The sequence below is a fragment of the Streptomyces bungoensis genome, from assembly GCF_001514215.1.
GTDB classification, from domain to species: Bacteria; Actinomycetota; Actinomycetes; order Streptomycetales; family Streptomycetaceae; genus Streptomyces; species Streptomyces bungoensis.
Genome location: NZ_KQ948859.1, coordinates 125,686 through 235,745, shown reverse-complemented (window position 1 = coordinate 235,745; position 110,060 = coordinate 125,686). Strand labels below are relative to the sequence as shown.

The 110,060-nt window shown below is 72.4% G+C and carries 109 protein-coding genes and 4 tRNA genes (2 of these 113 only partly in view); 62 read left to right on the top strand and 51 right to left on the bottom strand.

The window, feature by feature from the left end; genetic code table 11:
- The 9 genes from AQJ66_RS20160 to AQJ66_RS20125 all read left to right on the top strand — a co-directional run.
- On the top strand, nt 1-2,123 hold the 3' portion of the coding sequence (locus AQJ66_RS20160; protein WP_061923935.1) for a xanthine dehydrogenase family protein molybdopterin-binding subunit. It extends 187 nt beyond the left edge of the window; the window shows 2,123 of its 2,310 coding nt (coding positions 188-2,310); the start codon falls outside the window, past its left edge; it ends in the stop codon at nt 2,121-2,123.
- Complete coding sequence (locus AQJ66_RS40645) at nt 2,120-2,245, top strand: hypothetical protein (protein ID WP_279617326.1); 126 nt, start codon at nt 2,120-2,122, stop codon at nt 2,243-2,245. Before AQJ66_RS20160 ends, AQJ66_RS40645 begins: the two co-directional genes overlap by 4 nt.
- 176 nt (nt 2,246-2,421) lie before the next feature.
- The gene (locus AQJ66_RS20155) at nt 2,422-3,582 is read left to right on the top strand and encodes an SUKH-4 family immunity protein (protein WP_061923932.1); all 1,161 of its coding nucleotides are present in this window, start codon (nt 2,422-2,424) and stop codon (nt 3,580-3,582) included.
- 97 nt (nt 3,583-3,679) lie between these two features.
- On the top strand, nt 3,680-5,119 hold the full coding sequence (locus AQJ66_RS20150; protein WP_061923929.1) for an MFS transporter: 1,440 nt from the start codon (nt 3,680-3,682) through the stop codon (nt 5,117-5,119).
- 32 nt (nt 5,120-5,151) lie between these two features.
- Complete coding sequence (locus tag AQJ66_RS20145; RefSeq protein WP_079060293.1) at nt 5,152-5,349, top strand: FitA-like ribbon-helix-helix domain-containing protein; 198 nt, start codon at nt 5,152-5,154, stop codon at nt 5,347-5,349.
- Complete coding sequence (locus AQJ66_RS20140) at nt 5,349-5,717, top strand: type II toxin-antitoxin system death-on-curing family toxin (RefSeq protein ID WP_061923923.1); 369 nt, start codon at nt 5,349-5,351, stop codon at nt 5,715-5,717. The genes AQJ66_RS20145 and AQJ66_RS20140 overlap by 1 nt, the downstream gene beginning before the upstream one ends.
- A gap of 190 nt (nt 5,718-5,907) precedes the next feature.
- Nucleotides 5,908-7,698, top strand: a complete 1,791-nt coding sequence (locus tag AQJ66_RS20135) for a DEAD/DEAH box helicase (protein ID WP_061923920.1) — start codon at nt 5,908-5,910, stop codon at nt 7,696-7,698.
- Between the two features lie 284 nt (nt 7,699-7,982).
- Nucleotides 7,983-8,624, top strand: a complete 642-nt coding sequence (locus AQJ66_RS20130; RefSeq protein ID WP_061923917.1) for an IclR family transcriptional regulator — start codon at nt 7,983-7,985, stop codon at nt 8,622-8,624.
- 98 nt (nt 8,625-8,722) lie between these two features.
- Nucleotides 8,723-9,514, top strand: coding sequence for a S16 family serine protease (locus AQJ66_RS20125; RefSeq protein WP_061923914.1), 792 nt, complete (start codon nt 8,723-8,725; stop codon nt 9,512-9,514).
- 15 nt (nt 9,515-9,529) lie between these two features.
- On the opposite strand, the gene AQJ66_RS20120 is transcribed toward AQJ66_RS20125, so the two are convergent.
- From AQJ66_RS20120 to AQJ66_RS20110, 3 genes are all read right to left on the bottom strand, one after another.
- Nucleotides 9,530-9,712: a hypothetical protein gene (locus AQJ66_RS20120; RefSeq protein ID WP_061923900.1), complete on the bottom strand. Its 183-nt coding sequence runs from the start codon at nt 9,710-9,712 to the stop codon at nt 9,530-9,532.
- 87 nt (nt 9,713-9,799) lie between these two features.
- Entirely contained in the window at nt 9,800-10,387 is a 588-nt protein-coding gene (locus tag AQJ66_RS20115; RefSeq protein ID WP_061923898.1) for a winged helix-turn-helix domain-containing protein, read from the bottom strand.
- Between the two features lie 90 nt (nt 10,388-10,477).
- Entirely contained in the window at nt 10,478-10,957 is a 480-nt protein-coding gene (locus AQJ66_RS20110; protein ID WP_061923895.1) for an Lrp/AsnC family transcriptional regulator, read from the bottom strand.
- A 122-nt stretch (nt 10,958-11,079) separates the two neighbouring features.
- Between AQJ66_RS20110 and hppD the strand changes: the two genes are divergently transcribed.
- Nucleotides 11,080-12,225, top strand: coding sequence for a 4-hydroxyphenylpyruvate dioxygenase (gene hppD / locus AQJ66_RS20105; RefSeq protein ID WP_061923891.1), 1,146 nt, complete (start codon nt 11,080-11,082; stop codon nt 12,223-12,225).
- Nucleotides 12,226-12,255: 30 nt separating this feature from the next.
- Here hppD and AQJ66_RS20100 read toward each other — a convergent pair whose 3' ends face one another.
- Entirely contained in the window at nt 12,256-13,725 is a 1,470-nt protein-coding gene (locus AQJ66_RS20100; protein ID WP_061923888.1) for a tetratricopeptide repeat protein, read from the bottom strand.
- Nucleotides 13,726-13,818: 93 nt separating this feature from the next.
- Between AQJ66_RS20100 and AQJ66_RS20095 the strand changes: the two genes are divergently transcribed.
- Nucleotides 13,819-15,225: an FAD-binding oxidoreductase gene (locus tag AQJ66_RS20095; RefSeq protein WP_061923886.1), complete on the top strand. Its 1,407-nt coding sequence runs from the start codon at nt 13,819-13,821 to the stop codon at nt 15,223-15,225.
- Between the two features lie 15 nt (nt 15,226-15,240).
- Here AQJ66_RS20095 and AQJ66_RS20090 read toward each other — a convergent pair whose 3' ends face one another.
- Nucleotides 15,241-15,654: an SsgA family sporulation/cell division regulator gene (locus AQJ66_RS20090; RefSeq protein WP_061923884.1), complete on the bottom strand. Its 414-nt coding sequence runs from the start codon at nt 15,652-15,654 to the stop codon at nt 15,241-15,243.
- A gap of 250 nt (nt 15,655-15,904) precedes the next feature.
- On the opposite strand from AQJ66_RS20090, the gene AQJ66_RS20085 reads away from it, so the two are divergent.
- Both AQJ66_RS20085 and AQJ66_RS20080 read left to right on the top strand, forming a co-directional pair.
- On the top strand, nt 15,905-17,368 hold the full coding sequence (locus tag AQJ66_RS20085) for an RDD family protein (protein WP_061923881.1): 1,464 nt from the start codon (nt 15,905-15,907) through the stop codon (nt 17,366-17,368).
- A gap of 76 nt (nt 17,369-17,444) precedes the next feature.
- Nucleotides 17,445-18,167, top strand: a complete 723-nt coding sequence (locus tag AQJ66_RS20080; RefSeq protein ID WP_061923878.1) for an RDD family protein — start codon at nt 17,445-17,447, stop codon at nt 18,165-18,167.
- A 24-nt stretch (nt 18,168-18,191) separates the two neighbouring features.
- Here the strand turns inward: AQJ66_RS20080 and AQJ66_RS20075 are convergent, their stop codons facing one another.
- The gene (locus tag AQJ66_RS20075) at nt 18,192-18,428 is read right to left on the bottom strand and encodes a hypothetical protein (RefSeq protein WP_061923875.1); all 237 of its coding nucleotides are present in this window, start codon (nt 18,426-18,428) and stop codon (nt 18,192-18,194) included.
- A gap of 372 nt (nt 18,429-18,800) precedes the next feature.
- On the opposite strand from AQJ66_RS20075, the gene AQJ66_RS20070 reads away from it, so the two are divergent.
- The gene (locus AQJ66_RS20070) at nt 18,801-21,155 is read left to right on the top strand and encodes an immune inhibitor A domain-containing protein (RefSeq protein WP_061923873.1); all 2,355 of its coding nucleotides are present in this window, start codon (nt 18,801-18,803) and stop codon (nt 21,153-21,155) included.
- Nucleotides 21,156-21,276: 121 nt separating this feature from the next.
- Complete coding sequence (locus AQJ66_RS20065; RefSeq protein WP_061923870.1) at nt 21,277-21,603, top strand: hypothetical protein; 327 nt, start codon at nt 21,277-21,279, stop codon at nt 21,601-21,603.
- A gap of 25 nt (nt 21,604-21,628) precedes the next feature.
- Here AQJ66_RS20065 and AQJ66_RS20060 read toward each other — a convergent pair whose 3' ends face one another.
- Together AQJ66_RS20060 and AQJ66_RS20055 are read right to left on the bottom strand one after the other, a co-directional pair.
- Nucleotides 21,629-22,222, bottom strand: a complete 594-nt coding sequence (locus AQJ66_RS20060; RefSeq protein ID WP_061923867.1) for an isochorismatase family protein — start codon at nt 22,220-22,222, stop codon at nt 21,629-21,631.
- A gap of 95 nt (nt 22,223-22,317) precedes the next feature.
- Nucleotides 22,318-23,664 carry a nicotinate phosphoribosyltransferase gene (locus tag AQJ66_RS20055; protein ID WP_061923865.1) on the bottom strand — a complete coding sequence of 449 codons (1,347 nt, stop codon included), beginning with the start codon at nt 23,662-23,664 and terminating at the stop codon, nt 22,318-22,320.
- Between the two features lie 56 nt (nt 23,665-23,720).
- On the opposite strand from AQJ66_RS20055, the gene clpS reads away from it, so the two are divergent.
- The 9 genes from clpS to AQJ66_RS20015 all read left to right on the top strand — a co-directional run bounded on the left by clpS (nt 23,721) and on the right by AQJ66_RS20015 (nt 31,434).
- Nucleotides 23,721-24,038 (top strand): ATP-dependent Clp protease adapter ClpS, encoded by a 318-nt coding sequence (clpS, locus tag AQJ66_RS20050; protein ID WP_061923862.1) that lies wholly within the window; start codon nt 23,721-23,723, stop codon nt 24,036-24,038.
- A gap of 12 nt (nt 24,039-24,050) precedes the next feature.
- Nucleotides 24,051-24,662 (top strand): DUF2017 domain-containing protein, encoded by a 612-nt coding sequence (locus AQJ66_RS20045; protein WP_061923859.1) that lies wholly within the window; start codon nt 24,051-24,053, stop codon nt 24,660-24,662.
- Nucleotides 24,663-25,004: 342 nt separating this feature from the next.
- Nucleotides 25,005-26,423 (top strand): amino acid permease, encoded by a 1,419-nt coding sequence (locus AQJ66_RS20040; RefSeq protein WP_061923856.1) that lies wholly within the window; start codon nt 25,005-25,007, stop codon nt 26,421-26,423.
- Nucleotides 26,424-26,554: 131 nt separating this feature from the next.
- Nucleotides 26,555-26,977: a M67 family metallopeptidase gene (locus AQJ66_RS20035; RefSeq protein WP_061923853.1), complete on the top strand. Its 423-nt coding sequence runs from the start codon at nt 26,555-26,557 to the stop codon at nt 26,975-26,977.
- Between the two features lie 79 nt (nt 26,978-27,056).
- Entirely contained in the window at nt 27,057-27,152 is a 96-nt protein-coding gene (locus AQJ66_RS40860; RefSeq protein ID WP_341849420.1) for a putative leader peptide, read from the top strand.
- Between the two features lie 85 nt (nt 27,153-27,237).
- Complete coding sequence (locus AQJ66_RS20030; RefSeq protein WP_061923850.1) at nt 27,238-27,516, top strand: MoaD/ThiS family protein; 279 nt, start codon at nt 27,238-27,240, stop codon at nt 27,514-27,516.
- Between the two features lie 17 nt (nt 27,517-27,533).
- Complete coding sequence (locus AQJ66_RS20025) at nt 27,534-28,484, top strand: PLP-dependent cysteine synthase family protein (protein ID WP_061923847.1); 951 nt, start codon at nt 27,534-27,536, stop codon at nt 28,482-28,484.
- A 265-nt stretch (nt 28,485-28,749) separates the two neighbouring features.
- A complete protein-coding gene (locus tag AQJ66_RS20020; protein ID WP_061923844.1) occupies nt 28,750-30,825 on the top strand; it encodes a putative Ig domain-containing protein in 2,076 nt (691 codons plus the stop codon).
- A 126-nt stretch (nt 30,826-30,951) separates the two neighbouring features.
- Nucleotides 30,952-31,434 carry a hypothetical protein gene (locus AQJ66_RS20015; RefSeq protein WP_061923841.1) on the top strand — a complete coding sequence of 161 codons (483 nt, stop codon included), beginning with the start codon at nt 30,952-30,954 and terminating at the stop codon, nt 31,432-31,434.
- Between the two features lie 3 nt (nt 31,435-31,437).
- On the opposite strand, the gene AQJ66_RS20010 is transcribed toward AQJ66_RS20015, so the two are convergent.
- The gene (locus AQJ66_RS20010; RefSeq protein ID WP_061923837.1) at nt 31,438-31,902 is read right to left on the bottom strand and encodes a type II toxin-antitoxin system PemK/MazF family toxin; all 465 of its coding nucleotides are present in this window, start codon (nt 31,900-31,902) and stop codon (nt 31,438-31,440) included.
- A gap of 239 nt (nt 31,903-32,141) precedes the next feature.
- On the opposite strand from AQJ66_RS20010, the gene AQJ66_RS20005 reads away from it, so the two are divergent.
- Nucleotides 32,142-32,894 (top strand): MBL fold metallo-hydrolase, encoded by a 753-nt coding sequence (locus AQJ66_RS20005; protein ID WP_061923834.1) that lies wholly within the window; start codon nt 32,142-32,144, stop codon nt 32,892-32,894.
- A gap of 96 nt (nt 32,895-32,990) precedes the next feature.
- On the opposite strand, the gene AQJ66_RS20000 is transcribed toward AQJ66_RS20005, so the two are convergent.
- Nucleotides 32,991-34,238 (bottom strand): PTS transporter subunit EIIC, encoded by a 1,248-nt coding sequence (locus AQJ66_RS20000; protein WP_061923831.1) that lies wholly within the window; start codon nt 34,236-34,238, stop codon nt 32,991-32,993.
- 224 nt (nt 34,239-34,462) lie between these two features.
- Here AQJ66_RS20000 and AQJ66_RS19995 point away from each other — a divergent pair, with 224 nt between their 5' ends.
- The 3 genes from AQJ66_RS19995 (at nt 34,463) to AQJ66_RS19985 (ending at nt 36,047) form a co-directional block, all read left to right on the top strand.
- A complete protein-coding gene (locus tag AQJ66_RS19995; RefSeq protein ID WP_030782705.1) occupies nt 34,463-34,696 on the top strand; it encodes a PTS sugar transporter subunit IIB in 234 nt (77 codons plus the stop codon).
- A gap of 78 nt (nt 34,697-34,774) precedes the next feature.
- Nucleotides 34,775-35,521, top strand: a complete 747-nt coding sequence (rph, locus tag AQJ66_RS19990; RefSeq protein ID WP_061923829.1) for a ribonuclease PH — start codon at nt 34,775-34,777, stop codon at nt 35,519-35,521.
- A 124-nt stretch (nt 35,522-35,645) separates the two neighbouring features.
- The gene (locus AQJ66_RS19985) at nt 35,646-36,047 is read left to right on the top strand and encodes a prefoldin domain-containing protein (RefSeq protein ID WP_061923826.1); all 402 of its coding nucleotides are present in this window, start codon (nt 35,646-35,648) and stop codon (nt 36,045-36,047) included.
- Between the two features lie 24 nt (nt 36,048-36,071).
- Here the strand turns inward: AQJ66_RS19985 and AQJ66_RS19980 are convergent, their stop codons facing one another.
- The 4 genes from AQJ66_RS19980 to AQJ66_RS19965 form a co-directional block, all read right to left on the bottom strand.
- Nucleotides 36,072-36,842, bottom strand: a complete 771-nt coding sequence (locus tag AQJ66_RS19980; RefSeq protein ID WP_061923824.1) for a DUF1707 SHOCT-like domain-containing protein — start codon at nt 36,840-36,842, stop codon at nt 36,072-36,074.
- Nucleotides 36,843-36,851: 9 nt separating this feature from the next.
- Nucleotides 36,852-37,820, bottom strand: coding sequence for an ABC transporter ATP-binding protein (locus tag AQJ66_RS19975; protein WP_244162871.1), 969 nt, complete (start codon nt 37,818-37,820; stop codon nt 36,852-36,854).
- A complete protein-coding gene (locus tag AQJ66_RS19970; protein ID WP_079060303.1) occupies nt 37,817-38,584 on the bottom strand; it encodes an ABC transporter permease in 768 nt (255 codons plus the stop codon). The genes AQJ66_RS19975 and AQJ66_RS19970 overlap by 4 nt, the downstream gene beginning before the upstream one ends.
- Before the next feature lie 67 nt (nt 38,585-38,651).
- Nucleotides 38,652-39,452, bottom strand: coding sequence for an ABC transporter permease (locus AQJ66_RS19965; protein ID WP_061923818.1), 801 nt, complete (start codon nt 39,450-39,452; stop codon nt 38,652-38,654).
- A gap of 202 nt (nt 39,453-39,654) precedes the next feature.
- Here AQJ66_RS19965 and AQJ66_RS19960 point away from each other — a divergent pair, with 202 nt between their 5' ends.
- On the top strand, nt 39,655-42,924 hold the full coding sequence (locus AQJ66_RS19960; RefSeq protein ID WP_079060292.1) for a transglycosylase domain-containing protein: 3,270 nt from the start codon (nt 39,655-39,657) through the stop codon (nt 42,922-42,924).
- A gap of 88 nt (nt 42,925-43,012) precedes the next feature.
- Here AQJ66_RS19960 and AQJ66_RS19955 read toward each other — a convergent pair whose 3' ends face one another.
- Both AQJ66_RS19955 and AQJ66_RS19950 read right to left on the bottom strand, forming a co-directional pair.
- A complete protein-coding gene (locus tag AQJ66_RS19955; RefSeq protein WP_061923816.1) occupies nt 43,013-43,372 on the bottom strand; it encodes a GroES family chaperonin in 360 nt (119 codons plus the stop codon).
- A gap of 55 nt (nt 43,373-43,427) precedes the next feature.
- Nucleotides 43,428-43,757, bottom strand: a complete 330-nt coding sequence (locus AQJ66_RS19950) for a DUF3618 domain-containing protein (protein ID WP_061923813.1) — start codon at nt 43,755-43,757, stop codon at nt 43,428-43,430.
- Between the two features lie 93 nt (nt 43,758-43,850).
- On the opposite strand from AQJ66_RS19950, the gene bcp reads away from it, so the two are divergent.
- The 4 genes from bcp (at nt 43,851) to AQJ66_RS19930 (ending at nt 45,874) form a co-directional block, all read left to right on the top strand.
- On the top strand, nt 43,851-44,318 hold the full coding sequence (bcp, locus tag AQJ66_RS19945; protein ID WP_061923811.1) for a thioredoxin-dependent thiol peroxidase: 468 nt from the start codon (nt 43,851-43,853) through the stop codon (nt 44,316-44,318).
- A 140-nt stretch (nt 44,319-44,458) separates the two neighbouring features.
- Entirely contained in the window at nt 44,459-45,121 is a 663-nt protein-coding gene (locus AQJ66_RS19940; RefSeq protein ID WP_061923809.1) for an HNH endonuclease signature motif containing protein, read from the top strand.
- A complete protein-coding gene (locus tag AQJ66_RS19935) occupies nt 45,118-45,780 on the top strand; it encodes an HNH endonuclease signature motif containing protein (RefSeq protein WP_061923806.1) in 663 nt (220 codons plus the stop codon). The genes AQJ66_RS19940 and AQJ66_RS19935 overlap by 4 nt, the downstream gene beginning before the upstream one ends.
- Before the next feature lie 10 nt (nt 45,781-45,790).
- Nucleotides 45,791-45,874 (top strand) — tRNA-Leu (locus AQJ66_RS19930).
- Nucleotides 45,875-45,924: 50 nt separating this feature from the next.
- Here the strand turns inward: AQJ66_RS19930 and rdgB are convergent.
- Both rdgB and AQJ66_RS19920 read right to left on the bottom strand, forming a co-directional pair.
- On the bottom strand, nt 45,925-46,527 hold the full coding sequence (gene rdgB / locus AQJ66_RS19925; protein WP_061923804.1) for an RdgB/HAM1 family non-canonical purine NTP pyrophosphatase: 603 nt from the start codon (nt 46,525-46,527) through the stop codon (nt 45,925-45,927).
- Between the two features lie 31 nt (nt 46,528-46,558).
- Complete coding sequence (locus AQJ66_RS19920; RefSeq protein ID WP_061923801.1) at nt 46,559-47,893, bottom strand: SGNH/GDSL hydrolase family protein; 1,335 nt, start codon at nt 47,891-47,893, stop codon at nt 46,559-46,561.
- Between the two features lie 307 nt (nt 47,894-48,200).
- Here AQJ66_RS19920 and AQJ66_RS19915 point away from each other — a divergent pair, with 307 nt between their 5' ends.
- On the top strand, nt 48,201-49,463 hold the full coding sequence (locus tag AQJ66_RS19915) for a DUF445 domain-containing protein (RefSeq protein WP_061923798.1): 1,263 nt from the start codon (nt 48,201-48,203) through the stop codon (nt 49,461-49,463).
- Between the two features lie 185 nt (nt 49,464-49,648).
- Nucleotides 49,649-51,211: an MFS transporter gene (locus AQJ66_RS19910; RefSeq protein WP_061923796.1), complete on the top strand. Its 1,563-nt coding sequence runs from the start codon at nt 49,649-49,651 to the stop codon at nt 51,209-51,211.
- 202 nt (nt 51,212-51,413) lie between these two features.
- On the opposite strand, the gene AQJ66_RS19905 is transcribed toward AQJ66_RS19910, so the two are convergent.
- Nucleotides 51,414-51,716, bottom strand: coding sequence for a hypothetical protein (locus tag AQJ66_RS19905; protein ID WP_061923792.1), 303 nt, complete (start codon nt 51,714-51,716; stop codon nt 51,414-51,416).
- Nucleotides 51,717-51,867: 151 nt separating this feature from the next.
- On the opposite strand from AQJ66_RS19905, the gene AQJ66_RS19900 reads away from it, so the two are divergent.
- Both AQJ66_RS19900 and AQJ66_RS19895 read left to right on the top strand, forming a co-directional pair.
- On the top strand, nt 51,868-52,293 hold the full coding sequence (locus AQJ66_RS19900) for an Hsp20/alpha crystallin family protein (RefSeq protein WP_208611399.1): 426 nt from the start codon (nt 51,868-51,870) through the stop codon (nt 52,291-52,293).
- Between the two features lie 598 nt (nt 52,294-52,891).
- Entirely contained in the window at nt 52,892-53,389 is a 498-nt protein-coding gene (locus AQJ66_RS19895; RefSeq protein ID WP_061923787.1) for a DUF2267 domain-containing protein, read from the top strand.
- 177 nt (nt 53,390-53,566) lie between these two features.
- Here the strand turns inward: AQJ66_RS19895 and AQJ66_RS19890 are convergent, their stop codons facing one another.
- The gene (locus AQJ66_RS19890; protein ID WP_061923783.1) at nt 53,567-54,109 is read right to left on the bottom strand and encodes an MOSC domain-containing protein; all 543 of its coding nucleotides are present in this window, start codon (nt 54,107-54,109) and stop codon (nt 53,567-53,569) included.
- Between the two features lie 259 nt (nt 54,110-54,368).
- Here AQJ66_RS19890 and AQJ66_RS19885 point away from each other — a divergent pair, with 259 nt between their 5' ends.
- Nucleotides 54,369-55,115, top strand: coding sequence for a dienelactone hydrolase family protein (locus tag AQJ66_RS19885; protein ID WP_061923780.1), 747 nt, complete (start codon nt 54,369-54,371; stop codon nt 55,113-55,115).
- Here AQJ66_RS19885 and AQJ66_RS19880 read toward each other — a convergent pair.
- Nucleotides 55,108-55,518: a VOC family protein gene (locus AQJ66_RS19880; RefSeq protein ID WP_061923777.1), complete on the bottom strand. Its 411-nt coding sequence runs from the start codon at nt 55,516-55,518 to the stop codon at nt 55,108-55,110. The two genes, AQJ66_RS19885 and AQJ66_RS19880, sit on opposite strands and share 8 nt — an antisense overlap.
- A gap of 92 nt (nt 55,519-55,610) precedes the next feature.
- Here AQJ66_RS19880 and AQJ66_RS19875 point away from each other — a divergent pair, with 92 nt between their 5' ends.
- Nucleotides 55,611-56,600, top strand: coding sequence for a helix-turn-helix transcriptional regulator (locus AQJ66_RS19875; protein WP_061923774.1), 990 nt, complete (start codon nt 55,611-55,613; stop codon nt 56,598-56,600).
- On the opposite strand, the gene AQJ66_RS19870 is transcribed toward AQJ66_RS19875, so the two are convergent.
- From AQJ66_RS19870 to AQJ66_RS19860, 3 genes are all read right to left on the bottom strand, one after another.
- The gene (locus AQJ66_RS19870; protein ID WP_061923771.1) at nt 56,582-57,067 is read right to left on the bottom strand and encodes an HIT family protein; all 486 of its coding nucleotides are present in this window, start codon (nt 57,065-57,067) and stop codon (nt 56,582-56,584) included. The two genes, AQJ66_RS19875 and AQJ66_RS19870, sit on opposite strands and share 19 nt — an antisense overlap.
- Before the next feature lie 276 nt (nt 57,068-57,343).
- Nucleotides 57,344-57,547 carry a DUF397 domain-containing protein gene (locus AQJ66_RS19865; protein WP_061923768.1) on the bottom strand — a complete coding sequence of 68 codons (204 nt, stop codon included), beginning with the start codon at nt 57,545-57,547 and terminating at the stop codon, nt 57,344-57,346.
- On the bottom strand, nt 57,547-58,392 hold the full coding sequence (locus AQJ66_RS19860; protein WP_061923764.1) for a helix-turn-helix domain-containing protein: 846 nt from the start codon (nt 58,390-58,392) through the stop codon (nt 57,547-57,549). The genes AQJ66_RS19865 and AQJ66_RS19860 overlap by 1 nt, the downstream gene beginning before the upstream one ends.
- A 201-nt stretch (nt 58,393-58,593) precedes the next feature.
- Between AQJ66_RS19860 and AQJ66_RS19855 the strand changes: the two genes are divergently transcribed.
- Nucleotides 58,594-59,250, top strand: a complete 657-nt coding sequence (locus AQJ66_RS19855) for an ATP-binding protein (RefSeq protein WP_061923759.1) — start codon at nt 58,594-58,596, stop codon at nt 59,248-59,250.
- A gap of 4 nt (nt 59,251-59,254) precedes the next feature.
- On the opposite strand, the gene AQJ66_RS19850 is transcribed toward AQJ66_RS19855, so the two are convergent.
- The 3 genes from AQJ66_RS19850 to AQJ66_RS19840 form a co-directional block, all read right to left on the bottom strand.
- Entirely contained in the window at nt 59,255-62,419 is a 3,165-nt protein-coding gene (locus tag AQJ66_RS19850) for a DEAD/DEAH box helicase (RefSeq protein ID WP_061923756.1), read from the bottom strand.
- A gap of 74 nt (nt 62,420-62,493) precedes the next feature.
- On the bottom strand, nt 62,494-62,934 hold the full coding sequence (locus AQJ66_RS19845; protein WP_061923752.1) for a hypothetical protein: 441 nt from the start codon (nt 62,932-62,934) through the stop codon (nt 62,494-62,496).
- A gap of 75 nt (nt 62,935-63,009) precedes the next feature.
- Entirely contained in the window at nt 63,010-64,041 is a 1,032-nt protein-coding gene (locus tag AQJ66_RS19840) for an SEC-C domain-containing protein (protein ID WP_061923749.1), read from the bottom strand.
- Between the two features lie 99 nt (nt 64,042-64,140).
- Here AQJ66_RS19840 and AQJ66_RS19835 point away from each other — a divergent pair, with 99 nt between their 5' ends.
- Complete coding sequence (locus AQJ66_RS19835) at nt 64,141-64,431, top strand: DUF1905 domain-containing protein (RefSeq protein ID WP_061923746.1); 291 nt, start codon at nt 64,141-64,143, stop codon at nt 64,429-64,431.
- A gap of 67 nt (nt 64,432-64,498) precedes the next feature.
- Here AQJ66_RS19835 and AQJ66_RS19830 read toward each other — a convergent pair whose 3' ends face one another.
- A complete protein-coding gene (locus tag AQJ66_RS19830; RefSeq protein WP_061923744.1) occupies nt 64,499-65,971 on the bottom strand; it encodes a glycoside hydrolase in 1,473 nt (490 codons plus the stop codon).
- A 329-nt stretch (nt 65,972-66,300) separates the two neighbouring features.
- Between AQJ66_RS19830 and AQJ66_RS19825 the strand changes: the two genes are divergently transcribed.
- The 4 genes from AQJ66_RS19825 to AQJ66_RS19810 all read left to right on the top strand — a co-directional run bounded on the left by AQJ66_RS19825 (nt 66,301) and on the right by AQJ66_RS19810 (nt 69,469).
- Nucleotides 66,301-66,627 (top strand): DUF6412 domain-containing protein, encoded by a 327-nt coding sequence (locus tag AQJ66_RS19825; protein WP_061923741.1) that lies wholly within the window; start codon nt 66,301-66,303, stop codon nt 66,625-66,627.
- 125 nt (nt 66,628-66,752) lie between these two features.
- The gene (yidC, locus tag AQJ66_RS19820; protein ID WP_061923738.1) at nt 66,753-67,478 is read left to right on the top strand and encodes a membrane protein insertase YidC; all 726 of its coding nucleotides are present in this window, start codon (nt 66,753-66,755) and stop codon (nt 67,476-67,478) included.
- A 149-nt stretch (nt 67,479-67,627) separates the two neighbouring features.
- A complete protein-coding gene (locus tag AQJ66_RS19815; RefSeq protein WP_061924048.1) occupies nt 67,628-68,485 on the top strand; it encodes a fumarylacetoacetate hydrolase family protein in 858 nt (285 codons plus the stop codon).
- A gap of 90 nt (nt 68,486-68,575) precedes the next feature.
- Entirely contained in the window at nt 68,576-69,469 is an 894-nt protein-coding gene (locus AQJ66_RS19810) for an alpha/beta hydrolase (RefSeq protein WP_061923736.1), read from the top strand.
- Nucleotides 69,470-69,615: 146 nt separating this feature from the next.
- Here the strand turns inward: AQJ66_RS19810 and AQJ66_RS19805 are convergent, their stop codons facing one another.
- The 3 genes from AQJ66_RS19805 to AQJ66_RS19795 all read right to left on the bottom strand — a co-directional run bounded on the left by AQJ66_RS19805 (nt 69,616) and on the right by AQJ66_RS19795 (nt 73,463).
- Nucleotides 69,616-71,664 carry a hypothetical protein gene (locus tag AQJ66_RS19805; RefSeq protein WP_244162870.1) on the bottom strand — a complete coding sequence of 683 codons (2,049 nt, stop codon included), beginning with the start codon at nt 71,662-71,664 and terminating at the stop codon, nt 69,616-69,618.
- Between the two features lie 228 nt (nt 71,665-71,892).
- Nucleotides 71,893-72,393, bottom strand: a complete 501-nt coding sequence (locus AQJ66_RS19800; RefSeq protein WP_061923730.1) for a heme-degrading domain-containing protein — start codon at nt 72,391-72,393, stop codon at nt 71,893-71,895.
- A complete protein-coding gene (locus tag AQJ66_RS19795) occupies nt 72,393-73,463 on the bottom strand; it encodes a Gfo/Idh/MocA family protein (protein ID WP_061923725.1) in 1,071 nt (356 codons plus the stop codon). Before AQJ66_RS19795 ends, AQJ66_RS19800 begins: the two co-directional genes overlap by 1 nt.
- Nucleotides 73,464-73,519: 56 nt before the next feature.
- Here AQJ66_RS19795 and AQJ66_RS19790 point away from each other — a divergent pair, with 56 nt between their 5' ends.
- From AQJ66_RS19790 to AQJ66_RS19765, 6 genes are all read left to right on the top strand, one after another.
- Nucleotides 73,520-74,641, top strand: coding sequence for an ROK family transcriptional regulator (locus AQJ66_RS19790; RefSeq protein ID WP_061923723.1), 1,122 nt, complete (start codon nt 73,520-73,522; stop codon nt 74,639-74,641).
- Nucleotides 74,642-74,776: 135 nt separating this feature from the next.
- Nucleotides 74,777-75,721, top strand: coding sequence for a hypothetical protein (locus AQJ66_RS19785; RefSeq protein WP_341849419.1), 945 nt, complete (start codon nt 74,777-74,779; stop codon nt 75,719-75,721).
- A gap of 142 nt (nt 75,722-75,863) precedes the next feature.
- Entirely contained in the window at nt 75,864-76,643 is a 780-nt protein-coding gene (locus AQJ66_RS19780; RefSeq protein ID WP_061923717.1) for an HAD-IIA family hydrolase, read from the top strand.
- Nucleotides 76,644-76,782: 139 nt separating this feature from the next.
- Nucleotides 76,783-77,337: a hypothetical protein gene (locus AQJ66_RS19775; RefSeq protein WP_061923714.1), complete on the top strand. Its 555-nt coding sequence runs from the start codon at nt 76,783-76,785 to the stop codon at nt 77,335-77,337.
- A gap of 14 nt (nt 77,338-77,351) precedes the next feature.
- Nucleotides 77,352-78,020, top strand: a complete 669-nt coding sequence (locus AQJ66_RS19770) for a class F sortase (protein ID WP_061923711.1) — start codon at nt 77,352-77,354, stop codon at nt 78,018-78,020.
- Between the two features lie 101 nt (nt 78,021-78,121).
- Nucleotides 78,122-79,165 (top strand): glycoside hydrolase family 6 protein, encoded by a 1,044-nt coding sequence (locus tag AQJ66_RS19765; RefSeq protein ID WP_061923708.1) that lies wholly within the window; start codon nt 78,122-78,124, stop codon nt 79,163-79,165.
- Here the strand turns inward: AQJ66_RS19765 and glxA are convergent.
- The 3 genes from glxA to AQJ66_RS19750 form a co-directional block, all read right to left on the bottom strand.
- Nucleotides 79,152-81,089, bottom strand: coding sequence for a radical copper oxidase GlxA (glxA, locus tag AQJ66_RS19760; protein ID WP_061923705.1), 1,938 nt, complete (start codon nt 81,087-81,089; stop codon nt 79,152-79,154). The genes AQJ66_RS19765 and glxA overlap by 14 nt on opposite strands.
- The gene (locus tag AQJ66_RS19755; RefSeq protein ID WP_061923702.1) at nt 81,086-83,107 is read right to left on the bottom strand and encodes a glycosyltransferase family 2 protein; all 2,022 of its coding nucleotides are present in this window, start codon (nt 83,105-83,107) and stop codon (nt 81,086-81,088) included. Before AQJ66_RS19755 ends, glxA begins: the two co-directional genes overlap by 4 nt.
- Before the next feature lie 480 nt (nt 83,108-83,587).
- Nucleotides 83,588-83,661 (bottom strand) — tRNA-Lys (locus tag AQJ66_RS19750).
- A gap of 185 nt (nt 83,662-83,846) precedes the next feature.
- On the opposite strand from AQJ66_RS19750, the gene AQJ66_RS19745 reads away from it, so the two are divergent.
- The 4 genes from AQJ66_RS19745 to AQJ66_RS19730 all read left to right on the top strand — a co-directional run bounded on the left by AQJ66_RS19745 (nt 83,847) and on the right by AQJ66_RS19730 (nt 87,521).
- Complete coding sequence (locus AQJ66_RS19745; protein ID WP_061923699.1) at nt 83,847-84,917, top strand: peptidoglycan-binding protein; 1,071 nt, start codon at nt 83,847-83,849, stop codon at nt 84,915-84,917.
- A 77-nt stretch (nt 84,918-84,994) separates the two neighbouring features.
- On the top strand, nt 84,995-86,146 hold the full coding sequence (locus AQJ66_RS19740) for an SPFH domain-containing protein (protein ID WP_061923696.1): 1,152 nt from the start codon (nt 84,995-84,997) through the stop codon (nt 86,144-86,146).
- A gap of 147 nt (nt 86,147-86,293) precedes the next feature.
- On the top strand, nt 86,294-86,899 hold the full coding sequence (locus AQJ66_RS19735; protein WP_061923693.1) for a lytic polysaccharide monooxygenase auxiliary activity family 9 protein: 606 nt from the start codon (nt 86,294-86,296) through the stop codon (nt 86,897-86,899).
- Nucleotides 86,900-87,053: 154 nt separating this feature from the next.
- On the top strand, nt 87,054-87,521 hold the full coding sequence (locus AQJ66_RS19730; protein WP_061923690.1) for a DUF3592 domain-containing protein: 468 nt from the start codon (nt 87,054-87,056) through the stop codon (nt 87,519-87,521).
- A 57-nt stretch (nt 87,522-87,578) separates the two neighbouring features.
- Here AQJ66_RS19730 and AQJ66_RS19725 read toward each other — a convergent pair.
- From AQJ66_RS19725 to AQJ66_RS19695, 7 genes are all read right to left on the bottom strand, one after another.
- Nucleotides 87,579-87,652 (bottom strand) — tRNA-Lys (locus AQJ66_RS19725).
- Between the two features lie 96 nt (nt 87,653-87,748).
- Entirely contained in the window at nt 87,749-88,507 is a 759-nt protein-coding gene (locus AQJ66_RS19720; RefSeq protein ID WP_061923687.1) for an IclR family transcriptional regulator, read from the bottom strand.
- Between the two features lie 217 nt (nt 88,508-88,724).
- A complete protein-coding gene (ehuA, locus tag AQJ66_RS19715) occupies nt 88,725-89,501 on the bottom strand; it encodes an ectoine/hydroxyectoine ABC transporter ATP-binding protein EhuA (protein ID WP_061923684.1) in 777 nt (258 codons plus the stop codon).
- Nucleotides 89,502-89,511: 10 nt separating this feature from the next.
- Nucleotides 89,512-90,162 (bottom strand): ectoine/hydroxyectoine ABC transporter permease subunit EhuD, encoded by a 651-nt coding sequence (gene ehuD, locus AQJ66_RS19710; protein ID WP_061923682.1) that lies wholly within the window; start codon nt 90,160-90,162, stop codon nt 89,512-89,514.
- Nucleotides 90,159-90,878 carry an ectoine/hydroxyectoine ABC transporter permease subunit EhuC gene (gene ehuC, locus AQJ66_RS19705; RefSeq protein ID WP_061923680.1) on the bottom strand — a complete coding sequence of 240 codons (720 nt, stop codon included), beginning with the start codon at nt 90,876-90,878 and terminating at the stop codon, nt 90,159-90,161. The genes ehuD and ehuC overlap by 4 nt, the downstream gene beginning before the upstream one ends.
- Nucleotides 90,875-91,801 carry an ectoine/hydroxyectoine ABC transporter substrate-binding protein EhuB gene (gene ehuB, locus AQJ66_RS19700; protein WP_061923677.1) on the bottom strand — a complete coding sequence of 309 codons (927 nt, stop codon included), beginning with the start codon at nt 91,799-91,801 and terminating at the stop codon, nt 90,875-90,877. Before ehuB ends, ehuC begins: the two co-directional genes overlap by 4 nt.
- Nucleotides 91,802-91,867: 66 nt before the next feature.
- A complete protein-coding gene (locus tag AQJ66_RS19695; RefSeq protein ID WP_061923674.1) occupies nt 91,868-92,821 on the bottom strand; it encodes a D-2-hydroxyacid dehydrogenase in 954 nt (317 codons plus the stop codon).
- A 163-nt stretch (nt 92,822-92,984) separates the two neighbouring features.
- Between AQJ66_RS19695 and AQJ66_RS19690 the strand changes: the two genes are divergently transcribed.
- Nucleotides 92,985-93,722 (top strand): maleate cis-trans isomerase family protein, encoded by a 738-nt coding sequence (locus AQJ66_RS19690; protein ID WP_061923672.1) that lies wholly within the window; start codon nt 92,985-92,987, stop codon nt 93,720-93,722.
- Nucleotides 93,723-93,842: 120 nt separating this feature from the next.
- Nucleotides 93,843-94,931 carry an LLM class flavin-dependent oxidoreductase gene (locus AQJ66_RS19685; RefSeq protein ID WP_061923669.1) on the top strand — a complete coding sequence of 363 codons (1,089 nt, stop codon included), beginning with the start codon at nt 93,843-93,845 and terminating at the stop codon, nt 94,929-94,931.
- On the opposite strand, the gene AQJ66_RS19680 is transcribed toward AQJ66_RS19685, so the two are convergent.
- A complete protein-coding gene (locus tag AQJ66_RS19680; protein WP_061923666.1) occupies nt 94,910-96,724 on the bottom strand; it encodes a putative bifunctional diguanylate cyclase/phosphodiesterase in 1,815 nt (604 codons plus the stop codon). The two genes, AQJ66_RS19685 and AQJ66_RS19680, sit on opposite strands and share 22 nt — an antisense overlap.
- Before the next feature lie 355 nt (nt 96,725-97,079).
- Here AQJ66_RS19680 and AQJ66_RS19675 point away from each other — a divergent pair, with 355 nt between their 5' ends.
- Complete coding sequence (locus AQJ66_RS19675; RefSeq protein ID WP_061924045.1) at nt 97,080-98,303, top strand: M6 family metalloprotease domain-containing protein; 1,224 nt, start codon at nt 97,080-97,082, stop codon at nt 98,301-98,303.
- A gap of 187 nt (nt 98,304-98,490) precedes the next feature.
- Here AQJ66_RS19675 and AQJ66_RS19670 read toward each other — a convergent pair.
- The 7 genes from AQJ66_RS19670 to AQJ66_RS19640 all read right to left on the bottom strand — a co-directional run bounded on the left by AQJ66_RS19670 (nt 98,491) and on the right by AQJ66_RS19640 (nt 104,720).
- Nucleotides 98,491-98,564: transfer RNA gene (locus AQJ66_RS19670), tRNA-Lys, on the bottom strand.
- Nucleotides 98,555-99,202, bottom strand: coding sequence for a bifunctional DNA primase/polymerase (locus AQJ66_RS19665; protein WP_107118976.1), 648 nt, complete (start codon nt 99,200-99,202; stop codon nt 98,555-98,557). The genes AQJ66_RS19670 and AQJ66_RS19665 overlap by 10 nt, the downstream gene beginning before the upstream one ends.
- Before the next feature lie 51 nt (nt 99,203-99,253).
- Entirely contained in the window at nt 99,254-99,625 is a 372-nt protein-coding gene (locus AQJ66_RS19660; RefSeq protein WP_061923660.1) for a hypothetical protein, read from the bottom strand.
- Between the two features lie 119 nt (nt 99,626-99,744).
- Nucleotides 99,745-101,082 (bottom strand): AAA domain-containing protein, encoded by a 1,338-nt coding sequence (locus AQJ66_RS19655; RefSeq protein WP_061923657.1) that lies wholly within the window; start codon nt 101,080-101,082, stop codon nt 99,745-99,747.
- On the bottom strand, nt 101,079-102,677 hold the full coding sequence (locus AQJ66_RS19650) for a hypothetical protein (protein WP_061923652.1): 1,599 nt from the start codon (nt 102,675-102,677) through the stop codon (nt 101,079-101,081). The genes AQJ66_RS19655 and AQJ66_RS19650 overlap by 4 nt, the downstream gene beginning before the upstream one ends.
- Nucleotides 102,668-103,870, bottom strand: a complete 1,203-nt coding sequence (locus AQJ66_RS19645; RefSeq protein ID WP_079060290.1) for a hypothetical protein — start codon at nt 103,868-103,870, stop codon at nt 102,668-102,670. The genes AQJ66_RS19650 and AQJ66_RS19645 overlap by 10 nt, the downstream gene beginning before the upstream one ends.
- Complete coding sequence (locus tag AQJ66_RS19640) at nt 103,791-104,720, bottom strand: phosphatase PAP2 family protein (protein WP_061923650.1); 930 nt, start codon at nt 104,718-104,720, stop codon at nt 103,791-103,793. The genes AQJ66_RS19645 and AQJ66_RS19640 overlap by 80 nt, the downstream gene beginning before the upstream one ends.
- A gap of 213 nt (nt 104,721-104,933) precedes the next feature.
- Here AQJ66_RS19640 and AQJ66_RS19635 point away from each other — a divergent pair, with 213 nt between their 5' ends.
- Nucleotides 104,934-105,530 carry a histidine phosphatase family protein gene (locus tag AQJ66_RS19635; protein ID WP_061923647.1) on the top strand — a complete coding sequence of 199 codons (597 nt, stop codon included), beginning with the start codon at nt 104,934-104,936 and terminating at the stop codon, nt 105,528-105,530.
- Between the two features lie 186 nt (nt 105,531-105,716).
- On the opposite strand, the gene AQJ66_RS19630 is transcribed toward AQJ66_RS19635, so the two are convergent.
- Nucleotides 105,717-107,210 carry an NsdA family TPR-like regulatory protein gene (locus tag AQJ66_RS19630; RefSeq protein WP_061923644.1) on the bottom strand — a complete coding sequence of 498 codons (1,494 nt, stop codon included), beginning with the start codon at nt 107,208-107,210 and terminating at the stop codon, nt 105,717-105,719.
- Between the two features lie 261 nt (nt 107,211-107,471).
- Here AQJ66_RS19630 and AQJ66_RS19625 point away from each other — a divergent pair, with 261 nt between their 5' ends.
- Nucleotides 107,472-107,906, top strand: coding sequence for a hypothetical protein (locus tag AQJ66_RS19625; RefSeq protein WP_061923642.1), 435 nt, complete (start codon nt 107,472-107,474; stop codon nt 107,904-107,906).
- A gap of 34 nt (nt 107,907-107,940) precedes the next feature.
- Nucleotides 107,941-108,807: a spermidine synthase gene (locus AQJ66_RS19620; RefSeq protein ID WP_061923639.1), complete on the top strand. Its 867-nt coding sequence runs from the start codon at nt 107,941-107,943 to the stop codon at nt 108,805-108,807.
- A 42-nt stretch (nt 108,808-108,849) separates the two neighbouring features.
- On the opposite strand, the gene AQJ66_RS19615 is transcribed toward AQJ66_RS19620, so the two are convergent.
- Nucleotides 108,850-109,353 carry a hypothetical protein gene (locus tag AQJ66_RS19615; RefSeq protein ID WP_061923636.1) on the bottom strand — a complete coding sequence of 168 codons (504 nt, stop codon included), beginning with the start codon at nt 109,351-109,353 and terminating at the stop codon, nt 108,850-108,852.
- Between the two features lie 98 nt (nt 109,354-109,451).
- Here AQJ66_RS19615 and AQJ66_RS19610 point away from each other — a divergent pair, with 98 nt between their 5' ends.
- Nucleotides 109,452-110,060 carry the 5' portion of a response regulator transcription factor gene (locus AQJ66_RS19610; protein WP_061923634.1) on the top strand. 111 nt of this gene lie beyond the right edge of the window, so 609 of the gene's 720 nt are visible here — the first part of the coding sequence; its start codon is at nt 109,452-109,454; its stop codon lies off the right edge, out of view.

Here is a 110,060-nt window from a genome sequence, read left to right as displayed (position 1 = left end):
ACGCGCACGCGCGCATCGTCTCCATCGACACCAGCCACGCGCGCGAGATGCCCGGCGTCCGGGCCGTCGTCACCCACGAGGACGTGCCCGGCACCTCCCGCCACGGCCGCGGCACGCCCGACCGGCCGGTGTTCGCCTCCGAGGTCGTGCGCCACCACGGCGAGCCCATCGCCGCCGTCGCCGCCGACCACCCCGACACCGCGCGGATGGCCGCCGCCGCCGTCATCGTCGAGTACGAGGTGCTCGACCCGGTGACCGACCCCGAACAGGCCTTCGAGGCGGAGCCGCTGCACCCGGACGGCAACCTGATCCGGCACATCCCGCTGCGCCACGGCGACCCGGACGCGGTCGGCGAGGTCGTCGTCGAGGGCCAGTACCGCATCGGCCGCGCGGACCCGGCCCCCATCGGCGCCGAGGCCGGCCTCGCCGTGCCCCGCCCCGACGGCGGCGTGGAGCTGTACCTGGCCTCCACCGACCCGCACACCGACCGCAACACGGCCGCCGCCTGCTACGGCCTGTCGCCGGATCGGGTGAAGATCGTCGTCACCGGGGTGCCCGGCGCCACCGCCGACCGCGAGGACCAGGGCTTCCAGCTCCCGCTCGGCCTGCTCGCGCTGAAGACCGGCTGCCCGGTGAAGCTGACGGCCACCCGCGAGGAGTCGTTCCTCGGCCACGCCCACCGCCACCCCACCCTGTTGCGCTACCGCCACCACGCCGACGCCGAGGGCCGGCTGGTGAAGGTCGAGGCGCAGATCCTGCTGGACGCGGGCGCCTACGCCGACACCTCCGCCGACGCGCTCGCCGCCGCCGTCTCCTTCGCGTGCGGCCCGTACGTCGTCCCGCACGCCTTCATCGAGGGCTGGGCGGTCCGCACCAACAACCCGCCCTCCGGCCACGTGCGCGGCGAGGGCGCCATGCAGGTGTGCGCCGCGTACGAGGCGCAGATGGACAAGCTGGCGCGGAAACTGGGCCTGGACCCGGCCGAGGTGCGCCTGCGCAACGTCCTCGCGACCGGCGACGTCCTGCCCATCGGCCAGACCGTGACCTGCCCGGCCCCGGTCGCCGAACTCCTCCAGGCGGTCCGGGACTTCCCGCTCCCGCCGCTGCCCAAGGACACCCCCGAGGACGAGTGGCTGCTGCCCGGCGGCCCCGAGGGCGCGGGCGAGCCCGGGGCCGTGCGCCGCGGCGTCGGCTACGGCCTGGGCATGGTGCACATGCTCGGCGCGGAGGGCGCCGACGAGGTGTCCACGGCGACCGTCAAGGTCCAGGACGGCGTCGCGACCGTGCTCTGCGCGGCCGTGGAGACGGGGCAGGGCTTCACCACGCTGGCCCGGCAGATCGTGCAGGACACCCTGGGCGTCGACGAGGTGCACGTCGTCCCCGTCGACACCGACCAGCCGCCGGCCGGCCCGGGCTGCCGCGGCCGCCACACCTGGGTGTCGGGCGGCGCGGTGGAGCGCGCGGCCAAGATGGTCCGCACCCAGCTCCTGCAGCCCCTGGCGCACAAGTTCGGCATGTCCACCGAGCTGCTGCAGATCACCGACGGCAAGATCACTTCGTACGACGGCGTGCTCTCGACGACCGTCACCGAGGCGCTGGAGGGCAAGGAGCTGTGGGCCACGGCCCAGTGCCGCCCGCACCCCACCGAGCCCCTGGACGCCGCGGGGCAGGGCGACGCCTTCGTCGGCCTGGCCTTCTGCGCCATCCGCGCGGTGGTGGACGTGGACATCGAGCTCGGCTCGGTCCGCGTGGTGGAGCTGGCCGTCGCCCAGGACGTCGGCCGGGTCCTCAACCCGGGCCAGCTCGCCGCCCGCATCGAGGCCGGCGTCACCCAGGGCGTCGGCATCGCCCTCACCGAGAACCTGCGCACCCCGCGCGGCCTGATCCGCCACCCCGACCTGACCGGATACGCCCTGCCGACCGCCCTGGACGCGCCGGACATCCGGATCGTGAGACTGGTCGAGGAACGGGACGTGGTCGCCCCCTTCGGCGCCAAGTCGGTCAGCGCGGTCCCCGTGGTGACCTCCCCGGCCGCGATCGCCTCGGCCGTCCGCGCCGCCACCGGCCGGCCGGTCAACCGCCTCCCCATCCGCCCCCAGGCCGCAGTGGTGACGACCCCGTGAGCGCACCCCCCGAAGAGCCCCGCTACGAGCCCCCGCCGAGCCTCGGCAAGCTGTTCCTGTGGATCCTCGTGTTCGTCCTGGCGGCCCTGGTCGTCGTCCTGGGCGGCATCTACCTCACCTGAGGCAACGGCCCGGGGCCGTCCGGCGTCCTTCCCACCGGGCGTTGTCAGTGGTGCGGCGTACTGTGCGCAGCAGTGGGGGACGGCCGCGTCCGACAGGCCCTGGGCGGCCGGGCACGCCCTGCCCAGGGACGGCGTACGGCGCGCGGCGACGTACCGAGCACGATCGCGGGGGAGCGATGAGCACGACGGAGGCCGGGGTTCCGGCGATCACGCTGACCGAGGCGGAGCTGGACCGCCACGTCACGCACGCGCCGACGCGCGGCCTGCTGACGGGCCCCGGACTGCCCGCCGACACCGACCTGCTGACCTTCTCCCCGCTGCGCACGCACGGCCTGCGCACGCTGGGCGACGCCACGGACGGTCCCTTCCACCTGGCGGAGGAGCTGCGCGGCCGCCTGGTGATAGGCGAACTCCTCAACCCCGCGGGCATGGACCGCGAGTCGATCCTGCTCGACGGCGCGACCGGCGAGATCACGACGGCCTACCTCTTCGACCCGGCCGAGTGGCGCCCCTTCGCCCCGTCCCTGGACACCCTGCTGCGTTTCGCCGCGGTCACGGAGGAACTGTCGGGCCTGCGCGGCCGCTTCGCCGCCCTGGCCGGGCAGTACGGTCCCGGGACGGCGGCCGAGGCCACCCGCCGCCTGCTCGCCCTCTTCGAGGAGGGCACGGACGGCGCGGTCCCGCCCTACTGGAAGGCGGCGGCCCTCATCCGCCCGCTCGCCCTCGCCGCCGGCCCCGGCACCGCGTCCGGCCTCACCCTGGACGTGCCCGCCCGCGTCCTGGACCAGGAGTTCGGGTACGGCCGGGTGGTCCGCTTCGAGGAGATCGACCTCCCCGCCACGCTCACCCACGAGCCGACCCGCCGCTTCCTGCGCGAGACGGGCCTGCCGGAGGAGGCGGTCCTCTTCCACGCCGACACGGACGCGCCGCTGCCCACCCTCACCGAGTACTTCACCACCGAGCGCCCCGACGACCGCGTCCTGGCCACCCTCCCCGCGCACGCCGGCCACCTGGTCCGCCTGGGGTACCTGGTCGAGGACAACAGCCTGGTGGTCGACGGCAGAACGGGCGCGGTCCTCACGTTCAGCGAGCCCGGCGCGACGCTCCACGCCCTCAACACCGACGTCTCCACCCTGGCGTTCACCCTCTGGCTCCTGCACCACGAGCGCACCATCGACGAGCACCTGTCCCGCGAGCTGACCACGACGGCCTACGACCAGCTGGCCGCGGCCATGATCCACACTCTGACCGCCGTGGACCCCACGCCCCTGCTCCCGGACACCGCCTGGCACTACTGGACGGAGCTGTTCCAGGACGAGGCGGGCGGGGTGCTCTGACCTCTGCCGGGCACGGCCGGGCGTACGACCAAGGTCGCAGGACGGACCCGACCACCGACAGGGGCCAAACCCGTCGACGGGCCTTACCCTGACGGGCATGAGTGCCCTCGAGTCCCCCGACACCGCTGTGGTGGAAGATGCCCGCGTCCCGGAAGAGAACGGCGGTGTGCTGGGCCGGTCGTACCGGGCGCTCAGTGTCGGGATCGTCTCCGTCGTGCTGCTCATCGCCTTCGAGGCGACGGCCGTCGGCACCGCGATGCCGGTCGCCGCGCGGGAGCTCGACGGGCTGGCGCTGTACGCCTTCGCCTTCTCCGGGTACTTCACCACCAGCCTGTTCGGCATGGTGCTCGCCGGGCAGTGGTCCGACCGGCGCGGCCCGCTCGGCGCGCTGACCACCGGCATCGCGGCCTTCGCCGCCGGCCTCGTCGTCGCCGGCACCGCCCAGGTCATGTGGGTGTTCATCCTGGGCCGGGCCGTGCAGGGGTTCGGCGGCGGGCTGGTCATCGTCGCGCTCTACGTCGTCGTCGGGCGGGCGTATCCCGAGCGGCTGCGCCCGGCGATCATGGCGGCCTTCGCCGCGAGCTGGGTCGTACCGTCGGTCGTCGGCCCCCTCGCCGCGGGCGCCGTGACCGAGCACCTCGGCTGGCGGTGGGTCTTCCTCGGCATACCCGTGCTGGTGGTGTTCCCGCTCGCGCTCGCGCTGCCCCGGATACGGCAGCGCACCTCGGGCCCCGTGGGCGCCACCGGCGACTTCGTCCCCGCCGGCCGCCGCCGCATCCGGCTCGCCCTCGCCGTCTCCCTCGGCGCCGGGCTCCTCCAGTACGCCGCCCAGGACCTGACCTGGGTCTCCCTGGTCCCGGGCCTGGCCGGCGCCGCGCTGCTCGTGCCCGCCGTCCGCGGTCTCCTCCCGCCCGGCACCTACCGCGCCGCCCGCGGGCTGCCCTCCGTCGTACTGCTGCGCGGGGTCTCCGCCGGGTCCTTCATCGCCGCGGAGTCCTTCGTCCCGCTGATGCTGGTCACCCAGCGGGGACTGTCCCCGACCCTGGCCGGGTTCTCGCTGGCGGCCGGCGGCGGCACCTGGGCGCTGGGCTCCTGGGTGCAGTCGCGGCCGCGGGTGGAGCCGTACCGGGAGCGGCTGATGACGTCCGGGATGGTGCTGGTGGCCGCCGCGATCCTCGCCGCGCCGAGCGTGCTCCTGCACTCCGTGCCCGTCTGGGTCGTCGCCGTCGCCTGGGGCTTCGGCTGCTTCGGCATGGGCCTGGTGATCTCCTCCACGAGCGTGCTGCTGCTCCAGCTGTCCGCCCCCGAGGAGGCCGGCGCCAACTCCGCCGCCCTGCAGATCTCCGACGCCCTGTCCAACGTGGTCCTCCTGGCGGCGACCGGCGCGGCCTTCGCCACCCTGGGCGGCGGCAGCACGACGGCGTCCCCCGCGACCGGCACCGGCCACCCCGCCGCCTTCGCGGCCGTCTTCCTGCCGATGGCGGGGGTGGCGGTGGTGGGGGCGTGGGTGACGCGGCGGGTGCGGGCTTCCGAATGACACCATGTGGTACCACGCAGTACCGTAACCGCATGGCTGGACTGAACCTGCGGTTTACGGACGAAGAGCTCGACGCCCTCCGACAGCGTGCGGCCCAGGAAGGGCGCAGTATGCAGGCCTTCGCGCACGACGCCGTGATCGCGGCCATAAACGAGCACTCGCGTCTGTTCAACGAGGCGGCCGATCATGTGCTCAAGGCCAGCGCCGAGCTGAACCGCAGGCTCGCCTGATGCACTACCTCACGCTCCCCGAGTTGCTGAACCTCGCCCAGCGGCTCGGGGCGGACGAGGTGCGCGATTATGGGCTCCTCGACTCGGCGCTCGCCCGTCCCCAGTCGAGCGTGTTCGGGCAGGATGCCTATCCGGACGTCTGGCAGAAGGCGGCGGCATTGATGGAATCGCTGGCCCGCAACCACGCCCTGGTCGACGGCAACAAGCGCATCGCCTGGTATGCGACCTGGGTCTTCCTGCACATGAACGGGCATCCGCTGGACTCCGACTTCGACGTCGACGAGGCTGAGCGCTTCGTTCTCGACGTCTGGCAGGGCGCTCTGGACGTACCCAAGATCGCGGCCCACTTGCCCCGCTTCGCGCGCTGACTGTGACGTGAGTCCCACCCGGCCGCGTCCCCGCCTCGTTGCCGCGTGGGCACCGTCGGCCCGCCGGTAGGGTGGCCCGGTCGCCATACACAGCCGAGCTGCCGACCCTTGATCCACGGAGACCGTGACTACCACCGCCCGCCCGTCACCCGCCACCACCCTCAACGGAGGGCCCTCCGGGCCCACCCCCATGTCTTCTTCCTCGACGCACTCCCACCACCTTTCGCCCGCCTTCCCGGGCCGCGCCCCCTGGGGCACCGCCGGCAAGCTGCGTGCCTGGCAGCACGGGGCGATGGAGAAGTACATCCAGGAGCAGCCGCGCGACTTCCTCGCCGTCGCCACCCCCGGCGCCGGCAAGACCACCTTCGCGCTGACCCTCGCCTCCTGGCTGCTGCACCACCACGTCGTGCAGCAGGTGACCGTCGTCGCACCGACCGAGCACCTGAAGAAGCAGTGGGCGGAGGCCGCGGCCCGGATCGGCATCAAGCTCGACCCCGAGTACAGCGCGGGCCCGCTCGGCAAGGACTACGACGGCGTCGCCGTCACCTACGCGGGCGTCGGCGTGCGCCCCATGCTGCACCGCAACCGCGTCGAGCAGCGCAAGACCCTCGTCATCCTCGACGAGATCCACCACGCCGGCGACTCCAAGTCCTGGGGTGAGGCGTGCCTGGAGGCGTTCGAGCCCGCGACCCGGCGGCTCGCCCTGACCGGTACGCCGTTCCGGTCCGACACCAACCCGATCCCCTTCGTCACGTACGAGGAGGGGCAGGACGGCATCCGCCGGTCCGCCGCCGACTACACCTACGGCTACGGCAACGCCCTCGCCGACCACGTCGTCCGGCCCGTCATCTTCCTCTCCTACAGCGGCAACATGCGCTGGCGCACCAAGGCCGGCGACGAGATCGCCGCCCGGCTCGGCGAGCCGATGACGAAGGACGCGGTCAGCCAGGCCTGGCGCACCGCCCTCGACCCGCGCGGCGAGTGGATGCCCAGCGTGCTGCGCGCCGCCGACCAGCGGCTGACCGAGGTGCGCAAGGGCATCCCGGACGCCGGTGCGCTGGTCATCGCCTCCGACCAGGACTCCGCCCGCGCCTACGCCAAGCTGATCCGGGAGATCACCGGCACGAAGGCGACCCTCGTGCTGTCCGACGACGCCGGTGCCTCGAAGCGGATCGACGACTTCAGCGGCAGCGACGACCGCTGGATGGTCGCGGTGCGCATGGTGTCCGAGGGCGTCGACGTGCCCCGGCTCGCGGTCGGGGTGTACGCCACCACCATCTCCACCCCGCTCTTCTTCGCCCAGGCCGTCGGCCGTTTCGTGCGGTCCCGGCGGCGCGGCGAGACCGCGTCCGTGTTCCTGCCCACCGTGCCCGACCTGCTGACCTTCGCCAACGAGATGGAGAAGGAACGGGACCACGCCCTCGACAAGCCGAAGAAGGAGGGCGAGGAGGACCCGTACGCCGAATCCGAGAAGGAGATGGAGGAGGCGAACAAGGAGCAGGACGAGGACACCGGCGAGCAGGAGCAGTTCGCCTTCGAGGCGCTGGAGTCCGAGGCCGTGTTCGACCGGGTCCTCTACGACGGCGCCGAGTTCGGCATGCAGGCCCACCCGGGCAGCGAGGAGGAGCAGGACTACCTCGGCATCCCCGGCCTCCTGGAACCCGACCAGGTCCAGCTGCTGCTGCAGAAGCGGCAGGCCCGGCAGATCGCGCACAGCCGCAAGAAGCCGGACACCGAGGCCGACCTGCTGGAACTGCCCGCCGAGCGGCGGCCGGTGGTCAGCCACAAGGAGATGATGGAGCTGCGCAAGCGGCTCAACACCCTGGTGGGTGCCTACGTGCACCAGAGCGGCAAGCCGCACGGCGTCATCCACACCGAACTGCGCCGCGTGTGCGGCGGACCGCCGAGCGCCGAGGCCACGGCCGGGCAGCTGCGGCAGCGGATCGCCAAGGTCCAGGAATGGGCCACCCGCATGAGGTAAAAGCCTGCTGCGTGTGCGTATGGGGACGAATCCTGGCAGGCCGGATGTCGGACTGCCCGGATTCTGGACGGAGACTTCCGCTGAGCGAACCGCCTTCGCTACTGTCCCGCTACGCACACGCCCCGTGGCAGCGCCGCCGCGGAGCGCAGCCGTGAAGCGACAAGGCCCGGAGCCGCCGGGCCGTCCTGCCGATCGGCGGCCTCTGAAGCGCGTCGCCGCCGGGATCCGGTGACGCATCCGCCGCTCAGGGGTCTGCCGACCTCACCACCAAAGGAGTGGGCGTCGTGACCGCGGAGACCTCTCAGACGCTCGACCGGGGACTGCGCGTCCTCAAGCTGCTGGCCGACACGGACCACGGGCTGACCGTCACCGAGCTGTCCAGCAAACTGGGCGTGAACCGGACCGTGGTGTACCGGTTGCTGGCCACCCTGGAGCAGCACGCGCTGGTCCGGCGTGACCTGGGCGGCCGGGCCCGGGTCGGTCTGGGAGTGCTGCGTCTGGGCCGGCAGGTGCACCCGCTGGTGCGGGAGGCCGCGCTGCCCGCGCTGAGGTCGCTGGCGGAGGACATCGGGGCGACGGCCCATCTGACCCTGGTGGACGGCACCGAGGCGCTGGCCGTCGCCGTGGTCGAGCCGACCTGGACGGACTACCACGTCGCCTACCGCGCGGGCTTCCGCCACCCCCTGGACCGCGGCGCCGCGGGCCGCGCCATCCTCTCCGCCCGCCAGTGCCCCGCCTCCGACCCCGGCTACACCCTCACCCACGGCGAGCTGGAGGCGGGGGCCAGCGGGGCGGCCGCGCCCCTGCTCGGGGTGACAGGCGTCGAGGGCAGCGTGGGCGTGGTGATGCTCGCGGACTCCGTCCCGGAGCGGGTGGGCCCGCGCGTGGTCGACGCGGCCCGCGAGGTCGCGGACGCCCTGCGCTGACCTCGGCGCCGACCCCGGCGCCGACGCCCGCGCCGGCACCGGCAGACGTAGCCGTGGGCCCGGCGGGCGGTCCGGGGCCGTCACGTTAGATTGGTCCCGTGCTCTCACGTCTCACGCGCCCCCAGGCCGTCGCCGTCTGCGCCCTGCCCGTCGTGGCGCTGCTCGCCACGGCCGTGTTCGCGCCGCTGCCGTTCTCGGTGGCGGGGCCGGGGACGACGGCGAACGTGCTCGGGCAGTACCGGGGCACCTCCGTGATCACCGTTTCCGGGGCGCCGGTCCGGCGGACCAGCGGGCAGCTGCGGATGACGACGATCGTGGCGACCGGCCCGGACACCCGGGTCACCCTCGGGGACGTGGCCGGCAACTGGTTCCGCACGGACCGGGCCGTGATGCCGCGCGACGCGGTCTACCCGAGCGGGAACAGCGTCAAGGAGATCGAGAAGCACAACGTCGAGCAGATGCAGCAGTCCCAGGACGCGGCGACCCAGGCGGCGCTGAAGTACCTGCACCTCAGCGCCGACAAGGTGCACGTCACCCTCAGGCTCGCCAACGTGGGCGGGCCGAGCGCCGGGCTGCTGTTCACCCTGGGGATCATCGACAAGCTGGACGGCGACGGCAGCGGCGGCGACCTCACGGGCGGGCGCACGGTCGCCGGGACGGGCACGATCGACGCCTCCGGCAGGGTCGGCGCGGTCGGCGGCGTGTCCCTGAAGACGCAGGCCGCCCGGCGGGACGGTGCCACCGTCTTCCTGGTGCCGAAGGCCGAGTGCGGCGATGCCAAGGCGGAGCTGCCGAAGGGACTCCGGCTGGTCCCGGTGACCACGCTGCGGGGCGCGGTGGACTCCCTGGTGGCCCTGGAGAAGGGCAACGGCTCCGTACCGAGCTGCTAGCTCCGTAGCGGGCTGCTAGGCCACGGCCGGCGCCGGCCCGGGGGCGGAGGCGAGGCGCAGGCCGAGTTCCACCAGGGTCCAGCCGACGCGGGTGCGCAGTTCGACCGGGGGCTTCGCCTCGGTGGACAGGCGGTGGGCGTCGGCCTGGGCGCGGAGGCCGGTGACGCGGTGCTGGGCGAGCTGGGTCTCGATGTGCATGGCGTTGCCTCTCGGTGCGTCTCGGTCGTCTCGTGTGCCGGCCGGTCCCGGCGGCTCTCAGCCGGTCTCGGTCGGTCTCGGTCGGTCTCAGTCGGTCTCGATGGGGAACAGGTGCGTGTGGACACGGACCTGCGCGGCGCCCGGGGTCTCCGCCTCGGGGACGCGCCCCCGGTAGCCGTCGATCAGCGCGTGCATCTTCTGGACCAGTTCGGCCGCCAGTTCGGGGGTGAGCCGCAGCGTCGCGTCGCTCATGTCGGAGGCGCCGCGCTGCCAGTCCCCCTGCCAGGTGTCGCGGGTGCTGAGCCAGGTGGACAGCTCGCGGGCGTGGGTCGCGGCCACCTCGTGCAGGAAGACCTCGGCCATCCCGCGCACCTCCGGGCCCGCGCCCTCGAAGTCGCCGCTGTTGAAGACCAGTCCCTGGTCCACCGCCTGCCACCAGCGCTCCCGGCCCTTGCCGTGCCCGGGGGCGTCCTCGACGAAGCCGTGGGTGGCGAGCTGGCGCAGGTGGTAGCTGGTCGCGCCGCTGGACTCGCCGAGCCGGGCGCCCAGCTGGGAGGCGGTGGCCGGGCCGTGGCGCCGCAGGGCGTCCAGCAGCTGCATCCGCAGCGGATGCGCGAGCCCGCGCAGCGAGCGGGCGTCCAGCCGGCGCTGTTTCCGTTCCTCGTGCTCCGTCATGCGTACAAAGATAGCTATGCAAAGGCTCCTTTGCAACACTCTCTTTGCATCAACTCCCCCGGGATTCCGGCGGGTTCGGACCGCGCCGGGTCATTCCTCCCGGTCGCCCCCCGCCGCCTGCTCCACCAGCGGGATGATCCGCAGCGGGACGGGGTTCTCCATGACGATCGCCGTGGACGCCCGGACGATGCCCTCGAAGCCGACGACCCGGTCGATCACCCGCTGCAGGTCGGCGTTGGAGCGGGCCACCAGCCGGCACAGCATGTCCCCGCTGCCGGTCGTGGTCAGCAGCTCCAGCACCTCCGGCACGGTCGCCAGGTACGCCCGGACGTCGGCCCCCTGCCCCTGCCGGATCTGCAGCGTGGCGAACGCGGTGACCGGATAGCCGAGGGCCGCCGGGTCCACCTGCGGCCCGAACCCCCGGACGACCCCGCTCGACTGCAGCCGGTCGAGGCGCGCCTGCACCGTCCCCCGGGCGACGCCCAGCCGCCGGGACATCTCCAGCACGCCGATGCGCGGCTCCCTGGCCAGCAGCACGATGATCCGGCCGTCCAGATGATCGATCGCCATCACGCCTCCCGGGATGGTCATCCTGTACAGAAAGTCCGCCGCTTCGCCCGCACCGCTGGTCAGATTGCCCAGTGAATACGCGAACTATTGCGCACCTTGCAAGGCCGGGCCACCCTTCCGCTATGACGCAGACCACTCACCACACTCCCGACACCGCACGGCAGGCCGACCCCTTCCCGGTCAAGGGAATGGACGCGGTCGTCTTCGCCGTGGGCAACGCCAAGCAGGCCGCGCACTACTACTCCAGTGCCTTCGGCATGAAGCTGGTGGCGTACTCCGGACCGGAGAACGGCAGCCGCGAGACCGCGAGTTACGTCCTGGAGAACGGCTCCGCCCGTTTCGTGTTCACCTCGGTGATCAAGCCCACCACCGACTGGGGCACCTTCCTCGTCCGGCACGTGGCCGAGCACGGCGACGGCGTCATCGACCTGGCCATCGAGGTCCCCGACGCCCGCGCCGCCTACGCGTACGCCCTCGAGCACGGCGCGCAGAGCGTCGCCGAGCCGTACGAGGTGAAGGACGAGCACGGCACCGTCGTCCTCGCCGCGATCGCCACCTACGGCGAGACCCGCCACACCCTGGTGGACCGCTCCGGCTACGACGGCCCCTACCTGCCCGGCTACGTCGCCGCCGAGCCGATGGTCCAGCCGCCCGCCCAGCGCACCTTCCAGGCCATCGACCACTGCGTCGGCAACGTCGAGCTCGGCAAGATGGACGAGTGGGTCGGGTTCTACAACAACGTCATGGGCTTCACGAACATGAAGGAGTTCGTGGGCGACGACATCGCCACCGAGTACAGCGCGCTGATGTCGAAGGTCGTCGCGGACGGCACCCTCAAGGTGAAGTTCCCGCTCAACGAGCCCGCGATCGCCAAGAAGAAGTCCCAGATCGACGAGTACCTGGAGTTCTACGGCGGCCCGGGCGTCCAGCACATCGCGCTGAACACCAACGACATCGTGCAGACCGTCCGCACGATGCGCGCGGCCGGCGTCGAGTTCCTCAACACCCCGGACTCGTACTACGACACCCTCGGCGAGTGGGTCGGCGACACCCGCGTGCCCGTCGAGACCCTGCGCGAGCTGAAGATCCTCGCCGACCGCGACGAGGACGGCTACCTGCTGCAGATCTTCACCAAGCCGGTCCAGGACAGGCCGACCGTGTTCTTCGAGATCATCGAGCGCCACGGCTCCATGGGCTTCGGCAAGGGCAACTTCAAGGCCCTCTTCGAGGCGATCGAGCGCGAGCAGGCCAAGCGGGGCAACCTGTAGTCACGGCACGTCCGCCGTCACGACAGGCCGTCACGACAGGTCGTCGGGCAGGGGCTCGTCGGGTACCTCGCCGAGCTCCTGCAACGCCTCCCGCGCCGCCGGCGCCCGCAGCGGCGAGAAGTACGGGTTGATCTGCAGCGCCTCCTTCAGGTGCCGACGGGCGGGCCCGGCCAGCTCCAGTTCGCGTTCGATCATGCCCCGGTGGAACGCGTACAGCGCGCTGCGCACCCCGCCGCCCTTCTCCTTGTCCGTCGCGGCCGAGGCGTAGGTCAGCGCCTCCTCGTCGTCACCGGTGCGGTGCAGTGCCCAGCCGAGGGCGTCGGCCACCTCGATGCCCGGCTGGCGCCCGTACTCCGCCCGCAACCGCAGCACCGCCTCCTCGGCGTCCCCGTGGTCCGCCTCGAACTGCCCGATCAGCAGCTCCTCGTCGACCCCGCCGGACACCGCCTGCGCCACCCGGTTCCGCAGCAGGCCGTACTGCTCCTCGGCGTCCCGTTCCATCCCCAGCGACTCGTACAACTCAGCCAGCTCCAGGGTCACCTGCGGGTCCGGCTGCCCGTCGAGGGCGGCCCGGTACGCGGCGAGGGCCTCCTTCATGCGGCCCAGCCCGGCCAGGGCCCGCCCCCGGCCGGCGTGTGCCTCCCGCCGGCCGGGGTCCAGGCGCACGGCCGCCTCGAAGTGCCGCAGCGCCTCCGCCAGGTCGCCCCGCTCCCAGGCCAGCTGCCCGATCCCGGTGAGGTAGGCGGCCTGCTGGGCGGGCGTGCGGGCGGCGGCCGCCGCGTCCGTCAGCTGGGCCACGGAGTCCTCGCGCCAGCCCCGGTCCCGGTACACCGCCGAGGCCCGCGCCATCACCGCGGGCTTCGCGTCCGCGCCGGTGCGCAGGGCCATGAGCTTGTCCAGCGTGGAGCGCGCGTGCTCGTAGTCGCCGAGCCCGGTGTACGCGTCGATCAGCGGGGGATAGGCAGCCCACCGCTTCGGCGCCAGCTTCAGCGCCTGCTCGCCGTACCGCTTCGCCGCCGGGAAGTCCCGGCGCGCGTTCGCCAGCGCGGTCAGCGCGCCGAGCGCCTCCACGTTGTCCGCGCCCCGCACCTCCAGGGAGGTCCTGAGCGCCCGCTCGGCCTTCGGGTAGGCCGCCGCGTCGGCGCTGCGCCGCCCCTGCTCCACGTACGCGGCGCCCAGCACCGCCCACGCCCGCGCGTCCCGCGGCCGGGCCCGGACCGCGCGCTCCTGCTGCCCGATCAGCGCCGCCAGGTCGGGCAGGGCGGCCGGCACCCCGGTGGTGACCGCGGCCAGCATCCGGGCCCGGACCTGGGCCTCGGCCCGCGGGCCCGCCGCCGGCGCCGGGGGAGCGGTCCGGGGCTGCGGCGGAGGCAGCAGCACCAGCGCCCCGCCCGCCGCGGCCCCGCCCAGCAGCGCGGTGACCAGCGCGCGCCGCAGCCACCGCCGGTGGCGGCGCGGGGCTGAACCGGACACGGAGCGGTCGTACTGTCGGATCTCCATACCGCTCACTGTGCGCCAGTACGCCGGACAGGTCCGGGTGGCCCAAGGACGGCACGGACGGGGTTCACACCGATGGCCCCCGAGTGTCACGCTGTGATCGTGAGCCGTATCGAAGCGCCCCGCGACGAAGCGATCAGCACCCTGACCGACCGGCTCCTGGCCGGCCTGCCCGCCGAGGCCGTCGTGACCGACCCCGGCGTGACCACCTCCTACGCCCACGACATGGCGAGCTTCTGCCCGGCCGGCGCGCCCGCCGTCGTCGTGCTGCCGCGCACCGTCGAGCAGGTGCAGCACGTCATGCGCACGGCCACCGAGCTGCGCGTCCCGGTGGTCCCGCAGGGCGCCCGCAGCGGCCTGTCCGGCGGCGCCAACGCCACCGACGGCTGCATCGTGCTGTCGCTGACCCGGATGGACCGCATCCTGGAGATCAGCCCCGTCGACCGGATCGCGGTGGTCGAACCCGGGGTCGTCAACGCGACCCTCTCCCGCGCCGTCGAGGAGCACGGCCTGTACTACCCGCCGGACCCCTCCAGCTGGGAGATGTGCACCATCGGCGGCAACATCGGCACGGCCTCCGGCGGCCTGTGCTGCGTGAAGTACGGGGTCACCGCCGAGTACGTGCTCGGCCTGGACGTCGTCCTCGCCGACGGGCGCCTGCTGTCCACCGGCCGCCGCACCGCGAAGGGCGTGGCCGGCTACGACCTCACCCGGCTGTTCGTCGGCTCCGAGGGCTCCCTGGGCATCGTCGTACGGGCGGTCCTCGCGCTCAGGCCCAAGCCGCCGCAGCAGCTCGTGATGGTCGCCGAGTTCGCCTCCGCCGGCGCCGCCTGCGACGCCGTGTGCCGGATCATGGAGGGCGGGCACGTGCCGTCCCTCCTCGAACTGATGGACCGCACGACCGTCAAGGCCGTCAACGCCCTGACCCACATGGGTCTGCCCGAGTCCACCGAGGCGCTGCTGCTGGCCGCCTTCGACACCCCGCACCCCGCCGCCGACCTCGCCGCCGTCGGCGCGCTGTGCGAGGCCGCCGGGGCCACCCAGGTGGTGCCCGCCGACGACCCGGCCGAGTCCGAACTGCTGCTGCAGGCGCGGCGGATGTCGCTGCCCGCGCTGGAGGCGGTCACCGGCACGACGATGATCGACGACGTGTGCGTGCCCCGCTCGCAGCTCGGCGCGATGCTCGAGGGCACCGAGCGGATCGCCGAGAAGTACGGGCTGACCATCGGGGTCTGCGCGCACGCCGGCGACGGCAACACCCACCCCGTCGTCTGCTTCGACGCCGGCGACCCCGACGAGTCCCGGCGGGCCCGGGAGTCCTTCGACGAGATCATGGCCCTCGGCCTGGAACTCGGCGGCACCATCACCGGCGAGCACGGCGTGGGCGTGCTGAAGAAGGAGTGGCTGGCGCGGGAGATCGGCCCGGTGGGGCTGGAGATGCAGCGGGCGGTGAAGCAGGTCTTCGACCCCCTCGGCATCCTCAACCCCGGCAAGCTGTTCTGACCCGCCGGCCGCACCTCACCGGGCCAGCAGCTGGTCGAGCTCCTCGTCGAGGTCCAGCCGCCCGCCCTCGGTGCCCGGCGGCACCGCCCGCAGCGTCCGCTCCAGCCAGGCGGACACCTGCGCGGCGGGCGCCTGCAGCAGCGCGTCGCCGTCGGGGGAGCCGAGCGCGATCAGGACCACGCCGCGCCCCTGCGCCCGGCCCGGCCACACCCGTACGTCCGCCTGCCCGCAGGGCCGGAACACGCCCTCCACCAGCAGGTCCCGCGCGAACGTCCAGGTGACGGGGTGGCCGGTGTCGATGTGGAAGGTGATGTGCACGGCGTAGGGGTCGTCGGAGCGGTAGCCGAGCCGGGCCGCGACCGGGATGCTCCGCTCGGGGGACAGGACGAGCCGCAGCTCCAGCTCCCGCTCCACCTCCGTGTATCGCATGTGCGTCTCCTCTCTCCTGTGTCCTCTTCGCTTCTCGCCGGGCCGCCGGTTGCGGGCCCGTACCAGGGAGAGGGGGCGGGCGCCGGGGCATCGCGCGGGTTCGGGGAAGTTTTTCCGCCGACGGGTGACAGCCGTGTACGCCGTCTACCCGAAAGGAGTGGGGTACGGCCGGAGTGGGGGTGTGACATGCCCCGGTCTGATAGATGTGGAGCCCCCTTTCCCACCCCCGAGCAGATACGGGACGACGGACATGAGCGCCCCAACCCCGGCCCCAGGTGACGACAGGCCCCGCGAGGGCTACTACCCGGACCCGTCCATCCCCGGTTACGTCCGGTACTGGAACGGCGCCTCCTGGGTGCCGGGCACCAGCAGGCCGGCGCCGCAGGACGGCAAGCCGCTCGCCCCGCCGCCCGGCGTACGCCCCGCGGCCTCCGCCGTGGAGGAGACGGGCCCGCACTTCTTCGACGAGGACCCGCGCCCGGCGCCCTCCGACGGTGGCGGCCCGGCCTGGGGCGCCGACCCGAGGATCCCCGCGGACGGCTCGTCCCGTCCGGTCGGCCACGCACCCGGCACCGAGGGCACGGCGTCGATCCCGCCGGCGGACGACGACGCCCCCGACCCCGGCGGCACCTTCATCTTCCGCCGCCCGGTCCCCGGGCCCGCGGCCGTCACGGACGACGGCACGATGACGTTCCGCCAGGTGCCCGGGCAGGGCCGGCCGGGCGGTGACGCCGCAGCCGACCCGGGCGCGGGGACCGGCACGGGTCCGGGCTTCGGGGCGCAGGGCCCGGTCGGCGCGCCTCAGGCCGGGCCGGGAGACCCGGCGGCGGGCGGAGCAGGCGGCCACGGTTCGGCCGGTGCGTCCGCGGGGCAGTCCGCCCCGGCGCCCGGCCCCGGCTTCGGCGCCGGGAAGGCGGCCGCCGCCCGGGCCGCGGCGCCCTCGCCCCGGACGCCCCCGGTGGCGCAGCCGCCGCAGGCCGCCGCCGCGACCCCCTCCGTGCCGCACCAGGCCGGGCAGCAGCACGCCGGGCCCCAGCAGCAGGCGGTGCCGCCGCAGGCCGTGCCGCAGCAGGCCGGTGCCGCCTCGCCCCTGAGCGCCGGTCCCGGCGGGGGGCAGGCCTCCTGGGCCCAGCAGGTGCACCGGCTGGCCGGGGGCGCCGACGAGCAGCCCGTGGCGCCGTGGAAGCCGCCGGTGGAGGACGTGTTCCAGGCGGCCGCCCGCCGGCAGGCCTCCGCGCGCCCGGCCGGCGTCGGCAGGCGGTTCGCCGCCCGGCTGGTCGACAACCTGGTCATCGGCGCCGTCACCGCCGCCGCAGCGGTCCCCCTCGGCACCCGGGCGGTCGACCACGTCCAGCACAAGATCGACGAGGCCAGGCTGTCCGGCCGTACCGTCACCGTGTGGCTGCTCGACGGCACGACCGGCACCTCGCTCGGCATCGTCCTCGCCGTCCTCCTGGTCTTCGGCGTCCTGTACGAGGTGCTGCCCACCGCCAAGTGGGGCCGCACGCTCGGCAAGCGGCTGTGCGGGATCGAGGTGCGCGACATCGAGGCCCACGAGCCGCCGGCGTTCGGCGCGGCCCTGCGCCGCTGGCTGGTCTACAGCGTCCCCGGCCTGCTCGGCATCGGCCTCGTCGGCGTGCTGTGGTGCCTGTTCGACCGGCCCTGGCACCAGTGCTGGCACGACAAGGCGGCGCACACCTTCGTGGCGGGCTGACCCGGCCCGGCCCGTGCGTACTCCGGACGGCCGCCCGCCGGATGCGGCCCGGCGGCGTTCGGGTTCCACTCGGGCCATGAGCAGCGAACCGCCCCCCGGCTCCGGAGAGCAGCCCCCGGAGGACGACCCGTTCAGAAAGCGGCCCCCGTCGGACCAGTCGGACCAGTCGGACCAGGGGCCGGGCTCGCCGTACGGCACCCCGTACGGCGAGCGGCAGCCCCCGCCGGGAGGCGGGCCCCCGCCGGGAGGCGGGCCCCCGCCCCCGGGCGGTGGCCCGTACGACGCGGGAGGCCCCTACGGCACGGGCGGCCCCTACGGCGGTCCCGGCCAACCGCCCGATCCCCTCGCCGGCATGCCCCCGCTCGCCGACAGCGGCCGGCGCACCCTCGCGCGGATCATCGACATGATCCTCGTGGGCATCGTCGTGTGGCTGGTCACCCTGCCACTCGGCGCCCAGCAGTACGACGTGAACGCCAACCGGGTCCAGAGCGCGGGCGCCATCTGGGAGTCGGTCGCCGCCGCGGTCCTCTACGTCGCCTACGACACGCTCATGATCTCCCGGTCGGGGCAGACCCTCGGCAAGAAGTGGCTGGGCATGCGGGTGGCCAACCTCGACGACGGCGCGACCCCGTCCACGCAGACGTCGCTGGTCCGCGCGCTGGTCCTGTGGGTGCCGTTCGCCTTCTGCTGCGCCTGCTTCTGGACCGCGATCGCGGGCGGCTGGAGCTTCTTCGACAAGCCGTACAAGCAGGGCCTGCACGACAAGGCGGCCAAGACGGTGGTGGTCAGCACCCGTTGAGGCGGCCCGGCAGGCCGCCTCGCCTCACAGCCGGCTGGGAACCCGCTCGCTCTCGGGCGCGTTCTCGGCCGGCTCCGCGTGCGCGCGCGGTCGCGGCAGCGGCACCGTCATCGCCACGAGCAGCCCGAGGCCGAGCGCGGCCAGGACGATGACGGCGATCCCGGTGCCCGAACTCGTCTCGGACAGCAGCAGCATGGCGAGCGTCGAGAAGATCACGGTGCACGAACCGTAGGCGAGCTGTGCGGCAGTCGGACGAGGCATGGCAATCGTGTCCTCGGAAAGCGGGAGCTGGATGTCGGGGGGTGCCGTGCGACTCTCTTCCGCCTGCATGCCCGAGCCGGACAGCTGGTAAGCGTGACCTTACCCACGGTGCCGGTGCACAGGGGGCGCACGGAGTCATGAGCCTGGTCGGGCAAAGGTTGGCTCTGCGCCGTTGCCCACGATGTGGACATGTTCGCAAAGCGAACGCCGTCTCCGCATAGTGCACTTGTCCTGCTCAAGTCAAGGTCTGTCTTTTCTTCTAAACCTCTAGTCAAATGTCGTCACTTGAACACGCGTTGAACGTGCGCGCACGGAACCTTCCACGACCCGGAAACCCCCTGTCCGTGTGCGCGGCGCGGGGGAGGAACTCAAGTGACCAGCAGACCCTGGACGTTCAGGGCGGCCGCGATCGGTGTGGCGCTCGCGGCGGCCTCCGCCACGATCGCGACGTTCGCCGTCGCGGAGGCCAGCACCACGGCCCGGCCCGCTGCCGTGAACCGGCACGACCCGGCCCCGGTGAAGCAGGAGAAGCACGACCTCGACGGCCCGATGAGCAAGACGCAGCGGGCGCAGCGTCAGGAGGCCCTCAACCAGCTCATATCGGGCAAGGCGAAGGCCAAGGAGCGCAACGGCTCGAAGGTCGTCCAGCTCAAGAGCAAGAAGGGCGAAGGCAAGTACGTCGAGCTGGGCCGCGAGAAGACCGACAAGATCTTCACGATCCTGGTGGACTTCGGCGACCAGACCGACCCCCGGTACGGCGGCACCCCCGGTCCGCTGCACAACCAGATAGCCAAGCCGGACCGCAAGAAGGACAACTCGACGGCCTGGCAGGCGGACTACAACCAGAAGCACTTCCAGGACCTCTACTTCGGCACCGGCAAGAAGACCGAGTCGCTGAAGAAGTACTACGAGAAGCAGTCCTCGGGCCGCTACTCGGTCGACGGCGAGGTCTCGGACTGGGTCAAGGTCCCCTACAACGAGGCCCGTTACGGCAACAACGCCTGCGGCCAGACCAACTGCACCAGCGTGTGGAACGTCGTCCGCGACGGCGTGAACGCCTGGGTCGCCGACCAGAAGAAGGCCGGCAAGTCCGACGCCGCCATCAAGGCGGACCTGGCCAAGTACGACCAGTGGGACCGTTACGACTACGACGGCGACGGCAACTTCAACGAGCCGGACGGGTACATCGACCACTTCCAGCTCGTGCACGCCGGTGAGGACGAGTCCGCGGGCGGCGGCGCCCAGGGCACGGACGCGATCTGGGCCCACCGCTGGTACGCCTTCGGCACGGACGCCGGCGCCACCGGGCCGGCCGACAACAAGCTCGGCGGCACGCAGATCGGCGACACCGGCATCTGGGTCGGCGACTACACCATCCAGCCGGAGAACGGCGGCCTCGGCGTCTTCGCGCACGAGTACGGCCACGACCTCGGTCTGCCGGACGAGTACGACACCGCCGGCGGCGACAACTCCACCGGCTTCTGGACGCTGATGTCCTCCGGTTCCTGGCTCGGCCGCGGCAAGGACTCCATCGGAGACCTGCCCGGCGACCTGAACGCCTGGGACAAGCTGCAGCTGGGCTGGCTGAACTACGACACCGCCAAGGCCGGCGTCAACTCCTGGCACAAGCTGGGCGTCGCCGAGTACAACACCAAGTACCGCCAGGCGGTCGTGGTCTCGCTGCCGGACAAGGCCGTGAAGACCGAGATCGTCGCCCCGGCCGAGGGCTCCACCCAGTGGTGGAGCGGCATGGGTGACAACCTCAAGAACACGCTGACCCGTTCGGTGGACCTGACCGGCAAGTCCTCGGCCACGCTGAGCCTGGACGGCTGGTACGACATCGAGAAGGACTACGACTACCTCTACGCCGAGGTGTCGACGGACGGCGGCGCCAACTGGACCGCGCTCGACGGCACGGTGGACGGCCAGGCCATCCCGCGCGACGGCTCCGGCAAGCCGGCCCTGACCGGCTCGGTCGACGCCTACAAGAAGCTGTCGTACTCGCTGGACGCCTACGCGGGCCAGAAGTTCGACCTGCGCTTCCGCTACCAGTCCGACGGCGGCGTGGCCCTGAAGGGGTTCGCGGCGGACGAGATCACGGTCACCGCGGACGGCACCCCGCTGTTCACGGACAACGCCGAGAGCGCCGACCCGGCGTGGACCGCGAGCGGCTTCTCCCGCATCGGCGGGTCCTTCACCAAGGACTACAAGCAGTACTACCTCGCCGAGAACCGCCAGTACGTGTCGTACGACAAGACCCTCAAGGTCGGCCCGTACAACTTCGGCTTCGCGTCGCGCCCGGACTGGGTGGAGCACTACCCGTACCAGAACGGCCTGCTGATCTGGAAGTGGGACACCTCCCAGGCGGACAACAACACCAACAAGGACGGTCACCCGGGCACGGGTCTCATCCTGCCGGTGGACGCGCACCCGAAGGCGCTGAAGTGGGCCGACGGCACGCTCCTGCGCAACCGCATCCAGGCCTTCGACTCGACGTTCGGCTTCGAGTCCACGGACGCCTTCACGCTGCACAAGGCGGACAAGGCGCTGAAGATCAAGTCGCAGAAGGGCGTGCGGGTCTTCAACGACCACACCAGCTCCTACTACGACCCGGCGAACCCGACCGGCGGCGTCAAGGTCACTGACACCAACACCAAGATCGTGATCCTGAAGCAGGGCAAGGGCGGCTCCACGCTCGAGCTCGAGGTCGGCCCCGCGGTGAAGTAGGCAGCATCACCGCAGGTCACAAGCGTATCGGCGGCGACCCCCTGGCGGGTTGCCGCCGATCGTGTTTAGGTGCGTCCTGTGGCTCGCTTATTGACACCGACCGGAACGGGGATGTGACCGCATGGCCGCAGGAGGCTTCTGCAAGCTGCCGAACGGGACGGTGGTGGTGGCACTGAACCTGCCGAGCCCCGCCGGCGGACCGGCCGGGGTGCGCGTGCTGGTGCACGCCCGGAACCGGGCGCGGGCCCTGACCCGGCTGCGCAACCTGGGCCTGAGGGCGGTGTACCTGCGGGGCAACGCGGAGCCGCCGACGCCGGACGAGGTCACGGCGGTGCTGCACCATCCCGACGGCCTGATATGGCGCACGGCCCCGGACAACGGTGTCACCGTGATGGAGCTGTGGCACCCGATCAGGACCCTGCTGCGGCAGTCGGCCGCCCGGACCTGACCGCCGCCGGTACGGGCCCGGGACCCTAGCCGCCGACCACCGGCTTGCCGGTGAGCTCCACCCCGCCCTGGCGCAGTTCCTCCAGGGCCCGCTCGGTCGTCTCCGGGGCGACGCCCGCGGTGAGGTCCAGCAGGACGCGGGTGCGGAAGCCCTCCTTCCCGGCGTCCAGGGCGGTGGCGCGCACGCAGTGGTCCGTGGCTATGCCGACCACGTCGACCTCGTCGATCTCCCGGGCGCGCAGCCAGTCGGCCAGGCGGACGCCGTTCTCGTCGGTGCCCTCGAAGCCGCTGTAGGCAGCCGAGTAGGCACCCTTGTCGAAGACGGCGTCCACCGCGCCGGAGGCGACCGCCGGGGCGAAGTTCGGGTGGAAGCCGACGCCCTCCGTGCCCGCGACGCAGTGCGCGGGCCAGGAGCGGACGAAGTCCGGGTCGTCGGCGAAGTGACCCCCGGGTGCGATGTGGTGGTCACGGGTGGCGACCACGTGCCGGTAGCCGGAGCCGGCCGCCTGGCCGATCAGCTCGGTGATGGCGGCGGCCACGTCCGCACCGCCGGCCACCGCGAGGCTGCCCCCCTCGCAGAAGTCGTTCTGCACGTCTACGACGATCAAGGCGCGGCGCATGGTGGGTGTCCTTCGACTGTGGGTTGAGTAACTGAGCCTAGAGACTGGCGGCCCCGTGCGGGAGGGGGTTCGCGGGTGCGGACGGCGGACCTGCTTTAGCTACCCGACGGCCCGTGCGCGTACTCCGTCGGAAGGACGGGTTCCCCGCGCGAGAGCTGTGTCGCGGACAGCGGGAGGTTGGCGCGGGCGGCGATGTGCCGCTCCCGGGGCACGTCCAGGGGCTCGCGGGCGACCACCTCGCCGGCCTTGACCAGCTCCACCTGCAACTGCCGCTCGGCCAGGCCGGCCGGCACCGCCCCGGTGCCCACGACTTCGGCCTCCGCCACCCCGTCCGCGTCCAGCCGGCGTGCCGCCCACTTGCGGCCACCGATGGACGTCTTGCCCCCGCTGGACTTCTTCGCGACCGGCACCAGCGGCGCCTCCGGGTCGGCGGTCTCGGCGCGGGCGACCAGCTTGTAGACCATGGCCGCGGTCGGGTGCCCGGAGCCGGTCACCAGCTGGGTGCCGACGCCGTAGGCGTCGACGGGCGCGGCGGCCAGGGAGGCGATCGCGTACTCGTCCAGGTCGGAGGTGACCACGATCTTCGTGTCCCGCGCGCCCAGCTCGTCCAGCTGCTGCCGCACCCGGTGGGCCACCAGCAGCAGGTCGCCGGAGTCGATGCGCACCGCGCCCAGCCCGGGCCCGGCCACCTCCACCGCCGCCGCGACGGCCTCGGCCACGTCGTAGGTGTCCACCAGCAGGGTCGTGCCCCGGCCGAGGGCGTCGACCTGGGCGCGGAAGGCGTCCCGCTCCCGGTCGTGCAGCAGGGTGAAGGCGTGCGCGGAGGTGCCGACGGTCGGGATGCCGTAGCGGAAGCCGGCCGCCAGGTCGGAGGTGGTCGCGAAGCCGCCTACGTAGGCGGCCCGCGCGGCGGCCACGGCGGCCAGCTCGTGGGTGCGGCGGGCGCCCATCTCGATCAGCGGCCGGTCGCCGGCCGCCGAGGCCATCCGCGAGGCGGCGGCCGCGATCGCCGAGTCGTGGTTGAGGATGGACAGGATCACGGTCTCCAGCAGCACGCACTCGGCGAAGCTGCCCTCGACCCGCATGATCGGCGAGCCCGGGAAGTACACCTCGCCCTCCGGGTAGCCCCAGATGTCTCCGCCGAAGCGGTAGCCGGCGAGCCACTTCGCGGTCTCCTCGTCGACGATGCCGTGCTCCCGCAGGAAGGCGAGGACGGGCTCGTCGAAGCGGAAGTTCTCCACCGCGTCCAGGACGCGTCCGGTGCCCGCCACCACGCCGTAGCGGCGCCCGTCCGGCAGCCGCCTGGTGAAGACCTCGAACACGCTGCGCCGCTCGGCCGTACCGGCCTTCAGCGCGGCCTGCAGCATCGTCAGCTCGTACTGGTCCGTGAAGAGGGCCGTCGAGGGAACCTCCACCGGCAGCCCAAGGTCCGCTGTGTTCATGGCAACGAATGTACACCCATTTCGTCAGTGTGACGAATAGTGGGCCGCGTGGCAGCATGGGCGGTGTGACGTCACCCGCGCCCGTAGAGATCGAACGCACCGAGTCGGCGGAGGAGGTCTTCGCCGTACCCGAGCCCGACGTCCCCTGGGTCACGATCGTCCACAACGACCCGGTCAACCTCATGAGCTACGTGACGTACGTCTTCCAGACGTACTTCGGCTACTCCAAGGACAAGGCCACCAAGCTCATGCTCGACGTCCACCACAAGGGCCGGGCCGTCGTCTCCAGCGGCAGCCGCGAGGAGATGGAGCGCGACGTGCAGGCGATGCACGGCTACGGTCTGTGGGCCACCCTCCAGCAGGACCGGAAGTAGCGAATCCCTTTCATGCCCGGAACCTTCGAACCGCTCCCCGGCGGCGGCGCTGCCGTCGCCCTCGACGACGTCGAGATCTCCATCATCCGGTCGCTGGCCGTCCAGCTGCTGGAGCTGATCGGCCCCGGTCCCGGCCCCGCCGGCCAGGAGCCCGCGGACCCGCTCGCGGAGCTGTTCGCCGACGGCCCGAGCGAGCCGCCCAGCGACCCCGTGCTCCGACGGCTCTTCCCGGACGCCTACAACGACCCGGAGCAGCCGCCCGCCTCTCCGGCCCAGGCCGACGAGCGGCAGGAGTACTCCGCCGAGTTCCGCCGCTACACCGAGAACGACCTCAGGGCCGGCAAGCGGCAGAACGCCCTCGCGGTGATCCGCAGCCTGGACGCCCTGGCCCCGATCGAGGTGGGCGGGGCGGTCCTCGAGCTCACCCCGGAGGAGTCCAGGGGCTGGCTCGGCGCGCTCAACGACCTGCGCCTGGCGATCGGCTCCCGCCTGGAGATCACCGACGAGGACGACACCGACCTGCTCTACCGGCTCCCGGACGACGACCCGCGCAAGCCGATGGTGATGGCGTACCTGTGGCTCGGCGGCCTCCAGGAGACCCTCGTCTCCACCCTCATGCCCTGAAATGTGACGGTTTCGTGTTCGCTCAGCGGACGCTCAAATGCGGATAACGATCCCGTCACCACCGCGGCCCGCTTTGCCGCATCCGGGCGCTCTTTGTCCGCTTTTCCCTGTGGGACGCGCCACATCGCCCACCGGTGATCAATAGTGCGGCCGTGATACATCTTCACGACCGCCCGGCCGACACCACCCATGTCCGGCCGGGTGCGCCACCGAGCCGGCGACCGCCGGCCAGGCACGGGCGGGTCCGTGCAAACCCGCCCAGCTCCATCAATCCGGGGGGATCGAAACCCGATCCGAGGCCGACGAAAGGCCCGGGTCGGCATGGAGAAAGGCGCACCACACATGGCCTCTGAGAAGGTCACCGAAGCCCCTGAGGAGGGGTACGAGCGCGGGCTCGGCAGCCGTCAGGTCCAGATGATCGCGATCGGCGGCGCAGTCGGTGTCGGACTGTTCCTGGGAGCCGGCGCGAACATCGCCAAGGCCGGTCCCAGCCTCATCCTGATGTACGCCCTCGCGGGCGTGATCATCTTCTTCATCATGCGGGCCCTGGGCGAGCTGCTGCTCTACCGCCCGGTCTCCGGCTCGTTCGCCGAGTACTCCCGCGAGTTCCTCGGCCCGTTCTTCGGCTACTTCACCGGCTGGACGTACTGGCTGATGTGGGTCGTGACCGGCATGGCCGAGCTGACGGCCGCGGCGATCTACGTCAACTACTGGTTCCCGCACATCCCGCAGTGGGTGACGGCGCTGGTGTTCCTGGTGGTCCTGTTCGTGGCCAACCTGATCTCCGTGAAGCTGTTCGGTGAGATCGAGTTCTGGTTCTCCATGGTGAAGGTCACCGCCCTGATCGGCATGATCGTGATCGGCCTGGGCGTGCTCACCTTCGGCTTCAGCGCCGCCGGCGACACCGCGCACGTGGCGAACCTGTGGCAGTTCGACGGCTTCTTCCCCAAGGGCGTCGGCTCCTCGCTGATGACCCTGCAGGGCGTCATGTTCGCCTACCTCGCCGTGGAACTCGTCGGCGTCACCGCGGGCGAGTCGGAGGACCCCGAGAAGACGCTGCCCAAGGCGATCAACACCCTGCCCTGGCGCATCGCCCTGTTCTACGTCGGTGCCCTCACCGTCATCCTGTGCGTGGTGAAGTGGACCGAGTTCGCGGCGGGCGTCAGCCCGTTCGTGAAGGCGTTCGCGGTCATCGGCATCCCGGCCGGCGCCGGCATCGTCAACTTCGTGGTGCTGACCGCGGCCCTGTCGTCCTGCAACTCGGGCATGTACTCGACCGGCCGCATGCTGCGCACCCTCGCCGACAACGGCGAGGCCCCGCGGGCCTTCGCGAAGCTGTCGTCGACGAAGACCCCGGCGCTCGGCATCACCGTCTCGATGCTGTTCATGGGCATCGGCGTGGTCCTGAACTACGTCGTCCCGGAGAAGGCCTTCGGCTACGTCACCTCCGTCGCCACCGCGGCCGGCATCTGGACCTGGCTGATGATCCTGGTCAGCCACGTCCTGTACCGCCGCGCGGTCGACGCGGGCCGGCTGCCCGCCTCCTCCTTCCCGGCGCCGGGCGGCGCGGTGTGCTCCTACATCGCCATCGCGTTCCTGCTGTTCGTCACCGGTCTGATCGCCTACGACGCCGACTCCCGGGTCTGCCTGTACGTCATGGCCGTCTGGGCCGCCGCGCTCGGCATCGGCTGGCTGGTCCTGAAGACCCGCAACCCGCAGGTCACCCAGCGCCGCGAGCCGGAACTGGAGCGGGTCGGCTGATCCGCCCCGCGGACGCCCGGCCACAGCGGGTTCTCGTGGCACCCGCTGCGGCCGCCGCTCAGGGCGTCCGCCATCCGGGCCGCCCGTACCACACCTCGGTACGGGCGGCCCGTCTGTCTATCCTGGCGGGCATGCTGACCATCACCCAGGCCCTCGTCGACAGAATCGTCGCCCACGCGCGCAAGGACCACCCCGACGAGGCGTGCGGCGTCGTGGCGGGACCGGCGGGCTCGGACCGCCCCGAGCGCTTCGTTCCGATGCTGAACGCGGCCATGTCGCCCACGTTCTACGAGTTCGACTCCGGCGACCTGCTCAAGCTCTACCGCGAGATGGACGACCGCGACGAGGAGCCGGTGGTCGTCTACCACTCCCACACGGCGACCGAGGCGTACCCCTCCCGCACCGACGTCTCCTACGCCAACGAGCCCGGCGCCCACTACGTCCTGGTGTCCACCGCCGACACCGACGGCCTCGGCGACTTCCAGTTCCGCTCCTTCCGCATCGTGGAAGGCGAGGTCACGGAGGAGGAGGTCAAGGTCGTGGAGAGCTACTGATCCCGCCATCCGGTCACCGGGCTTCCAGGATGCGAGATCACATTCCGGGACCCGGACCGGGAATCGATACGATGAGTCCATGGTTCTCTACGACGTGAGCGACAAGGCGCCGAGCGTGCTGCTCGTGGCGCGGCTGCACGTCGACCTGTGCAGGCTGAACAGCGCCATCTGTTGACGTTCCCTGCCGCCGTACGGCCGTGAGCCGCGGCGCGCATCCGTGCGCCCACCGACCAGACACTTCCTGACAGGAGCCCGCAACCATGGCCATCGAGGTCCGCATCCCCACCATCCTCCGCCAGTACACCGACGGCCAGAAGGCGGTGGAAGGCGGCGGGGGCACCCTGGCCGACCTGTTCGCCGACCTCGAGACCCGGTACGCGGGCATCCAGGCCCGCATCGTGGACAACGGCCAGCTGCGCCGCTTCGTCAACGTGTACCTGAACGACGAGGACGTCCGCTTCGTGGACGGCATCGACACCAAGCTGTCCGACGGCGACACCGTGACGATCCTGCCGGCCGTGGCCGGCGGCATGCGCTGATCGGCCGCTGAGCACCCATGCGCTACGACTCCCCGCTGGCCGCGGTGGGCAACACCCCTCTGGTGCGCCTGCCGCGGCTCTCGCCGTCCGCCGACGTCCGCATCTGGGCCAAGCTGGAGGACCGCAACCCGACCGGCTCGGTCAAGGACCGCCCGGCGCTGCACATGATCGAGCAGGCGGAGAAGGACGGCCGCCTGACCCCGGGCTGCACGATCCTGGAGCCGACCTCCGGCAACACCGGCATCTCCCTGGCCATGGCGGCCAAGCTCAAGGGCTACCGCATGGTGTGCGTGATGCCGGAGAACACCTCGCAGGAGCGCCGGGACCTGCTCGGCATGTGGGGCGCGGAGATCGTCTCCTCCCCGGCCGCGGGCGGCTCCAACACCGCCGTGCGCGTCGCCAAGGAGCTGTCCGCCGAGCACCCGGACTGGGTGATGCTCTACCAGTACGGCAACCCGGACAACGCGGGCGCCCACTACGCGACGACCGGCCCGGAGATCCTCGCCGACCTGCCGTCGATCACCCACTTCGTCGCCGGTCTCGGCACCACCGGCACCCTGATGGGCGTCGGCCGCTACCTGCGCGAGCACAAGCCGGACGTGAGGATCGTCGCCGCCGAACCGCGCTACGACGACCTGGTGTACGGCCTGCGCAACCTCGACGAGGGTTTCGTCCCGGAGCTGTACGACGCCTCCGTGCTCACCACACGCTTCTCGGTCGGCTCCGCCGACGCGGTCACCCGCACCCGTGAACTCCTGCAGCAGGAGGGCATCTTCGCGGGCGTCTCCACCGGGGCCGCCCTGCACGCGGCGATCGGTGTCGGGAAGAAGGCCCTCAAGGCCGGCGAGAGCGCCGACATCGTGTTCGTCGTGGCCGACGGCGGCTGGAAGTACCTGTCCACCGGCGTCTACACGGCGGCCACCACGGAAGAGGCCATCGAGACCCTGCACGGTCAGCTCTGGGCCTGACGCCGCCTCAAGCGCGGACCAGCCCCCTCCTATGAGGGGGCCAATCCATTCCTATGGCGGGGCAAAGAATTCCCTCCGGCACTGCCGGTCGGTCCTCGGCCGGGGCTACGGTCCTCCCGCGCCCTGACATGTCCCGCTCACCCCAAGCGGCGTGCCGGGTGCCTGCGAATGTCATGCTCATGACTGCGCGGTCTCGCCGCCGCTACCCGCGTCACGGGCCTGCCAATCCAGTGCGAATCCCCACTTCAACCGGAGGCAGTTCCCCATGCGTGAGTCACGCCCGAGCAGGCGGAGACGCGGTCTGAGAAGACTCGTGTCCGTCGCCTTCCCCGCCCTCGCCCTCACCGTCGCCGGACTCGCCGCCGCGCCCACGGCCGGGGCGCAGGCGGCCGCCGCTCCCGCGCACCACACCTCCAAGGCCGCGCAGAACTCCAAGGCCCTGACCGACCCGAAGCGGCAGACCTTCCACGCCACCGGCAAGGCCGGCCAGAAGGTCCCCACGACCCATCTGTGCGCCACCGCCGAGCCGGGCCACGCGTCCTGCTTCGCCCAGCGCCGCACCGACATCAAGCAGCGGCTCGCCTCGGCGCTCGCCGCCGCGGCGGCCGCCCCCTCCGGCCTCTCGCCGGCCAACCTGCACAGCGCCTACAACCTGCCCAGCACGGGCGGCTCCGGCATGACCGTCGCGATCGTCGACGCCTACAACGACCCCAACGCGGAAGCGGACCTGGGCACCTACCGCTCCACCTACGGCCTGTCCTCCTGCACCAAGGCCAACGGCTGCTTCAAGCAGGTCAGCCAGACCGGCTCCACCACCTCGCTGCCCACCAACGACACCGGCTGGGCCGGCGAGGAGGCGCTCGACCTCGACATGGTCAGCGCCGTCTGCCCGAACTGCAGCATCGTCCTGGTCGAGGCGAACTCCGCGAACGACACCGACCTCGGCATCGCCGAGAACGAGGCCGTCTCCCTCGGCGCCAAGGTCGTCTCCAACAGCTGGGGCGGCTCCGAGTCCTCCACGCAGACCAGCGAGGACACCTCGTACTTCAAGCACCCCGGCGTCGCCATCACCGTCTCCTCCGGTGACTCCGCCTACGGCGCCGAGTACCCGGCGACCTCCCAGTACGTGACCGCCGTCGGCGGCACCGCGCTCACCACCGCCTCCAACTCCCGCGGCTGGAGCGAGTCGGTGTGGCACACCAGCTCCACCGAGGGCACCGGCTCCGGCTGCTCCGCCTACGACCCGAAGCCGAGCTGGCAGACCGACACCGGCTGCTCCAAGCGCATGGAGGCCGACGTCTCCGCCGTCGCCGACCCGGCCACCGGCGTCGCGGTCTACGACACCTACGGCGGCTCCGGCTGGGCGGTCTACGGCGGCACCAGCGCCTCCGCCCCGATCGTCGCCGGCGTCTACGCCCTCGCGGGCACCCCGGGCTCCGCCGACTACCCGGCGAAGTACCCCTACGCCCACACCGGCAACCTGTACGACGTGACCAGCGGCAGCAACGGCTCCTGCTCCACCTCGTACTTCTGCACCGCCGGTACCGGCTACGACGGCCCGACCGGCTGGGGCACCCCGAACGGCACCACCGCCTTCACCGCCGGCACCACCAGCGGCAACACGGTGACCGTCACCAACCCCGGCAGCCAGTCCACCACCACGGGCGGCTCGGCGAGCCTGCAGATCCACGCCACCGACAGCGCCGGCGCGGCCCTGACCTACAGCGCCTCCGGCCTGCCCACCGGCCTGTCCATCAACAGCTCCACCGGCCTGATCTCCGGTACGGCGTCCACCGCCGGCACCTACCAGGTCACCGTCACCGCCAAGGACTCCACCGGCGCCTCCGGCTCGACCTCCTTCGCCTGGACGGTCGGCTCCTCCGGCGGCACCTGCTCCTCGGCGCAGCTGCTGGCCAACCCGGGCTTCGAGTCCGGCAGCACCGGCTGGACCTCCACCAGCGGCGTCATCACCAACGACACCGGTGAGGCGGCCCACAGCGGCTCCTACAAGGCGTGGATGGACGGCTACGGCTCCGCGCACACCGACACGCTCTCCCAGTCGGTGACCATCCCCTCCGGCTGCAAGGCCAGCTACACCTTCTACCTGCACATCGACACCGCCGAGTCCGGCAGCACCGCGTACGACAAGCTGACGGTCACCGCCGGTTCGACCACCCTGGCGACGTACTCGAACGCCAACGCCGCCTCCGGGTACGCGCAGAAGACCTTCGACCTGTCCTCGTTCGCCGGTCAGACGGTCACCCTGAAGTTCAGCGGGGTGGAGGACTCCTCCCTGCAGACCAGCTTCGTCGTGGACGACACCGCCCTGACGACCAGCTGACCCGTACGGCCCCGATCCCGCCCCCGGACGGCCGTCCGGGGGCGGGATCCGTCCGCCGTGGTGGTACGTCACATCTGCACCAGGCGGCCGGCCGGACCCGGACGGCCACGGCAGAAAGGCGGACCCATGCGCCGTACGACACCCCTCGCGATCACGGCGGCAGCGCTGCTCCTGGCCGCGTGCGGCTCCCAGAGCGACGGCACCGGCGGCCGGGGCGGCAACGACAAGGTGTCCCCGTCGTCGTCCCCGTCCTCCGCGGCGTCCCCGGCCGCCTCGCCCGGCGGCACGGGGTGCGTCACCCATCTGGAGCTGACGGCGGCCGACACCGGCCGCACCGTCTGCCTCACCAAGGGCGGCGAGCTGCGGCTCACCCTCGACGGCACCCGGGCCCGCCCCTGGAAGCCGGTCGACGCGAGCGGGCCCGCCCTGAAGGGGATCAACGCCGGCTTCGTCATCCAGCCCGGCGACGCCACGGCGGCCTACCAGGCGGTGACGTCCGGAACCACCGAGCTGACGTCCTCGCGCCCCCTGTGCGCCACACCCACCGCCCCCGGCCAGGTCTCCTGCAAGGGCCTCCAGGAGTGGACGGTCACCGTGCGGGTGCGCTGACGGCTAACCGGCCAGGTGGCGCACCTGGTCCCACAGGACCGGGTCGACCACGCCCACCCGGCGCCGGAACTCCCACACCGGCACCTCGCGCAGCTCGTCCGTGCGCAGGAAGCTCGGCCGGCCGTGCGCGTCGCCGACCGAGCCGGGCGGCAGCGGGATCACGCCGGCGCGCTGGTCGTGGTACCTGCTGGTGATCTTCGCGACGGTGGCCCGGTCGCCGCGGACGGCCAGCACCAGACAGGGCCGGTCCTTGGCGTCCGGCCGGTCCTCGTAGGGCACGTTCGCCCACCAGATGTCCCCAGGGCGCGGACGCGAGTCCGGGTCCGCGCCGCGCCGCGCGCCGGGCCGCCCGGGGGGCCTGAGCCGGCGGCCGCCGGGCCGGTGGCCCCGGCCCCAGCCGTCGACGAGCGTGGCGACGAGTGCGAGCAGTACCACCGCCGCGAGCGCCAGCCACCAGGACGTGTCCATGGGCACGACGTTACCGGCGTGCGCCGCGCGCCGCGCGCCCTCTCGCAATCCTTGTGCGCCCTTGGTCCAGCCGAACCGGTGACAGCACAGGTGAGTTCGCCCACAACGGCCCCTGGCGGAGGAGCGACCGGCCCTTTTGCGCCTTACGCTCGACGGACCGCACGACCTCTGCCAGCCCGCTTTCCCGACCCCTCACATCCGCGCCCACCAGGCTTTCCGCCAACGGAGGTTTCTGCTTCATGAAGCTCACCGTCGTCGGCTGCTCGGGGTCGTTCCCGTCCGCGGAATCGGCCTGTTCGAGCTACCTCGTCGAGGCCGACGGCTTCCGGCTGCTTCTCGACATGGGCAACGGCGCCCTCGGCGAGCTGCAGCGCCACTGCGGTCTCTACGACCTCGACGCGATCTTCCTGAGCCATCTGCACGCCGACCACTGCATCGACATGCTCGGGTACTTCGTCGCGCGCTACTACCGCCACGACGGCGGCCGCTGCGCGCCGATCCCGGTCTACGGCCCCGAGGGCACCGAGCACCGCCTGACCACGGCCTACGCCGACACCCCCTCCGCCTCCTCCATGAGCGAGGTCTTCGACTTCCACACGGTCAAGCCGTCCACCTTCGAGATCGGCCCCTTCACGGTGCACACCGAGCGGGTCCGCCATCCCGTCGAGGCGTACGGCATCCGCATCGAGCACGGCGGGAAGTCCCTCACCTACTCCGGCGACACGGGGGTCACCGACGCGCTGGACACGCTGGCCCGGGACACCGACCTGTTCCTGTGCGAGGCGGCGTTCACGCACGGCAAGGAGGACATCCCCGACCTCCACCTCAACGGCCGCGAGGCGGGGGAGACGGCGGCACGCGCGGGCGCCCGCCGCCTGGTGCTCACGCACATCCCCCCGTGGACCGACCCGCAGGTCAACCTCCGCGACGCCCGTGCGGTCTTCCCCGCCCCGGTGGACCTGGCGGCACCGGGGCGGACGTACGAGATCTGACCCCTCGGGACGCCCCCTCGGACGCCTCTCGGACTGCGCGAAGGCCCCGGGACCTCTTCGGTCCCGGGGCCTTCGCGCACGCGGTACGACCGCTCCTCACGCCTTGGTGAGGTCCTCGACCTCCTCCTCGGGCTCACGGCCCGGGGTGGGGAGGTCGAACTTGATGATGGCGAAGCGGAAGACGGCGTAGTAGACCGCGCCGAAGACCAGGCCGATGGGGATGATCAGCCAGGGCTTGGTGGCGAGGCTCCAGTTGAGCGCGTAGTCGATGACACCCGCGGAGAAGGTGAAGCCCGCGTGGACGCCGAGGGCCCAGGTGATCGCCATGGACAGGGCGGTCAGCACCGCGTGGATCGCGTACAGCACCGGCGCGATGAACATGAACGAGAACTCGATCGGCTCGGTCACGCCGGTCACGAAGGAGGTCAGCGCGAGCGAGATCATCATGCCCATCACGGCCTTGCGGCGCTCGGGGCGGGCGCAGTGCGCGATGGCGATCGCGGCGGCCGGCAGACCGAACATCATGATCGGGAAGAAGCCCGACATGAACTGGCCGGCCGTCGGGTCGCCGGCGAAGAAGCGGTTGAGGTCGCCGTGGACGACGTCGCCGGCCGCGTTCTTGAAGTCGCCGAGCTGGAACCACGAGACCGTGTTGACGAACTGGTGCATGCCGACCGGGATCAGCGCACGGTTGATCAGGCCGAACAGACCGGCGCCGACGGCGCCCAGACCGGTCATCCACTTGCCGAAGTCGGAGATGACGTGGCCGATCGGCTCCCAGACGAGGCCGAAGAAGACGCCCATCAGGGTGCCGACGAACGCCATGATGATCGGCACCAGGCGGCGCCCGTTGAAGAAGCCGAGCCAGTCCACCAGCTTGGTGCGGTGGTACCGCTGCCAGATCACGGCACCGAGCAGACCCATCACGATGCCGCCGAGGACGCCGGGGTTGTTGTAGGTCGCGGCTATGTCCGCGCCCTTCTGGATCTTGGCCTCGGTGACGGGGAACGCCTTCAGGACGTTGCTGTAGACCAGGAAGCCCACCAGGGCGGCGAGCGCGGTGGAGCCGTCCGACTTCTTGGCGAAGCCGATCGCGACACCGACGCAGAACAGCAGCGGCAGGTTGTCGAAGATCGCGCCACCGGCCGTGGCGAACACTGCAGTAACCTTGTCGGGAAGATGCAGCTTGTCGTGGATGTCCTGCTGGCCGAACCGGAGCAGAAGGCCCGCCGCCGGCAGGACGGCGATGGGGAGCTGCAGGCTGCGGCCGACCTTCTGCAGGCCCTGGAACAGACCGGATCCCCGCTTCTTCGCGGGGGCCGCCGTTTCGGTGGCGGTGCTCATACGTCCTCCGTCGGGTGGTGGTCTACACCACTCAGTGGTGTAGACCTGTTGTAGCACGATGAAGGTGGCATAAGGAACCCGCGATTCCTGCGACGAAACGGCTACTTCTCGTGTCGGCCGGAGCGGGTTTGGCGCCCGTGTTCACGGTGGTGTAGACCGGTCGCCACACCGCTTCCGCGACCGCACGTCCGGAGCAGGGATTCCAGGGACCAGGGAGACACGACATGGCCAGCAAGGCTGAGAAGATCGTCGCCGGCCTCGGCGGCATCGACAACATCGAGGAGATCGAGGGCTGCATCACCCGGCTGCGCACCGAGGTGTCCGACCCCTCGCTGGTCGACGAGGCCGCCCTGAAGGCCGCCGGCGCCCACGGCGTCGTCAAGATGGGCACCGCCATCCAGGTCGTCATCGGCACCGACGCCGACCCGATCGCCGCGGAGATCGAAGACATGATGTGAACCGCCCCGGTTCACCCCTGAGGGGCTCTTCCCGACGCGGGGAGGGCCCCTTCCGCCGGTACGGCTAGGCTCAGCGGCATGTCTCGCATCGACGGCCGTACCCCCGAACAGCTCCGCCCGGTCACCATCGAACGCGGCTGGAGCAAGCACGCCGAGGGCTCCGTCCTCGTCTCCTTCGGCGACACCAAGGTGTTCTGCACCGCCACCGTCACCGAAGGCGTCCCGCGCTGGCGCAAGGGCAGCGGCGAGGGCTGGGTCACCGCGGAGTACGCCATGCTCCCCCGCTCCACCAACACCCGCGGCGACCGCGAGTCCGTCCGGGGCAGGATCGGCGGACGCACCCACGAGATCTCCCGCCTCATCGGCCGCTCCCTGCGCGCCGTCATCGACTACAAGGCGCTCGGCGAGAACACCGTCGTCCTCGACTGCGACGTCCTCCAGGCCGACGGCGGCACCCGCACGGCGGCCATCACCGGCGCCTACGTGGCACTGGCCGACGCCGTCTCCTGGGCCCAGGGCAAGAAGCTGATCAAGGCCGGCCGGCAGCCGCTGACCGGCACCGTCTCCGCCGTCTCCGTCGGCATCGTCGGCGGCGTCCCCCTCCTCGACCTCTGCTACGAGGAGGACGTGCGCGCCGAGACCGACATGAACGTCGTCTGCACCGGCGACGGCCGCTTCGTCGAGGTCCAGGGCACCGCCGAGGCCGAGCCCTTCGCCCGCGACGAGCTCGACGCCCTGCTGGACCTCGCCGTCACCGGCTGCACCGAACTGGCCGCGCTCCAGCAGGCCGCCCTCGCGAGCACCCTCGCGCCCCAGGGGAAGTAAAGCGCAGGCCAAAAAACCCGGTGTCCGGGGGCAACCCCGGCACCCTCCCCGGCGTCATCACGGGTACGGGCGCGCGGCCCACCACCGCGCGCCCGGCCAGCCGTACCAGGGGAGGGAACCCACCATGGCCGCCAGCCGACGCCGAGCCCGGCTCACCGCCGTCGCCGCCGCCGTAGCGACCGCCGCACTCACCGCCGGCCTCACCACAGGGTGCGACGCCGTCGGCAAGGCCATGGACTGCGTGCAGACCGCCGACTCCATCGCCGACAGCGTCACCGACCTCCAGCAGGCCGTCGAGAACGCCGCGAACGACCCCACCCAGGCCGACGCCTCCCTCGACGCCATCCAGAAGAACCTCGACAGGATCGGCGACAAGACCGACGACGCCGACGTCAACAAGGCCGTCGACGACCTGAACAAGGCCGTCGCGAACGTCCGCACGTCCCTGAAGAACGGCGACAACACCCCCGACGTCAGCCCCGTCACGGACGCGGCCGGCGAACTGACCAAGGTCTGCACCTCGTAAGCCGCGCCCCGCCCGCGGCAGCGCTCAGCGCCGGCGCCGCTCGCGCTCCCGGTCCCGCGCCCGGTCCCGCTCCAGCTCCCGGTCCGCACGGCGGGCCCGGTGCAGCTCGTGGCGGGCCTCCCGGCGCTCCAGCCGGTCCTGGCGGCGCTGCTCCCTCAGGCGCTGCCGCTCCGCACGGGTCACCCGGCGCTCCACGCCCACCCCGCCCCAGAAGGCGAAGCCGCTGATCACGACCCGGGGCGCGCCCGGCTCGGGCGGCCCGTCGTCCCGGGGGTGCTCGAACCCGCCCATGACGCCGATGCCCCGGACGACGACCTCGACCCCCGCAGGCACGAGGACCTGCACCCCGCCCATGACGGCCACGCAAGTGATCTCGACCTCGCCGTCCGCGAAGTTCGCCTCCCGCAGGTCGATCTCGCCGCCGCCCAGCAACGCCAGGCAGGTGAACCGCTTCGGCACCGTCCAGCGGCCCTTGCGCTCGAACCCCGACAGGATCGCGATCGCGCCCGTCGAGGACCCCTCGCCCCCGACGATCCGCGCCGCCCAACCCCCGCCGCCCACCGGTTCCTTGGCGAACGAGACCCGGGCGGGCGGCGCCACGGCACCGCCCGCGGGCAGATCCCGGGTGATCGGCGCCAGCTCCCCGTACGTGCGCGCCCGGTACGTCGCGTCCAGCCGCTCCTCGAACTCCGCCATGTCGAGCCGGCCCTCGGCGACGGCCTCCCGCAGGACCTCGGCGACCCGCTCACGGTCGGCGTCGGACGCCCGGAGGTCCGGACTTGCGTCGTCGGTCATGACAGCAGCCTACGAGACCGCCTTCTCCGCGTACATCTTCGCGATGACCGCCTCGATGTCCGGCTCCCGCACCGACAGGTCCACCAGCGGATACTCCGCCGCCAGCTGCGCCACGACCGGCGCCGCCGACTGCCCCGCCGGGAACGCCAGCCACTGCCGCGGCCCCTCGACCCGCACCACCCGCGCCGACGCCACCCGGACCGGCGGCAACTCCCGCTCCAGGTCCACCACCAGCATCCGCTCGCTCTCCCCGGCCTCGTGCAGCCCCGCGAGCGGACCGTCGTACACCAGCCGCCCGTGGTCGATCACCATCACCCGCGAACACAACTGCTCGATGTCCTGCAGGTCATGGGTGGTCAGCAGCACCGTCGTCCCGCGCTCGGCGTTCAACTCCCGCAGGAAGCCCCGCACCTTCGCCTTCGACACCACGTCCAGGCCGATCGTCGGCTCGTCCAGGTACAGCACCTCCGGATCGTGCAGCAGCGCCGCCGCGATGTCCCCCCGCATCCGCTGCCCCAGCGACAGCTGCCGCACCGGCACGTCCAACAGGCTTTCGAGCTGCAGCAGTTCCACACACCGGTCGAGGTTCTCCCGGTAACGGGCGTCCGGGATCCGGTAGATGCGGTGCGCCAGCCGGTACGAGTCGATCAGCGGCAGGTCCCACCACAGCGTCGTCCGCTGCCCGAACACCACCCCTATCCGGTGCGCCAGCCGCGTCCGCTCCCGCGACGGGTCGATCCCCGCCACCCGCAGCCGGCCGGCGCTGGGCATCAGGATCCCCGTCAGCATCTTGACCGTCGTCGACTTCCCCGCGCCGTTCGGCCCGATGTACCCCACCATCTCGCCGCGCGCCACGGTGAACGACAGCGAGTCCACCGCCCGCACCTGCCGCCGCTCCCGCTTCATGAACCCGGTCCGCCTGCGGACGTCGAAGACCTTCTCGACCCGGTCCACCTCGATGAACGCGTCCACCCTCAACTCCCTGTACTCCGATACGACCGCAGCCCCGCCCGCCACGCCAGCCCCGCCGCCAGGCAGCACACCGCCGCCACCACCGGCGGCGCGAACGCCGCCCACCGCGGCACACCGTCCAGCGGATACGGCCGCCCCAGCACATAGGCCGCCGGCACCCAGTTGACGAACGCCACCGGGAATATGAACGTCACCCCGCGCACCAGCTCCCGGCCGAACACCGTCGGCGGATACTGCAGCAGCGTCTGGCCGCCGTACGTGAACGCGTTCTGCACCTCGCTCGCGTCCTGCGCCACGAACTGGAACGCCGCCCCCGCCACGAACACCGCCGAGAAGATCACCCCGCCGCAGAGCACCATCCCCGGCACCATCAGCACCTTCACCGGCGTCCAGCCGATGTCCGACGCCACCAGCGCGTAACCGAGCACCAGCGACCCCTGCATGATCCGGCTGATCCGGCGCAGCGCGAACCGGTCGGCGGCCACCTGCGCCAGCACCGGCGCCGGCCGCACCAGCAGGGTGTCCAGCGTGCCGTCCCGCACCCGCGTGCCCAGCCGGCCCGCCGAGCCGATCGCCAGGTCGGCGAGCCCGAAGGAGGTCGCCGACAACCCGTACAGGAACGCCACCTCCGGCAGCGAGTAACCGCCCAGCACGTCCACCCGCGAGAACATCAGCAGGATCGCCACGAAGTCCAGGCCCGTCACCAGCAGGCCACCGAGCACGGTCAGCGCGAACGACACCCGGTACGTCAGCGTCGAGCGGATCCACATCGCCGCGATCAGCCGGTAGGCACGCCACCCCTCGGCCAGCGGACGGCTCCCCGCCACCGCGTCACGCTCACCCACCCTGCACCACCACCCGCCGCGCCGCCGCCAGCTGCACCAGCCGCCCGGCCGCCAGCAGCACCACCGCCCACGCCGCCTGGAAGACGAACGCCGGCACCGGGTCCGCCTTCCCCATCAGCACGTCCGCCGGCACCTGGAGCTGCGCCGCCCACGGCAGCGCCCGCACCACCTCGCCGAGCGCCCCCGGGAAGGCGTTCAGCGGCAGCGCCATCCCCGAGCAAAATATCCCGGTGACCATCAGGGCCTGCAGCGCCCCCGTGCCGTCCATCAGCCAGAACCCGCTCAGCGCCACCAGGTAGCGGATCCCGAAGCTGACGACCATCGCGAGCACCACGGCCACCGCGAACGCCAGCCACCGTCCCACGTCCCCGGGGACCGCCGTCGGGAACACCAGCGCGCCGAAGACGAACGGCACCACCCCGCGCCCTAGCAGCTGGAACAGCGCCCGGCCCAGGTCGCTCGCCAGCCACCACGCCTGGAGGTCGACCGGCCGGTACAGGTCGATCGCGACCTCACCCGTACGGATGCGTTCCATGAACTCGATCTCGAAACCGCCCCCCTGGATCGCCAGCGTCGCGTACAGCGCCTGGCCCAGCCACACGAAGGTGACCGCCTGCGCCTGGTCATAGCCTCCGAGGTGCGGCTTCTCGTCCCACAGCGCCAGGTACGTGTACACGAGGATCAGGCCGAAGACCGTGTTCGTGAACACCCCTGCCGCAGTGGCCGCCCGATACGTCGCGTACCGTCTGAATCCCCCCGCCGCGACGGCCCCGTACAACCGTCCCGCGCCCACGTCAGTCCACCTCCCGGGACAGCCCGACACCGAAGCGCAGGAGCCTAGTACGAGGTCCGGCCGCCGGCCACGCGTTTTCCGTGCCGGAACCGTGTCCGGAAAGCGGGAACGGAACGCCAGGTGCGGGAGTCTTCACCTGGGGGGCAGAAGGCGTACGAGGCGTACGGGAACGTACGACGCGAAACAGGAGTCCGTGCACGACATGAGCGACGAGCCGCAGCCGCAGCAGCCGAACAGGGGCGGGTCACCGGACACACCTCCGCCGGCCGTCGGCCCCGAGGCCCGGGGGGCCGACCGGGAGGGCGGCGAGCAGACGCCCCCGGAAACCCCCGCCGGCGATTCCGCCGGCACCGGTGACCGCGCCGACCGCGACGGCGCCGGCGAGCGGCCGGATGCGGGCGCGGAGCACGCGGCCCGGGCGCGCCGGGCCGCTCAGGCGAGCCGGGCCGGCCGCACCGGCACGGACGGCCGGGGCATCGCCGCGGAGCCGGGGGCGGAGCGGCCGGGGAAGCCGGAGGCGCGGAAGTCCCCCGAGCCGCAGAGGTCGCCGGAGTCGCGGAAGCAGGAGTCGCGGGAGTCGTCGCGGGAGTCCGGCGGCCGGACCCCGTCCGTGCCGTCCCAGCAGGCGCGGAAGCCGCAGGGCGATCGGCAGGCCTCCGTACCGTCGCAGTCGTCGCCCGGATCCCCGAAGACCGAGCAGTCCAAGCAGGCCGAGCAGTCCAAGCAGGCCAAAGAGTCCGGGCAGGCCAAGGAGGCCGGGCAGGCCAAGGAGTCCGGCGCGGCCGAAAGCACCCAGGTGCTCCGGCGCGTCAAGGCGGCCCCCGAGGCTCCCGAAGCCCGCCAGGCCCCCGAGACCACGCAGGTCCTCCGCCGGGTCAACGCGCCTCGGCAGGCCGGGCCGGCCGGCTCGCCCCGGCAGGGCAGGACCGGCGGCACCCCGAAGGCGGCCACCGCCTTCACCACGGGCACCGCGGGCGCGGCGGGCACCACGGGCGCGGCGGGCGGCACGGCCAAGACGGCCGCCCTCGGCGCGGCAGGCGCCTCCGCGGCCTCCGCCGCGTCCGCCGCCACTCCGGCGGCCACCGCCCGGACCGCCACCCTCGACGCCGACCCCGCGCCCGCCCCCTCGGCCGACGCCTCCGCCGGCAACGGCGACGGCGACGGCAAGAAGGCCAAGCGCAAGCGCACCGGCTGGCGGCGGCTGTTCCCCACCTGGCGCATGGTGCTCAGCACCCTCGTCATCGGCGTCATGCTGATCATCGGCCTGTTCTTCCTCGGCTACTCCCTCGTGAAGATCCCGTCAGCGAACGCCCTCGCCACCAAACAGGGCAACGTCTTCCTCTACGCCGACGGCTCCCAGCTCGCCCGCGAAGGAAAGATCAACCGCGAGAGCGTCGGCCTCGCCCAGATCTCCAAGGACGCCCAGCACGCCGTCCTGGCGGCCGAGGACCGCGACTTCTACACCGAGTCCGCCGTCGACCCCAAGGCCATGATCCGCGCCGCCTGGAACACGGCCACCGGCAAGGGCAAGCAGTCGGGCTCCACCATCACCCAGCAGTACGTGAAGAACTACTACCTGGCCCAGGAACAGACGGTCACCCGCAAGGCCAAGGAGTTCTTCATCGCCATCAAGCTGGACCGCAACAAGACCAAGGACCAGATCCTCGAGGGCTACCTCAACACCAGCTACTTCGGCCGCAACGCCTACGGCATCCAGGCCGCCGCCCAGGCCTACTACGGCGAGGACGCCGGCACTCTCGACCCGGCCCGCGCCGCCTACCTCGCCGCCCTCGTCAACGCCCCCAGCGAGTACGACGTCGTGGCCCACCCCGAGAACAAGGCGGCCGCCGTCGCCCGCTGGAACTACGTCCTGGACGGCATGGTCACCAAGGGCTGGCTCAGCAAGTCCGAGCGCACCGGCATGAAGTTCCCCATGCCCAAGCAGCAGATCCTCTCCACCGGCCTGTCCGGCCAACGCGGCTACCTCGTCGACGCGGTCAAGGACTACATCCTCGAACACGGCATCCTCACCAAGGACCAGCTCGAGCGCGGCGGCTACCGCGTCACCACGACCTTCCAGAAGGCCAAGCAGGACGCCTTCGTCAAGGCCGTGAACGACCAGCTGATGTCCAAGCTCGACAAGAAGAACCGCCCGGCCGACCGCTACGTGCGCGCCGGCGGCGCCTCCGTCGACCCGAAGACCGGCAAGGTCGTCGCCATGTACGGCGGCATCGACTACGTGAAGCAGTACACCAACGGCGCCACCCGCGGGGACTTCCAGGACGGCTCCACGTTCAAGCCGTTCGTCTTCACCTCCGCCGTCCAGAACGGCTCCACCACCCAGGACGGCCGCCGCATCACCCCGAACACGATCTACGACGGCACCAGCAGGCGCCCCGTCCAGGGCTGGCCCGGCGGCGCCTACGCGCCCTCCAACGAGGACGAGAAGTCGTACGGCGACATCACCGTCCGCAAGGCCACCGACCTGTCGGTCAACGCCGTCTACGCACAGATGGCCGTCGACGTCGGCCCCGCCAAGGTCAAGCAGACCGCCGTCGCCCTCGGCATCCCCGAGAACACCCCGGACCTCAAGCCGTACCCGTCCATCGCCCTCGGCACCGCCACCGCCAGCGTCCTGGACATGGCGGAGGGCTACGCCACGCTCGCCAACCACGGCAGGCACGGCACCTACACGATGATCGAGAAGATCACCAAGGACGGCACCGAACAGGTCAGGCTCCCCGACCAGCACGTCCACCAGGCCGTCACCCGCGAGGCCGCCGACACCACCACCTCCGTGCTGCGGAGCGTGGTCGACAGCGGCACCGCCACCGCGGCCCAGGCCGCCGGCCGCCCCGCCGCCGGCAAGACCGGCACCGCCGAGGAGGACACCGCCGCCTGGTTCGCCGGCTACACCCCCGACCTCGCCACCGTCGTCTCCGTCATGGGCCAGGACCCGGTCACGGCCAAGCACATGCCGCTGTACAACGCCCTCGGCCAGCCCCGCATGAACGGCGGTGGCCCGCCCACCCAGATCTGGGCCCAGTACACGCGCGACGCCCTCCAGGGCAAGCCGGCCGCCGACTTCGACCTCGAACTCCAGCAGGGCGCCGACCAGGTCCAGGAGCCCCCCTCCACCAGCCCCTCCGACCAGCCCGGCACCACCGGCCAGGCCAACGGCGGCACCACCGACGCCGGCCAGACCACCGGCGGCACCCCCACCACCGGCACCACGCCCACCACGGGCACCACCCCCACCACGGGCACCACCGGCGGGGGCACGACCACCAACGGCGGCGGCACGACCACCGGCGGCGGCACCACCGGAGGCACCACCGACGGGGGAGGCACCACCACCGGCGGCACCACCGGAGGCAGCCCCGGCGGACCCACCACCACCGGCGGCGGAACCGACGGCGGCAACACCACCGGCACCGACACGGGCGCGGGCGGCACGGGGGGCCTGCCGTAGCGGAACAACACGCCGAAGGGGCTGGTGACCAGGTCACCAGCCCCTTCGGCGTGTGCGGCGGCGGCAGCGGGAAACAGCCGCCGGGACGTCAGAGATACAGGCCGGTGGAGTCCTCGGCGCCCTCGAACCGGTCCGCGGCCACCGCGTGCAGATCACGCTCCCGCATGAGCACGTACGCCACGCCCCGCACCTCGACCTCGGCCCGGTCCTCCGGGTCGAACAGGACCCGGTCGCCCGGCTCCACCGTCCGCACGTTCTGCCCGACCGCGACCACCTCGGCCCAGGCCAGCCGACGCCCCACCGCGGCGGTCGCCGGAATCAGGATCCCGCCCCCCGACCGCCGCTCGCCCTCACCGGTCTCCTGCTTGACCAGAACCCGGTCATGCAGCATCCGAATGGGCAGCTTGTCGTGCTGGGGGCCGCTCTGCGTGTTTCTCTTGGCGCTCACGCCAGTGAACCTACCTGTCTCCCGCCCGCCCGTACGCCGCCGGGTCGCTCCCCGCTCAGTCCCTGCGCCGCCGGGTCCCCAGGGCGAGCAGCCCCACGACCCCGACGACCACGAGCGCGACCGGCACCACCCGCTCGATCCGCGGCGCGCCCGTCTCGTCCACGAACTGCGCGCGTACCTCGCTCACCACCCGGTTGACCTGCACATACGCACGTCCCACCGTGTGATCGACATTCGCCAGGACCTTCGCCCTGGCATCCCCGACGATCGTCTTCGGATGCACCCGCACCCCGATCTCGTCGAGCGTCTCGGCCAGCACTTCACGGCGGCGCCTGATGTCCGCCTCGATCTGCGCCGGGGTTCTCGTGTCCGAGGTGTCCGCCACCGTACGGCCTCCGAAGTCTCCTGATGCTGTTCCGAACAGTTTGTCAGCCCGCGGCCGCGCCGCACCGCAACACCCCCCGGTTACGCTGGCCCGATGAGCGAGCGACTCCAGCCGGGGGACGTGGCCCCCGCCTTCACCCTCCCCGACGCCGACGGCAACGAGGTCTCCCTGGCGGACCACAAGGGCCGCAAGGTCATCGTCTACTTCTACCCCGCTGCCCTCACCCCAGGCTGCACCAAGCAGGCCTGCGACTTCACCGACAACCTCGACGTCCTGGCCGGCGCCGGCTACGACGTCGTCGGCATCTCCCCGGACGCGCCCGAAAAGCTGGCGAAGTTCCGCGAGAAGGAGTCCCTGAAGGTCACCCTCCTGGCCGACCCCGACAAGAAGGTCACCGAGGCCTACGGCGCCTACGGCGAGAAGAAGAACTACGGCAAGACGTACATGGGCGTGATCCGCTCCACGATCGTGGTCGACGAGGAGGGCAAGGTCGAGAGGGCCCTCTACAACGTCCGCGCCACCGGCCACGTAGCCAAGATCATCAAGGACCTGGGCATCTGAGGACACCTCGCCCCCTCGTCAACGGCCCGCACCGGCACAGCCCGGCGCGGGCCGTTCCTCTTCTCCGACCGTGACTGTCCGATAACCGGTTCGTTACTCCGTACGGGCTGCGAACGCGCAGCCGGAACGGAGGGGACTCGATGGGGGCCAGTGCGTACACGAAGGAGCGGCTGGAGGAGGCGGCTCGGGGGGCTCGGACGCTGGCGGAGGCGCTGGTCCGGCTGGGGGTGGATCCGAGGAGTTCGACGCGGCCGTACGTACTCGGGCGGATGAGGAAGCTGGGCATCGACGTCTCCCATTTCGAGCGGGAGGGGGTGAAGTGGACGAGGGAGGTTCTGGGACGAGCGGTAGCTGCCTCGACCAGCATCAACGAGGTGCTGCGCCGGCTCGGCTTGGACGTCGTCGGCGGGCATCACACGCACATCAGCCGCAAGATCAAGGCGTACGGCATCGACACCTCGCACTTCGTGGCGGTGGTCCGCACGGAGCGCATGAGGCACAATCAGCGCCGCCGCACGGCAGCGGAACTGCTCGTAGTGGACCCGTCTCCGCACGCCTCACGCATCCCGAGCGCCCGGCTCAAGAGGGCGCTGCGCGAAGTGGGTGTGCAGGAGCGCTGCGCGCTCTGTGGCGGGGAACCGGTCTGGCTGGGAGAACCACTTCCTCTGGAAGTCGACCACATCGATGGCGACTGGCGCGACAACCGCCTGCAGAACCTCCGGCTCCTGTGCCCCAACTGCCACTCGACCACGGACACCTACCGAGGCCGTGGCAAGGGCCGCTACCGGGGGGAACCCCTATGAGCGGCGGAGTGCGGTACACCCGCGAGCGGTTGGCCCAGGCTGCCGGGCAGTGCTCCACTCTCGACGAGGTGATCTCCTTCTTCGGTACCCGGCCGTACGGCTACTTGCGGGGATACCTCGAGAGGCGCTTCGCTCACTTCGGCATCGACATCTCCCACTTCTCGCCTGTCGATGAGCGAGCCTGCCCCACCACGGACGAGCTGCGGGCTGTCGTCGCCGAGTCCGTATCCATCGCCGAGGTGCTTCGCCGTCTCGGCCGAGCGGACAATGGAGGCCAGCGCGCCATGCTGCGCAAGCAAATCGCCGACGCCTGCCTCGACACCACCCACTTCGGTAAGCAAGCCCATCAACGAGGGAAGCCGAGTGCGAACGCCAAGCGACCGGAAGAGGTTTTGGTAAGGCACGACACCGGACACCGGACCGCGACCAAACGCCTCAGGCGCGCGCTCCGCGAAGTGGGCGTACCGGAGCAGTGCGCCAGGTGTGGGATTGGCCCGGAGTGGTTCGGCAGGCCCATGACGTTGGAGATCGACCACATCAATGGAGACTGGCGCGACAACCGGCGGGAGAACCTGCGGCTGCTGTGTCCCAATTGCCATGCGATCACCAGCACATGGTGCCGGGGCGGCAGAAGCGGCGGAGCACGCCCGGTACCATGACAGGCGACCAGCGGCGGTGGCGCAACGGCGACGCAGCAGGTTTAGGTCCTGTGGCCCCTGACCGGGCTTGAGGGTTCGAATCCCTTCCGCCGCACGTGAACGGCCTGCGAATCGAAGGCGTGACTCGCAGGCCGTTTCAGTGCGTCAGCCCAGCAACTCCCGTACCACCGGCACCAGTGCCCGGAACGCCCTCCCCCGGTGGCTGATCGCGTTCTTCTCCTCGGCGGACAGCTCCGCGCACGTCCGCGTCTCGCCGTCCGGCTGGAGGACCGGGTCGTAGCCGAAGCCGTTCGTACCCGCGGGGGCGTGCCGCAGGATGCCGCGCAGCTGGCCCTCGACCACCTTCTCCGTGCCGTCCGGCAGGGCCAGGGCCGCCGCGCAGGCGAAGTGGGCGCCCCGGTGCTCCTCCGCGATGTCCGAGAGCTGGGCGAGGAGCAGGTCCAGGTTGGCCTTGTCGTCGCCGTGGCGGCCCGCCCAGCGGGCGGAGAAGATGCCGGGGGCGCCGCCCAGGACGTCGACGCACAGGCCGGAGTCGTCGGCGACGGCGGGCAGGCCGGTGGCCCGGGCGAGGGCGTGGGCCTTGAGGAGGGCGTTCTCCGCGAAGGTGACGCCGGTTTCGGCCACGTCCGGGATGTCGGGGTACGCGTCGGCGCCGATCAGCTCGTGGGGCAGGCCTGCCTCGGCGAGGATGGCCCTCAGCTCGGTGATCTTTCCGGCGTTGCGGGTGGCGAGGATCAAGCGGGTCATGGGGCCAGTATTCCTGGCCCCCCTGGACCCCCTACAGCTCGGCCTGCCCCGCCCCCTTCAGCGCGGTCAGGTCGAAGACGTCGCCCATCTCGCGGAAGCCGAGGTCGCTGGGGTGCAGGTGGTCGCCGGAGTCGTACGCGGGCCGCAGCTTGAGCGGGGCGTAGGGGTCGCGCAGCGCCCGGTCGAAGTCGACGACCGTGTCGTAGACCCGGCCGGCCCGGATCTCCGCGTTGACCCGCTCGCGCACCTGTTCCCGGGCCGGGGTCCAGCCGCGGTGGCCCTCGAAGGGCATGAGGGTGGCGCCGACGACCCTGAGGCCGCGGGCGTGGGCCTGCCGGACGAGGGTGCGCAGCCCCTGGGTGATGCGGTCCGGGTCGGCGAGGCGCGGGTTGCGCAGGATGTCGTTGATGCCGAGGTCGATGACGACGACCTTGACGTTGGGCCGGGAGAGCACGTCGCGGCCGAAGCGGCCGAGGCCGCTCTGGTTCTCGGCCGGCCGGCCGAGGCCGTCGGCGAGGACCTGGTTGCCGCTGATGCCCTCGTTGACGACGCCGTAGCGGGGCAGTGCGGCACCGCCGCGCAGCGCGGAGCGCAGGCGGCCCGCGAGGACGTCGGTCCAGCGGTGGTTGGCGCCGACGGTGGACGTGATGCCGTCGGTGATGGAGTCGCCGAAGACCACGACGGTGCCGTCGGCCTCGTGACTGAGCACGTCGAGGGCGGTCAGGTACCGCCAGTAGGGCGTCTGCCCGGTGTACGGGATGCCGGTCGGGTCCTCGGTGCGGTCGCCCTGGGCGACGTACGACACCTGCCGCGCGCGCGGGTGGTAGGTGACCGGGCCGGACGGGGTGGGGGAGTAGGTGGTGACGAGGACGTCCGAGCCGTGCGGGATGGTCAGGCGTACCGCGTCGCTGAGCGCCTGGCCGCCGGCCGGTATGACGACGCCGGTGCTGCCGTTGAAGGTCAGGCGGCGCATCGACTCGGAGTCGGCCGCCGCGCCGCCGTCCCCGGCGGACAGGGCGAGGGTCGCGTGCGCGATGGTCAGCGGGGACTGCCCGTAAAGGTTGGACAGGGTGATGCGGGCACTCGTCCCTCCGGTGCTCGCGTGCACGACGTTGCGCACCGAGCGGCCGGCCAGACCGCCGGCCTCGGTGCCGGGTTCGCCGCCCACGGGCGCCGCCGCCCAGGCGCCGACCCAGGCGCCGGTCGAGGCGGGAGCGACGGAGGTGTCGTGATGCGGGCGGGTGCCGGCGAAGGTGCTGCCGGAGGTGGTGTCGTGGGCCGCCACGGTGACGTAGATGACCGCGGACAGAGCCACGACCAGTGCGACCAGCGCACCCAGCACGGCATAACCGTGACGCTTGGTCATGCTTGTGTTGTTCTCCTCGGGAGACGGGAGCCCGAGGCTCCGATCCGATACACCCATGATGCGTCATGGGCCGGGCGGGCTGACAGGGACCTGCCGCAAACCCCCGGTGATACAGACGCCGGGAACTCCTGATCCGTTCCAGGAGTCGGTCAGGAAGGGACAATTGTGGGCGGGATCACCGAACGGGCGGGAGCCGATGGAACGTACCGAGACATCACCAGGACGCACGGAGACGACTCCGGACACGGGGACGACTCCGGACACCGCCGCGGCGGCTCCGTCGCGCGGTGCGGCGACGTACCGGGCCATGACCGCCTTCACGCCCGCCGACGAGGAGCGCCGGCGCGGGGTGCGGCGCATGAAGCTCACCGCGACCGGGCTGCTGCTCTTCGTGGCCGTGGTGTACGTCCTCGCCAAGTGGGCCTCGTCGGCGGGCGCGGGCGCCTGGACGGACTATGTGGCGGCGGCCGCGGAGGCCGGCATGGTCGGCGCGCTCGCGGACTGGTTCGCCGTGACCGCGCTGTTCCGGCACCCGCTCGGCCTGCCCATCCCGCACACCGCGATCATCCCCACCAAGAAGGACCAGCTCGGCGTCTCCCTCGGTGAGTTCGTCGGGGAGAACTTCCTCTCCCACGACGTCGTCCGGCAGCGGTTGCGCGCCGTCGGCATCGGCAGCCGGCTGGGCGCCTGGCTGGCCGAGCCGGAGCACGCGGACCGGGTGACGGCGGAACTGGCGACCGCGCTGCGCGGCGCCCTGACGGTGCTGCGCGACTCCGCCGTGCAGGCGGTGGTGGGGGAGGCGATCACCCGGCGGGCCGACGCCCAGGAGATCGCGCCCGGTATCGGCAAGATGCTGGAACGGGTCGTGGCGGACGGCGGGCACCGGCGGGTGGTCGACCTGGTGGTGGCCCGGGCGCACGACTGGCTGGTGCTGCACCGCACGGACGTGATGGGCGCCGTCGAGGGCGGTGCGCCGGGCTGGACGCCGCGGTTCGTGGACAGGAAGGTCGGCGAGCGCGTCTACAAGGAGCTGCTGCGCTTCGTCACCGAGATGCGGGACATGCCGTCCCATCCCGCGCGGGGCGCCCTGGACCGGTTCCTCACCGACTTCGCCTCCGACCTGCAGTCCGACACCGACACCCGGGCGCGGGTGGAGCGCCTGAAGGGCGAGGTGCTCGGGCGGGGCGAGGTGCAGGACCTGATCGCGTCGACGTGGACCGCCGTCCGGTCCATGATCGTCGCGGCCGCGGAGGACGAGCGCAGCGAGCTGCGGCTGCGGGTGCGGGCGGCCCTGCTCTCGCTCGGCGCGCGGATGGCGGGCGAGACGAAGGTGCAGCAGAAGGTCGACGGGTGGGTGGAGGGCGCGGCCGTGCACGTCGTGACCACGTACCGCACGGAGATCACCTCCCTGATCACGGACACCGTGGCCGGCTGGGACGCCGAGCACACCACGCGCAAGATCGAGGCGCACATCGGCCGGGACCTGCAGTTCATCCGGATCAACGGCACGGTCGTCGGTTCGCTGGCCGGCCTGCTGATCTACGCCGTGTCGCGGGGGCTGGGGGCCTAGTTCTAGGGTCTCTCGTTTGGATCATGCCGGACTCGCGATCCACGGCACCGGACCCCGCTCCCTGATCCGGCCTGATCCAAACGAAAGAACCTGGCGGCGGCCGGGGGCGCGGCGGGCGCCGGCCGGGGTCTATTCGCGCGGGAGCCGGGCACACGTGTTCTCGTCCTCGACGAGGAGGGGAGCCCATGAGCACCGTCGACACACCATCGCCGTCGCCAGATGCCGGCCGGACCATCACCACGAACATTCCCGCCCGTCTCGACCGCCTGCCCTGGTCCCGGTGGCACTGGACGATCGTGATCGGGCTGGGCACCGTCTGGATCCTGGACGGCCTCGAGGTCACGGTCGTCGGCAACATCGCCAGCCGGCTCGCCGAGCCCGGCAGCGGCCTGGCGATCACGTCGGGCCAGATCACCGGCGTCGCCGCCGCGCTGTACGTCGCGGGTGCCTGTGTCGGCGCGCTGTTCTGGGGCCGGCTGACCGACCGCTTCGGCCGCAAGAAGCTGTTCATGATCACGCTGGCGGTGTACCTGGCGGCGACCGCGCTGACGGCCGTGTCCTGGGAGGCCTGGTGGTTCTTCCTGTTCCGGTTCCTGACCGGTTTCGGCATCGGCGGTGAGTACGCGGCGATCAACTCCGCCATCGACGAGCTCATCCCGGCGAACTACCGCGGCCGCGTCGACCTCATGATCAACGGCAGCTTCTGGCTCGGCGCCGTCGGCGGTTCCCTGCTGTCGATCGTCGCCCTGAACACCGACCTGCTGGCCGCGAACGTCGGCTGGCGCCTGACCTTCGCGCTCGGCGCCGTCCTCGCCCTCGTCATCCTCCTCGTACGACGGCACGTCCCCGAGAGCCCGCGCTGGCTGCTGATCCACGGCAGGGACCGGGAGGCCGAGGAGATCGTCAGCGGCATCGAACGGCAGGTGGAGCAGCAGAAGGGGGAGCGGCTGCCCGAGCCGCAGGGCGAGCTGGAGATCCACCAGCGCAAGAGCGTGACGTTCATGGAGATCGCCCGCACGGTGTTTGGCCGGTACCGCAAGCGTGCCGTGCTCGGCTTCTCCCTCTTCATCGGCCAGGCGTTCCTCTACAACGCCATCACCTTCGGCTTCGGCGCGATCCTCACCAAGTTCTTCGACGTCCCGGCCGACCACACCGGCTACTACTTCGCCGTCATCGCCATCGGCAACTTCTGCGGCCCGCTGCTCCTCGGCAAGTTCTTCGACACGGTCGGCCGCCGGGTGATGATCTCCGGGACGTACCTGCTGTCCGGCCTGCTGCTGTTCGGCACGGCCTGGCTGTTCTCGCAGGGTTCGCTGGGCGCGGGCACGCTGACGGCCTGCTGGTGCGCGGTGCTGTTCTTCGCCTCCGCGGGCGCTTCCAGCGCCTACCTCACGGTCTCCGAGATCTTCCCGATGGAGACCCGGGCCATGTCCATCGCGTTCTTCTACGCCCTGGGCACCGCGGCCGGCGGCATCAGCGGCCCGCTGCTGTTCGCCGACCTCACCAGCACCGGCAAGGTCGGCGACACCGTCCTGGCGTTCTCGATCGGCGCGTCGCTGATGTGCGCGGCGGGTCTGGTCGCGGCGTTCCTGGCGGTGCGGGCCGAGCGCCGCTCGCTGGAGGACATCGCCCGCCCGCTGACGGCCGCGGGCCGGGCCAAGGCGGCGACGAAGAGCGCCCGCCCGTCGCAGCGGACGTCGGGCACGCCCGGCGGTCCCGCGGCACCGCCGGCGGCGAGCAGGCCGTAAGGCCCCCGCTTCCAGCGGTTCCCCGTTCACTCGGCGGCCGGTCTCCCGCTCCATGCGGTGGGCCGGCCGCCGTTCCGCTGCCGCAGTTCTGCCGCCGCCGTTCTGCTGCGACGGTGGAGTCTCGGGCACCGGTAGCCGACCCGGGCCGCACGATCGTCAGGACCGTCACAGGGGCCACCCAGTGCCGACCGCCGGGGCCGAGTCAGCCCCGGCGGTCGGCGACGGCCCAGGAGGCCAGGGCCACGGCGCCCGCGACACCGAACACCGACGGCCAGGCGCCGACCTTCTTGGCGAGCGGGTGCGACCCGGCGAACGCGGCGACGTACGCGGCGGTCAGCGCACCGGCGGCCTTCCCGCCCACCTGCCTGCGCCACTGCTCGGCCGCGGCGGCCCCGGCGACGGCGAGCACGGCCCCGCCCAGCTGCCGCTTCTCGGTCCAGCGGGCGACGCCGTACCCGCCGACGAGCCCGGTGGCGGCGATCACCGCAGTGGGAAACCTGGCCATGACTGCCTCCTCGTTTCTCGGGCTTCGAGGCTACGCGCGAGCCGGCTCACCCGCAGAACCTGAGTCCAGGGTTGTCAAGTTTCCAGCACCGAGCTATATAAGAAGGCGTAGGGCATCGCACCTCGGCCCCCGAAGAGAGGAGTGACCCGTGATGCTCATGCGTACGGACCCGTTCCGCGAATTCGACCGACTCGCGCAGCAGGTCCTCGGCACCACCGCGCGCCCGTCCGCGATGCCGATGGACGCGTACCGTTCCGGGGACGACTTCCTCGTCCACTTCGACCTGCCGGGCATCGACCCGGAGACGATCGAGCTGGACGTCGAGCGCAACGTCCTCAACGTCCGCGCCGAGCGCCGCACCCCGGCCCCCGAGGGCGCCGAGATGCTGGTCGCCGAACGGCCGACGGGCACCTTCACCCGCCAGCTCTTCCTCGGCGAGACGCTGGACACCGAACGCATCGACGCCTCCTACGAGGCCGGCGTACTGACCCTGCGCATCCCGGTGGCCGAACAGGCCAAGCCCCGCCGCATCCAGATCACCGGCGGCGACAGCGGCCGCAAGCAGATCAGCGGCTGAAGCATCCGACACCGGCCGCGTGCCGACCCGACGGCGCGTCCCGGGCCCCCGCGCGGCCCCGGGACGCGGCGGCATGCGGCCGCGAACCGACCGGAACAGCCCCGTACCGGCCGGAGCGGCGGCCTTCAACCGGCCGGAGCGGCGGCCTTCAACCGGCCGGAACGGTGGTTCCATGCCGGCCGGAGCGGCCTCGCACCGGGTCGAGCACTCCCGTACACCGTCCAAGAGGGCCTCGCGCCGTCCGGAGCAGCCCCGTACGGGCCGTAGCGGCGGCCTTCAACCGGCCGCGGGGTGGTCCCCCATGCCGGCCGGAGCGGCCTCGAACCGGCTGGAGCGGCACCGTACCGGCCCGAACAGCCCGTGCCGGCGAGCGGCCCCGTAGCCGTCAGATCGGCCTCGAACCGGCCAGAACCCGATCACCGGCGGAGCCCGTTCCAGAGCCCCGCCGCAGGAAGCCCGCGCACCCCTGCATTTTCGGCCAATCCCAAGGACCCCAAGCCTCACATTGGCCGAACTCCCTCTCATACCCGTCGCTTTAGGGGGTAGCCGGGCCTCCGGCAGCCCGTAGAGTCCGTGCCCCGCAGGAGGAGCCACCACGATGACCGTGACGACCCCGACCCCGCAGCCGAGAGCCACCATTCCCGCCCCGGCCCAGCCCTTGCGCCCCCGCGTGCACGAGGACACCCCCGGCGACGCGGACTGGCTGGAACTGGTGGAGGCGGTACGCGAGGCGGGCCAGTACCCGACGGGAGCGGAGGCGGAGCGGGTCACCCGCATCGTCCTGGCGGCCCTCGGCGCCCACGTCACGGGCGAGGAACGAGTGGCCCTGGCCCAGGGCCTCCCGCACGAGGCCGGCAAGATGATCGCCGCGCAGATCCCCGCGACGCACCCCCTCACCGCCCGCGAGTTCGTCGAGTCGGTGGCCGCCCGCGTCGAGGGCGCGACGCCCGCGACGGCCCGCTGGGACGTCAGCTCGGTCCTCGGCGTCCTGGCGGCCAAGGTCGGCGAGCAGCTGACGACCCGCGTCCTGGCCCAGCTCCCGCCCGGCTACGCCCTCCTCTTCGGCCGGGCGGAACTGGCCGCGACGACGGCGTAGCGCTGCCGGATCGCTCTCCGGTCGATCGACCGTCGCTCCCTGGCCGACCACCGGGCGCCGCCACGGCAACCTCCGGCGGCGCCCGCCGCGTCCCTCACGGCCGGCACGGACAGGCGCCGGCAGGCACCCACCGCCAAGCGCCAGGCACCGATGGGCACCGCCAGGCACAGGAGGGCTTCAGACGCGCTCGAGCGCCCGATGCGGCCCGTCCGGCAGCTCCACGACGATCCCGTCGCCGGGGCGTACGACGCCCCCCACCTTCACGACGCCCATGATCCCGGCCTTGTGGACGACGCGCCCGTCCTCGTCCCGCCCGACGACCTCCTTCAGCAGCCCGGTCCGGAAGTTGTCGATCTGAAGGCAGGGATTGCGCAGTCCGGTCACCTCGACGACGGCCTGCTCACCGATCCGCAGCAACGCCCCGGTGGGCAGCCCGAGCAGGTCGAGCCCCCGGGTGGTGATGTTCTCCCCCAACTGCCCGGCCGCCACCTGGAACCCGCGCTCCCCGACCTCCTCGAACAGCTCCTCGTGGATGAGGTGCACCTGCCGGAGGTTCGGCTGCGTCGGATCCTGAGCGACCCGGAACCGGTGCTTCACGGTCACACCGGCATGCACGTCCCCCTCCACCCCGAGCCCGGCGAGCAGCGTGATGCTCTCCCGGTTCGGCTTGGTGAAGGAGTACACCCCGTTGCTGCTGACGGCAGTGACGGCCCCACCCATACGGCAACCCCGCTTCTCTTCGCGTTCGATCCGGCCGCGAGCGTAACCCGCCGCCGACTCCAACGCGTCGCAGCTCAGCGGCGGTTGCAGCGGTATCGCCCCTGAACACAGCCCGGAACCGCCGTGATACGTTCAGGCCGCCGTGCGCCGCTGCGAACCGAGGAGGTGAGACCCATCAACGCTGTGACAGATCGGGCCTCCCTCTCCCGCATGGCCTGCGGAGTGCCCGAAGACGGCATTCCGAAAGGCTCGACACACCATGCGCTTCACCTCCGAGACGTCCTCCGACGGCGTCCGCGAACAGCTCTTCGTCCTTGACGACGTCCCCGGCGCGCTGTGGACGCCGGCAGCGGACGCCGCCGGTCCCCGCCCTCTGATCCTGATGGGGCACGGCGGCGGACAGCACAAGAAGGCCCCCGACATCACGCGCCGCGCGCACCGCTTCGTCACCGAGTGCGGTTTCGCCGTGGTGGCGGCAGACGTGCCCGGTCACGGCGACCGGCCCCCGCACGAGGAGTACGACCGGGTCGCGTCCGAGAACCAGGCGCGGGTGGCGGCCGGTGCGGAACTGGCGCCCCTGATCGCCGAGTTCCAGGCACTCGTGGCCCGCCGGACGGTGCCGGAATGGCAGGCGGTCCTGGACGCGGTCCAGCGCCTCGGCCACGTGGGCGCCGGCCCGGTCGGCTACTGGGGCGTGTCACTGGGATGCGGCCTCGGCGTCCCGTTCGTCGCGGCCGAGCCCCGCGTCCGCGCCGCCGTGCTGGGCCTGGGCGGCGCCTCCGCCTCGAGCTCGGCGGAGAACGCGGCGCTGATCACCGTCCCGGTCGAGTTCCTGGTCCAGTGGGACGACGAGCGCGTGCCGCGCGAACAGGGCCTGGCGCTGTTCGACGCCCTGGCCTCATTCGAGAAGACCCTGCACGCCAACCCCGGCAAGCACGGGGACCTGCCCGAGTTCGAGCTGGACAGCACCGTGAGGTTCTTCTCCCGGCACCTGCGGCTCACCTGACGGCGCCGCCCGCGAACTTCTCGATGGCCTCGGGTGTGACGGGCGTGAAGAAGTTGACGAGGTTGCCGTCCGGGTCGCGGAACAGCAGCGACCGGTTGCCCCAGGGCATGGTGGTGGGCCCGCTGACGAAGTCGGTGACGAAGCCGCTCAGGTTCTGGTGAACGAGGTCCACGTCGTCGACGAGGAACTCGGTGATCACGCTGTGGTTGTCCGCCGGGCGGGCGGAGCCGGGCGCGAACAGCGGGACGGTGCGGGTACCGGCGATCGCGAGGGTGGCCACCGGGGTCCTCAGTTCGGCGAAGTCCTCGGTGGCCCACACCGCCCGCACCCCCGTGGCCCGCTCGTAGAACTCGACGAGGCGAGCGACGTCGCCGGTGATGATGCGGATCGATACGAAGTTCATGGGAATCTCCTGCCTGCGTCCTGGCTGGTGCACTGCGCAGACTAGGAGAAATAGGGGACAGAATCGGTCCTGTATCCGCGTAGCCTGTTCCCATGTCCCGACCCACAGGCCGCGTGCTGACACTCCTCGAACTGCTGCAGTCGGGCGGCACCCGGACCGTGGCCGAACTCGCCGACCGGCTCGGCGTCGAAGGGCGCACCGTACGGCGCTACGTGGACCAGCTGATCGACCTCGACGTGCCCGTGGAATCGGTGCGGGGGCGCTACGGCGGATACCGGCTCGCCCCCGGATACCGCCTGCCCCCGCTCATGCTCGACGACGACGAGGCGCTGGCCGTCCTGCTCGGTCTGGTCGCGGGCCGCCGGACAGGCCTGACGACGACGGCGCACACGGCGAGCGAGACGGCCTCGGCGAAGATCCGGCGCGTACTGCCCCGGCACGTCGCCCGCCGCCTCGACACCCTCCTGGAGGCTCTCGCCTTCACGGACCGGCCCGGCGACTTCGACACCCCGGACGCCGGCGTCCTGCTCACCCTCGCCGACGCGGTGCGCCACCGCCGACCGGTCGCGATCCGCTACACCGACCGCGACGGCCGACGCACCGACCGCACGCTGCACGCGTACGGGATCGTCGCCCACGGGGGCCGCTGGTACGTCACCGGCCTCGACCCCCGGATCGGCGAGGACCGCACCCTCCGGCTCGACCGCATCGCGGACGCGAGAACCCAGCCCGGCTCGTTCGAGGCACCCGCGGGCCTCGACCCGGCACAACGCGTGCTGTCGGCGTTCGCCACGGCCGAGTACCGCCACGAGGTGACGCTGCGGATCCACGGGACGGCCGAGCAGATCAGAGCCCGTCTCCCCGCCGGCATCGCGACCCTGCGCGAACACGAGCCCGCGGAAGCCGAGAACCGGACGGAGGAGCGCTGGTGGCACGTCGAACTCCGGGCGGAACGACTCGACTGGCTGCCCCCGCTACTGGCCTCCCTCGACCGGCCGTTCGTCATCGAGCGCCCGGCTGAACTCCGAGACCTGGTCACCGAACTGGCCGACCGCCTCGCGACCTACGCCGGCCAGGTCTGACGCAGCTGGTCCAGTTCACTGCCGATCGCGTCCCGCAGCGCATCGTGCTGCGGACCGAGCCTGAACCGCTCGTCACTCCACGAGCCCCGCGGATAGAGCCACACCGGCTTGCCCACCAGTTCGGCCGGCTCCCACTCGAACCGCGGCCAGACGTGAGCGTGCAGGAACGGGTCCGTGTTGCCGAGGATCTCCAGGTTGACCCGGCGGAAAGCGGGGTCCAGCCGCCGGCAGGCCCGCTCCACCGCTTCTCCGAGCCGTTCCATGTCGCAGAGGAACGCCAGCCGCTTGTCCCTCGGCAGGTCGGACAGCCGCCCGGCACCCGGATCGTCCACGAGGAGAACCGAGTACCCGGGCAGGAACTGCACGTCCCCGATCACCGCGAACCCGGAATCGAGCCGCCGCAGCACGGTCGGATTCTCACCCCGCAGGGCAGACCCGACGCGGTCCGTCCGCCAGTCACCGGTCATGCCCTGAGCCTATCCGTGGGTGATCAAGACCCGCTTATCCGGAAGTGCCTGGGTTCGCGTGTCCGAGCAGGTCGGCGAGAGGGACACAGGTGCGGGCAGCTCCGATCCGGCGCGCGCGCAACTGAGCGTGAGTACGAGGCCGGAACTTGCGGTCCTTGCCGCACCCGCACGGCTCGCGCCCCTCGTAGCACAGCCCGGCGTTCAGCCCTGGCAGCGTGGCGGCTGACGAGGCGGTTTTCGTGGCCGAAGGACTGCCACCGCACCCATTCTCCGGCCTCAGCGCGCGTCCAGCTCTCCCCGCTTCAACGCATGAGTGAAGTCCCGCCAGGCGCTGACCTCGACGCCTATCAGCGGCCCGCCATCGCGCTTCGAGTCGCGCACGAGTGTGCGGTCTCCGGCGTGCGCACACTCGACGCACTCAGTTCCGCTGCCGCCGCTGTAGGACGACTTGAACCACTGGTACGTCGAGAGTGCCGTCATCAGAGCTCCTTGCTTATACGGTCGACGATCGCGGCCGAGGACTCGAAGTCGAGCGCCTGGGCGCTGAGGTACTCGAACGCCAACCTATAGCGCTCCAGTTCCTGGTGCTTCTCCATGAAGAGACCGCCCCCGATCAGATCCACGTAGACGACGTCCAGGTCTGGCTTCGGCCCGCGCAGGACGGCGAAGCTGCCGACTGCCGCTGCGTGCGCTCCTGAGGTGAAAGGCAGTACCTGGATCGTGACAAGAGGACGTTGCGACATCATGAGCAGGTGCTGAAGCTGCTCACGCATGACATCGCGGCCGCCGACCTGGCGCCGTAGCGCAGCCTCGTCGATGACGCACCAGAGGTGCGGTGGATCGGCTCTCTCCAGCAACTCCTGCCGTTTCATGCGGATGTCGACCATGTGCTGGACCTCGCGCTCGGGGCACTGCACCTCGGAGGCCCGGTGCACGGCTTCGGCGTAGGCGCGCGTCTGGAGAAGCCCGGGGACGTACATGCACGCGAAGTGGTCCTCGCGTACGACCTCGTCCTCGAGCGTGAGCATCAGGTTCATGGACTCGGGGATGGGATCGGCCAGTGAGCGCCACCACCCCTGGATCCTGGCGCCCTTGGCGAGCTCGACCAAGGCGAGGCGTTCCTCGTCGGTGGCGCCGTACTCGCGGCAGAGGGCGTCCACAGCCGGCCACTTGACCGTGCCCTCCTTCGTCTCGTAGCGACTGAGCGTTGCCTTGGAGATGCCTACGCGCGCACCGGCCTCCTCCAGGGTCAAGCCCTTGGACTCGCGGAGGCGCCGCAGGTCGGCGCCGAGTTGGCGCCTTCGGGTGGTGGGTCCGAGTGACATGGTTTCAGCCCTCCGTATCGATCGAGAGATCGTCCTCGTTGCTGCGCACCCACGGCAAGATCGCGCGCGCCGGGGGCGCGCGGTGTGGCAGCTCGCTCCTACTCCCAGTCGATGAGAGTTCCATTTTGAGAGTTCCAATGCAACCCTGAGTGTGCAAGACGTAACAGAAGGCAACTCAGCGGACTGGTGGAGGGGTTGAGCATGGACTGCCTAACGAGCGTCCCCAGGGATTCATGGCATCTGCCGTTTCTGGCCGAACCCGAAGAGGTGGCGAGCCTCCGGCGTCTCCTGCGACGCCACCTGGGGTCGTGGGGTCTGCACCATCTGGCCGAGACGGCACAGCTCTGTGTGAGCGAGCTCGTCTCCAATGTCATCAAGCACGTCGGGCAGGGCACCCCGGCCACCCTCTCGGTCTCGATGAACCGCGTCTTCCTGCGCCTGGAGATCCACGATCCCGACACGCGCGCCCTCCCCGCCCTCGTCGACGCCGGAGCCGACTCCGAGGGCGGACGAGGCATGGCCCTCGTGGACGGGCTGGCCGATCGCTGGGGTGTCCGGCTTCGCGCGGATCGGAAAGTCACCTGGTGCGAGTTGGCCACCGGGCTGCCCTCCGCGACCGGGCACTGCGGCGGTGCTCGCGTCACCCGAGCCGAATCTCTGCTCGGGCTTTACGGCACGACCCCACTGCCGCGGGCGACCTTCCCAGGCGTGCTGAGCGTGGCCTTGGCGGAAGAAGTGGCCATCGACGTCATCGGTGATCTTCTCCACTGGCTCCGTGCGCATGGCTGCGACGCGGATGAGGCTCTGGACCGCGCTCAGACGTGCTTCGAGGCGGAATCTGACGGCGTATCGGCCTGATGCGTCACCCGGCCGCGATCGCCGAGTACGACCAGACGTCCGCGGGAATCGCGTGCTTCAGCTTCCACGTGATCGCCATCGGTCTGCTCCCGGTGTGCTCCACGTAGTCAGCCGGACCCAGCAGCATCCACGGCTGAGCACCGCCTATGTCCGTGTTCTTGTAGCGGCGGACGAACAGCAGGACGTGGCTGCCCTCCGCGGCGTGACGCTGGTAGCGCAGGCCGGTCGGTGAGGTTTCCGACGTCTGGTTCTGGGACTCCCAGTGGAAGAGAAGCTCGCTCAGGGCGTAGTCGTGGTAGCGGGTCTGCGGGGAGAAGTCCTTCTCGTCCTTCTCCAGGGTGATGAGCAGAGCATCGGTTCTGACCGACTCGCACCACTTCACCCCCTCGCGGAAGTCCCCGGGCATGAAGCCGCCGATCGCGGACTGGCCGAGGGCGGGCAGGATTTCCTCGCGCGTGTAGGAAGCGTGCACGGTCAGGGGAATGCCGGCGTGGCCGCCGATGCCCAGAAGCGGAATCGGCACGTGCTCGGTGCGGCCGAGGTTGTACTCGAGCACCTGCCGCAGCTCACTGCGGACCGCGTGATGTCTGCGCAGCAGCGCGAACCCGGCGTCGTAGTGCGCGAATCCCTTTCGTGTGACGCCGCCGAGCGGCCAGAGCTGGAAGAAGAGCATGCGGGCGTAGGCCTGCCCCTGCTCGTCGAGTTCGCCGTAGGCGGGGGCGTCGTCGGCCAGCATCCGGGTGTAGGCGGCCACGCGCAGCGGGTCGTCCACGTGGAGGAAGGAAGACACGCGTCTGAGCAGTGCTTCCTCGCCTTCGGGTGCGTCACCCCCGAGCAGCCCGGAGCGCCGGAGAAGCCGGGTCCAGGAGTTGCCGTTCCCGCGGTAGAGCTCCTTCAGCTCGCGGCCGCTCTCCTCCAGGTAGCGGCCGAGCCTCGGCTGGGCGTAGTCGGCGACCTCACGGGCCAGCGCCGTGACGTTGACGCCGATCTGCTCCTTGATGTTGGCGATGACCGTTCTCTTCGCCTTCTCCTCAAGGATGATCTGGCAGCCGGACGGCAGCTGGGGGAAGTCGTGTTCGATGTTGTCCAGCAGGCGCTTGCGGGTCAGGTTGGTCAGGGCCCGGAACTGGTTCTCGAAGCGGAACTCCTTGCGGTGCTGCCCGATGAGATCCAGCACGGTGAGGACGGCCTTGTCATCCGAACGGCGAAGCCCCCGGCCGAGCTGCTGCAGGAACACGGTGGCGCTGGAGGTGGGCCGGAGCAGGAGCAGCGTGTCCACGTCGGGGATGTCGAGCCCTTCGTTGAAGAGGTCGACCGAGAAGATCACCTGGACAGCCCCTGACCTCAGGTCGGCCAGGGCCTGCTTACGCTGCTCCGCGGGCGTCTCGCCGCACAGCGCGACGGCGTTGAGCCCGGCCGTGCGGAACACCTCCGCCATGAAGTTCGCGTGCCGCACCGACACGCAGAATCCCAGCGCGCGCATGGCGCCCGGCTCGGCGATCTTCTCCCGGACGGCCTTCACGACCAGCCTCGCGCGTCTCACGTCACTCGACAGCTGGTTGCTCAACGCGCTGGGGTCGTACGCCCCACGTCTCCATTCCACGGTGCTGAGATCCGTGTCGTCGCTGATGCCGAAGTAGTGGAACGGGCTGAGGAGGTCGTTCTCCAGCGCCTCCCACAGCCGGATCTCGGCAGCGATCCGGCCGTCGAAGAACTCGTCCTGGACGTTCCTGCCGTCCATGCGCTCAGGCGTCGCCGTGAGCCCCAGCAGTTCCGACGGCTCGAAGTGATCCAGGATCTTCCGGTACGTCGGAGACGTCCCGTGGTGGAACTCGTCGATCACGATCACATCGAAGTGGCCGGGCGAGAGCCGTTCCAGGGCCCGCCCGTTCAGCGACTGGACGCTGGCGAAGACGTGCGTCCAGCGCTCCGGGATCTCACCGCTGTGGAGGGACTCACCGAAGTTCGCGTCCACCAGAACGTCCTGGTAGGTGCGCAGGGACTGCTGCAGGATCTCCTTGCGGTGGGCTACGAACAGCAGCCGCAGATCACGGCCGTACCGCTTCCGAAGCTGCTTGTAGTCGAGCGCAGCCATGACCGTCTTGCCGGTGCCGGTCGCGGCGACGAGCAGGTTCCGGTGCCTGTCGTGGACCTGCCGCTCGACCTGCAGCCGCTCCAGCATGTCGCGCTGGTGCGGATACGGCCGTACCTCCAGACCGGACAGCGTGATCCTGCGTCCAGCGGCGGCACCCGGCGACGTACCGCCGGCGATCGCGAGCGCCTCCTGCAGGCGCTCGCCATCGGTGGCGGGGTCGTACTCCTCGAAGGACGGATCACTCCAGTAGGCCTCGAAGGTGCCCTCGAACTTGCGCAGCACGTCGGGCGTCGCAACGGAGGACAGCCGTACGTTCCACTCCAGGCCGTCCAGCAGCGCCGTCTTGGACAGGTTGGAGCTGCCCACATAGGCGGTGTCGTAGCCGCTGTCGCGGCGGAAGAGCCAGGCCTTGGCGTGCAGCCGCGTCGACCGGGTCTCGTAGTTCACCTTGACGCTGGCGCCGAACTCCTCCGCCAACCGGTCGAGGGCGCGCCGCTCGGTGGCTCCGATGTACGTCGTCGTGATGACCCGTATCGGCACATCCCGCTCATGGGCCGCCCGCAGCGACTGCTCGATGACCCGCAGGCCGTGCCACTTCACGAAGGCGCAGATCAGGTCGACGCGGTCAGCCGTGGCGAGTTCGGCGCGCAACTCGAAGCCGAGGCTGGGGTCTTCTGGCGCGTTGGTGATGAGGGCCGTGTCGGAAAGCGGGATGCCCGGCCGTACCGCGTAGACGCCCGGTGCCTCCTGCCGCGTCACGGCGAGGAGCTGGCGGGGGCCGTCGGCTACGAGGTCCACCCACTCCCGCGCACCCTTCAGCGTGCTGATGGACTCGAGGATGTGGTTGGCCGCATGGACCCGTTCGCCGGCCGGAACACCGTGCAGGACCCGCTGGACGGTGCCCGCGACATGCCGGGCCAGAACATGCGGCACCGACTCCGGCCCCACCGCGTCGCTCACGGGATGCCAGCCCGAGCCGGTGAGCTCCTCCAACTGCTGCTCGAGGCGCAGGGTGATGAGCTGTTCGTACAGTCCATCGGACAGGCCGGAAGCATCCTGAAGGTCTCCGGACATCGGCGCATACCCCCCGCTGAGCATGTCGATGGGCGATCCAGATGTTCTACCAGGGGGCACTGACACAGCCGCCGTCACCCTGTCGCGGACCGAGAGGACGCACAGTCCTTCATGTCACCGCCGGGTGTGAGCGCCCGGCGGAGCGGGAGCGCCGTGAGGAGCACGAAAACGCCGAAGAGGGTGATCGGCAGGAGCCCTACCGGCCGGAGGAACGCGGCGGGACGCGTCGTGACCGCGCCCCATGTGACGATCCAGTTGCCCAGGACGTCCGCGAGCATGACCACAGCGGCGAGCAACGGCCCGCCGGGGCGGGCGCGGATGATCAGCAGGGCCACCAGCGGGTCGAGGAGCAAGAGCGCGTGGAAGAGCAGCTGGACGAGCACGGGTGCGTAGCCGTAGGCCCTCAGCCCGCCCGTCACCAGGAAGTATCCGTGCGCCCCCGTCCCCTCCAGGAATCCGACCACGTACACCAGCGCCGTGCGTCGGGCCCATGCCGGACGATCCCCCCATCGCATGGTGGCGACCCTAGTGGGCGCCGGGACGGCGACAGGGCCTGCCCCGGCACCCGGTTGCACGGCTGGGCATGGGCCTCAGAGGGACCCGGCGCCCTCCAGCAGCCCGTGGCACTCCCCGTACGCCCGCCCCGACCCGCACCAGCACCCCGCCCCCGCCTGCGGCGGCCAAGCAACCGCCCGGCCCCGTGCCGCCAGTGTCGTCGCGTACTGGGGGAGCAGGATCACGTCCGACGGTGACGCCCCCTCCGATGCAGCGAACGCCTCGTACGACGGGACCGTCCCCGTGACGATGCCGAGGTTGGGGGTGCCCGAGGAGGCCAGTTCGCGGAGGGAGGACTCTATGGTCGCCAGGTGCTGCTCGTGGGAGGGGTACTCCACGGAGAGCGTCGGGTACGCGGAGAGCAGCTCCGTCAGCTCGGCCGCCGGCCAGTGCAGCATCGCCACCGGGAACGGGCGGGACAGGGCCTCGCGGTAGGCGCCGAGTTCGGCTCGCAGGCGCTGGATCTCCGCCTTCAGTTCCGCCGGGTTCTCCGAGCCCAGGGACCAGACCCGCTTGGGGTCGTGGAGTTCGTCCAGGGGGACCGGGGAGGTGTGGAGGGCGTCCGCCAGGGTGTCCCGGTCGTCGTGGGGGAGGCCCCGCATGCGGCGGACGCGGTGGCGGCCGAAGAGGAGCGGGTGGAGGGACTGCGGGGGCTCCGTGCCGTCGGGCAGGAGGAGGGTCACCGCCTCCGTGAACGTCGCCTCCGCCGCCTCCAGCTCGTCGTGGGACTCGAGGGACTCCGCGACGATGACCCAGGGGGCCGGGTCGCGCGGGGCCGCGGTGCGGATGCCGTCGATGATCGCCCTGGCCTCGGCCTCGTGGTCGTACTCCCACAGGTTGGAGGCCTTCAGGGCCCGCACCAGGTGGGGGTTCTCCAGGCCCTGCGAGGAGGACAGCAGGCGGTCGTAGAGCGTCGTCGCGGCCGGGCGGTCGCCGGACAGTTCCAGGTGGGCCGCGGCGCGCAGCAGCAGGGCCTCGGCGTCCTCGGGGTACAGGCCGGCGGTTCGCTCCAGGCGTGCCGCTTCGGCGGTGTGGTCGACGTTCTCGGCAGGCGTGTCGGGGCGCATGGGGGACACCGTACTGCCGACCGCTGACAAAGGTGACCCGGGCTGGTGCAGGATGAGGGCGCGTGGCCGGGATGGGTCCTGGGGGAGGAGAGGCGTGTCATGCAGCTCGTGTTCGCCGGGCGGGTCGTCGAGTGGCGCGGGCCGGCGCCGTACTACTTCGTGCCCGTCCCGGACGACGAGTGCGCCGACATCCGTGAGGTGGCCGCGATGGCCTCGTACGGCTGGGGTGTGATCCCGGTCGAGGCGCGGGTCGGTGCCGTCACCTTCGAGACCTCGCTCTTTCCCAAGGACGGCGGCTATCTGCTGCCCCTCAAGAGTGTGGTCCGCAAGGCGGAGGGGCTCTCCGCGGGGGACGGCGTGAGCGTGGAGATGACCGTCCGGCTGCGGTGACCCCGACAGGATGCGGAGGGGTGCGGGCCGCACGTGCGCCGTCGTGCGGCCCGTGTCCGAGGGGCTGTCAGGCCGTCACACTGTCGATCTGCAGCGTCTGCACCGACCGCGCCGCGAACGGCACCGCCACGGTCTTCCCGCTCAGGTGCGTGTCCGCGTAGGCCCTGTACCGGTCCCCGCCCGTCGTGACCGTGTTCCAGCGCGGGACCAGGCCGCCCGTGCCGCCCGTCACCGTGGTGAAGCGGGACAGGTCGAAGGTCAGGGTCTGGGCGGAGGAGGAGGTGTTCGCCGCGACGATCACCAGGCGCTTCGCCGGCCTGTCCAGGGCGGCCACGGCGTAGCTCGCGCCGGTGTCGAGGATCGTCATGCCCGGGCGGATGTGGCGGCTGAACTGCGCCATGACGTAGTACTTCGTCTGGACGGCGCCGGGCTGGAGGGTGTTCTCGTCGTAGGCGATCATCGCCCAGCCGGAACTGGGGTCCATCACCTGCCAGTAGACCCAGGCGGTGGGGTGCAGCCAGCGGAAGTCGTAGAGCAGGTTGCTCGCGAGGGTCAGGCCGGTGCCGTCCCCGTCGCCCGTCTCCGAGTTCCACAGGGCCTTGCCGCCCGTGGTGACGACGTCCGTGTAGAGGAGGTCCCGGCGGCCGCCCGAGCCCTGGTAGCCGTGCACGTTGACCCGGTCGACGTAGCCCTTGGTGGTGGCGGAGAAGGAGTTCCAGGTGGTGCGGGCCAGGTCGTAGCTCGTCTCGTCCGACGCCGAGATCCTCGTGCCCGTCAGGCCTCGCTTGTCCAGCTCGCTGCGGAGGTGGGGGAGGACGGCCGCCTGGACGCCGGCGTCGATGTGGCAGCCCTCCTGGGTGCCGGTCGCCGTCCACCAGGACGAGGACGGCTCGTTGAAGGCCTCCACGGTGGAGAAGTCCACGCCCCAGTGCTGCCCGGCGTACAGGGCGACCGCGGCCAGGTGGGAGGCGTGCCGGCGGTAGTTCCAGGACTGGAGGTTGTTGCCGCCGTCGGCCGCTCCGGACGGGTTGTGGTCGTAGCACATCCACCACATCGGGGAGTTCGCGAAGAGCTCGGTGGTGGCGCCCCGCGCCGTCGCCTTCACCAGCATCGCGCGCTGCGTCGCGTCCGCCGACCATTTCCAGGCCGAGGAGGCGGGGTCCTCGTTGTTCCAGTCCTGCCAGTAGCCCTCGATCTGCTTGAAGGCCGGGATGTCGGGTGAGACGGCCATCGTCTCGCCGTTCACGCTGTTCCAGCTGCACCCGCCCAGGTTGTAGCGGGCGATGTTCAGGCCGAGGCCCGGCAGTGAGGTGCCGTTGTACGTCGTCGACCTGGTGGTGAAGAAGAGGTCGGCGAAGTCGTCGCGGGCGCCGAAGACGTTGGCCCACCAGGCCAGGGAGGTGCCCCAGCCCTCCCAGGTGCCGTAGGCGGCACCGGGGTTGACGGCGACGGTGGCGTCGGCGTGGGCGGTCCCCGTGGCCAGGGCGCTGCCGAGGAGGCCGCCTCCCGCGGCGGCCAGGAGCGTTCTGCGTCGGATCATGGGCGTGTTCTCTGCCTCTCCGTGCGGCTCGCACGCCGGCCCTCCGTGGCCGGCGTCGGCTGGTTCCCCCGCGCCCCCCGGCATGCCAACAGGAAGCATCGGGTGTGGTGCGTGAGGTTGTCGAGGGTTGCGACAGCCCTTTCTCAAACCCGTTGAGGAAGCGGGGTGAAGGGGCAAGGAGGCTCCAGCCCCGCTGAGTTGCCGGGTAACCGGGAGTTTCCGAGCGTGGGGAACCGCCGGGGCCGTGCGGACGTTCTTCCTGTGGAGCGCACCCGGAGAGTGCGAACGTCCGGCAGTCGTTCACGGAACCTCGGGGGAGGGGCAAGGCCATGGTCCGCAGTCGTGTCCGCGCCGTGCGTCCCGCCGCCTTCCTGCTCGTGCCGGTGAGCCTGCTGCTGCTCCAGGCCGCGCTCCTCGACACCGGCAGCCTCTTCACCACCGTCGCGCTCGCCGCCACGGCCGCCGCCGGTTCCGCGCTCGCCCTCTGCTCGCTCGTCGCCGCCCGCTGCGCACCCGCCGTCCCCACCACCCGCGTCCGTACGGCGATACGCGACCGGGACCGGCGTACGGCCTTCCTGCCCCAGCGCGACCCCGACGCACCGGGTCGCCGCCGGCCCCGGGCACCCGGACACGCCCTCGCGACGACCTGCGCGTAGGGCTCCCGTAACCAGCGACACCATCGATACGTGACCCCGCGCGGGTCGTCATGCCGTCCTGCCCTGTCCGCTTCGGACACGGCCGTCCACCCGGCACGACGCACCCCGACACGGAGGGTCCACCCATGTCCGTCTTCGCTCACCTGGTCGAGCGGCTCGCCGAGCTGCTCCAGCCGCTGTTCCACGCCTCCGCGGCCGCCGCTGCGATCGTCCTGTTCACCGCACTCGTACGACTCCTCGTCCATCCCCTGTCCCGGGCCGCCGCGCGAGGCCAGCGCGCCCGCGCCGCACTCCAGCCGAGAATCGCCGAGTTGCGCCGTAAGCACGCCGAGAACCCCGAGCGGCTGCGGAAGGCGGTGCTGGAACTGCATGCGGAGGAGAAGGTGTCGCCGCTGTCCGGCTTGCTGCCCGGCCTGCTCCAGTTGCCCGCCTTCTTCCTCCTCTACCACCTGTTCTCCAGCTCCTCGGTCGGCGGTGAGCGCAACGGGCTGCTGGGGCACGAGCTGTTCGGCGCGCCGCTCGGCGGGCGCTGGGCCGAAACGCTCGCCGACGGCGGCGTGTTCGGGCCGGCCGGACTCGTCTACCTCGTGCTGTTCGCCCTCGTCGCCGCCGTCGCCTCCTTCACCTACCGGCGTGCCAGGCGGACGGCGGGCCGCACCCCGGTCGCGGCCGGCTCCACCGCCGGTGGCGGGGAGCAGGTGCCCGGACTCGGCGCGGTCGGCAAGGTCATGCCGCTCCTGTCCTTCCTCACGCTCGTCACCGTGGCGGTGGTGCCGCTGGCGGCGGCGCTGTACGTCGTCACCAGCACGACGTGGAGCGCGCTGGAACGGGCCGCCCTCTACCCGTCGTAGGGGCTGGACAGGACCGGGGACCCAAGGCCGGTTACGGTCCAGTACGTGAACTGGGTCTTGCGGACTGGACCTTCGGGTTGGAGGATCACCCAGTCCTCCGATGGCTGCACCCATCGGCCGGGCGCCCGCGATCGAGGGAGATGGTGACCATGAAGCTGCTGCGCGTCGGTACGGTCGGGGCGGAGCGGCCCGCGCTGCTCGACGCCGGGGGAACCCTGCGGGACCTGTCGGGGATCGTCGGCGACATCGACGGCGCGCTGCTCGCCGACGACGACGCCATGGGCCGGGTGCGGGCGGCCGCCGAGGCCGGTGACCTGCCCGAACTGGACGCGGCGGGGCTGCGGATCGGGCCGCCGCTGGGCCGGATCGGCAAGATCGTGTGCATCGGGCTGAACTACCACGACCACGCCCGCGAGACCGGGGCCGAGCCGCCCGCCGAACCCGTGATCTTCTTCAAGGCCGCGGACACGGTCGTCGGGCCGAACGACCCCGTGCTCGTTCCCCGCGGGTCCACCAAGACCGACTGGGAGGTGGAGCTGGCCGTCGTCATCGGACGTACGGCCCGCTACCTGGAGTCGGCCGAGGAGGGGCTCGCCCATGTCGCCGGGTACGCGGTCGCGCACGACGTCTCCGAGCGGGAGTTCCAGATCGAGCGGGGCGGCACCTGGGACAAGGGCAAGAACTGCGAGACGTTCAACCCGCTGGGGCCCTGGCTGGTGACGGCGGACGAGGTCCCGGACCCGCAGCGGCTGCCGCTCAGGCTGTGGGTCAACGGCGAGCTGAAGCAGGACGGGACGACGGCCGAGCAGATCTTCCCCGTGGGGGAAGTGGTGCGGTACGTCAGCCGGTTCATGACGCTCCACCCCGGGGACGTCATCAACACCGGGACTCCGGCGGGAGTCGCGCTGGGACAGCCCGAGCCCAAGCCGTACCTGCGGGCCGGGGACGTGGTCGAGCTGGAGATCGAGGGACTCGGACGCCAGCGGCAGGAGCTGGAGGACGCGTAGGGACCTCTCGCACCGGGTTCCGCGCACCCCTCCGCATGGACGGACCGCTTCCGGGCACTGGAGCCGGACGTCCGAGCCACGGGAGGCTACGTGTTCGACGGCTTCGAGCTGACGCGCTGTGAGGGCGGCGACGGGGTACGGCTGCGGGTGCGGTACGGCGGCAGCGGTCCCGCCGTGCTGCTCCTGCACGGCCATCCGCGCACGCACGCGACCTGGCACCGCGTGGCCCCGCTGCTGGCCGCGGCCGGTCACACGGTGGTCTGCCCCGACCTGCGCGGCTACGGCGAGTCCGACAAGCCGCCCACCGATCCGCGGCACCTGCCGTACTCCAAGCGCGCCATGGCCGGTGACTGCCTGGCGGTCATGCGCCGCCTCGGACACGAGCGGTTCGCGGTCGTCGGGCACGACCGGGGCGCGTACGTGGCGACGCGCCTCGCCCTGGACCACCCGGAGGCCGTGTCCGCGCTCTGCGTGCTGGACGCCGTGCCCCTCGGGGAGGCGCTGCGCCGCTGCGACGCGACGTTCGCCGCGAGCTGGTGGCACTGGTTCTTCCTCGGTCAGACGGACAAGCCCGCCGAGCGCGTCATCAACGCCGACCCCGACGCCTGGTACCGGGCCACCCCCGGGCAGATGGGCGCCGAGGCCTACGAGGACTACCGGCGGGCGATCCACGACCCGGCCACCGTCCACGCCATGTGCGAGGACTACCGGGCCGGCCTCGGCGTCGACCGGGAGCACGACGACGCCGACCGGGACGCCGGCCGCCGCATCGGATGCCCGCTGCAGGTGCTGTGGGCCACCCGTGACGACATGGCCGACCTCTACGGCGACGTACTCGGCGTCTGGCGGGACTGGGCGGGCGACCGGCTCGACGGCGGCCCCGTCGACTCCGGGCACCACATGGCCGAGGAGGCGCCCGAGGCACTCGCCGCGGCCCTGCACGGGTTCTGGCGGAGCGTCGGAGGGCACGCCCCCGGCGGGTGACACCAGCACCACCGGGCCGTCCGGGGCGCGGGGAACCTCCGCGGAACGCCGAGAGGCTCCCGGGCCGTTGGGCCGAGACGTCGAACGTCTCTGCCCGCAGGCGCCGGGAGCCTCGTCGGGACTCGGCCCGGAAGGCGGCTCGGGACTCAGCCCGTGACGCGCTCGCTCTCCAGCTCGGTGCCGGTCTCCCGCTGCTTCGGGATCACGGCGAGGGCCCGCACCGCCATGCCCTCCCGGTGTGCCTCGGCCGCCGCGCCCAGCGCGCGGGCCGCGTCGTTGAAGCGGACGACGGACGGCGGGTCGGAGGGACCCAGCAGGTGCAGCTTGAGCTCGGCGCGCGCCTCGGCGTAGGTGTCCTTCTCGGGCCGGCGCACCGACTCCAGCAGGGCGGGTATGCCGGCCGCGTCCGGGGAGAGGACGGCGCCCGCCCGGACGGTGGGGAAGGCGTCGCGGAACTCCTGCTCCGGCAGGCCGCTGGTGTTGGCGACCGCGTACGGCTTCTCGCTCGCCAGGTAGTCCGAGATCACGCTGGAGACGTCGCTGATGAGGAGGTCGGCCACGTTGAAGCAGGCGTAGACGTTGGGCCGGGCGTCGGTGACGATCAGGTGCTCCCACGCCGGGAACGAGGCCCAGTACGCGGCCTCCCAGGCGGTGGTCGCGGCGGTCACGGCGGCGGCCCGGCCGGGCTCGGGCACCGACTGGAGCATCATCCGCTCCGCGTCGTCGGCGCTGTCGCGGAACGAGGACGTGGTCAGGCGGTCCAGTTCGGCGGTCCGGCGGGCCAGTTCCTGCGCGGCGGCCGGCCCGGGACGGTCACCGGCGTGCTCGGCGGCGCGCTTGGCGCTCGCGGCCCGGATCATCTGCTGGATGCGGACGTTCGCGGCGCCCGCCCGGGGGTCGACGGAACCGGTCAGCGGGTGCGGCTTGTACAGCAGCCGCACGCCCGGGTCGGCGAGCAGGGCGCGGACGATGTTCTCGCCGGCCTCGACGACGGAGGTGTTGCCCGGGTTGCCGTCCCAGCCCTCCCAGGTGGGGGCGTAGAGCACGGTGGTGTACGGGCCGGTGGGCGCGCCGGCGTACGGCTGGATGACGTCCAGCTGGGGGCGCCCGATCTCCCGGACGTCCTTGTCGTCGACGCCGACGTCGGCCAGGGCGTAGCGCTCGCGGGCGGCGGGCCCGGCCACCCACACCTCGTCGTAGGCCTTCGCGTACGGGTTGCAGCTGGACAGCTTGTCGCTCTCGCCGTGGTTGACGAAGGCGTGCTTGATGGTGGGGATGCGCAGCACCTGCGAGGTCTTGCCCGAGTTCGACGGGTGGATGAGCATCTTCAGCGTGGAGTGCTCCAGCCGCATCAGGTCGGCGACCTTCGGCAGGCAGACGATCGGGATGTCGGTGGAGGCGATCTTCTTCACCATGAAGCGTTCCCGCAGCACGATGATCGGGCGGCCCTCCAGCCGGGCCAGCGGCTCCAGCCACATATTGGCCTGGTAGGCGGAGCTGGTGCCGCCGGAGAAGTACATGCCCACGGTCGGCTGGTACTCGGCGAGCCAGGCCTCGAACCACTCCAGCGCCTCCTCGGGCGCCACGGGCCGGCGGCCCGGCAGCAGGCGCACCAGCAGCACGCCGTTCGCGACGGCCGCGAAGGCGGCGGACACGGCGATGCCCGCGGCGGCCCAGCGGCCCGAGCCGGTCACCGCGGTGGCCAGCAGGCCGACCGACGAGGGCAGGCCGAAGGTGAGCAGGCGCAGCCCGGCGCGGCGCATCACCAGCGCCGGTGGAGCGGCGCTCAGCCGCAGGGCCGAGGCGTCGATGTTCCGGGTCACCAGGGGCAGGGTGCGGCTGCGGCGTACCGCGGTCGCGACGGCCTGGCAGGCGAAGTGCAGGGCGTAGAAGACGAGCAGACCGCAGACGAGGGCGAGGTACCGCTCCTCGTAGTCCTGCTCCTCTATGCGGAGCAGGGCGGTCACGAGCAGCAGGTCGCGGACGACCTGGCGCACGCTCACGGTCGCCTGCAGCTTGCCGAGGGCGGCGGCCATGCCGCCCTGCCACCGGTGCAGGGCGAGGTCCGCCGCCAGACCGGCGGCGGTGGCCGCGATCAGCAGTGGGACGCTGGGCAGGAGGGCACCCACTGCCTGGGCGACGAAGGCCAGGCCGAGGCCTGTCGGCAGGAGGAGACGCCTCGCCGCGGTGCGCAACCGGGAAGGGGGGGATGACGAAGCTGACACTGCGCGGGCTCCAGGCAACTCAACACCCTCGTGCACGGACGGGCTGTGCGGCAGGAGGGGAGCGCCGTCAGCCGGTTGCCGATGTGAACGGGTGTTCCACCATTAAGTCGGACGGACGGACTTTACCCGTGAGACCGCGACCTTGTCTCTGTGGACGATCCGGAACCGGACGCCCACGCCCCGCTCTTGCCGCTTCGGCTACCCCTGCAGGAACTGTTCCAGGGCCTCGACCACGAACCGGTGGTCCTGCAGTTGGGGCAGGCCGGAGACGGTCACCGCGCCGATGATCCCGACGTTCTCGACGTTGATCGGGAAGGAGCCGCCGTGGGCCGCGTAACGATCGGGATCCAGACGGGAGGACTCCTCGAACGTGGTGCCCTTGGCGCGGAAACGCGCGCCGACCAGGTAGGAGGAGGCGCCGTAGCGCTCCACGACGCGGCGCTTGCGGCTCACCCAGGCGTCGTTGTCCGGGGTGGAGCCGGGCAGCGCCGCGTGGAAGAGCTGCTGCCCGGCGCGGTGGATGTCGATGGCGAGCGGCGCCTGCCGCTCCCGGGCCAGCTCGACCAGGAGCAGGCCGAGGGCCCAGGCGTCGTCGTGGGTGAACCGGGGGAAGACCAGGCGCCGTTCCTGCGCCTGGAGCTCCTCCACGCTCGGGGTGATCTCCGGGGTGAACTTCGGGGTGATCTGCGGGTGGTGCATCAGAGGGTCACCGTCACCTTGTCGCGGGCGGACCGGCGGGCCGCCTCCAGTACGTCGAGGGCCGCGGCCGCCTCCAGGGCGGGCACCGGGTCGGGGCCGGCGCTGGTCAGCGCGGCCGCCACGGCCGCGTAGTAGGCGGGGTAGTCGCCGGGGAGGGTCGGCACGGGCCGGCCGCCGCCGGTCACCGGGGACTCCCCGGAGCCCAGCCGCCCCCACAGCGACTCCGGCTCCACGCCCCAGCCGGCGGGCCCGGGCCGCAGCCCCTCGCGCAGGGCCGCCTCCTGCGGGTCGAGGCCGTACTTCACGTAGCCCGCCCGCGAGCCCAGCACCCGGAAGCGGGGGCCGAGCTGGGCCGTCGTCGCCGAGACGTACAGGTGGGAGCGGACGCCGCTCGCGTGGGTGAGGGCGATGAAGGTGTCGTCGTCCGCCTCGGCGCCGGGGCGGCGGACGTCCGTCTCCGCGTACACCTCGGTGGCCGGGCCGAAGAGGACCAGGGCCTGGTCGACGACGTGGCTGCCGAGGTCGTAGAGGAGGCCGCCGATCTCCGCCGGGTCGCCGGACTCGCGCCAGCCGCCCTTCGGCCGCGGGCGCCAGCGCTCGAAGCGGGACTCGAAGCGCCACACGTCGCCGAGTTCGCCGTCCGCGAGGAGCTTGCGGAGGGTGAGGAAGTCGTTGTCCCAACGGCGGTTCTGGAAGACGGACAGCAGCAGGCCGCGCTCCTCGGCGAGGGCGGCGAGCTCGCGCGCCTCGGCCGCCGTGCCCGCGACCGGCTTGTCCACGACCACCGGCAGGCCGGCCTTCAGCGCGGCGGTGGCCAGCGGGACGTGTGTGCGGTTCGGGGAGGCGATGACGACCAGGTCCAGCTCGCCGGCGCGGTCGAACAGCTCGTCCGGGCCGGCGACCGGGCGGACGTCCGGGTACTGCGACCGGGCCTGCTCCTGCCGCTCGGGGTTCGCGGTGACCACCGTGTCGAGGGCCAGGCCCTCGGTGGCGGCGATCAGCGGGGCGTGGAAGACGGAGCCGGCGAGGCCGTAGCCGATCAGGCCGACGCGGAGCGGGGTACCAGTCATGCGTCCTACTTTCGCAACGCTGTTGCCAAAGTGCAAGCGGCAGGGAGAATGGGGGCGTGAACGGGACGAGGAGCGGCGGACGGCCGGCGGGGGCGAATCTGTTCGCGGTGCGCAGCCACAACACGGCGCTGGTGCTGGACCTGCTGCGCACGGCCGGCACCGAGGGCATCAGCCGGCTCGAACTCGCCGAGCGGACGGGACTGACCCCGCAGGCGGTCAGCAAGATCACCGCCCGGCTGCGGGAGGAGGGCCTCGCGGCGGAGGCCGGCCACCGGGCGTCCACCGGGGGCAAGCCGCGCACCGTGCTGCGGCTCGTGCCGGAGGCCGGGCACGCGGTCGGGGTGCACCTGGACCGGGACGAGCTGCGGGCGGTGCTCGTGGACCTCGACGGCACCGTGGTCGGCGAGCGGCGCGTGCCGGCCGGCCTCGGCGCCGGCGCGGAGGCGGTGCCGGGCCTGGTGGCCGGGGCGGTGGAGGAGCTCCGCCGCGGGCTGGACGGTGCCGGCGCCCTGCTGGGTGCCGGGGTGGCCCTGCCCGGGCCGCTCGACCACGCGCGGGGCATCCTGCACCGGGTGACCGGGTTCCCCGAGTGGGAGGGCTTCCCGCTCCGGGACGCGCTGGCCGGGCGGCTCGGCGTGCCGGTCGTCGTGGACAAGGACACCAACGCCGCGGCGCTCGGCCTGTCGCTGCCCGGTGAGGGCGGGGCCGGCGGCTCCTTCGCGTACCTGCACCTCGGTACGGGCCTGGGCGCCGGCCTGGTGATCGGCGGGCGGGTGCACCGGGGGGCCCGGACCGGGGCCGGCGAGTTCGGCCACCAGGTCGTCCAGCTGGACGGCCCGCCGTGCGAGTGCGGGGACCGGGGCTGCCTGGAGGCGCTGTGCCTCGGCGCCGTACGGCGCGGCGACACGCGGGAGGCCGCGCGGGTGCTGGGCGTGGGGGCCGGGAACCTCGTGGGGCTCCTGGACATCGACCTGGTCCTGCTCGGCGGCCGGACCGTCACCGCGGCACCCGGCGTGTTCACGGCGGGCGTCGCCGAGGTCCTGCGGGCCCGGGCCCGGCGCGAGGGGGCGCAGGGCGAGGGCGCGGCCGTGCGGATCGCCCCCGGCGGCGGGCGGGGGGTGGCCGAGGGGGCCGCCCAGCTGGTGCTCGCGCCGCTGTTCGGGAGGGAGGACGGGTGAGGGCGTACGGACCGTCCGGACCGGCGCCGGACGCCCGGGCCGGGACTCGGCGCTCCGCCGATCGAGCGGACCGGGCAGGGCGCCCCGGCGCGGCTGCCGGGGTGCCCTGCCGCCGTCCGGCATGGTCATGTGTTCATGCGACTGTGCACGTCCCTGTCCCCCTGCCTCGCCGCAGCCGCCGCTCTCCTGCCCGCCTCGCCGGCCGTCGCCCGCACGGAGGCGAGTCCTTCCTGCGCGACGCCCGGTGACAGCGTCTTTCCGCTCACCACCAAGATCCACGGCGGGCCCCGCTCCTTCGAAGCGGGTGGCGGCTTCGGCACCTGGTACCTCGACCTCACCAACACCACCCGGCGCACCTGCGCCGACATCCACCCGGTCGTCGTCCTGGTGGACGACAAGCGCGCCCTGAAGCCGTCCCAGGCCGAGCTGGACTTCTACGACGGCACCCGCGCCCGCACCGTCACCCTCCAGACGACCGACGAGCAGGAGCTGGTCGGTGTGCTGGAGGGGGAGGGGTTCGGCGGGTTCACCGTCGCCCCCGGCAAGACGGTCACCGTCCGGCTCAGGCTCGCGGTCGCGCCCGACGCCGTCGCCGACCAGGTCACCGCCAACGCGGCCGTCGTCCAGAAGCGGGGCTCCGACGGGGACTGGGTCGGGGAGTCCAACGCCTACCGGTTCGCCATCGGCGACGGCGGGACGGAGGAACCGGGGACCAAGGAGCCGGAGACGAAGGAACCCGGGGCCAAGGAGTCGGGGGGCAAGGAGTCGTCGGGGGGCAAGGAGCCGGGCGCGAAGGAGAGCGAGGGCGGGGGGACGGAGACGGACCGCGCGCCCTCCTCCGGCGCTCCCCGGCCGACCTCCGCCACTCCCGGCAGCACTCCCGGCACCGCGCCGGACGCCTCCCCCGGTGCCACCCCGAGCGCCTCCCTGCCCGACGTCCAGGAGGCGGAGGCCGCCGGTGAGCGGGAGCGGGAGCTCGCCCGGACCGGGCCGCGGCCGGCGCGCGCGGCGCTCGCCGCCGTCGCCGCTCTGCTCGCCGTGGGCGGCGGCGCCTTCCTCCTGGCCCGGCGGCGGCGCTGACCACGGCTCGCACGGAGTCGCGGAGAAGCGGACACCGGCCCGGGTCAAGATCAGGCCACGCTGACTAGGCTGGTGGCGTCGGTACGCCGTGGTTCCGGCGCCCCCGCTTCCCGACCGTACGCACGCCAGGAGACGCACACACATGGCAGACCGCAAGCCCATAGAGTCGTGGCTCACCGACATGGACGGTGTCCTGATCCACGAAGGGGTTCCGATCCCCGGTGCCGACGCCTTCCTGAAGAAGCTGCGCGAGTCCGGGCGGCCCTTCCTCGTGCTCACGAACAACTCCATCTACACCGCACGCGACCTGCACGCCCGGCTGCGCCGGATGGGGCTGGACGTGCCGGTGGACAACATCTGGACCTCGGCCCTGGCCACCGCCCAGTTCCTGGACGACCAGCGGCCCGGCGGCAGCGCCTACGTCATCGGCGAGGCGGGCCTGACCACCGCCCTGCACGACATCGGCTACATCCTCACCGACCACGAGCCCGACTTCGTGATCCTCGGCGAGACCCGCACCTACTCCTTCGAGGCCCTGACCAAGGCGGTGCGGCTCATCAACGACGGCGCCCGGTTCATCGCCACCAACCCCGACAACGTCGGCCCGTCCACCCAGGGCGACCTGCCCGCCACCGGCTCGGTCGCCGCCCTGATAACCGCCGCGACCGGCAAGAAGCCGTACTTCGTGGGCAAGCCCAACCCGCTGATGATGCGCGCCGGGCTCAACGCGATCGGCGCCCACTCCGAGACCTCCGCGATGATCGGCGACCGCATGGACACCGACGTGCTGGCGGGCCTGGAGGCCGGCATGCGCACCTTCCTGGTGCTGACCGGCGTCACCCAGCCCCAGGACGTCGACCGCTACCCGTTCCGCCCCTCCCAGGTGGTCGACTCCATCGCCGACGTGGTCGACCTGGTCTGAGCAGGGGCGTTCCGGCGCGCGGCGGGCCGGCTGCCGGCCCGCACCGAACCCGTCGCCACCCGTTCGGAGCAATCGCGTGCCTCCCGGGGATGCGGAGGCGCGCGGTACGGGGGAGCCTCCCAGTGTCTGGAGGTTCACGATGGGCTCACTACGCCTCACTCTGTGCACAGGGCTCCTGGCCGTCACGGCGCTGGCGCCCCCGGCGTACGCGGCCGACGGCGGGCAGGAGGTCTCCGTGACCCCGGCCTCCCCGGCACCGGGCGCGGACGTGTCGCTGCGGGTGCGCGGCTGCACCGGAGCGCAGGGCACCGCCGCCTCCCCCGCCTTCGTCTCCGACGCCCGGCTCACCGGCGGGCAGGGCACCCTGACCGGCGACACCCGGGTGCGCACCTCGCTCCCGCCCGGCGCCTATCCCGTGAAGGTCACCTGCGCGGGCTCCGTGATCGACCGGCGGATCGTCGTCGCGGGGAGTTCCGCAAGCGGGGGATCCCAGGAGCCGGGGCCCGGTGCCGGCTCCGCCTCGCCGTTCGCCCCGGTCCAGGCCGGCGGGGGCGGCACCGCGCACTTCGCGACGGTGGCCACCAGCGGCTCCGGCCCCGACACCGCCCAGGGCGTGACCGGCCTGGCCCTCGCCGGGGTCGCCGCGGCCGCCGTCGGGCTGCTCAAGGCCCGCCGGAGCCGGGGCAGGGACTGAGGGCGCGCCCCGCGATGTCCGACGACCACGGCCGCACCTCCGGCACCGAACGCCTGCTCACCGTCCTGGCCTGGGCGGTGCTGCTGCTCGGGCTGTTGCTGTGGGGCCGGGGCGTGACCGGCGAACGGCCGGACCCGGCCGGACCGGCGACGGGCGACGTGGCCGGGCTCGGGCGGTCCGCGGAGGTACGGCTGCCACCGGCGGCCAAGCCGCTCGGGGCCGCGCTGCCGCAGCGCATCGACATCCCCGAACTCGGCGTGCAGGCGCCGGTGACGGCGCGGGGCCTGGACGGCCGGGGCGCCGTCGACCCGCCGCCGATGAGCCAGCCGGGGGTGGTGGGCTGGTACCGGGCCGGGGCCACGCCCGGGGCGGCGGGGACCGCGCTGATGGTGGGGCACGTCGACACGCGAACCCGTCCCGCGGTCTTCTACAAGCTCAGCACCCTCCAGCCCGGCGAGACCGTCCGGGTGGTCCGCGCGGACGGGAAGGTCGCCCGGTTCACCATCGACGACATCCGCGTCCTGCCCCGCGACGACTTCGACGCACAGGCCGCCTACGGGCCCCGCCGCCCGGGCCGCGCCGAGCTCCGGCTGATCACCTGCGGAGGCACCTACGACCGCGCCACCCGCAGCTACACCGCCAACGTGGTGGTCTCCGCGTACCTCACCGGCACCGGTCCGTAGGCCCCGGCGCCCCGCGCCGTGCGCCCCCGCGCGACCTCCTGACGCCCGTGACCGGTATGCCACGATGGGGAGCCGCACGGATGCGTCCAGGGGGGAATCGCATGTACGACAGCAGGGGGGACCGCGCCTCGGCGGCGGCACGGGCGTCCGCGGCGGTGCTGGGGGCGGCACTGCTGCTCGCGGGGTGCTCCTCGGGAGGCGGGGACGACGGCGCGGGCCCCGGTGCCCGGATCACCCAGCAGCCGAAGTCCGCGGACCCGTTCTGGGTGAACCCGGACGGCAACGCGGCCCGCCAGCTCGCCGCCTACGTGAAGGCCGGCAAGAAGGCCCGGGCCGAGCAGATCCGCAAGATCGCCGAGCAGCCCACGGGGGAGTGGATCGGCCCGGAGAACCCCGAGCGGGAGGCCCGCGGCTTCACCGAGGCCGCCGAGAAGTCGGACCGCACGGCCCTGCTCGTGCTCTACAACATCCCGCACCGCGACTGCGGCCAGTACTCGCAGGGCGGCGCCGCCGACGGCGACGCCTACCGCGCCTGGATCGACGGCGTCGCCCGGGGCATCGGCGACCGCCCCGCCACCGTGATCCTCGAACCGGACGCCGTGCTGCACCTCGTCGACGGCTGCACGCCCGCCGAGTTCCACGAGGAGCGCTACGACCTCCTCAAGGGAGCCGTCGCCGAACTGAAGTCGCTGAAGAACACGAAGGTCTACCTGGACGCGGGCAACGCCGGCTGGGGCCATCCCGACCAGATCTTCCAGCCCCTGCGGCAGGCCGGCGTCGACCAGGCCGACGGCTTCGCCGTCAACGTCTCCAACTTCTACTCCACCCGCGACTCCCTCGCCTACGGCAGGCAGCTCTCGGCGAAGGTGGGCGGCAAGCACTTCGTCGTCGACACCAGCAGGAACGGCAACGGGCCGTACACCGGCGGCGACCCGGCCCAGAAGTGGTGCAACCCGCCGGGCCGGGCCCTGGGCGAGACCCCGACGACGAGGACCGCGGACCCCCTCGCGGACGCCTACCTGTGGGTCAAGCGTCCGGGGGAGTCCGACGGCACCTGCAGGGGCGGCCCGAAGGCGGGCGACTGGTGGGCGAGTTACGCGCTCGCCCTGGCCGAGCACAGCGGGAACGGCACTACGGCACCCTGACCCACTGGGCCTTGCTCGGCGTCCCCTGGTCGTCGTCCACGAACAGCATGTACCACCCGGACTGCACCAGGTTGCGGTTCTTCGGCACGGTGACCGTGATCCGGTCGCCGGACACCTTGAAGCCCAGCGCGACGGACCGCTGGTCCACGTCCGTGACGTGCGTGGAGGCGCTCGGCCGGATCAGCCGCACCTTACGGATGCTCGAGGCGTGGTCCGAGGTGAACGTTCCGGAGGCGCCGCGGGCGATCGTCTGCGGCCCGCCGCCCAGGCTCGGCCGCGAGTCGCGGTACAGGTAGGGCGGGGTGTAGATCTCGATGCGCTGCTCGAAGGTGCCGGGCTTGGTGTTGGCCTTGTCGCCGTAGAGCGAGTCGGAGCCGAAGAACATCACCCGGCCGTCCGGCAGCAGGATCGAGCCGGAGTGGTAGTTCCGGCCCACGAGCGGGTCGGCGACCCGGGTGAAGCTGTTGCTGTCCGGGTGGTAGAGCCGGGCCTGCAGGATGTTGGAGTCGCCGCGTCCGCGGTAGTCCTCGGAGCCGCCCGAGACCAGGACGGTGTCGTCGGGCAGGATCGAGGACTGCGGGTACCGGGTGCCGTTCTCCAGCTGGGGCCCGTCCACGAACCTGGGGTTCTTCGCCTTCAGGTCGACGAGCCGGGTCTTCCTGCTGGACAGCTTCGACTCGCCGACCCCGCCGCCGCCGATCACCATGAACCTCTCGTCCTGCGCCGGGGGCAGCAGCACGGTCCCGGAGGTCTCCATCCGGTCGGCGTCGCTCAGCCCGGGCAGCTTGGTGAACCGGTTGGTGGCGACGTCCCAGACGCCGGGGTCGCGGCCCACGTCGTCGGGGCCGTAGCCCGCGTTCGAACCCGAGTAGAAGATCTTCCCGTTCTGCATCAGGAACAGCGCCGGGTAGGTCGGGAACTGCCGGATCTTCCGGGTGTACGTCCACTTCTTCGTCTTCGGGTCGAAGACCTCGTTCTTGCCGGGCACCAGCTGCCCGATGTCGTCGAGCCCGGAGACGCTGAGGACCTTGCCGTCGGACAGGGTGGTGAGCGTCGGGTACCAGCGGGCCTCGTTCATCGGGTCGACCTTGATGTACCGCTCGGCGACCGGGTCGAACTCGAAGGCGTCGCGGATGCCCTGGAAGTCCTTCTTGTCGAGGGCGAGCTTCTGCGCGATGCCGTACGTGTTGCGGGCGTCCGCGCCGGCCAGGCCCTGGATCCGGTAGTTGTCCTGGGTGCCGGTCTCGTACCGAGTGCCGCTCTTCTGCGCCTCGACGTAGATACGGCCGAGACCGGGGTCGTTGCGCAGGAACGCGCCCGTCTTCGGGTCGAACACCTTCTTGGCGCGGGGCACGAGCACCGGGTCCTTGGACACGAAGGTCTTGTGGTTGCCCCTGCCGGTGAACCGGGTGCCCGCGGGCAGCGTGATCGGCTTGTCCGGGTTCTCGTTGTGGACGATCATCAGGCCGCCGGCCTTGGTGACGTCGCCCTTGAGCTTCTCGTACCGCTTGGTGCCGCCCGCGATCAGCAGGTTGCCGTTGGCCAGCTGGGTGTGGCCGGTGCAGAACAGGTCCTTGGGCGTGTGGATCTTCTTGATCGTGCCCTTGACCGGGTCCCAGATCCGGGTGTCGAACTTCTTCTTGTCGAAGTTGTCCTGGTTGTTGCCCGAGCCCGCGACCAGCAGCACCTTGCCGGTGTGCAGGAGCGCCGCGTGGATGGTGTCCTGGCGGTACTGCGGCGGGAACTCGACGATGTCCCAGTGGCCGTTGGTGGCCTTGTACTCCGGCTTGTTGATCTCGTACTGGTGGTACTGCGCGGTGCCGAAGCGGTACACCCACGGCCCGTTCATCCCGGCCAGCGCGAGTACCACCGCCGTGCCTATCGCGAGCCTGCGGGCACGGCGGCGGCCGAACTGGTCCTTCATTCCTTACGTCCCCCAAGTCCACCAAGGGCGATCTGCATGGTCTGTTCGTCGTGCTCCGCCGCCACGGGTCCGGCGGCCCAGGTGGGCCGCTGCTGCGCGGGGTGCGGGGCGTACGACGTGTGCGGTGCGGGCACCGCGTCCCGCGGCTCCGCGGCCACCGCCGCGGGCGCGGGAGTGGCCGCGGCGTGCCGGGGCCCCTTCTTCGCCTGCCGCAGCTCGTGGCGCCAGACGAGGATCGGGAAGGCCGTGATGAGCATGGCGAAGGAGGCCCAGGTCACCATCGCCGGGTGGGAGTGCCCGAGGGCGAACCCGGCGACGACGGACCCGCCGAAGATCGCGATGAAGTACCAGTGGTACCGGAAGGTGGCGAACCAGGTGTCCGGGCTGGCCGAGTCCCCCTTGGGGGTGACCACGAACTTGCTCTTGCGGCGCAGCAGGGAGTCGATCAGCGCCTTGGCGTACAGCGGTGCGGACAGCGCCGACATCACCATGCCCGCGACACCGCCGGAGCCCTCCGGCTCGTGCGGGGAGACGTTGTGCCGCCGGTTCCAGACGTAGAGGCCGATCTGCAGCGCGGAGGCGTTGCCGTACAGCATCAGCCACACGGTCGGGTCGATGTTCACGCCCGAGGCGCCCAGGCCCAGGAACAGGGCGCAGCTCAGGGCCGCCAGGATCCAGTTGAGGGCGGACATCGGATAGAAGATGATCATCATCGTGTAGTTGAAGAGCCTGCCGGGCGGCAGCGTGAAGAAGCCCTTCCAGTACTGCTTGAGGATCGTCTCGTAGGTGCCCCGCGACCAGCGCATCTGCTGGGTGAAGAAGTCGGTCCAGGCGGCGGGGCCCTCGCCGACCGCGAGCACGTCGGGGGTGTACACCGACTTCCATCTGCGGCCGGTGGCCGGGTTCGTGGCCCGGTGCATCTCGAACCCGGTGGCCATGTCCTCGGTGATCGAGTCGTACAGCCCGCCGATCTGCTTGATGGCGCTGATCCGTACGGCGTTGGAGGTGCCGACGAACATGGGGGCGCCATAGCGGTTGCCGGCGCGCTGGACCAGGGCGTGGAAGAGGAACTGCTGCGACTCGGCGGCCTTGGTCACGAAGGTGTCGTAGTTGCCGTAGACCTGCGGGCCGATGACGAAGCCGACGTCCGGGTCGCGGAAGTAACCGAGCATCCGCTCCAGGTAGTTGGGCAGCGGGACGTGGTCGGTGTCGACGGATGCGAAGAAGTCGTAGGCGCCGCCGTGCGCCTCGAGCCAGGCGTTGTAGTTGCCGTGCTTGGTCCTGGCGCGGTGCGGGCCCTTGGGCTGGTTCCACCGGGCGACTCCCTTGCGGGAGAAGTGGTGGACGCCGAGCCGGGCGCAGACCTCCTTGACGGCCGGGTCGTCGCCCTCGTCGAGCAGCCAGACGTGCAGCACGCCCCGGTGGCGCAGCTTCACGGCCGCCTCCAGGGTCTTCGTCACCATCTCCAGCGGCTCCTTGCCGGGCACGAAGGAGGTGAGGAAGGCGACCCGGGTGCCGGTCTCCGGCACCACCGGCACCGGGTCCCGGGCGACCAGGGTGGCGTGCGCGTTCGACAGCACGTTCAGGCAGCGGAAGAACTCGATCAGGCCGATCGCCACGAGCATCACGACGTCGAGCGCCGGCAGGAAGTCGTAGGCGGGGTAGTCCCGTTCGGTCCAGTGCTCCGGCTGCAGCAGCCAGCCGAGCAGCACCAGGGAGAGCAGCGGGGCCGCGCCCAGCATGAGCGCGGCTCTGAGGCGGTGCGGCTCCTGGGAGAGCAGTGACCGGTACCGCACCCGGTACGGCTCGCCCGGGTCGGGCTGGGTGAGGGGGCCCGCGAGCCGGCTGTAGTGCTCGTAGTCGTATCTCGGCAGGCTCTTCCGTATGCGCCGGAACTGGCCGGTCCGGTGGGTGAGCGCCCGCAGCTGTGTGGTCTGTGACGGGTCGTCGGGCCGTTCGCTCCGCTGTTCGTCGTGCTGATCGTGGCTCTGCCGGGCGCCGTGCGGCGTCGACGTCATGAGTCATTCCCCCCACACGCGGGTCACCGCGTGTTCGTCGTTCCGTGGTGGCCGCCGTCACCACACCTTGCTCACTGTGGAGACACAGGACCGCGACCTTCCGGTTGCATGATGCCCCCCTCGGCATCCTCGGACGGACGGGGCCCCTTCCCCGCCGAAGCCGCAACCGGCTGCTTCCCCCTCAACGGCCGTGTTTCCACGGCAATGTCGACCACCAGGGTTCTATGGCGTCGAGCATGATCGCAAGACACGAAACACGCTCTTTACCGGGCAAACCCGTTCATTGTGGCGCGGGTGGGGCTCGGGGGGCAGGGGTGGGGTCGAGGACGGCCTGCCGTTCCATACGGCGGGCGCGGGCATCCGGTTCAACCGGGGGTGCGCCCGTGCGGGACGGTGTGCGGCCGATCGGGGGAGCCTTACGGAAACAGAGATGGCGAGGACATCCGCGCTGTGCGCGAACACTCCTCGCCATCGTCATCGTGCGCCGCCAGGGACTCGAACCCCGGACCCGCTGATTAAGAGTCAGCTGCTCTAACCAACTGAGCTAGCGGCGCCTGCTGACGAGAGAACTCTACATGACCTCGGAGGGTGCCTCCGACCAGCCCCGGCGGGGTCCCCCGGCCGGGCGGTGGGGCCGTACATCATTCGGACCGTCAACATGCGCACCCGGACACCAGTTGTGACACTGATCAACGTGCACAAGAGCGGACATATCCACCCCGAATGTGAGGCAGATCGCATGACTGGTCCGGTGTTCGAGGAAGTCGATCGCGTGCGCGACTGCGACTGCCCCGGCTGCGTCCACGAGCGCCGGACCGGGCCCCGCCCGCTGCCCGGCCGCTTCGCCGGCCCCCACGCCGCCCGGGGGGTGGTGGTCGTGGCCGCCGCCGCGTCCGCCGCCCTCGGCGCGACCACCCCGGCCGCCGCCGTCACCGCCCCCCACCCCTCGCCCCGCCCGGGCGCCCCGGCGTCGGACGGCGACCCCCTCACCCCGCAGGGCCCCAAGGCGCCGCTGCACGGCCCGGCCGGCGCCCCGGTCGGGCCCACGGCCTCCCAGACCCCCGCCACCACCCGGACCCAGATCATCAACCGGGCCAAGGTCTGGGTCGCGGCGAAGGTGCCGTACAGCATGAACGACTACTGGTCCGACGGTTACCGGCAGGACTGCTCGGGCTTCGTGTCCATGGCCTGGGGGCTGCTGTCCAACGAGTGGACGGGCAGCCTCGACCAGTTCGGGACGAAGATCACCAAAAATGAGCTGCAGCCCGGCGACATGCTCCTCTTCCACAACCCCGACAACCCCGAGAGCGGCTCCCACGTGGTGCTCTTCGGCGGCTGGACCGACTCCACGCACACCTATTACACGGTCTACGAGCAGACGCCCCCGCACGCCCGCAGCCAGGCCACCCCCTACCCGTACTGGACCAACGGCAGCAAGTACGTCCCCTACCGCTACAAGGGCCTGACCGGCACGGCCGCACGGCAGGACGGCGCGATCGCGGCGCCGAAGCCCGCCGGGGGCGCCGTGCCCGGGGCGTCCGGTCCGGTCCGGCCGCCGTCCTCGCACGGGGTGCCCGGCTACCCCGGCCGGGCCTCCTTCCGCCCGGGCGAGGAGAACGCCTACGTCGGGCAGCTCCGGCGGCAGCTGACGAGGAAGGGATTCGGCGGCCTCTACGGGACGGACCCCGGCCCGCGCTGGAGCGAGGCGGACCGCCGGGCGGTGGAGGCCTTCCAGCGCAGCCAGGGCTGGCGGGGCGGCGCGGCGGACGGCTACCCGGGCCCGGAGACGTGGCGGCGGCTGTTCGCCTAGGACGCCGTCGCGCAGGGGCGCCCTCCCCACGTCCACCCACTGTCATGACGCATCTGGCGCGGAGGCTGGAGGCACGCATGAGTACGACCACGTCACACACGTCCGAGTCCGACGACCCTCCGGAGGGGGCGCCGCTCCTCGGCGGCCCGGCGGGTACCGGGGGCACGGTCACCCGGCCGGCGCGGCTGATCCAGAACGAGGCGACCACCGAGATCCCCGTCCACCTGCTCTTCCGCGACGACACCGATCCGGTGCCGGTGCCGCTCAAGCCCGCCGTGGTGGGCCGCCGGCAGGACACCGGGGAGCAGCCGCGCCTGCGGCGGCCGGCGCCGGCCGGCAGCCGGTCGGTGCCGCAACTCGACCCGGACCTGCGGGAGCGCCCGGCGCGGGTGCTGCCCGGAGCGGCCGGGGTGCTGGCCGGGGCGGGCGGCATCGCCGGGTGCCTGGCGACTTCGTGGTGGGCGGGGGCACTGCCGCGGCTCGCGGTGGAGACGCTGCGCCTGCCGGTGCCCCCGGGCACGGGGCTCGGCCCGGCGCAGTGCGCGGCGTACGCCGGCGCGGGTGCGCTCGCGCTGCTCGGCTTCGGCGGGCTGGCCCGGGGCCGCACCGGGCAGGCCCGGCTGCTCGGGCTGTTCGGTCGCTACCGGGGCACGGTCCGGCGCACCGGCCTGCTCTGGGTGAACCCGCTGCTGCGGCGGCGCCGGGTCGACGTGCGGCTGCGGCACTGGCGGAGCGAGGCGATGCCGGCGGCGGACGCGGCCGGGGTCGCGATGCGCGCGGTGGTGCTGGTGGTGTGGCGGGTGCGGGACACCGCGCGGGCCGTGCTCGGCATCGACGACCACGAGACGTACCTGCGCGAGTGCGTGGAGGCGGCGCTGGCCCGGGTGCCGGTGGAACTGCCCGGTGGGGCGCGGGGCGGGGCCGCGGGGGAGGCGCTGACCCGGCTGGTGGCGGCGGACGCGGGGCCGGTCGGCCTGGAGGTGTTCTCGGTGCAGCCGGTCCGGGTGGAGTACGCCCCCGAGGTCGCCGCCGCGATGCACCGGCGCACGATCGCCGCGCTGGACGCCCGGCAGCGGGCCGGGATGCTCAACTCGGTCGTGGACTCCGTGGAGGACACGGTGACCCGGCTGACCATGCGGGGCCTGGTCGAACTGGACGACTACGAGCGCAAGGTGCTGGTCCGGGACCTGACGGTGGCGTTCTGCTCGGGGCGCGGCGAACCGGTGTGAGGCCGCGCCGGTCCGGGAGCGCGATTGGTATGGACATGTTCAACCACGCGCCATAATCTGACACTTGGTCTAGACCTACTGCACAGCTCGGTCAGCACAGCTCGGTCAGCTCACTGAACATCCCCCACGTTCTCCAGGAGCGGCAGCATGCGCACCAAGACCAAGGCGTCCGCCGTCGTGCTGGGCGTGGTGACCGCCGGAGCCTTCGCGCTCTCCACCGGCGGCGCCAGCGGGCACGGCTACACCGACCTCCCCATCAGCAGGCAGAAGCTCTGCCAGAACGGCACCGTGACGGGTTGCGGCGACATCCAGTGGGAGCCGCAGAGCGTCGAGGGCCCGAAGGGCTTCCCGGCCGCCGGACCCGCCGACGGCCGGCTGTGCAACGGCGGCGTGAGCCGCTTCGCCCAGCTCAGCTCGCCGGTCACCCCGTCCGGCGCGCCCTGGCCCACCACGCGGGTGACGGGCGGCCAGTCGTACACGTTCCGCTGGCAGTTCACCGCCATGCACGCCACGACGGACTTCGAGTACTACGTCACCAGGCAGGGCTGGAACCAGAACCACCCCCTGTCCCGCTCGGACCTCGACCTCACCCCGTTCCTGACGGTGCCGTACAACGGCCGGCGCCCGCCGGCCACCCTCAGCCACAGCGGCACCCTGCCGACCGGGCTGAGCGGCCACCACGTCATCCTCGCGGTGTGGACGATCGCCGACACGGGCAACGCGTTCTACGCCTGCTCGGACGTCACCTTCTGAGTGCCCGTCGGGTGGGGTCCGCACCCTGCGCGAGTGGATCGAACTGTCCCGGTTCTGATACTGAGCTTCCCTTGAGCCGGCTCGCCCCTACCGGCGGGTACGTTCCTCGCACGCCGGCCGAGCGGGGGCGGCGTACCTGACCTCGGGGGACCTCATGTTCGAGCTGCTCTTCTACGCCGTACCCACCCTCATGATCGCCGGCTTCGGTTACGGGGCCTTCGCGCTGGTCCGCCGCGCCCGGCGGATCGGCAGGACCTGGTCGCACGGGCTCACCGCCGAGGGACGCTGCCTGCGGATGTTCACGACAACCAGCGGGGGCGGCGGGGACACCGCGGTGAGCACGAGGGTGCACCACGTGTACGAGTTCACCACCCGCGAGGGCCGCGCGGTCCGGTTCGAGGAGGCGGGCGGTCCGGCGACGGTTCTGGAGGGTGACATCGTCACCGTCCGGTACCAGCCGGAGCGGCCCGAGCAGGCCACCGCCCGCCGGCCCGCGCACGGCCGGCTCGCTGCGGGAACCGGCTGCGGGCTGGTCTTCTTCGGGGTGGGCATCGCCTTCTGCGTCGGCTTCATCGCCGTGGCGCACATGATCTTCACGGAGGCGGGCGGCCTGATGCCCTAGCCGCCCCGGCGAAAGACGCCGAAGGGCCCCCCGCTCTCGCGAAGGGCCCTTCATCGGTGCGCCGCCAGGGACTCGAACCCCGGACCCGCTGATTAAGAGTCAGCTGCTCTAACCAACTGAGCTAGCGGCGCATGACTCCCGCCGACCTCGGACTTTTCCTCTCCGCGGCTGGCGACGAAGAAAATACTACCCGGTCCGCGGGGGTGCTCGTGACCGCCCCGGGCCGGCTAGATCGTCAGCGAGAGGAGCACCGGCGCCGCGTTCCGGCTCAGTGTCTCCGCGGCCCTTCTCAGCCGGTGCGCGTGCTGCACGGGCAGGGAGAGCGCCAGACAGCCGACGGACGAGCCCGCGGTGATCGGGACGGCCGCGCAGACCGTGCCGATCGCGTACTCCTGCAGGTCCAGCACCGGCATCGTCGGCGGCTGCGCCTCCAGGCGGGAGAGCAGCAGCTTGTCGCTGGTGATGGTGCGGGAGGTCAGGCGGGCCATCTTGTGCCGGGCGAGGTGGTCGCGGCGGGCGCCCGGGTCCAGCTGGGTCAGCAGGCTCTTGCCGACGGCGGTGGCGTGGGCGGAGTAGCGGAAGTCGAACCACTCGTTGACCGCCGGGGTGGTCGGCCCCGCGGCGAACTGGGTGACCCTGACCTCGCCGTCCACGTACCGGCTCATGTACACCGCCGCGCCGACGGAGTCCCGCAGCCGGTCCAGGGTGCGCTGGAGCCTGTCGCGCAGGGCCCGCTCGCGGTCGTGCGCCGAGGTCAGGCGGCGCAGGGTGTCCCCGGTGACGTAGGCCCCGTCGGTGATCTGCTGGACATAGCCCTCCCGGCGCAGCATCCGCAGCAGGGCGGTCAGCCGCTCGGGGCCGAGGCCCGTGCCGCGGCCCAGCTCGGTGTCGGTGACGCCCGCGGAGTGCCGGGCGACGGTCTCCAGCACGCGCAGCGCGTCCTGGGCGGAGTGGTACGGAGCGGTCGGCTCGTGCATCAGCGCCACGGTGTTCCCCCTGCGCTCGCTTACTGGGCCGTAGGTCCGGTCGGTGGAGCGCTTCCACGATAACGGTCAAACGTCCTCCAGGGAGAGGGGGTTGGCGAGATTCGGTGTCCCGCCGCCCCCTCCCAACTGGGGCGCTGATCCTCTGGCATATGCCAGAGTCACCACCCAGCGTGGGGACCTCGGGACTTGCCGCCCCGGGGTCCGGCACGCCGGGCAGTCAGAGGACCGCGCTGAGGAACTCCCGGGTGCGGTCCTGCTCCGGGTCGCCGAAGATCTGCTCCGGCGGCCCCGCCTCGATCACCCGTCCGGAGTCGAACATCAGCACCTGGTCGGAGATGTCCCGGGCGAACCCCATCTCGTGGGTCACGCAGAGCATGGTGATGTCCGTGCTGCGCGCGATGTCCCGGAGCAGGTCGAGGACGCCCGCGACCAGCTCCGGGTCGAGCGCGGAGGTCACCTCGTCCAGCAGCAGCACCCGCGGCCGCATCGCCAGCGCCCGGGCGATCGCCACCCGCTGCTGCTGGCCGCCGGAGAGCATGGTCGGCCGCGCGTCGCACTTGTCGGCGAGCCCCACCAGGTCCAGCAGTTCCCGGGCGCGCGCCTCGGCCTCGTCCTTGGACATGCCGAGCACCTGCACCGGCGCCTCGGTGAGGTTGCGCAGGACGGTCATGTTCGGGAACAGGTTGAACTGCTGGAACACCATCCCGATCTTCTTGCGGACCTCCCGGACCTGCTTCTGCGGGGCCGGGAACAGCCGCTCCCCGTCCACGGTGATCGTGCCCTCGTCCGGCTCGGCGAGGGTCATCAGCAGCCGCAGGATCGTGGTCTTGCCGGACCCGGACGGCCCGATCAGGGTCACGTGCCTGCCCGCGTCGACGGAGAAGTTCAGCCGGTCGAGCACGGTGTTCGTCCCGAAGCGCTTGGTGACGTCCTCCAGACGGATCAGCTCACCCCGGGCCGTGACGGGGCCGGCGGTCGCGTCGGGTTCTTTCATCAGGGGGGTGTCAGCGGACAAGACGTCGCTCCAGGGCTCGCAGGAGAAGGGAGGCCAGGTAGGAGATGAGGATGAAGGCCACACCGATCACGGTGAGCGGCTCGGTGAACTGGAAGTGCTGCTGGGAGAAGAGCCGGGCCCGCCCGAGCATCTCCAGCACGGTGATCACCATCAGCAGCGGCGTGTCCTTCAGCATGGAGATCACGTAGTTGCCGAGGGCGGGGACCACCCGGCGGATCGCCTGCGGCAGGATCACCGCGGTCCAGGTCCGCCGCCGCGGCAGGTTCAGCGCGGTCGCCGCCTCCCACTGGCCGGCCGGCACCGCCTCGATGCCGGCCCGGTAGACCTGCATGGTGTACGTCGAGTAGTGCAGGCCGATCGCGAACACGCCGGTGGCCGGCGCCGAGAAGGTCAGGCCCCACTCCGGCAGCACGTAGAACAGGAAGAACAGCTGCACCAGCAGCGGGGTGTCGCGCACGAACTCCGTGACCACCCCGACCGGCCAGCGCACCCACCGGCTCGGCACGGGCATCAGCAGCGTCCACACCAGGCCGAGGGTGAAGGACAGCAGCGAGCCGAGGGCCAGCACCTGCAGCGTGACCAGCAACCCCTGCCGGAAGTACGGCATGAAGTCACCGACGGCGTTCCAGTCCCAGGTCATGCCGCACCTCCGCCCACACCGGTCGTCTGCGCCCGCTTCAGCTCACGCGCCGCCGGCTGCGTCCCGGCGTCCTTGCCGACCCCGGCCTTCAGCCGCTTCTCCAGGCCGCGCATCAGCCGGGTCAGCACGAAGGCGATCGCGAAGTAGATCAGCAGCACGTACGTGTAGATCTCCGCGCTCTGCTGCAGGGCGAGGCGCACCAGGTTGGCGCTGAACGTCAGGTCGCCCATGCCCATGACGGACACCAGCGCGGTGCCCTTGAGCAGCTCGATCAGCAGGTTGCAGAAGGACGGGATCATCTCCGGCACCGCCTGGGGCAGCACGATCAGCCGCATCCGCTGGCCCGGCGTGAGGCTGAGCGCGATCCCGCCCTCCTTCTGCGCCGGGTCCACCGCGTTCAGCGCGCCGCGCACGATCTCCGAGCCGTACGCGCCGTACGTCAGCCCGAGCGCGAGCGTGCCCGCCCACATCGGCACCAGCTGCCAGCCGAACGCGACCGGCAGCACGAAGAACACCCAGAAGATCATCACCAGCGCCGAGGTGCCCCGGAACACCTCGGTGTAGAAGCCGGCCAGGAAGCGCACGATCCACAGCCGGTGGGTGCGCGCGATGCCGACGGCGAAGGACACCGCCGTGGCCAGCAGCGCGCTGAACACGAGCAGCTGGACGGTCGTCCAGACGCCTTTCAGTACCAGTTCCCAGAGCCCCGAGGTCATCCGCCGCACAGCTCCTTCGCGGTGAGGTCCGTCATCTCGGCCTTGGTGAAGCCGAAGGGCCTGAGGATCCGGAACAGCTCCCCGCTCTTCTTCAGCTTGCGCAGCTCGGTGTTGAAGGCGTCCCGCAGCTTCGTCTCGGACGGCCGGAACGCGAACGCGCCGCCGTCCACGTGCGGTTTGCCCTTCACCAGCGGCGCGAACGGCCTGGTGGCCTCCGCCTTGGCCGACTTCCGCACCACCGCGCGGGTGGTGAGCGCCGTACCGGCGAAGACGTCGACCCGCCCGGCCTCCACGGCGTTCAGCCCGGCCACCTGGTCCGGGACGATCAGGATGTCGCCCTCCGCGTACCCGGCCTCCACGGCGTACTGGATCTCCGCGTACCCGGTGCCGGTGGCGAACTTCGCCTTCTTCTCCACCACGTCGCGGTAGGAGTGCAACCCCTTCGGGTTCCCCTTGCGGACGATGAACGAATCCAGCATCTGGTAGTCGGGATCGGCGAAGATCACCTGCGCGCAGCGCTCGGGGTTCACGTACATCCCGGCGGCCACGACGTCGAACTGCTGGGAGTTCAGCCCGGGAATGAGCGAGCCGAACTCGGTCGGCACCGGCTGCACCCGGTCCACGCCGAGCCGCTTGAAGATCACCTTCGCCAGCTCGGGGGCCTCACCGGTGAGATGCCCGTCCCGGTCGATGTAGCCGAAGGGGATCTCGCCGGCGATCCCGAGCCGTACGACCCCCTGGGCGCGCAGCCGGTCGAGCAGGTCGCCGCCGGGCTCGTCCGACGCCGAGGCCACGCGCGTGCAGCCCGCCGCACCCAGCGCGCCCACCGCGCCCAGCACGGCGGCGCCCGAGAGGACCGCGCGTCTGCTGTGCCTGCGTTCCGGCCGGAAAGTCTGTCCGTCGTTCCCAAGTGGTGCAGCCATGGCGGCGCAGCTACCCAAGCGTAGGCAGGCTATGCGCCCCGTTCTCCGCGGCGGCCGGCCGGCCGCTCAGTGGCCGGGCACGTATCCGCGCTGCTTGTCGACGACGTTCACCAGCGGCCTGCCCGCCGCCCACCGCTCGTACAACTCGACGAACTGCGCGCCCAGTTCGTCGCGCCAGCCGACCGTGTCGCCGCTCATGTGCGGGGAGACGATCAGCCCGGGCAGGTCCCACAGCGGGCTGCCCGCGGGGAGGGGCTCGGCGGCGAACACGTCCAGGGCGGCGCCCGCGATCCAGCGTCCGGCCAGCGCTCCGGCGAGGGCCTCCTCGTCGACCAGCTGCCCGCGGCCGACGTTCACGAAGACCGCCGAGGGCTGCATCACGCCGAACCGGCGGGCGTCGAACATGCCGTACGTCTGCTCGGTCAGCGGGGCCGCGGCGATCACCCAGTCGGCGCGGGAGATCAGCCGGTCCAGGTCGCCCGGGCCGTGCACGCCGGTCCGCGGCACCCGGCCGACCAGGGCCGTCGTCACGTCCAGCGCCCTCAGCGTGCGGGCGATCGCCCGGCCGATCGGCCCGGAGCCGACCACGCACGCGCGCGTGCCCGCCACCCGCCGGGTCTCCCGGTGCCGCCACACCCGCTCCCGCTGGTGCTCCAGCGTGCGCGGCAGGTCCTTGGCGACCGCCAGCACCAGGGCGGCCACGTACTCGGCGATCGGCTGGTCGAAGATCCCGCGCGCGTTGGTCACCACCGTGTCCGACGCGGCGAGCTCCGGGCACATCAGGTGGTCCACGCCCGCACTCGCCGTGTGCACCCAGCGCGGCCGGGGCCCGCCCCCCGGCCAGGCCTCGCGCACGGCGTGCGAGGTGAAGTCCCACACCAGCAGCACGTCCGCCGCGGGCAGCCGCCCGGCCAGCCCGGCCGCGTCCGTGTGCACGATCCGGGCCCGCCCGGTGAGCCGGCCCAGCCGGGGCGGGGGATCGGCGTCCAGCACGAGGAGGGTGGGCGTGGTCGGCGTCATACGGGGCGGCTCCGGGCGTCCGGCGTGCGCGGCGCGACCACGCTTGCACCCCGACCCCCGTGCGTCAACACGGGCCTCTCGGCCGACCGGGTCACGGGGGGAGCGGTGCCGCGCCGGCTGGGTACCCGGACCGCAGGACACCGGAACCTAGGGAAAGGCCGACATGACTGCACTCGGATTCCTCTATCCGGGCCACTCCGCCGAGGACGACTATCGGCGCATCGAGCAGCTCCTGGGCAGCGACATCCGGATGGACCTGGTGCACACCGACATCGGTGAGGACACGCACCGGGTCGACGCGCTGCGCGAGCTCGGCGCGCCCGAGCGGCTCGCCGCGGGCATGGAGGGGCTGCGGCTGACCGGCGCCGAGACGGTGGTGTGGGCCAGCACCAGCGGCGGCTTCGTGCACGGCTGGGAGGGCGCGCAGGAGCAGGTGCGGGCGCTGGCCCGGCTGGCGGGGATGCCGGCCTCGTCGACGTCCTTCGGCTTCGTCAACGCCGCCCGGGAGCTGGGCGTGCGCCGGGTCGCCGTGGGGACGGCCTACCCCGAGAGCGTGGCCGCGCTGTTCGGCGACTTCCTGCGGGCCGGCGGACTCGAGGTGGTGTCGCTGCGGTCGTCCGGGACCGCCACCGCGGCGGAGGCCGCCGGCTGGGGCGAGGAGGAGGTGCTGACGCTGGCCCGCGCCGCCGACGCCCCCGGCTCCGGGGCGCAGGCGGTGCTGCTGCCGGACACCGCGCTGCACACCGCCGCCTGCCTGCCCCTGCTGGAGAAGACGCTGTCCAAGCCGGTGCTCACGGCCTGCCAGGTGTCGGTCCGGGAAGGGCTCCGGCTGGCCGACCGGCGCGTCAACGCCCCGACACTGGGCGCCCTGTTCACCCGGGAGCCGCTGATGCAGGCGTAGCCCCGCCGCGGCGCCCGCGGAGTCCAGCCACGGTCGAGCGGGGCTCCAGGGAATAAGCGGAGACTGTCTCCTGTTGAGCCCGGGGCACGTGTTCCGTGGCAGAGGCAGGAGGCAGACACCGTGGCGGCAGACGAGATACGGGGTACGGCACACGGCAGTGCCCCCGTCCCCCTCTCCGTGCTGGACCTGGCGATCGTGGGCGCGGGCAGCACCGCCACCGACGCGCTGCGCACCGGCGTCCGGCTGGCCCGGCTGGCGGAGGCCCGCGGCTTCCACCGGTACTGGGTCGCCGAGCACCACTCCATGCCCGGCGTCGCCTCCTCCTCGCCCGCCGTGATCCTCGCCCACCTCGCCGCCCACACCGACCGCATCCGGCTCGGCTCGGGCGGCGTCATGCTGCCCAACCACGCCCCGCTGGTGATCGCGGAGCAGTTCGGCACGCTGGAGGCGCTGGCGCCGGGCCGGATCGACCTCGGGCTCGGCCGGGCGCCGGGCACGGACGGGGCGACGGCCGCCGCCCTGCGCCGCACCGACGCGCTGACCGAGGGCGCCGACGACTTCCCGGAGCAGCTGGCCGAACTCACCCGCTTCCTGGACGACGACTTCCCCGACGGCCACCGCTACCGCCGCATCCACGCCATCCCCGGCCCGGTGCAGAGCAGCGCCCCCGGCGGCGTCCAGTCCCCGCACCGGCCACCGGTCTGGCTGCTCGGCTCCTCCGGCTTCAGCGCCCGCCTGGCCGGCCTGCTCGGGCTGCCCTTCGCCTTCGCGCACCACTTCTCCGCGCAGAACACCATCCCCGCCCTGGACCTGTACCGGGAGAGCTTCCGCCCCTCCGCGGTGCTGGACGAGCCGTACACCGTCATCGGTGTCTCCGCCCTCGCCACCGACGAGGAGCGGGAGGCGCGGCGCCAGGTGCGGGCCGTCGCGCTGAGCATGATCCGGCTGCGCACCGGCCGCCACGGCCTGTTCCCGTCGCCGGAGGAGGCCGAGGCGTACGCCTTCAGCCCGATGGAGGAGGAACTCGCCGCCTCCATCACCGGCAACGTCGTGCACGGCACGCCGGACGAGGTCCGCTCCGGCCTGGACGACCTGCACAAGCGCACCGGCGCCGACGAGCTGCTGCTCACCACGCACGCCCACCGCGGCGAGCTGCGGCTGCGCTCCTACGAACTCGTCGCGGACGCCTACGGCTTGCCCACCGCGTAGTCCTGGGTCCCCAGCAGCTCGGAGATACGATCCGGCGGCACCGGACGGGAGTACAGCCACCCCTGCCCGGTGTCGCAGCCGATCCGCCGCAGCCGGGTCGCCTGGGCCGAGGTCTCCACGCACTCCGCGGTGACCGTCAGGCCGAGGCGGTGGGCGAGCTGGATCATGGCCTCGACGATCACCTCGTCGGCCGGGTTGGGGGATACGTCGGCGGCCTCCTTGGCGGCCTCCTCGTACTGGAAGCCGCGCACGAAGGAGCCGTCCAGCTTCAGCACCGACACCGGGAGCCGGCTGAGGTAGGCCAGGTTCGAGTAGCCGGTGCCGAAGTCGTCGATGGCGATGCGCACGCCCATGTCGCTGAGGGCCTGCAGCGCCTGCAGCGGGCGGCCGCCCGAGCCCATGACGGCCGACTCGGTCAGCTCCAGCTGGAGCAGCTGGGGGGCGAGCCCGGTCTCGGTGAGGGTCGCGGCCACGTCCGCCACCAGGTCGGAGTCCCACACCTGGCGGACGGCCACGTTCACGCTGACGAAGATGGGCGGCTCGGCGGGGTGGTCCAGCTGCCAGCGGCGGGCCTGCCGGCAGGCGGTGGCCAGGGCCCAGCGGCCCAGCTGCACGATCGAGCCGTCCTCCTCCGCCAGTCCGATGAACCGATTCGGCGTCAACGTGCCGAACTGGGGATGATTCCAGCGGATCAGCGCCTCCACCCCGCTGAGCCGGCCGTCCTCCATGCCGACCAGCGGCTGGTACTCGAGCGCGAACTCGCCGCGTTCGATGGCGGGACGGAGGGCGGAGGACAGGGCCTGGCGGGTCATCAGGTGCGCGTTGCGCTCGGGGTCGAACAGGGTCCAGCGCGCCTTGCCGTCCGCCTTCGCCCAGTACAGCGTGGTGTCGGCCGCCTGCATCAGGCCGGTGGCGGTCGTGCCGGCCGCGTGGCGTTCGACGACCCCGATGGACGCGGTCAGGGACAGGCGCCGGCCGGCCAGCTCGAAGGGTGCCTCCAGCGCCCTCAGCGCCGACTCCGCCAGCTCGGCGAGCTGCTCGGTGCCGGTGGAGTCCTCGACCAGCAGCGCGAACTCGTCGCCGCCCAGCCGGGCCACCAGGGGGGTCGCGGCGCGGCCCTGCCCGGCCTCGTCGGCGACCCGGGACAGCCGCTCGGCCACGGCCGCGAGCAGGCGGTCGCCGGCCCGGTGGCCGAGGGTGTCGTTGACCGCCTTGAAGCCGTCGAGGTCCAGGTAGCACAGGCCGATCCGGCCGGTGCCGCTCCGCTCGTACGACTCGGCCTCCAGTGCGGCCGACAGGCGTTCGAAGAACAGGGTGCGGTTGGGCAGCCGGGTCACCGGGTCGTGCATCTGCAAGTGCCGCAGTCTGGCCTGCAGTTCACGGCTCGCGCCGATGTCGGCGACCGAGACCAGGACGCCGGGACCGCCGCCGGCCAGCGGCGTGACGGTCACCTGCACCCACACCGCGTGCCCCTCGGGGTGCTTGAGCCGGCGGGTGCAGCGCAGCCGCGCCTGCCGGCCGCGCAGCACCTCGCGGTAGGCGTGCCAGGTGCGGGCGTCGGAGGCCAGGTCCACCAGGTCGGCGGCGACCCGCCCCGGCAGCGCCTCCGAATCGGTGCCCAGCAGCTCGCCGAGGGCGGCGTTGGCGCTGGTGACAAGGCCCTCGCGGTCCACGACGGCCATGGCGAGCGGGGCGGCCGCGAAGACACGGTGGTAGGTCGTGTGGTGACTGTGTGTGACGGCTGACCGGTCGAGGTCTGCCGCGGGCGTCGGCCCTTCGGACGTTCCGCTCACCGCTCGCTCCCGCAGTGCACTCGATCTGAAGTCCGTGCCGGAAAGTGTGCCGATCATAGAGGCTGGCCCTGGGGCCTTCCAGCCACTCTCCAGTGTCCGGGATAGACCACAGGTTCTGACAGAACGTTTCTGCCCGCACCCGGACGGGCTCATCGGCCCTCGACCAGTTGTGACGTTCCGTGAGTGATTCGGGGTGTCGGCGCCGGTGCACGCGGCGCACAAACGGGCGCACTCACCCTTCTGGTTCAGGCAAACAGGGCGAAAGGTAGCAAACTCACACACTCTGGATCCGGTGTCCCGTCAACCGCGTCCGGAGGTCGTCGCCGTGCCCAAGCTGCGCAGTGCCGCCGCCGTGATGACGACGATGTCGGCCCTCGCCGCCACCTCGGTCCTCAGCGGACCGTCGGTCGCCGAGCCCTTCTCGACGACCCCGTGCGCCCTGCACCGGACCGAGGCCCACCACTCGGAGGGCGTGGACACCTGGAACCCCGCCTACACCCGCCCGGTCGGCACCCTCGACGCCGTCATGGTCTTCCTGTCCTTCCCGGACGCCCGCCCGCACACCACCCCCGCCGAACTGGCCGCCGACCACTTCCCGGCCACCAGCCGCTTCTTCCAGCAGGCCTCCTACGGCCGCTTCACGCTGCGCGCGCACCCGCTGCGGCACTGGCTGCGCATGCCGCGCCCGTCCACCGCGTACGCCATAAAGCGCGACTGGAGCGCAGGGGACCGCGCCGCCTACCTGCGCGACGCCTTCGCGGTGGCGGACGGGGAGGTCGACTTCTCCCGCTACGACGTCGTCTACCTGGTCGCCGACCCGGACGCGCCGGGCGTCGACTCGGACGCGACGAAGGTCGTCAACCTGGAGACGCCCATCCAGGTGGACGGCACGGACGTGCGCCGGGTCGTCACGGTGTTCGAGCACCACCCGCCCGACCGGCTGGTCCTCGCCCACGAGACCGGCCACGTCTTCGACCTGCCCGATCTGTACCACCGCCCGGTCGACGGCAAGGGCGACTGGGACACCTACGTCGGCGACTGGGACCTGATGGGCAGCCAGTTCGGTCTGTCGCCGGACCTGTTCGCCTGGCACAAGTGGAAGCTGGGCTGGCTGGATCCGCGCCAGGTGGCGTGCGTGCGGGGCACCGCACCGGTCCGGCTCACCCTGGAGCCGCTGGCCGCCGGGCCGGGGGTCCCGGTGCAGGGCACGGCCGGCGCCCCGGCCTTCGGCCTCGGCCACGGCACGAAGCTGGCGGTCGTGCGCACCGGGCCGGACACCGAGCTGGCCTTCGAGGCGCGCGGCAGAGCCGGGAACGACCGGGGGACGTGCCGGCAGGGCATCCTCGTCTACCGGGTGCACAGCGGCGCGGAGTCCGGCGGCGGCCCCGTCGAGGTGGTCGACGCCCATCCGGACAGCGAGGCCTGCTGGGAGAACTCGGTCTACCCACCCCTGGCCGACGCCCCGGTCTCCCTCGGCGAGAGCTTCACCGTCCCGGGCGACGGCGTGAGGATCGAGGTGGAGGACCGAACGGCGTCCGGGGCGTGGACGGTGGTGATCACCCCTCGGCGGACCGGGTGATGTCGGGTGCTCGGTGTGGCGGGGCGTCTCGGGGGCGGGCGGGGCGGCGTCGCGAGAAACACCGGCGTACCCGACCCCCATGGGGGTGTGGGTGACGGAGCCCCCACCACACGCGGCGAAGCCGCGCAGAAACAGAGATGGCGAGGAGGTTCGCGCTGTACGCGAACACGCCTCGCCATCGTCATCGTGCGCCGCCAGGGACTCGAACCCCGGACCCGCTGATTAAGAGTCAGCTGCTCTAACCAACTGAGCTAGCGGCGCCTGCTGACGTCGTAGACATTAGCACCCTGGTCGGCGGGAGGAAAAATCGATATCCGCACCGCCGCGCGGGCCGCCCGCACCGCCGCCCACAGCACCACCTCGGGGCCCGGCAGCCAGGGGTGCCGGGTGTCCGGGGCGACCAGCCAGCGGGAGCCGCCGGGGCCGGGGGAGTCGCCGCCGCGCGGTGCCGGGACGGTCACCGCGTCGCCGGTGCCGTGGCACAGCAGGGGCGGCACCGCGTCCGTCCGGTGCGAGCCCCACTCCTCCCAGGCCAGCAGGGACGGCAGGCGCTGGGCCGTGCCCGGGGCGGCGAACAGCAGCACCCGGCCCCGGTGCGCTGCGACCGGCCCGGAGCCCGGCCCCTCGTCCCACAGCCGGTCCAGCATCCGGCGCCCGAAGACCACCGGGGCGCTCACGACGTCGAAGACGGTGCCGCAGGGCAGCACCACCGGGGCCTTTGGGCGCTCCCCCCACAGGGCGAGCGTGCTACGGGGATACGTTCCTGCCGAGGCCAGCCAGGCGGCCCCGGCGGTGGTGACCGAGGTGACGTTCGGTGCGCTGCTCATGACGACTACATCTACCGTCCGTGAGCGCGCGGTTCTCCTCGGTCGCCGAAATCCGGGACGTGATGGGGCCAGGTGGAGTATCTTGCCCGGCTGGCATATGCCGGACGGGATGGGCCGCCGCGTCTACACCGGGTCGACGGGCGTCCGGCCCTCCGTGTCGGCCCCGCGCATCAGGTCCCGCCCGAACTCCACCATCTTCTTCGCGTAGTCCTCCGTCCATTCCGCCCGCTCGGCGATGTCCGCCGCGGTCAGCCGGTCGAACCTGCGCGGGTCGGCGAGCTGGGCCGCCGCGATGGCCTGGAACTCCACGGCCCGGTCGGCGGCCGCGCGGAACGCCTGGGTCAGCTCCGTCGCCCGGGTCAGCAGCGCCCGGGGATCGTCGATCGACTCCAGGTCGAAGAAGTGCTCGGGATCGGCGGCCGCCTCCGCCGGCTCGAAGAGCAGGGGCGCGGGGCGTAGCCGCGGTTCGTTCCGACGCGGCGTGGGCTCCGCCATGTCTCCATCTCCTCCTCGTACGGTCCGATCGGCGCCGCCTCGGGGCGGGCCACCGTCCATTGTCCCGCGCCCGTGCAAGGGGGTCTCGGCCCCGCCGGTTCGGCGGCGCGGGGTGGCGGTCACGGCTGCCAGCCGACCCGGTGCTGGGCCAGGTGGGCGAGGATCGCGTGGTTCGCCTCCCACCCGTCCGGGAACTTCACCAGGGTCCCCAGCTGGACCGGTTCGGTGGACGGGTAGTCGTCCAGGAGGTCGCCGACGCCCGCCCGGCAGACGACGATGCAGGCGTGGCGGTGGCGGGAGGCCAGGACGCACAGGCGGCCGGTCTCCAGGTGGAAGGCGGTGGCGTCGGGGCGCCCGGACAGTGGGTGCAGGACCACCGTGACGTCGTACTCGCGGCCCTGGAGCCGGTTCGCGGTGTCCACGGTGACGTCCGTCACGCCGCGTTCGGCCAGGGCGGCGCGGACGGCCGCCGCCTGGTCCCGGTGGGCCGTGCCCACGGCGATGCGGCCCGCGGTCAGCGGCGCGGGCTCCGGCGCCCGCTCGGAGACCGCCGCGCCCGACCGGTCCAGCAGACGGCGTACGACGGCCGCGACCGCCCGCACCGCCTCCGGGTCGGTGCGCGGGGTGTGCCGGGCCGGCAGCTCCAGCAGACCCCAGCCGGACGCCGCCGCCTCGTCGATCACCCGGTCCGGGCCGGAGCCGTCGGAGGGGACCGCGAAGGTCAGGCGGCGGTCGTCGTGGTCCGTGCCGCTGCGGAACGGGGTGTACGGGTAGAAGGCGTCCGAGACCAGGGGAGCCGCCGTGGCGGGCAGGCGCCAGGACACCGGGAGGCGGTGCTGGGGCAGGTCCGGGTTGTGCGCCAGCAGCGTCGTCACCGCCGACGCCGACGGGTCGTACGTCAGGCCCGCCCACTGCTCGCTGCCCACGATCGCGAACGGGTCCAGCTGGCCCGGGTCGCCCACGAACAGCGCCCGCTCGAACAGGCCGGCCACCGCCAGGAGCGCGTCCGAGCGCATCTGGTACGCCTCGTCGACGATCGCGTGCCGCCACGGCTCGTCCGCCTTGACGTGGGCCCACTTCGCGGCGGTGGACAGCACCACCGGCAGCCCGTTCAGGTCGCCCGCCTTCGCCGACGTGCGCACGTTGTCCAGCGCGTCCAGCGCCTTGTCGTAGGCGTCGGCGTCGCTGCTGTGCAGCCGGCCGACGGGCAGGTCCGGGGCCTTCTCGGCGAGCCGCAGGACCAGGTCGTCGACCTGCGCGTTGGTCTGCGCGACCACCATCAGGGGCCGTCCGGCACCGGCCAGCTCCAGCGCCGCGCGGACCACGAGCGTCGACTTGCCCGCCCCGGGCGGGGAGTCCACGACGACACCGCGGTGCGTGCCGTGCAGCGTGTCGCGCAGGATCGCGTCCGTCGCACGGGCGGCCGCCGCCCCCGGGTCGAAGCCGGCGGTCGTCACAGCACGTCCTCCTCGGTCACGGCGTCGGGCGCCTCCGGCGCGGCCTCGCCCGGCGGGCCGCCGTGCGTCCACGGGGTCTCCTCCGGGTCGGGCAGCTTCGCGCCGCCGCGCTGCTCGTGCTCGAAGAGGGTGAAGCAGACCGCGTCGCCCTTCTCCGGCACCGACCCGGGCTCCGGCTCCCTGCCCCGGCCCATCTTGTCCAGGATCCGCAGCACGAGCAGGCCCTCCTCCGGGGCGCCCTCGTACCCGGCGAACTCCGCCGCCTGCGGCCTGCCGCCCAGCGAGCGGTACACCTTCGCGCGCTCCGCCAGGTGCGGCCGGTCCTCCGTGCGGACCGTCACCAGCGGGCGCGGGCTGGGCCGCCTGCCCTCGCCGTACGCCATGACGGCATCGGTGACCTCGCCCGCGAACGCCTCTCCGGCCAGCCGCCGCCCGGCCATCACCAGCGGGTCGTCCAGCGCCTCCTGCGCCTCCAGGCGCGCCTGCTCGCGCTCGCGCGTGGCCAGCTTGTTCGCCGCCGTCACCGCGTCGTCCCGGCGCGGCTGCGGCGGCTCGCCGGCCAGCACCCGGTCGCGGTGCCCGGTGAACGACCAGCGGTCCCGGGTCCACCGCTCCTCGACGTGCGCGCCCTCCGGGAGCGTCCGCAGCAGGTCCAGGCCCCGCCAGACCGCGTCCCAGGTGGGCCGGGTGCGGCTCTCCACCAGATCGCGGATCTCCCGCTCGGCGGCGCTGAGCCGGGCCAGCCGGTCGTCGGCCTCCAGGGCGTCCTCGGCGGCGGCGAGGGCGGTGCGCGCCCGGTCGTAGCGCTCGATGGCGGGGGCCAGCAGCCTGTTGTCGAACGCCGGGTCGGTGGCCGGGCCGGCCGGCGGGCACAGCAACTGGCCGTCGGCGTCACGGGCGAGCTCGGCCCGCTCGGCGGCCTCGGCGCCGGTGCTGCCCTCCGGCGGATCGATCCAGGCGAGCAGGGCGCCCAGGTGCTGGTCCTCCAGGCCGGACTGGCCGGTCGCCCAGTGCCGGGACAGCACCTCGGTGAGCGCCAGCAGCAGGGACGAGCCGGGCACGCGGGCCCGCTCGCCGTAGTGGGTGAGCCAGCGGCCGAGCAGCGGCACCCGCGGCGGCGCCGGGTAGGGGGTGTCCGGGTCCTGCTCGGCGGTGCGGCGAAAGCGCATGGAGCGGCCGAGCAGCCGGACGAGGTCCAGGCCCGCGCGGCTGGGCACGATCAGCTGGGGCGCGTCCGTGCACAGCTCGACCTCGACCTTGACGCGCTTGCCGGTCTCCGGGTCGGTCTCGGTGCGCTCGGCCGCCTCGACCGACTCCGCGCAGGAGTCCAGGTACGGCAGGACGACGTCGGCCAGTTCGGCGAGGAACGCGAACCTGAGGTCCCGGTCGCGGGGCTGCGGCACCACCAGCAGGCGCGGCGCGTCCCGGTCGGTGCCCACCAGCGCGCCGAGCGGGGCGCCCGCCTCACCGGCGGTGGTGAGCGGCACGAACACCAGCGGGCGCTGCGACAGGTGCCGGTGGCGGACGGTCGCGATGGGCCGGGCCCGGCCGGTGGCGACGGCCTCGAGCCGGGCCAGGGTGACGATCAGCGACACGCGGCCACCTCCGCGGCGGCGGGGTGCCCGGCCGCGCGCAGGGCCTCCGCGCGCAGTGCGGCCGCGCGGCGCAGGGCCGCGACGGCCGGGTCGGCGGGGTCGCCGGCCTCGCCGCGGGCCGCCGCGAGGACCTCCTCGACCGTGGTCAGGCCGCCGAGCTCGGCGCGCAGGGGGCGGCCGAGGCGGGTGACGGCGCCGGCCTCCCGGGAGCGTTCCCGGCAGTGGAAGGCCAGTTCGCAGGCGGACAGGCACTCCGGCGCGTAGGTCGCCGGGACCGCCTCCACGGCCGCCGTCAGCTCCTCGGCCGGCCGGTCCGGGGCGAAGCAGGTGCCCTCCGGGAGGCTGCCGGCGATCTCCTCCACACGGGTGAGCCGGGCCAGCTGGCGGGCGGTGACCGCGCGCTGCTTGCGGACGTCCACGGCGGAGGCGGTGGGCAGGTTGGAGAAGTCCTTCGGGCACACCAGCAGCACCCGGTGCCGCACCCGCGGGGCGGGGTCGAGCCGGGCGGCCACGGACTCCAGGGCCAGCACGTACACCGCCGCCTGCCGGGCGGCCGCGCCCACCTTCGCCGGGTCGGCCGAGCCGTCCAGCATCGGGAAGGACTTGATCTCCACGACCGTCCAGCTGCCGTCCGGGTGCACCACGACCGCGTCCGGTTCCAGGAACGCGACGGAGCCCGCCACGTCCAGCGCCAGCATCGGGTGGTCCAGCAGCGTCCAGCCGCCCGCGTCCACCGCCTCGCGCAGCGCCAGCGCCGTGCGCGCCGTACGCCCCTCGGGGCCGAGCGCGGACAGGTCGGGCAGCGCGGCCCCGGCGGGCGGCTCGGCACCCGGGTCGAGCCGGGCGTGGACCAGCCGCAGCAGCTCCGCGCCGCCGTCCGCCTTCACCTTCGCCTCGAACGCGTTGCCGCGGGTCAGCGCGAACTGCGACTGGCCGAAACCGGACGGCGCGCCCAGCGCGCTCGCGAGCGCCGCCTTGTCCACCCCGGCGCCGTCCAGGATCGCCCGTCTGCGGCACCCGGGGTTGGCGGCGAGCGCCGCGAGGGCGCGCGCGTCCAGGGCCTTGGCCGGTACGTCCGGGCCGCGCAGCTCAGCGAGCCGCTGCCGGAGCCCCTCAGTCCGCGTCCGCGGCGGAGGCGTCCGGTCCGGCTGCGGACGCGAGCTGCGACTCGCGCTGCCGTGGAATTCGCTCACCCGCGGAAGTCTGGCATCCGCCACTGACAATCGGGGAACCCGCGGCCGGCGGGAACGCGGGAACGGCCGTGTCCCGGGAGGCGATCCGGGCCCGGAGCAGGTCCGAACCGCGCGTCACCCACGGCGCGAGCAGCAGGCCCACGCCCATCGTGGCGACGCCCGCGACCGCGTCCAGCAGGTAGTGGTTGGCGGTGCCCATGACCACCAGCGCGGTCAGCAGCGGGTAGGCCACGCCGAGCACCTTCGTCAGCCGGGTGCCGCCGTACCGCCACAGCATGAGCCCGCACCACAGCGCCCAGCCCACGTGCAGGCTCGGCATGGCCGCGTACTGGTTGGTCATGCCGCCCATGCCGCGCGGCGCGCTGGCCTCGGCGCCCCACCAGCCGTACGAGCTGTAGTGGGCCATCGTGTCCACGAAGCCGTGCTCCCCGGACAGCAGCCGGGGCGGGCAGGTGGGCAGCAGGATGAAACCGATCAGGCCGATGAACGTGGAGGTCATCAGCCAGGTGCGCGCCGCGCGGTACAGCTCGGCGCGGGTCCGGAACAGCCAGACGAGGACCGCCGGCGTGACCACGTAGTGCAGCGAGGCGTACCAGAAGTCGGCCGGCACGCCGAGCCACGGCTCGCGCGTGAACAGCCGGTTGAGCGGCTGCTCGGCGTTGAGGTGCAGCACCTGCTCGATGCGCAGGAGGGCCAGGCCGTGGTCGACGGCACCCGAGACGTCCCCGCGCGCGACGAGGCGGCCGGCCGTGTAGCAGGCGTAGATCAGCAGGATGAGCGGCAGCTCGGTCCACCACCGCAGACGGATGCGCGGGATCACCTCGGTGCCCGGTGTCTCGGTCTGCGGCATCCGATCGCCCTCCCCCTTCTGCTGGGTGCGCCCCCGGCGGGCGCCGTGCCACTTTACGGCGTCCGTTCCCCGGCCCCGCGGGCGCTTCAGCCCTCAAAGACGCCGCTACCGCCCGGCGGGTTGCCCCTCTCGGTGGTGAGCGATGATGAAGGGACCTCGACCTCGTACTTCTCCCCGGCGTCGCACGGCGCCCCGCTCCCGGAAGGGTCTCCCATGGCACCGCGCATCCTGCTGGCCCGGCACGGACAGACGCAGTGGTCGCTGTCCGGCAAGCACACCGGCAGGACCGACGTCCCGCTCCTGGAGGAGGGGCGCCGGGGGGCCAAGCTGCTCGGCGAGCGCCTGCACCGCGCTCCGCTGGACGGGCTGCCGGGGGCGGAGGTGCGCACCAGTCCGCTGGCCCGCGCGCGGGAGACGTGCGAACTCGCCGGGTTCGCGGAGCGCGCGGCCGTCTGGGACACCCTCGTGGAATGGGACTACGGCGCCTACGAGGGGATGACCCCCGCCGAGATCCAGGCCGTGCGGCCGGGGTGGCTGATCTGGCGGGACGGCGTCCCCGGCGGCGAGAGCCTCGCGGAGGTCACCGCGCGCGCGGACGAGGTCGTCTCCTGGGCCCGGTCCGCGGACCGCGACGTGCTGGTGTTCGCGCACGGGCACATCCTGCGGTCGATCGGGGCGCGCTGGCTCGGTCTGCCCCTGGACTTCGCGGCCCGCATACGCCTGAACCCGACCTCGCTGTCCGTGCTGGGCTGGGCCTACGGGGAGCCGGCGATCGAGAGCTGGAACGACGCGGGGCACCTGGCGGGCTGACCGGAGGCCCGTCGTACCGCGGGGCCGGGGCCTCTCGTTTGGATCGTGCCGGGCTCGCGGGCCCCGGCACCGTGCCTCGCCGCGTTGTCGTCGGTTGCCATGGCTCCGCCATGGCGCCCTCCTCCGCCTTGCGATCCACGGCACCGGACCCCGCTCCCTGATCCGGCCTGATCCAAACGAAAGACCCTAGACCCGCCCCGCCCGGGGCAGTGACGCGTGCCGGTCCAGGAACTCGGAGACCCCGGAGGCGCGCCGGTGCGGCAGGAGCACCCGGGCCGTACCCGCCAGCATCGTCTGGATGCGGGAGGACTGGACCTGGTCCAGCAGGTCCAGGACGCGCATCGCCGCCTGGGCCGCCTCGTCGGGGCGGCCTCCGCGCGCGAGGTCGTCGGCCAGTTCGGCGGTGTACAGCGCGATGTTGCGGGTGAAGTGCGGGTCCTGCAGTTCGGCCGCCCGGCGGGCGTGCCGGGCCGCGCGCCGCCAGTCGCCCAGGGTGGACCAGCACTGCGCCTCCAGCCCCTCCAGCTCGGCCTCGCCGTAGAACGTCATCCACTCGGGGTCGGCGTCCGAGTGGCCCCGCGCGAAGAAGGTCTGCGCCCGCACCAGCGCCTGCTCGCACCCGGCCCGGTCGGCGAGCCCCGCCCAGCCGCCCGCCTCGCGCAGCGCGAGCAGGGACATCAGGCGGGGGGAGCCGAGCTGGCGGGCCATCCGCTGGGCGGCCTGCGCCGCGCGGACCGCCTCGCGGGGGCGGCCGGCGTCGCGCGCGAGGAAGGCGGTGTTGCAGAAGGCGTGCGCCTCGAGCCCCGCGTCCCCGGTCATCCGGGCCGTGGCCAGGGCCTCCGCGTAGTGCGAGCGGGCATCGTCGAAGCGGCCGGAGTCATGGGCCAGCCAGCCGACGGAGATGGCGAGTTCGCCGGCGCCCGAGTGCAGCCGGTCGGCGGTCGTCTGCCGGGTCGCGCCGGCGTCCAGCAGCGCGTAGGCGGCGCGCAGGGGTGCGGCCGCACGCCGGTACAGGCCGTCCGCGCCGTGCCGGTCGTCGAGCAGCCGGATGCGGCGGACGGCCTCCTCGAGGGCGGCCGCCTCGGGCGTCCCGGCGCGGCGCGGGGGCCGGGCCGCCGCCGCGGCGTCGGTGGCGAGCGCCAGCGGGCCCAGCGTGGCGGCGGCCACCGTGGCGCCGGAGCCGGTCATGAATGCGCGACGCAGCACGTCGCTCTCCTCGTGGTTCAGATGGTCGTTCGGGTACGGCTCGTGCGAGCCGTACGGGTCCAGCGGGTCGTACGGGCGGTCCTGCGGGTCGGGCAGGCCGTCCTGCGTGTCATACGGCTCGTACGCCCCCGGGGTCTCACCCGCGGCGAGCGCCCGGGGGCCGTCCCCGGCGGCCCGCGCCGCGCGTCCGCGGACGGACGAGCGGGACGCGAAGCCGAGGTCGGTGAGCGTCCGACCGGGGAACATGTGCAGGAACACCCGTTCGTAGGCGTAGTTCGGGCAGCGGATCTCACCTGCCTCCACCCTGCCGACGTAACGCGCGTCACAGCTCACCCGCTCGCCGATCTCCCGCGCGGCCCGCCGCACCAGTGCCGCGAACTCGGCCGGTGAGCGCCGGCCGCGCAACTGCCGGAAGGCGAGGTTGGGCCGTGCCGGCCGTTCGGGCTGTGACGAGGTCTCGCTTGACGACGCCATGGCCGGGTCCTCTCGTGCGAACCGTCGAACCATGCCGGATCCGGGGTGGATTCGGGCTGAGTTGTCCTGGGACACCCTGGTTCCGGCGAGCAAGAACGTACCGGTTGTGCCGGACTCGCCACGCTGTGTTTGGCTACAAACCGGATATCTCATCCACGATCTGCCATGAACTGCCATCCTTTGCGGCGCACTTGCGCCGTAGCCGTTGACGCCCTCGCGCGTTGGACCCCGTGGACTGCAACAGGCGCGGTGGAGGCCGGCATGGAGACCAGTCAGAGCAACGATCCCTGTACGCCGCCGGCGTCGTCATGGGCGCCGTCGGCGACGGGGAGGGCGACGACGGCGGGGGACGCGGTGTGCGACCTCGTGACGGTGCCGGCCCGGCAGGGGCTGGAGGCGGTCGACATCCTGCGCCGCGGCACGGGCGAGGCGGTCGGGCCCGTGCTGCACGACGACGGCGGCGACACCCTGGGCTTCCTGGTCCCGGCGGGCACGGCCGCCTGCTGGGACGTGCCCGGCAGCACCTGCACCGAGACGAACGGGCAGGGCCTCCGACTCACCCCCGAGCCGCCGGTGGAGGGCTCGGACTGGCTGGTGCCGCCCGGCGAGGCCGACCTCGCGACCGACCCGGCGGTCCTGCGCCGGGCCCTCGGCGAGGCGGCCCGGATGATCGAGGCCGCCGACAGCTGCCGGTGACACGGCCGCCCGGAGCGCCTGCGAAGATGGACCGATGGGCAGGTCCAGGAACAACCGGCGCGGACCGGCCGCCGAAGCCGTGGTGGAAGCGGTCGACGGCGGACTCGCAGAACTCGTACCCGACCCGGACCGCGCCCGGGCCTGGACGCTGCTGATCGACGGCGCGCCCCAGTCGCACGTCGACCTGGACGACCCGGCGTACCTCTCGTTCGAGTACCAGCGCCGCCTCGGCCACGTCATCGACCTCGCCGCGCCGCCCGGGAAGCCCGTGCAGGCCGTGCATCTCGGCGGCGGCGCCTTCACCCTCGCCCGGTACGTCGCCGCCACCCGCCCCCGCTCCACCCAGCAGGTCGTCGAACGGGACGCCGCCCTCGTCCGGCTGGTGCGCCGCGCACTGCCCCTGGACCCCGGCGCCCGGATCAGGGTGCGGTCGGTGGACGCGCGCGAGGGCCTGGCCAAGGTGCCGGACGGCTGGGCCGACCTGATAGTCGCCGACGTCTTCAGCGGCGCGCGCACCCCCGCCCACCTGACCTCCACCGAGTTCCTCGACGAGGTCCGCCGGGCCCTGAAGCCCTCCGGCGTCTACGCCGCCAACGTCGCCGACGGCCCGCCGCTCGCCCATCTGCGCGGCCAGATCGCCACCGCGGCCGCCCGCTTCCCGGAGCTCGCGCTGATCGCCGACCCGGCCGTGCTGCGCGGCAGACGCTTCGGCAACGCCGTCCTGGCCGCCTCCGCGCTGCCGCTGCCCCTCGCCGAACTCACCCGCCGCGCCGCCTGCGACCCGCACCCCGCCCGGGTCGAACACGGCCGGCAGCTGACCGACTTCACCGGCGGCGCCGCCCCCGTGACGGACGAGGCGGCGGTCGCCTCCCCGGCCCCGCCTCCGTCGGTCTTCGACTGAGCCCGGACGGCCGGGCCGGGCCGGCCGTCCGGCGCCGCCCGCTCAGTACGTGCCCACGTCCACGTGCGGCGGGCCGTCGTGCCAGGTGCAGAACACCGAGACCCGGTCCGCGGCCCGGCTGAACTCCACCCGGATCCACGTCTGCGTCTTCCATACCTGCATCGACCAGCCGGTCCCCGGGGTCGCCGAGACCAGCGTCGCGTCGGCGGGCCCCAGGTCGAACACCGCCCGGCCGCCGTCGGTGTCGTAGGCCTTGACCCGACCGGAACCGGTGGGGGACGCGGAGGGGCCGCGGGCGGGCGTCCGGGACGGGGCCGGACCGGCCGCCGAGCCGGCGGCGGGGCTCTTCGACGGGGCGGGCCGGGCGGTCGCGGGAGCCGGCGGCTCCGGGCGCTGTGCGGTGGTGCCGGCGGCCGTGACCGGCAGGGCGCGGGGCGGGTCGTACGCCGTCCCGGCCATGACCGTGTGCACACCCCACCACGACAGCGTGACCGCCGCTCCCGTCGCGAGCAGCCACGCCAGTACGTGTACGAGTCCTCTGCGCATCGCCGGCCATACTGCCCCAGGGGGACGGCCGTTCGCACGTGTCCGGAGTTGTCCACAGGCCCGAACCGGCATCCGCCGCATGGCGTACGGTGCGGCGCATGGCAAGTGTGCTCGTGGTCGAGGACGACCAGTTCGTACGCTCGGCGCTCATCCGGCACCTGACCGACGCCTCGCACACCGTGCGCAGCGTCGGTACGGCACTGGAGGCGCTGCGCGAGGTCGCCCATCTCCGGTTCGACCTCGTCATCCTGGACCTCGGGCTGCCCGACCTGGACGGCTCCGAGGCGCTGAAGATGCTGCGCGGCATCACCGACGTGCCCGTCATCATCGCCACCGCCCGGGACGACGAGACGGAGATCGTCCGGCTGCTGAACGCCGGGGCGGACGACTACCTGACCAAGCCGTTCTCCGTCGAGCACCTGTCGGCGCGGATCGCGGCCGTGCTGCGCCGGGCCCGCGCCGGCGGGACGGAGGCCCCGGCCCCGCCCGTCCTGCGGGTCGGCGGGCTGACCGTCGACCCCCTGCGCCGCCAGGCCGAACTCGACGGCGCCCGGCTGGACCTGACCCGCCGCGAGTTCGACCTGCTCGCGTTCCTCGCAGGGCGCCCCGGTGTGGTCGTGCCCCGCCGGGAACTGCTCGCCGAGGTCTGGCAGCAGTCCTACGGCGACGACCAGACCATCGACGTCCATCTGTCCTGGCTGCGGCGG

Excerpts from the sequence above, each read along its gene's own strand:
- AQJ66_RS20155 (WP_061923932.1), top strand. The coding sequence starts at position 2,422 with ATGAGCACGACGGAGGCCGGGGTTCCGGCGATCACGCTGACCGAGGCG.
- AQJ66_RS20150 (WP_061923929.1), top strand. The coding sequence starts at position 3,680 with ATGAGTGCCCTCGAGTCCCCCGACACCGCTGTGGTGGAAGATGCCCGC.
- AQJ66_RS20145 (WP_079060293.1), top strand. The coding sequence starts at position 5,152 with ATGGCTGGACTGAACCTGCGGTTTACGGACGAAGAGCTCGACGCCCTC.
- AQJ66_RS20140 (WP_061923923.1), top strand. The coding sequence starts at position 5,349 with ATGCACTACCTCACGCTCCCCGAGTTGCTGAACCTCGCCCAGCGGCTC.
- AQJ66_RS20135 (WP_061923920.1), top strand. The coding sequence starts at position 5,908 with ATGTCTTCTTCCTCGACGCACTCCCACCACCTTTCGCCCGCCTTCCCG.
- AQJ66_RS20120 (WP_061923900.1), bottom strand. The coding sequence starts at position 9,712 with ATGCACATCGAGACCCAGCTCGCCCAGCACCGCGTCACCGGCCTCCGC.
- AQJ66_RS20115 (WP_061923898.1), bottom strand. The coding sequence starts at position 10,387 with ATGACGGAGCACGAGGAACGGAAACAGCGCCGGCTGGACGCCCGCTCG.
- AQJ66_RS20110 (WP_061923895.1), bottom strand. The coding sequence starts at position 10,957 with ATGGCGATCGATCATCTGGACGGCCGGATCATCGTGCTGCTGGCCAGG.
- hppD (WP_061923891.1), top strand. The coding sequence starts at position 11,080 with ATGACGCAGACCACTCACCACACTCCCGACACCGCACGGCAGGCCGAC.
- AQJ66_RS20100 (WP_061923888.1), bottom strand. The coding sequence starts at position 13,725 with ATGGAGATCCGACAGTACGACCGCTCCGTGTCCGGTTCAGCCCCGCGC.
- AQJ66_RS20090 (WP_061923884.1), bottom strand. The coding sequence starts at position 15,654 with ATGCGATACACGGAGGTGGAGCGGGAGCTGGAGCTGCGGCTCGTCCTG.
- AQJ66_RS20085 (WP_061923881.1), top strand. The coding sequence starts at position 15,905 with ATGAGCGCCCCAACCCCGGCCCCAGGTGACGACAGGCCCCGCGAGGGC.
- AQJ66_RS20080 (WP_061923878.1), top strand. The coding sequence starts at position 17,445 with ATGAGCAGCGAACCGCCCCCCGGCTCCGGAGAGCAGCCCCCGGAGGAC.
- AQJ66_RS20075 (WP_061923875.1), bottom strand. The coding sequence starts at position 18,428 with ATGCCTCGTCCGACTGCCGCACAGCTCGCCTACGGTTCGTGCACCGTG.
- AQJ66_RS20065 (WP_061923870.1), top strand. The coding sequence starts at position 21,277 with ATGGCCGCAGGAGGCTTCTGCAAGCTGCCGAACGGGACGGTGGTGGTG.
- AQJ66_RS20060 (WP_061923867.1), bottom strand. The coding sequence starts at position 22,222 with ATGCGCCGCGCCTTGATCGTCGTAGACGTGCAGAACGACTTCTGCGAG.
- AQJ66_RS20055 (WP_061923865.1), bottom strand. The coding sequence starts at position 23,664 with ATGAACACAGCGGACCTTGGGCTGCCGGTGGAGGTTCCCTCGACGGCC.
- clpS (WP_061923862.1), top strand. The coding sequence starts at position 23,721 with ATGGGCGGTGTGACGTCACCCGCGCCCGTAGAGATCGAACGCACCGAG.
- AQJ66_RS20045 (WP_061923859.1), top strand. The coding sequence starts at position 24,051 with ATGCCCGGAACCTTCGAACCGCTCCCCGGCGGCGGCGCTGCCGTCGCC.
- AQJ66_RS20040 (WP_061923856.1), top strand. The coding sequence starts at position 25,005 with ATGGCCTCTGAGAAGGTCACCGAAGCCCCTGAGGAGGGGTACGAGCGC.
- AQJ66_RS20035 (WP_061923853.1), top strand. The coding sequence starts at position 26,555 with ATGCTGACCATCACCCAGGCCCTCGTCGACAGAATCGTCGCCCACGCG.
- AQJ66_RS40860 (WP_341849420.1), top strand. The coding sequence starts at position 27,057 with ATGGTTCTCTACGACGTGAGCGACAAGGCGCCGAGCGTGCTGCTCGTG.
- AQJ66_RS20030 (WP_061923850.1), top strand. The coding sequence starts at position 27,238 with ATGGCCATCGAGGTCCGCATCCCCACCATCCTCCGCCAGTACACCGAC.
- AQJ66_RS20025 (WP_061923847.1), top strand. The coding sequence starts at position 27,534 with ATGCGCTACGACTCCCCGCTGGCCGCGGTGGGCAACACCCCTCTGGTG.
- AQJ66_RS20020 (WP_061923844.1), top strand. The coding sequence starts at position 28,750 with ATGCGTGAGTCACGCCCGAGCAGGCGGAGACGCGGTCTGAGAAGACTC.
- AQJ66_RS20015 (WP_061923841.1), top strand. The coding sequence starts at position 30,952 with ATGCGCCGTACGACACCCCTCGCGATCACGGCGGCAGCGCTGCTCCTG.
- AQJ66_RS20010 (WP_061923837.1), bottom strand. The coding sequence starts at position 31,902 with ATGGACACGTCCTGGTGGCTGGCGCTCGCGGCGGTGGTACTGCTCGCA.
- AQJ66_RS20005 (WP_061923834.1), top strand. The coding sequence starts at position 32,142 with ATGAAGCTCACCGTCGTCGGCTGCTCGGGGTCGTTCCCGTCCGCGGAA.
- AQJ66_RS20000 (WP_061923831.1), bottom strand. The coding sequence starts at position 34,238 with ATGAGCACCGCCACCGAAACGGCGGCCCCCGCGAAGAAGCGGGGATCC.
- AQJ66_RS19995 (WP_030782705.1), top strand. The coding sequence starts at position 34,463 with ATGGCCAGCAAGGCTGAGAAGATCGTCGCCGGCCTCGGCGGCATCGAC.
- rph (WP_061923829.1), top strand. The coding sequence starts at position 34,775 with ATGTCTCGCATCGACGGCCGTACCCCCGAACAGCTCCGCCCGGTCACC.
- AQJ66_RS19985 (WP_061923826.1), top strand. The coding sequence starts at position 35,646 with ATGGCCGCCAGCCGACGCCGAGCCCGGCTCACCGCCGTCGCCGCCGCC.
- AQJ66_RS19980 (WP_061923824.1), bottom strand. The coding sequence starts at position 36,842 with ATGACCGACGACGCAAGTCCGGACCTCCGGGCGTCCGACGCCGACCGT.
- AQJ66_RS19970 (WP_079060303.1), bottom strand. The coding sequence starts at position 38,584 with ATGTGGATCCGCTCGACGCTGACGTACCGGGTGTCGTTCGCGCTGACC.
- AQJ66_RS19960 (WP_079060292.1), top strand. The coding sequence starts at position 39,655 with ATGAGCGACGAGCCGCAGCCGCAGCAGCCGAACAGGGGCGGGTCACCG.
- bcp (WP_061923811.1), top strand. The coding sequence starts at position 43,851 with ATGAGCGAGCGACTCCAGCCGGGGGACGTGGCCCCCGCCTTCACCCTC.
- AQJ66_RS19940 (WP_061923809.1), top strand. The coding sequence starts at position 44,459 with ATGGGGGCCAGTGCGTACACGAAGGAGCGGCTGGAGGAGGCGGCTCGG.
- AQJ66_RS19935 (WP_061923806.1), top strand. The coding sequence starts at position 45,118 with ATGAGCGGCGGAGTGCGGTACACCCGCGAGCGGTTGGCCCAGGCTGCC.
- rdgB (WP_061923804.1), bottom strand. The coding sequence starts at position 46,527 with ATGACCCGCTTGATCCTCGCCACCCGCAACGCCGGAAAGATCACCGAG.
- AQJ66_RS19920 (WP_061923801.1), bottom strand. The coding sequence starts at position 47,893 with ATGACCAAGCGTCACGGTTATGCCGTGCTGGGTGCGCTGGTCGCACTG.
- AQJ66_RS19915 (WP_061923798.1), top strand. The coding sequence starts at position 48,201 with ATGACCGCCTTCACGCCCGCCGACGAGGAGCGCCGGCGCGGGGTGCGG.
- AQJ66_RS19910 (WP_061923796.1), top strand. The coding sequence starts at position 49,649 with ATGAGCACCGTCGACACACCATCGCCGTCGCCAGATGCCGGCCGGACC.
- AQJ66_RS19905 (WP_061923792.1), bottom strand. The coding sequence starts at position 51,716 with ATGGCCAGGTTTCCCACTGCGGTGATCGCCGCCACCGGGCTCGTCGGC.
- AQJ66_RS19900 (WP_208611399.1), top strand. The coding sequence starts at position 51,868 with ATGCTCATGCGTACGGACCCGTTCCGCGAATTCGACCGACTCGCGCAG.
- AQJ66_RS19895 (WP_061923787.1), top strand. The coding sequence starts at position 52,892 with ATGACCGTGACGACCCCGACCCCGCAGCCGAGAGCCACCATTCCCGCC.
- AQJ66_RS19890 (WP_061923783.1), bottom strand. The coding sequence starts at position 54,109 with ATGGGTGGGGCCGTCACTGCCGTCAGCAGCAACGGGGTGTACTCCTTC.
- AQJ66_RS19885 (WP_061923780.1), top strand. The coding sequence starts at position 54,369 with ATGCGCTTCACCTCCGAGACGTCCTCCGACGGCGTCCGCGAACAGCTC.
- AQJ66_RS19880 (WP_061923777.1), bottom strand. The coding sequence starts at position 55,518 with ATGAACTTCGTATCGATCCGCATCATCACCGGCGACGTCGCTCGCCTC.
- AQJ66_RS19875 (WP_061923774.1), top strand. The coding sequence starts at position 55,611 with ATGTCCCGACCCACAGGCCGCGTGCTGACACTCCTCGAACTGCTGCAG.
- AQJ66_RS19870 (WP_061923771.1), bottom strand. The coding sequence starts at position 57,067 with ATGACCGGTGACTGGCGGACGGACCGCGTCGGGTCTGCCCTGCGGGGT.
- AQJ66_RS19865 (WP_061923768.1), bottom strand. The coding sequence starts at position 57,547 with ATGACGGCACTCTCGACGTACCAGTGGTTCAAGTCGTCCTACAGCGGC.
- AQJ66_RS19860 (WP_061923764.1), bottom strand. The coding sequence starts at position 58,392 with ATGTCACTCGGACCCACCACCCGAAGGCGCCAACTCGGCGCCGACCTG.
- AQJ66_RS19855 (WP_061923759.1), top strand. The coding sequence starts at position 58,594 with ATGGACTGCCTAACGAGCGTCCCCAGGGATTCATGGCATCTGCCGTTT.
- AQJ66_RS19850 (WP_061923756.1), bottom strand. The coding sequence starts at position 62,419 with ATGTCCGGAGACCTTCAGGATGCTTCCGGCCTGTCCGATGGACTGTAC.
- AQJ66_RS19845 (WP_061923752.1), bottom strand. The coding sequence starts at position 62,934 with ATGCGATGGGGGGATCGTCCGGCATGGGCCCGACGCACGGCGCTGGTG.
- AQJ66_RS19840 (WP_061923749.1), bottom strand. The coding sequence starts at position 64,041 with ATGCGCCCCGACACGCCTGCCGAGAACGTCGACCACACCGCCGAAGCG.
- AQJ66_RS19835 (WP_061923746.1), top strand. The coding sequence starts at position 64,141 with ATGCAGCTCGTGTTCGCCGGGCGGGTCGTCGAGTGGCGCGGGCCGGCG.
- AQJ66_RS19830 (WP_061923744.1), bottom strand. The coding sequence starts at position 65,971 with ATGATCCGACGCAGAACGCTCCTGGCCGCCGCGGGAGGCGGCCTCCTC.
- AQJ66_RS19825 (WP_061923741.1), top strand. The coding sequence starts at position 66,301 with ATGGTCCGCAGTCGTGTCCGCGCCGTGCGTCCCGCCGCCTTCCTGCTC.
- yidC (WP_061923738.1), top strand. The coding sequence starts at position 66,753 with ATGTCCGTCTTCGCTCACCTGGTCGAGCGGCTCGCCGAGCTGCTCCAG.
- AQJ66_RS19815 (WP_061924048.1), top strand. The coding sequence starts at position 67,628 with ATGAAGCTGCTGCGCGTCGGTACGGTCGGGGCGGAGCGGCCCGCGCTG.
- AQJ66_RS19800 (WP_061923730.1), bottom strand. The coding sequence starts at position 72,393 with ATGCACCACCCGCAGATCACCCCGAAGTTCACCCCGGAGATCACCCCG.
- AQJ66_RS19795 (WP_061923725.1), bottom strand. The coding sequence starts at position 73,463 with ATGACTGGTACCCCGCTCCGCGTCGGCCTGATCGGCTACGGCCTCGCC.
- AQJ66_RS19785 (WP_341849419.1), top strand. The coding sequence starts at position 74,777 with ATGCGACTGTGCACGTCCCTGTCCCCCTGCCTCGCCGCAGCCGCCGCT.
- AQJ66_RS19780 (WP_061923717.1), top strand. The coding sequence starts at position 75,864 with ATGGCAGACCGCAAGCCCATAGAGTCGTGGCTCACCGACATGGACGGT.
- AQJ66_RS19775 (WP_061923714.1), top strand. The coding sequence starts at position 76,783 with ATGGGCTCACTACGCCTCACTCTGTGCACAGGGCTCCTGGCCGTCACG.
- AQJ66_RS19770 (WP_061923711.1), top strand. The coding sequence starts at position 77,352 with ATGTCCGACGACCACGGCCGCACCTCCGGCACCGAACGCCTGCTCACC.
- AQJ66_RS19765 (WP_061923708.1), top strand. The coding sequence starts at position 78,122 with ATGTACGACAGCAGGGGGGACCGCGCCTCGGCGGCGGCACGGGCGTCC.
- glxA (WP_061923705.1), bottom strand. The coding sequence starts at position 81,089 with ATGAAGGACCAGTTCGGCCGCCGCCGTGCCCGCAGGCTCGCGATAGGC.
- AQJ66_RS19755 (WP_061923702.1), bottom strand. The coding sequence starts at position 83,107 with ATGACGTCGACGCCGCACGGCGCCCGGCAGAGCCACGATCAGCACGAC.
- AQJ66_RS19745 (WP_061923699.1), top strand. The coding sequence starts at position 83,847 with ATGACTGGTCCGGTGTTCGAGGAAGTCGATCGCGTGCGCGACTGCGAC.
- AQJ66_RS19740 (WP_061923696.1), top strand. The coding sequence starts at position 84,995 with ATGAGTACGACCACGTCACACACGTCCGAGTCCGACGACCCTCCGGAG.
- AQJ66_RS19735 (WP_061923693.1), top strand. The coding sequence starts at position 86,294 with ATGCGCACCAAGACCAAGGCGTCCGCCGTCGTGCTGGGCGTGGTGACC.
- AQJ66_RS19730 (WP_061923690.1), top strand. The coding sequence starts at position 87,054 with ATGTTCGAGCTGCTCTTCTACGCCGTACCCACCCTCATGATCGCCGGC.
- ehuA (WP_061923684.1), bottom strand. The coding sequence starts at position 89,501 with ATGAAAGAACCCGACGCGACCGCCGGCCCCGTCACGGCCCGGGGTGAG.
- ehuD (WP_061923682.1), bottom strand. The coding sequence starts at position 90,162 with ATGACCTGGGACTGGAACGCCGTCGGTGACTTCATGCCGTACTTCCGG.
- ehuC (WP_061923680.1), bottom strand. The coding sequence starts at position 90,878 with ATGACCTCGGGGCTCTGGGAACTGGTACTGAAAGGCGTCTGGACGACC.
- ehuB (WP_061923677.1), bottom strand. The coding sequence starts at position 91,801 with ATGGCTGCACCACTTGGGAACGACGGACAGACTTTCCGGCCGGAACGC.
- AQJ66_RS19695 (WP_061923674.1), bottom strand. The coding sequence starts at position 92,821 with ATGACGCCGACCACGCCCACCCTCCTCGTGCTGGACGCCGATCCCCCG.
- AQJ66_RS19690 (WP_061923672.1), top strand. The coding sequence starts at position 92,985 with ATGACTGCACTCGGATTCCTCTATCCGGGCCACTCCGCCGAGGACGAC.
- AQJ66_RS19675 (WP_061924045.1), top strand. The coding sequence starts at position 97,080 with ATGACGACGATGTCGGCCCTCGCCGCCACCTCGGTCCTCAGCGGACCG.
- AQJ66_RS19660 (WP_061923660.1), bottom strand. The coding sequence starts at position 99,625 with ATGGCGGAGCCCACGCCGCGTCGGAACGAACCGCGGCTACGCCCCGCG.
- AQJ66_RS19640 (WP_061923650.1), bottom strand. The coding sequence starts at position 104,720 with ATGCCGCAGACCGAGACACCGGGCACCGAGGTGATCCCGCGCATCCGT.
- AQJ66_RS19635 (WP_061923647.1), top strand. The coding sequence starts at position 104,934 with ATGGCACCGCGCATCCTGCTGGCCCGGCACGGACAGACGCAGTGGTCG.
- AQJ66_RS19630 (WP_061923644.1), bottom strand. The coding sequence starts at position 107,210 with ATGGCGTCGTCAAGCGAGACCTCGTCACAGCCCGAACGGCCGGCACGG.
- AQJ66_RS19625 (WP_061923642.1), top strand. The coding sequence starts at position 107,472 with ATGGAGACCAGTCAGAGCAACGATCCCTGTACGCCGCCGGCGTCGTCA.
- AQJ66_RS19620 (WP_061923639.1), top strand. The coding sequence starts at position 107,941 with ATGGGCAGGTCCAGGAACAACCGGCGCGGACCGGCCGCCGAAGCCGTG.
- AQJ66_RS19615 (WP_061923636.1), bottom strand. The coding sequence starts at position 109,353 with ATGCGCAGAGGACTCGTACACGTACTGGCGTGGCTGCTCGCGACGGGA.